Annotated in this window: 103 protein-coding genes and 3 pseudogenes (2 of these 106 running past the window's edge); 30 read left to right on the top strand and 76 right to left on the bottom strand. The window is 59.4% G+C overall.

What is annotated here, in order from left to right:
• A protein-coding gene (locus tag HYI44_RS21080; RefSeq protein ID WP_122840454.1) for an enoyl-CoA hydratase crosses the window boundary here: on the top strand, positions 1-570 show its 3' portion. The gene continues 204 nt to the left of window position 1, outside the view; the window shows 570 of its 774 coding nt (coding positions 205-774); its start codon lies off the left edge, out of view; it ends in the stop codon at positions 568-570.
• A 116-nt stretch (positions 571-686) separates the two neighbouring features.
• On the opposite strand, the gene HYI44_RS21075 is transcribed toward HYI44_RS21080, so the two are convergent.
• The 3 genes from HYI44_RS21075 to HYI44_RS21065 all read right to left on the bottom strand — a co-directional run bounded on the left by HYI44_RS21075 (position 687) and on the right by HYI44_RS21065 (position 3,801).
• Complete coding sequence (locus HYI44_RS21075; RefSeq protein WP_122840453.1) at positions 687-1,838, bottom strand: acyl-CoA dehydrogenase family protein; 1,152 nt, start codon at positions 1,836-1,838, stop codon at positions 687-689.
• A 3-nt stretch (positions 1,839-1,841) separates the two neighbouring features.
• Positions 1,842-2,948: an enoyl-CoA hydratase/isomerase family protein gene (locus tag HYI44_RS21070; RefSeq protein ID WP_225570413.1), complete on the bottom strand. Its 1,107-nt coding sequence runs from the start codon at positions 2,946-2,948 to the stop codon at positions 1,842-1,844.
• Between the two features lie 142 nt (positions 2,949-3,090).
• Positions 3,091-3,801, bottom strand: coding sequence for an HPP family protein (locus tag HYI44_RS21065; RefSeq protein WP_201147375.1), 711 nt, complete (start codon positions 3,799-3,801; stop codon positions 3,091-3,093).
• Between the two features lie 427 nt (positions 3,802-4,228).
• Between HYI44_RS21065 and xerC the strand changes: the two genes are divergently transcribed.
• The gene (gene xerC / locus HYI44_RS21060) at positions 4,229-5,080 is read left to right on the top strand and encodes a tyrosine recombinase XerC (RefSeq protein ID WP_412548503.1); all 852 of its coding nucleotides are present in this window, start codon (positions 4,229-4,231) and stop codon (positions 5,078-5,080) included.
• Positions 5,081-5,269: 189 nt separating this feature from the next.
• Here the strand turns inward: xerC and HYI44_RS21055 are convergent, their stop codons facing one another.
• The 7 genes from HYI44_RS21055 to HYI44_RS21025 all read right to left on the bottom strand — a co-directional run bounded on the left by HYI44_RS21055 (position 5,270) and on the right by HYI44_RS21025 (position 12,916).
• Positions 5,270-5,827: a membrane integrity-associated transporter subunit PqiC gene (locus HYI44_RS21055; protein ID WP_225570412.1), complete on the bottom strand. Its 558-nt coding sequence runs from the start codon at positions 5,825-5,827 to the stop codon at positions 5,270-5,272.
• A gap of 17 nt (positions 5,828-5,844) precedes the next feature.
• Positions 5,845-7,500, bottom strand: coding sequence for an intermembrane transport protein PqiB (locus HYI44_RS21050; RefSeq protein ID WP_225570411.1), 1,656 nt, complete (start codon positions 7,498-7,500; stop codon positions 5,845-5,847).
• Entirely contained in the window at positions 7,481-8,137 is a 657-nt protein-coding gene (locus tag HYI44_RS21045; protein ID WP_225570410.1) for a paraquat-inducible protein A, read from the bottom strand. The genes HYI44_RS21050 and HYI44_RS21045 overlap by 20 nt, the downstream gene beginning before the upstream one ends.
• Positions 8,134-8,730 carry a paraquat-inducible protein A gene (locus tag HYI44_RS21040; protein ID WP_045058403.1) on the bottom strand — a complete coding sequence of 199 codons (597 nt, stop codon included), beginning with the start codon at positions 8,728-8,730 and terminating at the stop codon, positions 8,134-8,136. The genes HYI44_RS21045 and HYI44_RS21040 overlap by 4 nt, the downstream gene beginning before the upstream one ends.
• A gap of 267 nt (positions 8,731-8,997) precedes the next feature.
• Positions 8,998-10,299 carry an NAD(P)/FAD-dependent oxidoreductase gene (locus tag HYI44_RS21035; protein WP_225570409.1) on the bottom strand — a complete coding sequence of 434 codons (1,302 nt, stop codon included), beginning with the start codon at positions 10,297-10,299 and terminating at the stop codon, positions 8,998-9,000.
• Complete coding sequence (locus HYI44_RS21030) at positions 10,296-11,384, bottom strand: polyamine ABC transporter substrate-binding protein (RefSeq protein ID WP_225570408.1); 1,089 nt, start codon at positions 11,382-11,384, stop codon at positions 10,296-10,298. Before HYI44_RS21030 ends, HYI44_RS21035 begins: the two co-directional genes overlap by 4 nt.
• 173 nt (positions 11,385-11,557) lie before the next feature.
• Positions 11,558-12,916, bottom strand: a complete 1,359-nt coding sequence (locus tag HYI44_RS21025; protein WP_122840688.1) for a glutamine synthetase family protein — start codon at positions 12,914-12,916, stop codon at positions 11,558-11,560.
• Between the two features lie 162 nt (positions 12,917-13,078).
• On the opposite strand from HYI44_RS21025, the gene HYI44_RS21020 reads away from it, so the two are divergent.
• Positions 13,079-14,002 carry a helix-turn-helix domain-containing protein gene (locus tag HYI44_RS21020; protein WP_225570407.1) on the top strand — a complete coding sequence of 308 codons (924 nt, stop codon included), beginning with the start codon at positions 13,079-13,081 and terminating at the stop codon, positions 14,000-14,002.
• Positions 14,003-14,074: 72 nt separating this feature from the next.
• On the opposite strand, the gene HYI44_RS21015 is transcribed toward HYI44_RS21020, so the two are convergent.
• The gene (locus tag HYI44_RS21015; protein ID WP_225570406.1) at positions 14,075-16,462 is read right to left on the bottom strand and encodes a DUF3772 domain-containing protein; all 2,388 of its coding nucleotides are present in this window, start codon (positions 16,460-16,462) and stop codon (positions 14,075-14,077) included.
• Between the two features lie 43 nt (positions 16,463-16,505).
• Entirely contained in the window at positions 16,506-17,159 is a 654-nt protein-coding gene (locus tag HYI44_RS21010) for an MliC family protein (protein ID WP_225570405.1), read from the bottom strand.
• 316 nt (positions 17,160-17,475) lie between these two features.
• On the opposite strand from HYI44_RS21010, the gene HYI44_RS21005 reads away from it, so the two are divergent.
• Positions 17,476-17,820 (top strand): helix-turn-helix domain-containing protein, encoded by a 345-nt coding sequence (locus HYI44_RS21005; protein WP_122840442.1) that lies wholly within the window; start codon positions 17,476-17,478, stop codon positions 17,818-17,820.
• Entirely contained in the window at positions 17,820-19,031 is a 1,212-nt protein-coding gene (locus tag HYI44_RS21000; RefSeq protein ID WP_225570404.1) for a type II toxin-antitoxin system HipA family toxin, read from the top strand. The genes HYI44_RS21005 and HYI44_RS21000 overlap by 1 nt, the downstream gene beginning before the upstream one ends.
• Here HYI44_RS21000 and HYI44_RS20995 read toward each other — a convergent pair.
• On the bottom strand, positions 19,009-19,890 hold the full coding sequence (locus HYI44_RS20995) for a LysR substrate-binding domain-containing protein (RefSeq protein WP_122840440.1): 882 nt from the start codon (positions 19,888-19,890) through the stop codon (positions 19,009-19,011). The genes HYI44_RS21000 and HYI44_RS20995 overlap by 23 nt on opposite strands.
• A 134-nt stretch (positions 19,891-20,024) precedes the next feature.
• Between HYI44_RS20995 and HYI44_RS20990 the strand changes: the two genes are divergently transcribed.
• From HYI44_RS20990 to HYI44_RS20970, 5 genes and pseudogenes are all read left to right on the top strand, one after another.
• The gene (locus tag HYI44_RS20990; protein WP_225570403.1) at positions 20,025-21,077 is read left to right on the top strand and encodes an agmatine/peptidylarginine deiminase; all 1,053 of its coding nucleotides are present in this window, start codon (positions 20,025-20,027) and stop codon (positions 21,075-21,077) included.
• Between the two features lie 4 nt (positions 21,078-21,081).
• Positions 21,082-21,990: an N-carbamoylputrescine amidase gene (gene aguB, locus HYI44_RS20985; RefSeq protein WP_122840438.1), complete on the top strand. Its 909-nt coding sequence runs from the start codon at positions 21,082-21,084 to the stop codon at positions 21,988-21,990.
• Position 21,991: 1 nt separating this feature from the next.
• On the top strand, positions 21,992-23,089 hold the full coding sequence (locus tag HYI44_RS20980; protein WP_225570402.1) for an extracellular solute-binding protein: 1,098 nt from the start codon (positions 21,992-21,994) through the stop codon (positions 23,087-23,089).
• Positions 23,090-23,112: 23 nt separating this feature from the next.
• Positions 23,113-24,231 (top strand): annotated as a pseudogene (locus HYI44_RS20975) (agmatine/peptidylarginine deiminase).
• A gap of 834 nt (positions 24,232-25,065) precedes the next feature.
• A pseudogene (locus tag HYI44_RS20970) lies at positions 25,066-25,356 on the top strand (NYN domain-containing protein); the annotation flags it as partial.
• A gap of 68 nt (positions 25,357-25,424) precedes the next feature.
• On the opposite strand, the gene HYI44_RS20965 reads toward HYI44_RS20970, so the two are convergent.
• From HYI44_RS20965 to HYI44_RS20945, 5 genes are all read right to left on the bottom strand, one after another.
• A complete protein-coding gene (locus HYI44_RS20965; protein WP_225570400.1) occupies positions 25,425-26,357 on the bottom strand; it encodes a LysR family transcriptional regulator in 933 nt (310 codons plus the stop codon).
• Between the two features lie 101 nt (positions 26,358-26,458).
• Positions 26,459-28,381, bottom strand: a complete 1,923-nt coding sequence (locus HYI44_RS20960; protein WP_201148172.1) for a flavin-containing monooxygenase — start codon at positions 28,379-28,381, stop codon at positions 26,459-26,461.
• Positions 28,382-28,430: 49 nt separating this feature from the next.
• Complete coding sequence (locus HYI44_RS20955; RefSeq protein ID WP_225570399.1) at positions 28,431-29,348, bottom strand: alpha/beta hydrolase; 918 nt, start codon at positions 29,346-29,348, stop codon at positions 28,431-28,433.
• A gap of 12 nt (positions 29,349-29,360) precedes the next feature.
• Complete coding sequence (locus HYI44_RS20950; RefSeq protein ID WP_225570398.1) at positions 29,361-30,236, bottom strand: dioxygenase; 876 nt, start codon at positions 30,234-30,236, stop codon at positions 29,361-29,363.
• A 43-nt stretch (positions 30,237-30,279) separates the two neighbouring features.
• The gene (locus HYI44_RS20945) at positions 30,280-31,347 is read right to left on the bottom strand and encodes a maleylacetate reductase (RefSeq protein WP_201148175.1); all 1,068 of its coding nucleotides are present in this window, start codon (positions 31,345-31,347) and stop codon (positions 30,280-30,282) included.
• Between the two features lie 381 nt (positions 31,348-31,728).
• On the opposite strand from HYI44_RS20945, the gene HYI44_RS20940 reads away from it, so the two are divergent.
• The 6 genes from HYI44_RS20940 to HYI44_RS20915 all read left to right on the top strand — a co-directional run bounded on the left by HYI44_RS20940 (position 31,729) and on the right by HYI44_RS20915 (position 37,596).
• Positions 31,729-32,988: an outer membrane beta-barrel protein gene (locus tag HYI44_RS20940; protein WP_318653940.1), complete on the top strand. Its 1,260-nt coding sequence runs from the start codon at positions 31,729-31,731 to the stop codon at positions 32,986-32,988.
• Between the two features lie 165 nt (positions 32,989-33,153).
• On the top strand, positions 33,154-33,774 hold the full coding sequence (locus tag HYI44_RS20935; RefSeq protein ID WP_225570396.1) for a glutathione S-transferase N-terminal domain-containing protein: 621 nt from the start codon (positions 33,154-33,156) through the stop codon (positions 33,772-33,774).
• Positions 33,775-33,869: 95 nt separating this feature from the next.
• Positions 33,870-34,664 carry a 3-oxoadipate enol-lactonase gene (pcaD, locus tag HYI44_RS20930; RefSeq protein ID WP_225570395.1) on the top strand — a complete coding sequence of 265 codons (795 nt, stop codon included), beginning with the start codon at positions 33,870-33,872 and terminating at the stop codon, positions 34,662-34,664.
• Positions 34,661-35,434 carry an enoyl-CoA hydratase/isomerase family protein gene (locus HYI44_RS20925; RefSeq protein WP_225570394.1) on the top strand — a complete coding sequence of 258 codons (774 nt, stop codon included), beginning with the start codon at positions 34,661-34,663 and terminating at the stop codon, positions 35,432-35,434. The genes pcaD and HYI44_RS20925 overlap by 4 nt, the downstream gene beginning before the upstream one ends.
• 79 nt (positions 35,435-35,513) lie before the next feature.
• Positions 35,514-36,200, top strand: a complete 687-nt coding sequence (locus tag HYI44_RS20920; protein ID WP_225570393.1) for an SDR family NAD(P)-dependent oxidoreductase — start codon at positions 35,514-35,516, stop codon at positions 36,198-36,200.
• A 49-nt stretch (positions 36,201-36,249) separates the two neighbouring features.
• Positions 36,250-37,596, top strand: a complete 1,347-nt coding sequence (locus tag HYI44_RS20915) for an MFS transporter (protein ID WP_225570392.1) — start codon at positions 36,250-36,252, stop codon at positions 37,594-37,596.
• A gap of 35 nt (positions 37,597-37,631) precedes the next feature.
• On the opposite strand, the gene HYI44_RS20910 is transcribed toward HYI44_RS20915, so the two are convergent.
• The 19 genes and pseudogenes from HYI44_RS20910 to HYI44_RS20820 form a co-directional block, all read right to left on the bottom strand.
• Complete coding sequence (locus HYI44_RS20910) at positions 37,632-37,919, bottom strand: DUF3861 domain-containing protein (protein ID WP_225570391.1); 288 nt, start codon at positions 37,917-37,919, stop codon at positions 37,632-37,634.
• 75 nt (positions 37,920-37,994) lie between these two features.
• Positions 37,995-38,723, bottom strand: coding sequence for a LysR substrate-binding domain-containing protein (locus tag HYI44_RS20905; protein WP_225570461.1), 729 nt, complete (start codon positions 38,721-38,723; stop codon positions 37,995-37,997).
• Between the two features lie 18 nt (positions 38,724-38,741).
• A pseudogene (locus HYI44_RS29670) lies at positions 38,742-38,897 on the bottom strand (LysR family transcriptional regulator); the annotation flags it as partial.
• Positions 38,898-38,937: 40 nt separating this feature from the next.
• Positions 38,938-40,146 carry an MFS transporter gene (locus HYI44_RS20895; protein ID WP_225570390.1) on the bottom strand — a complete coding sequence of 403 codons (1,209 nt, stop codon included), beginning with the start codon at positions 40,144-40,146 and terminating at the stop codon, positions 38,938-38,940.
• A gap of 6 nt (positions 40,147-40,152) precedes the next feature.
• The gene (locus HYI44_RS20890; protein ID WP_412548502.1) at positions 40,153-41,010 is read right to left on the bottom strand and encodes a cache domain-containing protein; all 858 of its coding nucleotides are present in this window, start codon (positions 41,008-41,010) and stop codon (positions 40,153-40,155) included.
• 80 nt (positions 41,011-41,090) lie between these two features.
• The gene (gene panC / locus HYI44_RS20885; protein WP_225570388.1) at positions 41,091-41,942 is read right to left on the bottom strand and encodes a pantoate--beta-alanine ligase; all 852 of its coding nucleotides are present in this window, start codon (positions 41,940-41,942) and stop codon (positions 41,091-41,093) included.
• A gap of 4 nt (positions 41,943-41,946) precedes the next feature.
• Entirely contained in the window at positions 41,947-42,498 is a 552-nt protein-coding gene (locus tag HYI44_RS20880) for a glutathione peroxidase (RefSeq protein ID WP_225570387.1), read from the bottom strand.
• A gap of 24 nt (positions 42,499-42,522) precedes the next feature.
• Positions 42,523-43,647 (bottom strand): acyl-CoA dehydrogenase family protein, encoded by a 1,125-nt coding sequence (locus tag HYI44_RS20875; RefSeq protein ID WP_225570386.1) that lies wholly within the window; start codon positions 43,645-43,647, stop codon positions 42,523-42,525.
• Positions 43,648-43,689: 42 nt separating this feature from the next.
• A complete protein-coding gene (locus HYI44_RS20870) occupies positions 43,690-44,490 on the bottom strand; it encodes a crotonase/enoyl-CoA hydratase family protein (protein WP_225570385.1) in 801 nt (266 codons plus the stop codon).
• Positions 44,487-45,560, bottom strand: a complete 1,074-nt coding sequence (locus HYI44_RS20865; protein WP_225570384.1) for an acyl-CoA dehydrogenase family protein — start codon at positions 45,558-45,560, stop codon at positions 44,487-44,489. Before HYI44_RS20865 ends, HYI44_RS20870 begins: the two co-directional genes overlap by 4 nt.
• On the bottom strand, positions 45,560-46,708 hold the full coding sequence (locus HYI44_RS20860) for an acyl-CoA dehydrogenase family protein (protein ID WP_225570383.1): 1,149 nt from the start codon (positions 46,706-46,708) through the stop codon (positions 45,560-45,562). The genes HYI44_RS20865 and HYI44_RS20860 overlap by 1 nt, the downstream gene beginning before the upstream one ends.
• A 111-nt stretch (positions 46,709-46,819) precedes the next feature.
• The gene (locus HYI44_RS20855) at positions 46,820-48,127 is read right to left on the bottom strand and encodes an amidohydrolase family protein (protein ID WP_225570382.1); all 1,308 of its coding nucleotides are present in this window, start codon (positions 48,125-48,127) and stop codon (positions 46,820-46,822) included.
• A 111-nt stretch (positions 48,128-48,238) separates the two neighbouring features.
• On the bottom strand, positions 48,239-49,516 hold the full coding sequence (locus tag HYI44_RS20850) for a cytochrome P450 (protein ID WP_225570381.1): 1,278 nt from the start codon (positions 49,514-49,516) through the stop codon (positions 48,239-48,241).
• A gap of 139 nt (positions 49,517-49,655) precedes the next feature.
• Positions 49,656-50,159 carry a carboxymuconolactone decarboxylase family protein gene (locus HYI44_RS20845; protein ID WP_225570380.1) on the bottom strand — a complete coding sequence of 168 codons (504 nt, stop codon included), beginning with the start codon at positions 50,157-50,159 and terminating at the stop codon, positions 49,656-49,658.
• 1 nt (position 50,160) lies between these two features.
• On the bottom strand, positions 50,161-51,336 hold the full coding sequence (locus HYI44_RS20840; RefSeq protein WP_225570379.1) for a thiolase family protein: 1,176 nt from the start codon (positions 51,334-51,336) through the stop codon (positions 50,161-50,163).
• Complete coding sequence (locus HYI44_RS20835) at positions 51,333-52,235, bottom strand: 3-hydroxyacyl-CoA dehydrogenase (RefSeq protein WP_318653941.1); 903 nt, start codon at positions 52,233-52,235, stop codon at positions 51,333-51,335. Before HYI44_RS20835 ends, HYI44_RS20840 begins: the two co-directional genes overlap by 4 nt.
• Positions 52,236-52,248: 13 nt before the next feature.
• On the bottom strand, positions 52,249-53,100 hold the full coding sequence (locus HYI44_RS20830) for a fumarylacetoacetate hydrolase family protein (RefSeq protein WP_225570377.1): 852 nt from the start codon (positions 53,098-53,100) through the stop codon (positions 52,249-52,251).
• The gene (locus HYI44_RS20825; RefSeq protein ID WP_150578816.1) at positions 53,100-54,164 is read right to left on the bottom strand and encodes an amidohydrolase family protein; all 1,065 of its coding nucleotides are present in this window, start codon (positions 54,162-54,164) and stop codon (positions 53,100-53,102) included. The genes HYI44_RS20830 and HYI44_RS20825 overlap by 1 nt, the downstream gene beginning before the upstream one ends.
• 344 nt (positions 54,165-54,508) lie before the next feature.
• Complete coding sequence (locus HYI44_RS20820) at positions 54,509-55,240, bottom strand: TetR/AcrR family transcriptional regulator (protein WP_225570376.1); 732 nt, start codon at positions 55,238-55,240, stop codon at positions 54,509-54,511.
• A gap of 183 nt (positions 55,241-55,423) precedes the next feature.
• Here HYI44_RS20820 and HYI44_RS20815 point away from each other — a divergent pair, with 183 nt between their 5' ends.
• A complete protein-coding gene (locus HYI44_RS20815) occupies positions 55,424-57,055 on the top strand; it encodes an ATP-dependent acyl-CoA ligase (protein ID WP_225570375.1) in 1,632 nt (543 codons plus the stop codon).
• 183 nt (positions 57,056-57,238) lie between these two features.
• Here the strand turns inward: HYI44_RS20815 and HYI44_RS20810 are convergent, their stop codons facing one another.
• Positions 57,239-58,039, bottom strand: a complete 801-nt coding sequence (locus HYI44_RS20810; RefSeq protein WP_225570374.1) for an SDR family NAD(P)-dependent oxidoreductase — start codon at positions 58,037-58,039, stop codon at positions 57,239-57,241.
• Positions 58,040-58,140: 101 nt separating this feature from the next.
• On the opposite strand from HYI44_RS20810, the gene HYI44_RS20805 reads away from it, so the two are divergent.
• Positions 58,141-58,881: a DUF2889 domain-containing protein gene (locus HYI44_RS20805; protein ID WP_225570373.1), complete on the top strand. Its 741-nt coding sequence runs from the start codon at positions 58,141-58,143 to the stop codon at positions 58,879-58,881.
• A gap of 83 nt (positions 58,882-58,964) precedes the next feature.
• Here the strand turns inward: HYI44_RS20805 and HYI44_RS20800 are convergent, their stop codons facing one another.
• The 4 genes from HYI44_RS20800 to HYI44_RS20785 form a co-directional block, all read right to left on the bottom strand.
• The gene (locus HYI44_RS20800; protein ID WP_225570372.1) at positions 58,965-59,540 is read right to left on the bottom strand and encodes an aromatic-ring-hydroxylating dioxygenase subunit beta; all 576 of its coding nucleotides are present in this window, start codon (positions 59,538-59,540) and stop codon (positions 58,965-58,967) included.
• A gap of 90 nt (positions 59,541-59,630) precedes the next feature.
• A complete protein-coding gene (locus HYI44_RS20795) occupies positions 59,631-61,031 on the bottom strand; it encodes a Rieske 2Fe-2S domain-containing protein (protein ID WP_225570371.1) in 1,401 nt (466 codons plus the stop codon).
• Positions 61,032-61,154: 123 nt separating this feature from the next.
• On the bottom strand, positions 61,155-62,153 hold the full coding sequence (locus HYI44_RS20790) for a fumarylacetoacetate hydrolase family protein (protein ID WP_225570370.1): 999 nt from the start codon (positions 62,151-62,153) through the stop codon (positions 61,155-61,157).
• Positions 62,150-62,851, bottom strand: coding sequence for an SDR family NAD(P)-dependent oxidoreductase (locus HYI44_RS20785; RefSeq protein ID WP_225570369.1), 702 nt, complete (start codon positions 62,849-62,851; stop codon positions 62,150-62,152). The genes HYI44_RS20790 and HYI44_RS20785 overlap by 4 nt, the downstream gene beginning before the upstream one ends.
• A gap of 139 nt (positions 62,852-62,990) precedes the next feature.
• Here HYI44_RS20785 and HYI44_RS20780 point away from each other — a divergent pair, with 139 nt between their 5' ends.
• Together HYI44_RS20780 and HYI44_RS20775 are read left to right on the top strand one after the other, a co-directional pair.
• Positions 62,991-63,389 carry a Zn-ribbon domain-containing OB-fold protein gene (locus tag HYI44_RS20780; RefSeq protein ID WP_225570368.1) on the top strand — a complete coding sequence of 133 codons (399 nt, stop codon included), beginning with the start codon at positions 62,991-62,993 and terminating at the stop codon, positions 63,387-63,389.
• Complete coding sequence (locus HYI44_RS20775; protein ID WP_225570367.1) at positions 63,389-64,579, top strand: thiolase family protein; 1,191 nt, start codon at positions 63,389-63,391, stop codon at positions 64,577-64,579. Before HYI44_RS20780 ends, HYI44_RS20775 begins: the two co-directional genes overlap by 1 nt.
• A gap of 9 nt (positions 64,580-64,588) precedes the next feature.
• On the opposite strand, the gene HYI44_RS20770 is transcribed toward HYI44_RS20775, so the two are convergent.
• The 6 genes from HYI44_RS20770 to HYI44_RS20745 form a co-directional block, all read right to left on the bottom strand.
• Positions 64,589-65,374: an IclR family transcriptional regulator gene (locus HYI44_RS20770; protein WP_225570366.1), complete on the bottom strand. Its 786-nt coding sequence runs from the start codon at positions 65,372-65,374 to the stop codon at positions 64,589-64,591.
• Between the two features lie 87 nt (positions 65,375-65,461).
• Entirely contained in the window at positions 65,462-67,048 is a 1,587-nt protein-coding gene (locus tag HYI44_RS20765) for an MFS transporter (RefSeq protein WP_225570365.1), read from the bottom strand.
• Between the two features lie 39 nt (positions 67,049-67,087).
• Positions 67,088-67,972 carry a fumarylacetoacetate hydrolase family protein gene (locus tag HYI44_RS20760; protein ID WP_225570364.1) on the bottom strand — a complete coding sequence of 295 codons (885 nt, stop codon included), beginning with the start codon at positions 67,970-67,972 and terminating at the stop codon, positions 67,088-67,090.
• A gap of 1 nt (position 67,973) precedes the next feature.
• Complete coding sequence (locus HYI44_RS20755) at positions 67,974-68,924, bottom strand: VOC family protein (RefSeq protein WP_225570363.1); 951 nt, start codon at positions 68,922-68,924, stop codon at positions 67,974-67,976.
• Between the two features lie 70 nt (positions 68,925-68,994).
• A complete protein-coding gene (locus tag HYI44_RS20750; RefSeq protein WP_225570362.1) occupies positions 68,995-69,753 on the bottom strand; it encodes an SDR family NAD(P)-dependent oxidoreductase in 759 nt (252 codons plus the stop codon).
• 51 nt (positions 69,754-69,804) lie between these two features.
• Entirely contained in the window at positions 69,805-70,041 is a 237-nt protein-coding gene (locus tag HYI44_RS20745) for a ferredoxin (RefSeq protein ID WP_225570361.1), read from the bottom strand.
• Between the two features lie 124 nt (positions 70,042-70,165).
• Between HYI44_RS20745 and HYI44_RS20740 the strand changes: the two genes are divergently transcribed.
• From HYI44_RS20740 to HYI44_RS20725, 4 genes are all read left to right on the top strand, one after another.
• A complete protein-coding gene (locus tag HYI44_RS20740) occupies positions 70,166-71,428 on the top strand; it encodes an MFS transporter (protein ID WP_225570360.1) in 1,263 nt (420 codons plus the stop codon).
• 26 nt (positions 71,429-71,454) lie between these two features.
• Complete coding sequence (locus HYI44_RS20735) at positions 71,455-71,775, top strand: 2Fe-2S iron-sulfur cluster-binding protein (RefSeq protein ID WP_225570359.1); 321 nt, start codon at positions 71,455-71,457, stop codon at positions 71,773-71,775.
• Between the two features lie 20 nt (positions 71,776-71,795).
• On the top strand, positions 71,796-73,031 hold the full coding sequence (locus HYI44_RS20730; RefSeq protein ID WP_225570358.1) for an NAD(P)/FAD-dependent oxidoreductase: 1,236 nt from the start codon (positions 71,796-71,798) through the stop codon (positions 73,029-73,031).
• An 84-nt stretch (positions 73,032-73,115) separates the two neighbouring features.
• Positions 73,116-73,949, top strand: coding sequence for an oxidoreductase (locus HYI44_RS20725; RefSeq protein WP_225570357.1), 834 nt, complete (start codon positions 73,116-73,118; stop codon positions 73,947-73,949).
• Positions 73,950-73,982: 33 nt separating this feature from the next.
• Here HYI44_RS20725 and HYI44_RS20720 read toward each other — a convergent pair whose 3' ends face one another.
• From HYI44_RS20720 to HYI44_RS20700, 5 genes are all read right to left on the bottom strand, one after another.
• The gene (locus HYI44_RS20720) at positions 73,983-74,339 is read right to left on the bottom strand and encodes a nuclear transport factor 2 family protein (protein ID WP_225570356.1); all 357 of its coding nucleotides are present in this window, start codon (positions 74,337-74,339) and stop codon (positions 73,983-73,985) included.
• 23 nt (positions 74,340-74,362) lie between these two features.
• On the bottom strand, positions 74,363-75,670 hold the full coding sequence (locus HYI44_RS20715; protein ID WP_225570355.1) for an MFS transporter: 1,308 nt from the start codon (positions 75,668-75,670) through the stop codon (positions 74,363-74,365).
• A 10-nt stretch (positions 75,671-75,680) separates the two neighbouring features.
• The gene (locus HYI44_RS20710) at positions 75,681-76,469 is read right to left on the bottom strand and encodes an SDR family NAD(P)-dependent oxidoreductase (RefSeq protein WP_225570354.1); all 789 of its coding nucleotides are present in this window, start codon (positions 76,467-76,469) and stop codon (positions 75,681-75,683) included.
• Positions 76,470-76,629: 160 nt separating this feature from the next.
• A complete protein-coding gene (locus tag HYI44_RS20705) occupies positions 76,630-77,661 on the bottom strand; it encodes a hypothetical protein (protein WP_225570353.1) in 1,032 nt (343 codons plus the stop codon).
• A gap of 51 nt (positions 77,662-77,712) precedes the next feature.
• Positions 77,713-78,990 (bottom strand): cytochrome P450, encoded by a 1,278-nt coding sequence (locus HYI44_RS20700; protein WP_225570352.1) that lies wholly within the window; start codon positions 78,988-78,990, stop codon positions 77,713-77,715.
• A 182-nt stretch (positions 78,991-79,172) separates the two neighbouring features.
• Between HYI44_RS20700 and HYI44_RS20695 the strand changes: the two genes are divergently transcribed.
• Positions 79,173-79,838, top strand: coding sequence for a TetR/AcrR family transcriptional regulator (locus HYI44_RS20695; protein WP_225570351.1), 666 nt, complete (start codon positions 79,173-79,175; stop codon positions 79,836-79,838).
• Between the two features lie 123 nt (positions 79,839-79,961).
• Here the strand turns inward: HYI44_RS20695 and HYI44_RS20690 are convergent, their stop codons facing one another.
• The 8 genes from HYI44_RS20690 to HYI44_RS20655 form a co-directional block, all read right to left on the bottom strand.
• The gene (locus HYI44_RS20690; protein WP_225570350.1) at positions 79,962-81,566 is read right to left on the bottom strand and encodes a phytoene desaturase family protein; all 1,605 of its coding nucleotides are present in this window, start codon (positions 81,564-81,566) and stop codon (positions 79,962-79,964) included.
• 95 nt (positions 81,567-81,661) lie between these two features.
• Positions 81,662-82,483 (bottom strand): SDR family NAD(P)-dependent oxidoreductase, encoded by an 822-nt coding sequence (locus tag HYI44_RS20685; RefSeq protein WP_225570349.1) that lies wholly within the window; start codon positions 82,481-82,483, stop codon positions 81,662-81,664.
• Between the two features lie 30 nt (positions 82,484-82,513).
• Positions 82,514-83,332 carry an enoyl-CoA hydratase/isomerase family protein gene (locus tag HYI44_RS20680; protein WP_225570348.1) on the bottom strand — a complete coding sequence of 273 codons (819 nt, stop codon included), beginning with the start codon at positions 83,330-83,332 and terminating at the stop codon, positions 82,514-82,516.
• A complete protein-coding gene (locus HYI44_RS20675) occupies positions 83,329-84,300 on the bottom strand; it encodes a lactoylglutathione lyase (protein ID WP_225570347.1) in 972 nt (323 codons plus the stop codon). Before HYI44_RS20675 ends, HYI44_RS20680 begins: the two co-directional genes overlap by 4 nt.
• Before the next feature lie 46 nt (positions 84,301-84,346).
• Entirely contained in the window at positions 84,347-86,878 is a 2,532-nt protein-coding gene (locus HYI44_RS20670) for an efflux RND transporter permease subunit (protein ID WP_225570346.1), read from the bottom strand.
• Positions 86,879-86,913: 35 nt separating this feature from the next.
• Positions 86,914-88,044, bottom strand: a complete 1,131-nt coding sequence (locus tag HYI44_RS20665; RefSeq protein WP_225570345.1) for a WD40/YVTN/BNR-like repeat-containing protein — start codon at positions 88,042-88,044, stop codon at positions 86,914-86,916.
• Between the two features lie 94 nt (positions 88,045-88,138).
• Positions 88,139-89,506 carry a DUF1329 domain-containing protein gene (locus tag HYI44_RS20660; protein ID WP_225570344.1) on the bottom strand — a complete coding sequence of 456 codons (1,368 nt, stop codon included), beginning with the start codon at positions 89,504-89,506 and terminating at the stop codon, positions 88,139-88,141.
• Between the two features lie 30 nt (positions 89,507-89,536).
• A complete protein-coding gene (locus HYI44_RS20655) occupies positions 89,537-91,198 on the bottom strand; it encodes a DUF1302 domain-containing protein (protein WP_225570343.1) in 1,662 nt (553 codons plus the stop codon).
• A 418-nt stretch (positions 91,199-91,616) separates the two neighbouring features.
• On the opposite strand from HYI44_RS20655, the gene HYI44_RS20650 reads away from it, so the two are divergent.
• Positions 91,617-92,462 carry an SDR family oxidoreductase gene (locus tag HYI44_RS20650; RefSeq protein ID WP_225570342.1) on the top strand — a complete coding sequence of 282 codons (846 nt, stop codon included), beginning with the start codon at positions 91,617-91,619 and terminating at the stop codon, positions 92,460-92,462.
• Positions 92,463-92,525: 63 nt separating this feature from the next.
• Entirely contained in the window at positions 92,526-93,410 is an 885-nt protein-coding gene (locus tag HYI44_RS20645; RefSeq protein WP_225570341.1) for a DMT family transporter, read from the top strand.
• A 176-nt stretch (positions 93,411-93,586) separates the two neighbouring features.
• Here the strand turns inward: HYI44_RS20645 and HYI44_RS20640 are convergent, their stop codons facing one another.
• The 6 genes from HYI44_RS20640 to HYI44_RS20615 form a co-directional block, all read right to left on the bottom strand.
• On the bottom strand, positions 93,587-94,774 hold the full coding sequence (locus HYI44_RS20640) for a phosphotransferase (protein ID WP_225570340.1): 1,188 nt from the start codon (positions 94,772-94,774) through the stop codon (positions 93,587-93,589).
• The gene (locus HYI44_RS20635) at positions 94,771-95,808 is read right to left on the bottom strand and encodes an amidohydrolase family protein (protein WP_225570339.1); all 1,038 of its coding nucleotides are present in this window, start codon (positions 95,806-95,808) and stop codon (positions 94,771-94,773) included. The genes HYI44_RS20640 and HYI44_RS20635 overlap by 4 nt, the downstream gene beginning before the upstream one ends.
• 210 nt (positions 95,809-96,018) lie before the next feature.
• Entirely contained in the window at positions 96,019-97,380 is a 1,362-nt protein-coding gene (locus HYI44_RS20630; protein ID WP_225570338.1) for a DUF1329 domain-containing protein, read from the bottom strand.
• 27 nt (positions 97,381-97,407) lie between these two features.
• On the bottom strand, positions 97,408-99,075 hold the full coding sequence (locus HYI44_RS20625) for a DUF1302 domain-containing protein (protein ID WP_225570337.1): 1,668 nt from the start codon (positions 99,073-99,075) through the stop codon (positions 97,408-97,410).
• A gap of 64 nt (positions 99,076-99,139) precedes the next feature.
• A complete protein-coding gene (locus HYI44_RS20620) occupies positions 99,140-100,630 on the bottom strand; it encodes an aldehyde dehydrogenase family protein (RefSeq protein WP_225570336.1) in 1,491 nt (496 codons plus the stop codon).
• The gene (locus tag HYI44_RS20615) at positions 100,627-102,246 is read right to left on the bottom strand and encodes a GMC family oxidoreductase (RefSeq protein ID WP_225570335.1); all 1,620 of its coding nucleotides are present in this window, start codon (positions 102,244-102,246) and stop codon (positions 100,627-100,629) included. Before HYI44_RS20615 ends, HYI44_RS20620 begins: the two co-directional genes overlap by 4 nt.
• Before the next feature lie 600 nt (positions 102,247-102,846).
• Here HYI44_RS20615 and HYI44_RS20610 point away from each other — a divergent pair.
• A complete protein-coding gene (locus HYI44_RS20610) occupies positions 102,847-103,470 on the top strand; it encodes a TetR/AcrR family transcriptional regulator (protein WP_225570334.1) in 624 nt (207 codons plus the stop codon).
• 5 nt (positions 103,471-103,475) lie between these two features.
• Here HYI44_RS20610 and HYI44_RS20605 read toward each other — a convergent pair whose 3' ends face one another.
• The gene (locus HYI44_RS20605; protein ID WP_225570333.1) at positions 103,476-104,387 is read right to left on the bottom strand and encodes a LysR family transcriptional regulator; all 912 of its coding nucleotides are present in this window, start codon (positions 104,385-104,387) and stop codon (positions 103,476-103,478) included.
• Between the two features lie 142 nt (positions 104,388-104,529).
• Here HYI44_RS20605 and HYI44_RS20600 point away from each other — a divergent pair, with 142 nt between their 5' ends.
• The gene (locus HYI44_RS20600) at positions 104,530-105,435 is read left to right on the top strand and encodes a helix-turn-helix domain-containing protein (protein ID WP_225570332.1); all 906 of its coding nucleotides are present in this window, start codon (positions 104,530-104,532) and stop codon (positions 105,433-105,435) included.
• A gap of 39 nt (positions 105,436-105,474) precedes the next feature.
• Here HYI44_RS20600 and HYI44_RS20595 read toward each other — a convergent pair whose 3' ends face one another.
• The 8 genes from HYI44_RS20595 to HYI44_RS20560 form a co-directional block, all read right to left on the bottom strand.
• On the bottom strand, positions 105,475-106,401 hold the full coding sequence (locus HYI44_RS20595) for a quinone oxidoreductase family protein (RefSeq protein ID WP_077748074.1): 927 nt from the start codon (positions 106,399-106,401) through the stop codon (positions 105,475-105,477).
• 94 nt (positions 106,402-106,495) lie between these two features.
• On the bottom strand, positions 106,496-107,743 hold the full coding sequence (locus tag HYI44_RS20590) for an MFS transporter (protein WP_225570331.1): 1,248 nt from the start codon (positions 107,741-107,743) through the stop codon (positions 106,496-106,498).
• 11 nt (positions 107,744-107,754) lie between these two features.
• Positions 107,755-108,576 (bottom strand): SDR family NAD(P)-dependent oxidoreductase, encoded by an 822-nt coding sequence (locus HYI44_RS20585; RefSeq protein WP_225570330.1) that lies wholly within the window; start codon positions 108,574-108,576, stop codon positions 107,755-107,757.
• Between the two features lie 59 nt (positions 108,577-108,635).
• Positions 108,636-110,000 (bottom strand): phosphotransferase family protein, encoded by a 1,365-nt coding sequence (locus HYI44_RS20580; RefSeq protein WP_225570329.1) that lies wholly within the window; start codon positions 109,998-110,000, stop codon positions 108,636-108,638.
• A gap of 38 nt (positions 110,001-110,038) precedes the next feature.
• On the bottom strand, positions 110,039-110,488 hold the full coding sequence (locus HYI44_RS20575; RefSeq protein ID WP_225570328.1) for a nuclear transport factor 2 family protein: 450 nt from the start codon (positions 110,486-110,488) through the stop codon (positions 110,039-110,041).
• Positions 110,489-110,521: 33 nt separating this feature from the next.
• Positions 110,522-111,340 carry an SDR family NAD(P)-dependent oxidoreductase gene (locus HYI44_RS20570; protein ID WP_225570327.1) on the bottom strand — a complete coding sequence of 273 codons (819 nt, stop codon included), beginning with the start codon at positions 111,338-111,340 and terminating at the stop codon, positions 110,522-110,524.
• A 64-nt stretch (positions 111,341-111,404) separates the two neighbouring features.
• Positions 111,405-112,757, bottom strand: a complete 1,353-nt coding sequence (locus HYI44_RS20565) for a DUF1329 domain-containing protein (RefSeq protein WP_225570326.1) — start codon at positions 112,755-112,757, stop codon at positions 111,405-111,407.
• 66 nt (positions 112,758-112,823) lie between these two features.
• Positions 112,824-114,494 carry a DUF1302 domain-containing protein gene (locus HYI44_RS20560; protein ID WP_225570325.1) on the bottom strand — a complete coding sequence of 557 codons (1,671 nt, stop codon included), beginning with the start codon at positions 114,492-114,494 and terminating at the stop codon, positions 112,824-112,826.
• Between the two features lie 371 nt (positions 114,495-114,865).
• On the opposite strand from HYI44_RS20560, the gene HYI44_RS20555 reads away from it, so the two are divergent.
• Positions 114,866-115,343, top strand: the 5' portion of a protein-coding gene (locus tag HYI44_RS20555; RefSeq protein WP_225570324.1) for an indolepyruvate ferredoxin oxidoreductase family protein. It continues 3,086 nt past the right edge of the window; 478 of the gene's 3,564 nt are visible here — the first part of the coding sequence; its start codon is at positions 114,866-114,868; the stop codon falls past the right edge of the window.

Here is a 115,343-nt window from a genome sequence, read left to right as displayed (position 1 = left end):
GAAATGGCCGAGCTGACGTATCCGCAGATCTACCTCGACGATCTGTTCAGCGACAGCGACCGCGTGGCCAATCGCCGCAAGCCCGTCATTGCGGCGGTGAACGGTTTTGCCTTGGGTGGCGGTTGTGAACTGGCACTGATGTGCGACTTCATCCTGGCGGGCGACAACGCCCGGTTCGGCCAGCCGGAAATCAACCTCGGCGTGCTCCCGGGCATGGGCGGCACCCAGCGCCTGACCCGCGCGGTAGGTAAGGCCAAGGCCATGGAAATGTGCCTGAGCGGACGTTTGATCGACGCCGTGGAAGCAGAGCGCTGTGGCATCGTGGCGCGCATCGTGCCGTCGGATGAGTTGCTGGCCGAGGCATTGAAAGTCGCCGCGTTGATCGCCGCTAAATCCTTGCCGATCGCGATGATGGTCAAGGAAAGCGTCAACCGCGCGTTCGAAGTCAGCCTGTCTGAGGGCGTGCGCTTTGAGCGTCGGGTATTCCATGCGGCGTTCGCGACGCAGGATCAGAAGGAAGGGATGGCGGCATTTATTGCCAAGCGGGAGGCGCAGTTCCAGGGCAAGTAATCGGTTAAGGCTATCGCGGGCGAGCCTTGCTCCCACAGCCTTGTTCCCACAGGTGATCGGGACTGTGGGACCGAGGCTTGTGTGGGAGCAAGGCTTGCTCGCGATGCTTCCAGGCCCTAAACCAGATAGTTCTTCAATTCTCGGGCAATCACCATCCGCTGAATCTCGCTCGACCCCTCATAGATCTGCGTGATCCGCGCATCGCGGTAGTAGCGCTCCACCGGGTAGTCTTCCAGATAGCCATACCCACCATGAATCTGCATCGCCGAAGAGCAGACCTTCTCGGCCATTTCCGAAGCGAACAGCTTGGCTTGTGACGCCTCCGACAGGCAAGGCTTGCCGGCGCTGCGCAGGCGCGCCGCGTGCAGGATCAACAGACGCGCCGCGTTCAGCCGGGTATGCATGTCGGCGAGCAGATTGGCAATGCTCTGGTGCTCAATGATCGGCTTGTCGAACTGCACCCGACCACGGGCGTAGTCCAGGGCTGCTTCAAATGCCGCGCGGGCGATGCCCAGCGCCTGGGCGGCGATGCCGATGCGTCCACCTTCAAGGTTGGACAGGGCGATGGCCAGGCCCTTGCCGCGTTGCCCCAGCAGGTTGGCTTCGGGGATGGTGCAGTTGTTCAGGGTGACTGCGCAGGTGTCGGATGCGCGAATGCCCATCTTGTGCTCGGTGCGATCTACAATGAAACCGGCGGTATCGGTTGGCACCAGGAAGGCGGAAATTCCGCGTTTGCCCAGGTCCGGGTCGGTCACGGCGAACACGATCGCCAATTTGGCGCGCTTGCCATTGCTGACGAATTGCTTGGCGCCGTTGATCACCCACTGGCCATCGCGCAGTTCCGCGCGGGTGCGCAAGTTGTGGGCTTCGGACCCGGCCTGGGGTTCGGTCAGGCAGAAGCAGCCAATGGCTTTGCCGCTGGCCAGGTCCGGCAACCAGGCCTGTTTCTGTTCTTCGGTGCCGAAGTTCAGCACGGGCCCGCAACCGACGGAATTGTGGATGCTCATCAGGGCGCCGGTGGCGCCGTCACCTGCGGAAATTTCCTCCACCGCCAGCGCATAGGCCACGTAGTCGACATAGGTGCCGCCCCATTCCTCGGGTACCACCATGCCCAGCAGGCCGAGCTCGCCCATCTTCGCCACCAGGGCGTCATCAATCCAGCCGGCCTTTTCCCAGGCCTGGGCATGAGGCGCGATTTCACCCCGGGCGAAATCCCGGGCCATGTCGCGGATCATCACTTGTTCTTCGCTCAATTCGATATCGTGCATGACTCAGCTCCCGCTCCGGTCGAAGCCTTCAAAGAAACTCTCCACATGCCCGGCGCCCAGCGCCTGCAAGGTGGGAGGGTTCCAGCGTGGCGTCTTGTCTTTGTCGATCAGCAAGGCGCGCACGCCCTCGATCAGGTCACCACGCTCGAACCACTGGCGGTCCAGGTGCAGTTCAAGGGCAAAACAGTCTTCCAGACTCAGGTGGCGACCACGGCGCAGCATTTCCAGGGTGACGCCCATGGCCAGCGGCGAGCGCGTCTCCAGCAGGTCCGACGTCGCCAGCGCCCAGTCGTGGCTGTCAGCCACCGTGACGGCACGCAGTTGCTCAACCATACTCGGCACGTCGGGCAAGGCGAAGAAGTGATCGATGGCCGGGCGCAGCGCAATCAACGGCGCATCGGGCAGTTGCTGCTCCGCGAGCCGGGCCAGTACGCCCTGCAGGTCCTTGAGCGCGGTGTCGTGCCATGCCATCTGATCAAGCTGCTCGTCCAGGATGGCAATTTTATTGCTGTCCAGGTACCAGTCCGCCAGCCCGCAGTAGAGAGCATCGGCTGCGCGAATCTGCACGCCGCTGACGCCCAGGTAGATCCCCAGCTCGCCGGGCACGCGAGGCAGGAAGTAGCTGCCACCGACGTCCGGGAAATAGCCAATGCCCACTTCCGGCATTGCCAGGCGGCTTTTTTCCGTGACCACTCGCAGGTCGGCACCTTGCACCAGGCCCATGCCGCCGCCCAGTACAAATCCGTCCATCAGCGCCAGCACCGGTTTGCGGTAGTGGTGAATGGCGAGGTCCAGGGCATATTCCTCGACAAAGAAATCCTGGTGCAGCGAGTCGCCGTTCTTGAAGCTGTCGTACAGCGAGCGGATGTCACCACCGGCACAGAAGGCTTTTTCCCCGGCGCCGCGCAATACGACGGCGTGTACCGTCGAATCCTGCGCCCAGGCGTCGAGCTGGCGCTGCAGGTTGCGCACCATGTCGAGAGTGAGGGCATTGAGACCGGCGGGACGATTGAGGGTCAGGTGACCAATGTGGTTGCGTACTTCGGCCAGCACGTCGTTGTGCGTGGCATCCATGGACTGAGTCCCCGGAGAAGAAACCTGAGCAGTCATCACTAACTCCCTGCTTTTATTGTTCTTTATAGAGAAGCTCGCACGCGAGCGATCCCGGATCGTACCAGTGCAAATTTGTGATGTACAACCGGGATATCTGCAGGTCCAGTCTGCAGATATGCATGTAGGGAACGAAATCTGACTACGCGGACCGTCCCGTGAACACGTCGCCAATGCTGCGCCGCCGGGCGTGCACTTCACTGGCATGGATCAATTGCTCCAGGTCTTCGGGGGTGACGTCGTAGAAGGCCTCCAGGTCTGCCAGGGCCAGCTTCAAATCCTGGGCGGTGATGGCCTGGCTGTCGACCACGGCGGGACCAGCGGGCACTGCCACCGGGGGCTCGCCTGCACGTTTGGGATAACGGATGCGCGTCAGGTTGTTGTAGAGCAGGGCACACAACAACAGGGTGGCAGCCCCGAGCATCACGGGCCCCAGGGCTTGCCAGTCCAGGGCGATGGTCGCAGGGTCGGCCAGCACCAGGGTCAGCGCCAGGGCACCGGCGGGCGGGTGCAGGCAACGCAGCCAGCACATCAGGATCAGCGCAACGCCCGCCGCCAGGCATGCGCTGGTCAACGTGCGACCGAGCACGTGCGCTACCAGCAGAGCCACCACTGCAGCGCTCAGGTAGCCGCCCAGGATCGCCCAGGGTTGGGCGAGGGCACCGGATGACACGGCAAACAGCAGCACGGCCGAAGCCCCCAGCGGCCCGATCAGGTGTTGGGCCACCTCGACGCCGAATACCCGGCTGCACAGCCAGACGGTGAACATCGTACCTATGGCCATGCCAATCGCGGCGCGGCTCCATTCAGTGGGGCGAGTGTTGATGGCGGCAGGTAACCAGCGAGCAAGCATGAATTAAACGATCCGTGAAAAGCAGGCGAAAAAAAAGGCTCGGCTGGAAACCCAGTAAGCCCTTGAAAGCGTTCCCACTGTTGGGGGAGGAACGCGCACAGTTTGCCTCGCTATACGGGCACTGACAAATTCATATTAATGCAGGTTCAATGCATTAATTATGAATTAAATGGCAGCGTTGCTCATTTTAAATGACAGCTGATTTGACTTTTGCAGCCCCGGCCGGCAGGGTTGGGAGCCCCACCGGGGCACGTCAGCTGATGGAGATTGTGGTTTAGCCCGCACCTGACTACCGCAAGGCAGCTCATGGCTGTTTTTTGTTCAATGACACCGATTTCACTCAAGGCCGTTTCGTTTGACTGACTTACCCGCTTCCAAGGCTAATCCGCTCACTGTCTACCTGGCGCGATTGGCACCCTCCAGCCAAATGACGATGCGTTATGTCCTGCAGGATGCCGCCGATCGCCTGGGTTTCGAAGACATGAACGTCGAGGAAATTCCCTGGCATCAATTACAGCCAGAGGATGTCGTTGCGCTGGTTGCAGCGCTGCGCGAGGACGGTTATGCGCCCAACACCTCATCGCTGTACGTCAACGCCGTGCGCGGGGTAATGAATGAAGCCTGGCGCATGAGCCTGATCAGCCAGGAACATCTGTTGAAGATGCGCTCGGTCAAGGGCATCGCCGGCACGCGGCTGTCCCAGGGGCGCAATCTGCGCCGTTCGCTGATCCAGGAACTGATGGCGGTGTGTGCCGCCGACCCCAGACCCCAGGGGCTGCGCGACGCCGCTATCATTGCAATTCTGTATGGCTCGGGGATGCGCAAGTCGGAGTCGGTCAACCTGGACCTCAGTCAGCTGGATTTTGCCGAGCGCAGTCTGCGAGTGACGGGCAAGGGCAACAAGCAGTTGATCAAATATGCGCCCACCTGGGCCTTTGCCAAGCTCGACGCCTGGCTCGAACTGCGCCGCTCGCAGCTCAAGGAGGGGGAGGTGGATGACCCGTTCCTGTTCAACCGCATTCGTCGAGGCAGCCACATCACGCGCGAGCGCATCACCAAACATGCGATCTATTACATTGCCCGCCAGCGTGGCGCGCAGGTCGGCGTGAAGATCATGCCCCACGATTTTCGGCGGTCGTTCATCACCCGGGTGATCGAGGAGCACGACCTGTCGATCGCGCAGAAGCTGGCGCACCACAGCAATATCCAGACGACCGCCAACTACGATGTGCGTGACGACAACGAGCGGCGGCGGGCGGTGGATCGTTTCGATTTGTGATGCGGTTGTAGGAGCGAGCTCGCTCGCGATGGTCGTGAACGAACTCTCTGGCAGGCTGACACCCCGCGTTATCTTTGACGACCATCGCGAGCGAGCTCGCTCCTACAGTGGGTGCACCTGAACGATATCCCGCTTGAACAGTGACGAACATACAGTGGGGGCAACACCCGGCGCAGTACTTGTCAGTGTTTACAGGCTGGTGGGGCAGGTGTTTTGCGGATTGCCTGCCGCCTGGCTGATCAGCGCGGCCAGACGCTTGACGTTGGTCTGCTGCGCATCAACCAGGTCATCAATCGAAGGCCCGGATGGGGTCTTCAAGGTGCTGCGGCAGGTGAGGGTGCCCTTGTCAGTGGAGCCTGCGTCGCGCAGGCGCCATTTTACGTCGATCAGCCCATATTGACCCGGAATCGAGTCGAACCGCTGCACCTCAAGGCGCACCGAGATATTGCGCCTGGGGTTGCTGTTCACCATCTGGTCGATCAACGCCGCGCGTAACTCATCCACCAGGCTGGCGCCCCACCATTGGGTTTCAAGAATCGCGATCCCGGTGTTGCCCTGGCGCACGACGATCTGCGGTCGATCGACCTGCGGCGGCACCGTGAGCGATTCGATCTGGATCTGCGCCGTGGACTGCGAATTCGCGTTCAACTGCGCCGGGGTCAAGGTATGGAACTGAATCGGATCACTGCGGCAGGCGGCGAGCATTGACAGCGCGGCGAGCAGGGTGATCTTCAGCGGAAAAGCCATGGGTGATGCTCCTGTGGTCATTTGCTCGGCGGCCCTTGCAGGTCGATAGGCGCGGCATTATTGGGGCGTCCGCGAATCAGCGATTCGGGGTGGCGTCCCAGGTAATCCGCCAGGTCGCGCAAGGAACGCGAGGTACGGCCCAGATCGTCCAGGGTTTCGGACAGTTGCTCACGTTGCGGCGAGTCCTCGGCCAATGTCGAGTTGGCCGACTGCAAGGTCTTGCTGACGTCGGCCAGGGTACTCTGGACGCCGGGCAACGTCTTGGCATTGAACTGGGTCAAGCCCTTGCGCAGCTCGACCAGATTGGCATCGAGGTTGTTGGCGATTCGTTCGATCGGCAGTTTGTTGATCTTGTCGACCATCGCCTCCAGTTTGCCCTGAATCTCCTCCAGGCTGCCCGGAATGGTTGGAATGCTGACGGGGCGGGCAGTCGCATCGAACGCGACCTTTGGCGCCTTGGGGTAGAAGTCCAGCGCAATGTACAGCTGTCCTGTCAACAGGTTGCCACTGCGGGCCTGGGCGCGCAGGCCGTTCTCGACGAAGGTGCCCATCAGGCGCACGCCGGCGGCCTCGTCGTTGGGATCGTGATTCAGCGTCTTGAGCATCTTGGTATGGGCCGTGCCAAGACGTTGCGGGTAGATGACGATGCCGACGTTCACCGGAAAGGTGCGCTTTTGCGCATCGAAGTCGAGGTTGACCGAAACGACTCTGCCGAACTCCGTACCGAGGAACTCCACCGGGGCGCCGACCTTGAGCCCTCGCAGCGCCTGATCGAAGCGCAGGCTCAGGTACTGCGCCTTGCCATTGGGCGGGGCGAGGGCGGTCTGCTGATCCGGGAACAGCTCGTAGGCATATTCTTCTGCCGCGGGTTTGTCGTCAGGGCTGTACTCAGGGGCGCGAAAGGCGATGCCGCCGACCAGTATCGAGGACAACGACTCGGTCTTGAGCGAAAAGCCGTTGGCGCCGACACTCACATCAATGCCGCTGGCGTTCCAGAACCGGGTGTTTTGTGTGACATAGGCATCATTGGGCGAGTGGACGAACACGTCGATGTTCACCCCTTTGCCATCGGGGTCCAGGGCATAGGCTACCACCTGGCCGACCGGGATCTTGCGGTAGTAGACCGGCGAGCCGATGTCCAGTGAGCCCAGGTCCTGGGTGTGCAGGGTAAAGCGCTTGCCCGGGTCGCCGTAGGTGATTGGCGGCGGGTTTTCCATGCCCTGGAAGCGCTTGGCCCGGGTGTTGGCCTGGCCGATATCGGCGCCGATGTAATCGCCGGACAGCAGGGTATCGATACCCGACACGCCGCCAGCTCCTATGCGCGGGCGCACGACCCAGAATTTCGAGTCTTCACGGGTAAAGCTTTCCGCCTGCTTGGCCAGTTTTATCGTGGCATTGACACTCTTCTGGTCGTCACTGAGTTCGACTTCCGAGACATGGCCTATGACCACGTTGCGGTATTTGACCTCGGTCTTGTTGGCCGTTAGGCCAGCGCCCGTCTTGAACGTGATGGTGATGGTCGGCCCTTGCTGCAGGATGCTGTGCACCACCAGGGAAATACCTACCAGTACCGCAACAATGGGCACGATCCACACCAGGGAAACACTGAACCTGCGGGTCTTGATCGGTGCCTGGCCGGGGGGCTGGGGCCCGTCAGTGGCTTGCGACTTCATCCATGACCTCCTCGTTATGCGGCTTTTCCCGCGAATCATTCCAGATCAGGCGTGGGTCGAAACTCATCGCCGCCAGCATGGTGAACACCACCACCAGGCCAAAAAACAGAATACCCGGCCTTGGCTCGATATCGGCCAGGGCCTGAAACTTCACCAGGGCGGCAACCAGCGCCACGACGATGACGTCGAGCATCGACCAGTAGCCGATCACCTCGACGAAGCGATACATTTTCGAGCGCTCCCTGCGTGCCCACAGGCTGTTGCGCTGCACGGTCACCAGCAGCAGCGTCAGGGCCACGAACTTGATGCCCGGCACCGCGATGCTGGCGATGAAGATGATCAGGGCGATGTCCCAGGCACCGGCTTCCCAGAACTCCAGCACGCCACTCATGATCGTGCTGTCGGCGCCATTGCCGACCATCTTTGTGTTCATGACCGGCAACAGGTTGGCGGGAATGTAGAACACCAGCGAGGTCAGCAGGTAAGCCCAGGTCCGGGTGATCGAGTTGGTCTTGCGTCGGTGCAAGGGCGCGTCACAGCGTTCGCACTCATGGGGTTCATGCGTCATGTCACACGCCAGGCCGCAACTGTGACAGAGGCATAGGTCGAGTTCTTGCGCCACTGGCGGTCGGCTCATAGGGTGTCCCACAGATCACGCACGTCGCGCCCGGCGATGCGGATCATCATCAGGCTGAGCACGGCAAGGGCGAACAGGCCGATGCCGGGCAATACATCGAGCAACCCTGCCAGTTTGATCACGGCGACCATGGCCCCGAGCAGGCAGACTTCGAGCATGCTCCAGGGGCGCAGGGTTTCCAGCCAGCGCATGCAGGGTTTGAAGCCGGGGCAGCGTTGCCCGGAGAGGGCGAAACCGAGCACCCAGATCAGCAGCACCAGCTGAAAGATCGGGGCGATGATCATGGCGATCGCTGCGACCATGGCGATGAAGGTGATGGGGCCCTGGCTCAGGGCCAGTACCGAATCCCAGAGCGTGGCACTGTTTTTCAAGCCCTTGAGGCTGATGCTCATTACCGGGTAGAAGTTGGTGAAGATCCACACCACCAGCGCCGTGAGGCTCAACGCCAGGCGCTGCTCTATGGTCAAGCCGTTATAACGCTGGAGCACCCCGCCACAACGTGAGCACAGGGTTTTCTGATGTTTGGCGAGCGTTGCTTTTTGAAACACGCAATCGCAATGCTCGCAGATGATCAGCTGGTCGTTCGAGGCCATGGGTCGCGCTCAATAAGAGGCTTTAAAGGCAGAGCACCTCCTCAATATAGAGGCGAGTGGCGAATCAGCAAATCGAAATTGAATCAAAGCCATGAGAAGACAGAAGGCATGAACCCTGTAGGAGCTGCCGAAGGCTGCGGTCTTTGCCTTTATTTAGGGTCAAGGTCAAAAGATCGCAGCCTTCGGCAGCTCCTACGGTGGGGGGGGGCGGATGCATGCAGTCAAGATCAAAGATCGCAGCCTGCGGCAGCTCCTACGAGGGCGGGTTCAACCCAGGATCTCGCGCACCCGATACCACAACATCCCCAGTGCCAGCAGCGGCGAGCGCAGCATCGGGCCGCCGGGGAAGGTCATGTGCGGCACGGCGCTGAAAACATCGAAGCCGTGGCTGTGTCCGGCATGTATCGCTTCACCCAGCAGCCTGGCGCACCAGTGGGTCACGTTCAGCCCATGCCCGGAGTATCCCTGGGCATAGTAGACATTCGGGTGCTGGCCCAAGCGACCGACCTGGGGGAAGCGATTGGCGCTGATGCCGATCTTGCCGCCCCACTGGTAGTCGATGCGCACATCCGCCAGTTGCGGGAACACCTTGAGCATCTGCGGGCGCATATAGGCGCCAATGTCCGTCGGATCGCGGCCTGAGTAATGACAGGCACCGCCAAACAGCAGGCGTCGGTCTGCCGAAAGCCGGTAATAATCCAGCCCGACCTTTTGATCGCACAACGCCAGGTTGTGGGGGATCAAGGCACTGGCGGCATCCGCCGTCAGCGGCTCGGTCGCAATGATGTAGCTGCCGGCGGGCAACACCTTGCCACTGAGTTTGGGTTCGAGTTCATCCAGGTGCGCGTTGCACGCCAGCACCAGCCTGCCCGCGCGCACCGTGCCACCCGCGCAACGCACCTGCACCGTATCGCCATGGATCAACTCCAGCACCGGGCTCTGCTCGAAGATCTGCACGCCGAGGGACGCAGCCAGGCGCGCTTCGCCAAGGATCAGGTTGAGCGGATGCAGGTGCCCCGAGCCCATGTCCACCAGGCCGCCGGCATACACGCCGGAGTCCACCACTTCCTCGCGGATCTGCTGCGGCCCCACCAGGCGGGTTTCATGGGCGTATCCACTGGTCTGCAGTTGCTGCTGCTCGGCCTTGAATGCGGCGAACTGCGCCTGGGTGTTGGCCAGTTCGCAAAAGCCCCAGCGCAAGTCGCAATCAATGGCGTGCTCGCGAATGCGCTGGCCCACCAGTTCGACCGATTCCGTGCCGGCGCGCTCCAGATAACGCACGCCATCCGCCCCGATGTACCGGCCAAACCCGCTGACGTCATGGCCGATCCCCCGGATCAACTGCCCGCCATTGCGCCCACTGGCGCCCCAGCCAATCCGCCGGGCTTCGAGCAGAATCACCGAAAGCCCACGCTGCGCCAGCTCTATCGCGGTATTGATCCCGGTAAAACCGCCGCCGATCACACACACGTCAGCGACCCGATCAGTCGCCAGGCTCGGGTAGGCCGTCAGGTCCCGGGCCGTGGCGGCGTAGTAAGAGTGCGCATGTTCCTGGGTGTACTGGTTCATTTGTTGGACTTCACTTTGCTCCACGAACGCGTCATCAGTCGCATGATCGCCTGGGGCGGGGTGGTCGAGATGTAGAGCTTGTCGAGGACGGCCTGAGGAGGATAGACCTCGGGGTTGTTCACCAGCTCCGGGTCCATGAATTGTTTGGCGTCAGGGTTGGGGTTGGCGTAGCCGACCGAGGCGCTGACTTTGGCAATCACTTGCGGGTCGAGCAGGTAATTGATGAACGCATGGGCTTCTTTAGGGTTGCTCGCGTCGGCTGGAATCGCCAGCAGGTCAAACCAAAGGTTGCTGCCTTCCTTGGGGATGGCGTAGGCGATGTTCACCCCGTTTCCGGCTTCCTTGGCGCGGTTGGCCGCCTGGAACACGTCACCGGAATAACCGAAGGCGACGCATATGTCTCCATTGGCCAGGTCGGACACATACTTGGACGAGTGGAAATACGTGATGTATGGCCGGATGCTCAGCAGTTTGGCTTCGGCTTTCTTGTAATCCTCGGGATTTTCACTGCGCGGGTCCATGCCCATGTAATTGAGAATGGCGGGGAACACTTCGTCCGCAGAATCCATCATAGAGACGCCGCACTGGCTGAGTTTTTTCAGGTTTTCCGGCTCGAACAGTACGGCCCAGGAGTCTATCCGGTCGATGCCAAGCACCTGTTTGACCTTTTCTACGTTGTAGCCGATGCCGTTAGTGCCCCACAGGTACGGCACCGAATGCTCGTTACCCCGATCGTTGCTTTCCAGCAGGGCGAGGAGCTTGGGGTCCAGGTGCTTGTAGTTAGGCAACTGAGCGCGATCGAGCTTGAGGAACGCGCCGGCTTTTACCTGACGGGCGAGGAAGTGGTTGGACGGCACCACCACGTCGTATCCGGTCCGCCCGGCGAGCAGCTTGCCTTCGAGGGTTTCGTTGGAATCGAAGACGTCGTAGATGACTTTTATCCCGCTTTTCGCCTGGAAGTCGACGAGGGTGGTCTCGCCAATGTAATCGGTCCAGTTGTAGACACTGACGGTTGGCTGGGCCTGAGCCACTGCGCTGAACAGCAAGGCCAGCGTTGCCGGGACCACGGATTTCAATAGACGCATTCGACACCTCTTGGAGTTATTGGATTTTTCAGGTGTTTCTGTCGTGTTGTCGCTGCCTCATCGCGAGCAGGCTCACTGCCACAATTGACCGCATTCCAAAGTGGGAACGAATGGCATGCACTCCCTGTGAGAGCGAGCCTGCTCGCGATGGGGCCTTCGCAGACGCCTGATACCTAAACGCTGAACAACAGAAATTCACGCTCCCACGAACTGATCACCCGCTTGAAGTTCTCGTGTTCGGCACGCTTTACCGCGACATACCCGCGCACGAATTTGCTGCCCAGGACCTTTTCGATGGTCTGGCACTCTTCCATTTGCGTCAGGGCGTCCTCGATTGTGATCGGCAGGCGCAGGTTGCGTCGCTCATAGGCGCGCCCCTCTACCGCCGCGCTTGGCTGCACACCTTCGATCATGCCCAGGTAGCCACACAACAGGCTGGCGGCAATCGCCAGGTAGGGGTTGGCATCTGCGCCGGGCAGGCGGTTCTCCACGCGCATCGCCTCGGGGCTCGAGGTCGGCACCCGCAGGCCGACGGTACGGTTCTCCTCGCCCCATTCGACGTTCACCGGTGCCGAGGTGTCCGGCAGGAAGCGGCGGAACGAATTGACGTTGGGCGCGAACATCGGCAGCACCTTGGGGATGTACTTCTGCAGGCCGCCAATGTGGTTTAAAAACAGCTCGCTCATCTTGCCGTCGGCGTCGACGAAAATCGGCTGGCCGGTGCTGATGTCTACCACGCTCTGGTGAATGTGCATGGCGCTGCCGGGCTCATCGCCGATGGGCTTGGCCATGAAGGTTGCCGCCACGTTGTGCTTGAGCGCCGCTTCGCGCAGTGTGCGCTTGAATACGGTGATCTGGTCGGCCAGGTCCAGCGCGTCGCCGTGACGGAAGTTGATCTCCATCTGCGCCGGGCCGTCTTCGTGGATCAGTGTGTCCAGGTCAAGGCCTTGCAGTTCACACCAGTCGTAGACGTCTTCGAACAGCGGGTCGAATTCGTTGGCGGCGTCGATGGAAAAAGACTGCCGGCCACTTTCCGCACGGCCCGAACGGCCCAGTGGTGCCTTGAGGGGCAAGTCCGGGTCTTCGCAGCGCTGGGTCAGGTAGAACTCCATTTCCGGCGCAACAATCGGCCTCCAGCCTTTGTCGGTGTACAACCGCAGGACTTTTTTCAGGACGTTGCGCGGTGACAGTTCGATGGGGTTGCCGAACTTGTCGAACGTGTCATGGATGACGATGGCAGTCGGCTCGATTGCCCACGGCACCACGTACACCGCGTCGGCGTCGGGCTTGCAGACCATGTCGATATCGGCCGGGTCGAGCAGGTCGTAGTAGATGTCGTCGTCGACAAAGTCCCCGGTCACCGTTTGCAACAGCACACTTTCCGGCAGGCGCATGCCTCGCTCATGCAGGAACTTGTTGGTGGGTGCAATCTTGCCGCGTGCAATGCCGGTCAGATCGCTGACGACGCACTCGACTTCGGTAATCTTGTGATCTTTCAGCCACGTGAACAGCTGATCGAAAGGGACATTCATACAGACCTCGTTATTGGTTTTATTAACGCCGGGGAGGGCGGTTTCATCCACCACACCCTTCCCCTGGGACGCGTTGACGACTATCTTGGGCGAGCCTTGCAGATCCATCTATCCACTTTCAGCAGCACCAAAACGCACCAAACGAGTGCGTAAGGTTCACCCATGACAGCGTCCAGCCCGTTACAAGTCCAAGCGTTCAACACCGAAGATGTGGCCGAACAGATCCGTGCCACGCCCGGGTGGGTGCAGCAATACCAGCAGATGTCACCGGGGCATTTCGCCGGGCGTGTGCGTTACCTGGACCTGCAGGGCGTGGAGATTTACGAAGAGCAGATGAACACCCGGGTCGAGCAGAATTTCAGTGCGCCCCAGGGGGCGCTGGCGTTCTGTTTCGATCGCAGTGACAACGCGTTGTATGTGCTCAATGGCGAGAGCCGCAACATCTGGATCACCCCGGAGAACTACCAGGAAATCGCCGTGGTGTTCGGTCCGGACTTCGTGCGACGCCATGGCCTGGACGTTGCCAGGCTCGAGGGGCTGTTCCTGGCGCCGTTGAATTCAGGGCAGAACGCCTTGTTCAGTCGCTGGCTCAGCAGCACCTTGACCCAGCTGACACAGACAATCGATCCACCCAGCAGGGAAGCCCTGACCCAACAGTTGCTCGAGGACTGCCTCTATCTGCTCGACAATGCCAGCGTGTGCCTGGATCACGGTGGCCTGCAGCGCCGCACCGAGGAACGGGCGGTGATGAAGCGCATTGGTGAGTGGGCAGCGGACTCGCCTGAGGAAACCCTCAACCTGCTGCAACTTGCCCAGGTTGCCGGGGTGTCGTTGCGCCAGGTCCAGCACGCGTTCAAGGCCTACACCGGCATGACGCCCACCCACTGGCTGCGCTTGCGCCGACTGAACAGTGCGCACCGCGAACTGCTCGGGCGCAGCCCCATGGACACCACCGTGGCCGAGGTCGCGATGAAGTGGTCGTTCTGGCATCTGGGGCGGTTTTCCAGCAGCTACCGTGCGTTGTTCAAGGAATTGCCGAGCGAGACGCTCAAGCGAAGTGGCCGTAACCACCGCGTAACTGGATGATCCTGTGTCTGCCAACGCCTGTGGCGAGGGCGCTCGCTCCCGCTGTTTTTCGCAGGCGTATCTTTAGCCCGATCAGACTGTCGGCGCAGGTGTGGCCAACGCGATTCCCGCCGCGCCTAACCGCTTCAGTATCTCGAACAACAGATCACTCTTGGTAGCGCCGACGATCCTCGGGCTGCTGACGTAGCCTGTGACGGTCAGCGTGATGCCCTCGGGGCTGAGCTTGCTGAAGCGCACCATCGGCGCAGGCTTGTCGAGAATGGTTTCGTGCTCGCAGTAGGTGTCGTACAGCAGGTTCTTGACTTGCTCGGGGTCAATGTCCAGCGCAAAGGTCAGCTCCAGGCTGGCCACCCCCTGCGCGCTGCCGCCCAGGGTCACATTGCGCAGGTTCTGCGAGATCAGCTGCGAGTTGGGGACGATGACGATGGAGCGGTCGCTGAGCTGAATTTCCGTGGCCCGCACGTTGATCCGGCGAATATCGCCTTCGACTCCGCTGATGCTGATCAGGTCGCCTACCTTTACCGGGCGTTCGGTCAGCAGGATCAGGCCGGAAACGAAGTTCTTCACGATCTCCTGCAAACCGAAACCGATGCCCACCGACAGGGCGCTGACGATCCACGCCAGGTTGGTCCACTGGATACCCAGGGACGACAGCGTCAGCAGAATCACCAGCGCGTAGCCGATGTTGGCAAATAGCGTGCTGAGCGACGCGCACATGCCCGGATCCATATCGGTCTTGGGCAGGAACTCGTTATCCAGCCAGCGGCGCAGCGAGCGGATCAGGTAGATGCCGATCAGCAGCGCCAGCACCGCGTTGAGCAAATGAGCCGGAACCACATTGAGTTTGCGCAAGCCGTCGCCACCGAGGATGGCCACCACTTGGCTGAACAATTGCCCCAGCGTGACGCCGACGCCACCGACGAACATGGAAATGATCGCCAGTAACAGCAACGCGGCGCGGCCCACACCGGACAGCACGATGGAAATCTGCTCGAGGCGAGTGTCACCGATGCCGAGCAATTGTTTGAGCGCCTTGCCGCTCGGGCTCTTGGCGGAGAACAGGTATTCACAGCTGTCCTTGAGCAGCTGGATGAGCAGGTAGAAACCGCAGAGGATGAGGAAGCCCCAGACCAGCTCATAGGTGATGAAGCGTGCCAGGGACACGTAACCGATCAGCAGGGCGAACAGCGAAATGATCATGGCCACAGTGGCAGCGGAATAGATCAGCCCGGCCAGCGTGGTACTGGCCTCCGGTGCATCGCCGGCCACCGCTACTGCCCTGCGGGCTTTGTTGGCGCGGCGGAACAGCATCGCGAGCAGCACGGTGACGACCAGGGCAACCACTCCGCGGCCCAGCAATATGGCCGAGGCGCTCATGCCGCTGACATTGCTGATTTGCGCCAGCCCCACCAGCACCAGCAGGGTGCAGGCCACTATGCGCGGAAAGGGTTCGAGGGCATGGGCCACGGAGTCGGAGATGGTCGGCAGACGCCAAGACGGATGCGCGGTCGACAACAGCGCGCGGCTCAACCCGGTAATCATCACGCACAGGTAAATCAGCTTTTCAAACTCGTCGGCGAAATTCTGCAGCATTGGCGTCAGTGGCAGTTGGCGGGTCAGTGCGTAGAACAGCAACTGCATCGCCAGCGCAGTAGCGAGGACCGTGGCGATCACCGAAGCCAGGGCAAGCGAACTGCGACGCAAACGTCCTTCAGGCATGCGATGGATACACAGCCAGGTCAGTCCGCGATCAGCCACGCTGCGGCCCCAGGTCCAGATTGCCAGTGCCAGCACCACCAGCAGCACGGTAACCAGACGCTTGCCCGGTTGCCAGGCGACTGCAACGGCGTCTTGGGCCTGCTCGATGAACTCCCTTAAACGTTGGCGATCGTCCTCGCGCGGGCTGAACAGCGGCGCCCAGAACTGCGGCCCCAGTATGCTGCCACTGCGCAGGGTGACCTCGCTTTCCAGAAGGCTGCGGCGAATGCCGGCGATCTGCGGGATGAGCCCGGCGGCGCTGCCTCTTAGCGCAGCCAGCGTGGTGAGGCTGGCGTCGACCCGACGCTTTTGCTCGGACAGGTCAGCGCGTTGCGTGGCGATTTCCGACTTCTCTGCGCCGATTTCTACCGGGGACACCGGCCCCAGCACGTCCAGTTGCGCCTGCAACTGCTTCTGCTCCGGCAGCAGCGCCGACTGCAGGCTGTCGATGTCGTTGATATACAACTGCACCGAATCCTGCAGGCCGACCATCAGGCTCAGGTTGTTGGCCTGGGAGACTTGCTGCTTGATGCGATCCAGGCGGACCTGCAAGTCCTGTAACTCGCTCTGGGACACCGTAAAAGAGGGCGCTCCTGTCACTGAGGAGATCGGGCTCGGCGCCTCGGCGGCCCAAAGCACTGCGGTGCCGGCTTGAAACAGCATGATCACGCTCAACACCAGCCACTTCAATGCATCACCCATACACGCGTCCCGCCCGCTGACTTTCTGAAGTAGATGTTGTGCATCACCCCGTCGGCTCCATTTGGCAGCGCAGTGTCCCGGAGCCCGGCTTCTGGAATAGCACATCATCACCGGTTTGCGAAAAACTGTAGTAACCCGTGGTGTCCTTGCCGCTGTAGCGCTGCCCCGTCCCCGCAGGTTCCTGGCTCAGGGTGATGGACGAGTTGGCCCAGCGCAGGTAAACCACGCCGGGGTCGGCGTTGAACCAGGTGGCGGCGATCAGCGCATTAAGCCCCGCACATCGAATCGCCAGCGGGCCTTCGGTGAGACGGTCCGGGTCCTTGGTCCTGACGATGGCCGAGCCCTGGCGCAACTGATGGGCGCGTTCGGCATAGCGGCTCACCGTACACGCCTTCGGATCGGCTTCGGTGAAACATTGATTGCGCGTCAGCATCCATATTTGCTGGTCGGTGATGACTTTTCCCGGCCGCGGAACCGAGCGTTCGTCCGTGAGCGCCAGGCGGTAGAGACGGTCCAGTTCCCGGTCCATCCGCGCCAGTTGCGCGTCGCGACATATCAGCTTTTCCACCGGTGCACTCGCGCTGGCGCAATCGAAGCTGGTTTTAAACAGCGGGGCAGGGGTGGCAGCCCTGGCGCACAGGCTCGTCACCGCGCTGGCGGCGAGCAGACAGGTGCAGATAACCGTGAGCGTTTTCATGATCGATCCAGTTTAATCGGAGGTTGGCAGCACCACGGACAGCGAGGCGTTCCAGCCTTCGGGACGATGCCTGGAATCCTCCTGGTCATCGGGATTCTCGTTCTGTGATCGAAAGTCAGCTCGCACAGACTTTCATAGTAGACACAGACTGCGAGGGCCGCCGGGAAAGCATCATTGGCAGGTCTTTATAATGTTTACGCAAGCGAGCATTAAACTATTTAATACGCACTGTTGTGCATGTTAAAAACATGATTATCTTTTATAAGGCATGTTATGGTTAACCTTATTAAGATTAAAGCTGCAACTGGTGCATACTATGAACGACTTTTTTCCGGTTTCCTGCAGCGATACCCTCGGCAGGATAGGCCTGCTGGTCAAATCCCGGCGACTGGCTCTGGGTCTGCGTCAATCTGATCTCAAATCGGCATTGGGCATCTCCGAGCACATCCTGCGCAAGATTGAAAATGGCTCGGAGTCAGTTGACCTGCGCTCATTCATGTTGGTGCTGTGGCGCCTGGGGATCAACGAGACGGTCTTTGCCTCACTGGAAGGGGTCGAAACCACGTCGCAGGTTGCCCGCTATGTCACTGACGCGGATGCCTACCAGAGCATCGCCAACAAGCGCGTGCGCCTGCCGAAAACCAAGGCGGAGGAGTTCTGATGTCCCGTGCCTATATCTACATGGAGCACCCGGACACCGGTGAACTGCTGACCCTGGGCCGGGTGACGCTGCAGGGTAAATTCGGCGAGTTCATTTATGCCCCCGACTACGTCGAACGCGGCGGCTGGGTGCCTGATCCGATCAACTATCCCTTGCGTACCGAAGCCTATACCGGCATCAGCAAAAACCGCGGCATCCCCGGCTTCGTCAATGACGCAATGCCGGACGGCTGGGGCGAGCGCCTGCTGCAGCGTGCATTCGGGCAGGTGCTGGCGCCTATCGATTTCCTGCTTAAGTCGCCGAACAACGACCGGGTCGGCAACCTCCTGGCCGGCACTGCGACTGTGCCCGCGCCCGGATTGGGGGAAGGGCCGGTGCCTACGCTCAAAGGGCTGGGGAAGTTTATCGAGGCCTGCGAAGCGGTGTACGACGGCCAGCTCGATGAGCAGTCGATCGCCATGCTCAACATCCGCCAGCAGCGCTCGTCCCTGGGCGGTGCACGACCCAAGCGCACCTTGCAGGACAGCGGAATGCTGATCCTGGCCAAGCCCCGCGACCGTTTTGACCTCTATGATTTCCCTGCAATCGAATACGCCTGCATGACTTTTGCCGCGTCGAAAGGGCTGAACGTGGCCAACACCGCACTGCACGCAGAATCACCGTCGACGCTGCTGGTGGAGCGTTTCGACCGCACCCCGCTGGCCGACGGCGCCCGACGCATCCCGATGCTCAGCGCACTGACCTTGCTTGATTCCGAATGGAACGAGCAGTACCACCGTGACTGGCGCTATGCCTCGGTGGCTGATGAAATGCGCCGGCGCGGCGTGCCCGACGGCGATCTGCAGGAGCTGTTCAAACGCATGTGCTACAACGCTCTGGTAGGCAACAGCGACGATCATCCGCGCAACCATTCGATCATCTGGCTTGGCGGGCAATGGCGTCTGTCACCGATGTACGACGTATTGCCGATTATCGATGAGGGGCCTGCCCAGACCTTGTCCATGGCGGTGGGCCGCGACGGCACCAGGGTCAGCCGCGTCAACCTGCTCAGCCACCACGCGCACTTCGCCCTGACCCGCGACCACGCCGAGCACCTGCTGGACGAAGTCATTGGCTGGGAAGAAGCGCTCAAGGACTACTACGCCACCTGCCTGCATGGCGAAGAACTGGCCATGTCCCGGGCAGCGGTCAGCACCGAGCGGATGCGGTAGCCGGCGCCTGCAAATTGGCCTGCAACCATTGCACAAAACTGCGCGCCAACGGATTGTTTTCGCTGTCCCGATGGGTCAATAACGCCCAGTTCGGCCCCCGAATGGTGTCCTCCACCAAAGGCGCCAACAACCCGCCATCGCGCGCTGTCTGGCTCAGCAACTGACTGACCAGCGCAATGCCAAGCCCTGCACAGGCGGCATCCAGCAACAGTCCAGGATCGGAAAAATTCAGCCCCTGATCCCGCTGGCCGACGTCAATTCCAGCCTCCACGGCCCAATGGCTCCAGTCCATTTCCCGCTCGCCGTGCAGGGTAGTGCGCTGCTCGGGCGCCACCTCCAGCACGTGCGGATGACACGCCGGATACAGGCGATCGGCGTGCAGCACCTTGAAACTGCATTCAGCCTGCGAACTGATGTCATCGCGCACGGCGAGGTCGATGGTCTGGGTGGTCATGTCCGGCACTTCATCGGTGCTGAAAATCCACAGGTCGACCTCTGGATGCCGGCGCCGAAAATCCCCCAGGCGCGGCAGCAGCCAGTGCCGGGCAAAGGTCGGCGTGGTGTTGAGCACCAGTTGATTGGGTTTCTGATATTGCCCCAGGCGGCGAATACCGACAGCCAGTTGCTGCAGTAATGCCTGGGTGGTGCTGAGCAAGTCATGACCGGCATCGGTCAGGCTGACACTGCGGCCACTGCGGAAAAACAGCGGTTGTTCCAGATAAGCCTCCAACGTGCGGATCTGCTGACTGATCGCCGACTGGGTAAGGTGCAGCTCATCGGCAGCCTTGTGAAAACTGCCCAGGCGGGCGGCCGCTTCAAAGCCGCGAAGGGTGCCCAACGGGGGCCAGTGCTTGAGCATGATTGATAAGCTCCTCTAATCACTTTTCCACAAAATCCATCGTTTGTTAGCCAATGATCACGGCCTTAGCATGCATGCCAATACCGCGATTGCGATTTTCATTGAACACAATGACTAACCAAGGGGTTTATAACATGCAGCATGATGATCGTCAGAACAGTGGTTGGCAGATGCCGGCGGAGTGGGTCAGGCATGCCGCGACCTGGATGGTCTGGCCGCACAATCAGGCGCTGTGGGAGTCGAGCTGGGGCGTCACCTTGCCGTTGGTGCAAATCGATTTCGCCCGGGTGGCCAACGCCATTGCGCGCTTCGAACCGGTCAAAATGGTGGTGGACCCGTCTGCCGTTCTCAGTGCCAGGGCACTCTGCGGCCCCAATGTCGAACTGATTGAACTGGCAGTCAACGACAGCTGGTGCCGCGACTCCGGCCCGACGTTCGTCTGTCACCCCCAACAGGGCCTGGCCGGTGTCAGTTGGCGGTTCAACGCTTGGGGCGGCAAGTCGGCCCACGACCTCGACGAAACCTTGGCACGCCGGGCACTTGAGCAGCTGGGCGTGCAATGCTTCGGCACGACGCTGAGTAACGAAGGCGGGGCGATCCATGTCGACGGCGAGGGCACGCTGATCACCACCGAGTCAGTACTGCTCAACCCCAATCGCAATCCGGGACTGACCAAGGCCGACATCGAAGAAATCTTCACACGACTGCTGGGGGTGAAAAAAACCATCTGGCTACCGGGCGACCCAGACCATGTGACCGGCGACATGACGGATGGCCACGTTGACGGTGTCTGCGCCTTCGCCCGTCCTGGCGTGCTGCTGGTCGATGCGACCCACGACACCGGCTCGCAGTACGCCGACGTCGCCCGGGAAAACCGCCGTGCACTGGAGCTGGCCACCGATGCCAATGGACGCAGTTTCGAGCTGATCGAGCTGTACGAAGCCACGGATGCAGTGGACACCGAAGCTGAAGTGTTCTGTGCCTCCTACACCAACTTCTATATCGCCAATAACGCGATCATCATGCCGTCCTATGGCATCGACGCCGACAACGCAGCGGCCGCCGTATTGGCGCAGGCGTTCCCTGGTCGCGAGGTAGTACCGGTGCGCATCAACAACCTGGCCCACGGCGGTGGCGGGGTGCATTGCATCACCCAGCAGCAACCGGCCTGGCCAGTGCAGGGGTGATGCCATGACACTATTAACCATCGCTACCACGCAGATGCCCTGCACCTGGGATTTGCCGGGCAACCTCGATCAAGCCGAACGCCTGGTACGTGAAGCAGCAGCGAAGGGCGCCCAGGTGATCCTGCTGCAGGAACTGTTTGCCACGCCGTATTTCTGCATCGAGCAAAACCATAAACACCTGGCACTGGCCGAAGCGTTTGAGGCCAGTCACCTGCTCAAACGCTTCGCCGCGCTGGCCAGGGAGCTGGGGGTGGTGCTGCCGCTGAGCTGGTTCGAGCGGGCCGGTAATGCCTGCTTCAATTCCCTGACCGTGGCCGATGCCGATGGGCGCTTGCGCGGGGTGTATCGCAAAACCCATATCCCCAACGCCATCGGCTATCAGGAGAAGGAATACTTCAGCCCTGGTGACACCGGTTTTCAGGTCTGGGACACGGCATTTGGGCGCATCGGCGTTGGCATCTGCTGGGACCAGTGGTTTCCCGAGACTGCCCGCTGCCTGGCACTGATGGGCGCCGAAGTCTTGCTATACCCGACGGCGATCGGCTCAGAACCCGGTTGCGCGGCCCTGGATTCTCGCGATCACTGGCAGATGACCATGCGTGGCCACGCGGCCGCAAACCTGCTGCCGGTGGTCGCCGCCAACCGCGTCGGCAAGGAAGTGGCGACTACCGATCCATCCCTGCAAATGACCTTCTACGGTTCGTCCTTCATTTGTGACCACAAGGGCAAACTGCTGGTTGAGGCTGACCGCGACAGTGCCGGCGTGCTGGTCCAGCGGCTCGATCTCGGCGCGATGCGTGAAGAGCGCTTGAGCTGGGGTATCTACCGCGACCGTCGCCCGGAAATGTACGGGGCGCTCCTGACTCAGGACGGCCGTAATCTTCATGCACGCTGGAACACCGGAGGAGTCTGATATGCGCATTCCCCACACACTGTTGCTGGGCGCGCTGGGCCTGGCAATCGCCTCAGCACCGCTGCATGCCGATGAAAAAACCCTGAGGCTGTACAACTGGTCCGATTATTTCGCCGAAGACACGCTGAGCCGCTTCACCGCCGAAACCGGGATCAAGGTGATCTACGACGTCATGGACGGCAGCGAAACCCTGGAAGCCAAGATGCTCGCCGGCGGCAGTGGCTACGACCTGATCTTTCCCGGAGACACCGTCGCCGAACGCCTGATGCGCGCCGGCAGCCTGCTCCCGCTGGACCGCTCGAAACTCAGCGCCCTGGGCGACATAGAGCCCGGCCTGCAGAAGCTGCGCACGCAGTATGAAACCTCAAGCCAGGCCACCGTTCCTTACACCTGGGGCACCATCGGCCTGACCTACAATGATGAACAGGTCAGGCAACGCGTGCCTGATGCTCCGGTCAACAGCCTGGACATGTTGTTCAAGCAGGAACTGGCAGCGAAATTTGCCGACTGTGGTATCTCGATCATCGACTCACCGGACGAAGTACTGGCCGTCGTCCTCAACTACCTGGGCCGCAACCCGCGCAGCGCCAAACCCGACGACCTCGCCGCCGCCAGTGCGCTGCTGATGAAAGTGCGACCCTACATTCGCAAATTCCAGTCGCAACCCGTGACCGATTTGGTGAACGGCAACCTGTGTGTGTCATTGGGCTACAGCGGCGACATGACCCAGGCCCAACGCACCTCGGACGGCGCCGGCAAAAGCACCCGATTCGAGTATCGCATCCCGCGCGAAGGCACCACCGTATGGATGGACACCATGGCCATTCCGGTCGACGCCAAACACCCGGAGTATGCCTACGCGTTCATCAACTTCGTGATGCAACCCGAGCACATGGCCGCCATCAGCAATTTCACCGGTTACCCGACCTCCAACGCCAAGGCCCGCGCGAGCGTGGATGCGACGATGCGCAATAACCCCGACATCTACCTCGATGAAGCCACCTACGCACGCCTGATTCCAGGCAAAGACATTCCCCAGGCCGACATGCGGGCGCGGATGCGCACCTGGACCAAATTCAAGACGGCGACCGCCAAATGAGCACTGCGCCAGGAGAATCCACCATGCCGACGCGGCGAAACTTCATCAAACAGACAGCCATAGTCGCCGGCCTGGGCGCCGCCGCCTGCTTGGGTTTGCGCCCGTCGCCGGCGCAAGCGGCAACCGACAGCCTCTGGCGTATGCCCGAAGAGAGCGATCGCCACGCACAAGCGTTCATTGCGTTCGGTGCCCAAGCCGCCATTTGGGAAGACTTCACTCCCCACGTGCACACCGCCATCGGCCTGATTGCTCGCACCATAGCGCGCTATGAACCCGTCACCGTGTTCTGCCGCCCGAGCGAACGCAACCTCGCCGAACAACACTGCGGCACCCGCAACATCAGGTTCGTCACCACCGAACTCGACGATATCTGGATGCGCGACATCGGCGCCAACTTCGTCATTGATGGCCATGGCAATCTCGGCGCCGTGGACTTCAATTTCAACGGCTGGGGTAACAAACAACAGCATGCCAAAGATGCCGAGCTGGCTGCAGTCGTCGCCAAAACCACCAAAGCGGTCTACCTGCGCAGTGAACTGGTGGGAGAGGGCGGTGCCATCGAAGTGGACGGCCACGGCACCGGGATCATGACCGAGAGCAGCTGGATCAACAGCAACCGCAACCCGGGCTGGGACAAAGCCGAGGTCGAACAAGCGCTCAAAGAACGCCTGGGTTTACGCAAAATCATCTAGCTACCGGGCATCAAAGGCAAAGACATCACCGATGCCCACGTGGATTTCTACGCACGTTTCGTCAAGCCGGGCGTGGTAATCGCCAACCTCGACAACGACCCCAAATCCTACGACCGGGCAGTGACCCTGGCACACTTGGAGATCCTCAAGAAGGCCACAGACGCCGATGGCCGGCCTTTGCAGGTGCACACACTGTCGCCGCCACTCAAGCCACGAAAGAGCCAATTCAACCGAAAGAATCCGGACTTTGCGGCTGGATACATCAACTACTTTGTGGTCAATGGGGCGGTCATCGCGCCTGAGTTCGGCGATCGGGAGGCAGATGCGAAGGCACTGGAACTGCTGTCCGGGCTTTATCCGGACAGGGAGATGGTGATGCTGAACATTGACGCGATTGCAGCGGGCGGTGGAGGGATTCACTGCGTGACCAGCCATCAGCCGGCGGTGTGAAAAAAGCGGGAGATCGGGGTGATCCAGGGCACGGTAAAATCTAATTCAACTAAAGAGACATTTAGTATAGTTAAATTCTACCAGCTTCTAACTACCTAATAGAGCAGGTCTTTTTCACTCTAAATGATAACCAGAGCGAGTGCGCACTCGAAATGCTGGGCTGTACTACGGATTTGTGGAGGATTGCTTGCCAACTTATGATTTTAGCGCTTCAGGCACTATGAACCCAGGCCAACAAGCTCACCGGCTCCTCAAGGGAACACGCGTTTTCAGGAGTCAACATCAGTGCCAGTTGGCTGACAGACCCTAACGCTGGCTCTTAAGCAGGCAATGGATCGCGTCCTTCAACACGGGTCAACACGACGAGCTCAAATCTCGACAACAGCCAGCCGCGGCAAAAAACCAATTCCCATCATGACCATGCAAACACCGTAAAACACCGTAAAACACCGTAGGAGCTGCCGAAGGCTGCGATCTTTTGACTTTGATTTTGAAATACCGCACCAACTGAACCACCAAGCAAAAGGTTTTCAAACTGGGAAATGCAGCGCCGACTAAACCAAGTCGAGGTCGAGGACAACGAAGCACAAACGCAGTTGTGCAATCATCTTCAAGATCAACACAAGCAAAGCAGATCTCAAGCATCCGAACCGGTCTCAAGAGCCCGACGATCAAATGACCACTATTTGAGAAGAGGCCACCTCGAAATCCACGGCCAACCGGGCTAAATGCGCAATCCAACGTTACGCATAATGTATATTATGTTAAATAGGCTATTGCTTCAGGAAGCCATTCTGTCAATGTATGGTGGCTCCTTTAACTCAGGGACGACTTATGGCCAGCCACAGCTCCAACAACCAAAAGCATCTCGCAGTCATGATCGACGCTGACAACGCGCCAGCAGCGATCGTTGAAGGCCTGTTTGAAGAAATAGCCAACGGCGTCGCCAGCGTCAAGCGCATCTATGGTGACTGGACGGGCCCGCAGCTCCGTGGCTGGAAGAAAGTCCTGCTAGATCACTCCATCCAACCTATCCAACAGTTCGCCTACACCAAAGGTAAGAATGCCACTGACAGCTCGTTGATCATCGACGCGATGGACTTGCTGTACACCCGTCGCTTTGATACGCGGAGCCGACATGGATATCGATATGGGCACACCGATAACACGACGGCTGACCAGTGCAGCGGGCTTCAGTGGAGCACAATTCCGCGATCGATCAGGCGTTGATCCCATAGCGGCACTTCGCCGATGCGTTCGATTAGAAAATCGATCAACGTGCGTACCCGCAAGGCGCGGCGCTGAGTTTCCGGGTACACGGCGGCGAAATCGAAGGACGACAGGCGATAGTCGTTAAGGATCGGAACCAGTCGCTCGTTGATGAAATCGTCGCTGGCTATCAAGGTCGGCAGGCAGGTGATGCCTGCACCGTTCAGAGCGTAGTCGCGTAACAAATGGATGGAACTTGAGCGCATCTGGCTGTGCAGCGTCAGCTCGACACTCTCGTCTCCATTGGTAAATTGCCAGCGATTGCGCGATGGGTACGAACTGAATAACGCCACGCGATGATCCTTGAGTTGCATGGGATGTTCCGGCTCCCCATGGTCGCGCAGATACTGCGGCGAAGCACAGAACACCCGGTGCAGGGTGAAGAGTTTGCGCACCACCAAACGCTCGGCATGGGGCGGGAACATCTGGAAGGCGATGTCGAACCCCTCCTCGATCGGCTCGACCACGCGATCGGTGACTACCACATCCAACTCGATCTCGGGGTACATCGCGGTGAACTGCGCCAGCATCGGGCCCATATGGTCGATTGCAAAGCCTTGCAGTACCTGCAGGCGCAGCTGGCCAGTGAGGTTGGAACGTTGATGGCGCATTTTCTCGGTCAGCCCGTGAAAGCCTGCGACCAGGTCGGCGCACTCCTGAAAATACGCCTCGCCGATATCCGAGAGCCGCACATGGCGGGTGCTACGGTGAAAGAGCGGTGCGTTGATGAACGCCTCGAGCTGTTGCACGCGATGAGTGATGACGGAGCGGGTGACGCCCAACTGCTCCGCAGCCTTGGCAAAGCTGCCGGTTTGGGCGACGCGCACGAACGCCTCGGTGATGAGTAGACGATCCATGACCTCTCTCTTCTTGTAGTGATTGGCGGCCCACGACGGTCGATCAGGCACAGACTTGTTTGCATAGTAAGGCTGTGCCTGTGTGGCCGCCAGCTCAGCTGTCAGGAAAGAATGTAGTCAGTTGGCTCGACCTCATGGGTGCGATGCCAGAACTCCACTGCGTTGAAGGGGAAGTTCTGCGTCACCCTCCCCTTACTGTTCTTGTACCAGCTGTTGACCTTGGAAAAGCCCCAGGCGCGGAGCAGGTTGGCCTGGTCGATGCGCTGGTTGTAGGACTCGAATACCGGTGTCTTGACCTCCATGCTCTGGTGTCCGCCCTCAAGCAGCAGCCGCACCGCATCGACGACATATTTAGCAGTCAATTCCGAAAACTGGATGATGGTGCTGTACACCACCAGGCTGGTATTGGGTCCGTACATGCAGAACATATTGGGGAACTCGGGCACCGTCATGCCGAGGTAGGCCCGTGCGTCGTCACCCTTCCAAACCTCCTGCAGCGCCACGCCGCCCCGACCGGTGATGTTGATCGGCATGAGGAACTTGGAGGCGTGAAACCCGGTGCCGTAGACGATCAGGTCGAACTCGTGCTCGGTGCCGTCGACGCAGCAGATGCCTTTTGGAGTAATGGCTTCGATCGGCTGGCGGATCATACTGACGTTATCGCGCTTGAGTGTCGCGATCCAGGTACCGTTGTCGCGAACGATACGCTTGCCACCCACCGGCGAGTCAGGCACCAAGACGTCTCGCAGGTCCGGGCGGTCGGCGAACTGCGGCTCCATCCAGGCGCTGATGTCCTGGCGTAATTGCTCATTGCGTGCCGACACCGCGACTTCGGTCGGCGGGTAATCGACATCAACCATCACGTCTTCGAGGAAACCGACACCCTGCGGCATCGCCATGGCTACCCGGTTCCACAGGCTGTAATGGGGCAGATTTGCCAGCAGCCACTTGCAGCTGTCTGAGTTCTTCCCATGCAGATCAGGGGTCGGCAGGAGCCAGTTGGTGGTGCGTGCAAACACCTTCAGGTCGGCCGCCGTCTTGGCCAGCTGAGGAATGAACTGGGTCGCACTGGCGCCCGTGCCGATCACCCCTACACGTTTGCCGCTCCAGTCGATGCTGTGATCCCACTGCGCCGAGTGAAAGGCCGGCCCCTCGAACGTTTCGATACCGGGAATCGCCGGAATCATCGGGCGATTCAGCTGCCCTACGGCAAACACCACTACGTTGCTATCGACTCGGACCTGCCCGTCGCTGTTGCGACACAGCAACTGCCAGCGCTGAGTCGCTTCATCCCAATGGGCATCGCTGACTTCGGTGTTGAACTGGATATGCTCGTACAGACCTTTCTCCCGTGCCACCGCCTGCATGTAGGCGAATACTTGCGGCGCGGGCGCAAAACAGTCGTCCCAGATATGGCGCGCAAACGAGAAACTGTAGAAGAAGCTATGGATGTCGACGCGGCAACCCGGGTAAGTGTTCTCGCGCCAGGTGCCACCGACATCATCGCCTTTTTCATAGACCACAAAGGGCACACCCGCCTGCTTGAAGCGCAGGGCCGCGATCATGCCGCTTTCGCCAGCGCCAATGATCACGACCTTGAAGTCCCGGTCGGCGGCGATATGGTCTTTGTGCCAGCGCGGAGTACGCAAGTCTTCTTCAGCGGTAACCGCCTCCTCGGCAATCAGCGGCAGATAGGGCTCAATGACGGGCCCCATCAGCCAGGTGCCCAAGGTGTGCAGTTGATCAGTGGTGGGCCGACCGGGCACGGGCTGGCCGCTGTCACGAAACGCCAGCAGGCGTCGCAGGCAAAATTCGCGAACCTGGGCTTCTGTTTCAGGAGGCATGCCGCTACCGGCGACGCCCATGGCGATCACGGGTTTCCATTCGGCGTTAAGGACTGTGAGGTCGCCAGTGAGGTGAGCGACCGTCATCAGCAATGTAGGAATATCGGCACCCTGCAGGTTGCCGCGCAGGGTTTCATCATCGCAATCGATGGAGGATACAGTGGTATTGAAGGCACTCATGGTAAACCTCTTATTCTTTTTGTCAGGGGTCATTGATCGTCAGCGAGGGTCAAACGGGCGGTAAAAAAGGTTCGATCTGTTCGCGCAGCCAATCCAGCGCATCACCGCTGGCACGCAGGAACGGCATGGTCACGAATCCGTGCATCTGGCCACTGAAACAGCGCTCGACCACCGTGATGCCGTCTTGCACCAGGCGGGCGGCGTAAGCCTGGCCTTCGTCCCGCAGCACATCCAGCTGTGCGGTCAGCACTATCGCCGGTGGCACGCCGCGCAGATCCTTGGCGGCGAGCGGCGAGGCATTCGGTTGTTGGCGTTGGCTGGCATCGGACAGGTAGTGATCCCAGAACCAGCGCATGTCTTCGCGGGTCAGCAGCAACTGGCGTTGCGGATCCAGGTAGGCGGGGCCGTCGAGATCCGCCTGGGTGACCGGGTAGATCAGCACTTGCAAGGCCCAGTACAACTGACCACGCCGGGCCGCGCGCTGGGCGAACACCGCGGCCAGATTGCCGCCGGCGCTGTCACCGGCGACGATCAGCGTGCCCTCGGCGCCGCCGGCCAGTTGTGCGCGGCGATCCACCAGCCACTGCGCCGCGCGCTCTACATCATCGAGCGCCGCCGGAAACGGAAACTCCGGGGCCAAGCGGTACTCGACCAGCACCACGGTGCACTGGGTGCGCTGCGCCAACTGGCGGGCGAAGTAGTCGAAGTCGTCGATGCCGCCAAGTACCCAGCCACCGCCGTGCAGATAAAGAATGGCGCCACGGACCGAGGCGCTTGGGCTAAGGATCCGCAAGCGCGCACCGCCCAGTTGCACGTCCTCGACGCTGTGCATGGCCGGCCCCTCGTCTTGAGCTCGCAGCCCCGCCATGACCGCTCGGGCCTCTGGCGCATCCATCTGGTGAAAGGGTTTCAAGCCGGTTTCGGCCAACTGCGCCAACAGCTGGGCAGACTCGATATCGAGTGTCATAGCGGTGCCCTCCTACGCCGTGGTATCCAGAACGAAGTCGAAACTCGCGAGGTGAAAGTCGGTACCTATATCGAACTGGCTGGCCAGTGGGTCGCTGGCACCGCGTGGCTGGTAGACCACCCGTAGCGAATCCTTGACGCCGAATACCGCATCCGAATCGATATAGGGATCGTCATCATTGAACACGTGAGTCACCAGGCGCTTGTGGCCCGGGGCGTCGAGCATGAAATGCAGGTGCGCCGGGCGCCATGGATGCCGTCCCGTCGCCTCCAGCAACTGACCGACTGGGCCATCGGTAGGGATCGGATAACTGACCGGGACCACGCTGCGAATCGCATAGCGCCCATGCTCATCGGTGTGATAGCGACCGCGCAGGTTGCCATGCGGCTGGGTAACGTCCTGGCCGGAGTACTGGCCGTTTTCAGCGGTCTGCCAGACATCCAGGGTGGCCCCTGCCAGAGGCTTGCCGGTGATGTCACGTACGCAACCCGTGATCAGCGAAGCGTTACCCGGGATCAGCGCCATGTTCTCGCCGTATTCACGATCCGGCATGCCGGAAATATAGAACGGCCCGAACACCGTGCTTTCTGTGGCCTCGGCGCCGTTGCGGTGCTCGATAGCGTCGACCAGCATCGACAGCCCCAGCACATCGGAGAGCAGGATGAATTCCTGGCGCACTACGTCGTCGCACTTCTGCCCGGTGGCCGTGAGGAACTGGATCGCCTGAAACCATTCGGCCTCGCCGAGCTCCACCTCGCTGGCAAAATTGTGCAGATGCCCTACCAGTTTCTGCAGCAAAAAGCGCAGGCGTGCATCAGGGGTATGGGCAAAGCTGTTGACGGCACGGGCAGTAATCTCGCGTTCGGATGCTATGTCTGAGTGACTCATTTTTATAATCTCGTCTGACAAGGGTGGATCAGCGCAAACACCCTTAATTCGGGGCTTGACCGTTCAACGCACGGGCCAACAACGCCTCGATGGCTCCCTGCTCGAACGGTCGCGGGTTGTAGTAAGGGCTCGCGCAGGCGATGCGCGCCGCTTCAGCCGGGCCATGCTCGGGGAAGCCGACATCGGCCAGCGCCAAGGGGATGCCGAGGCGGCGATTAAGGGCGTACAGCAACGGCCCGACGTCGTCCGCCTGTTCGCCACCCAACGCCCGCGCCGCGCGGCGCAAGGGCTCGGCGGCCGCCTCGCGGTTGTAGTGCGCAGCGTGGGGCAGAACAATGGCGTGAGCTTGGGCATGGGGCAGGTTGAAGGTGCCGCCGAGGGTATGACAGAGCTTGTGGTGGATGGCCATGCCGACCGATCCCAGGCAAATGCCGGCCAACCAGGCCCCTTGCAACGCCTGGCCGCGGGCCTCGATGTTGGACGGATCATCGACGATCCTGGGCAGCGACTGCGCCAGGGCGCGGATCGACTCTTCGGCCATCAACGAGATCACCGGATTGGCGTCTTCGGCATACAGCGCTTCAATTGCGTGGGCCATGGCGTTCATGCCCGAGCAGGCCGACAGCGCGACCGGCAGGGTCAGAGTCAGTTGCGGATCGTAGATGACGGTCTTGGGGAGCACCCGGGGGTCGCGTCCGGTCTTTTTCAGGCGGTTTTCGGTCAGGCCGTAGATCGGCGTCATCTCCGATCCGGCGTAGGTAGTGGGCACGGCCAGGATCGGCAGGCCGCTGTCCATGGCGATCGCCTTGCCCAGGCCGATGGTCGAACCTCCGCCCACCGCCACGCAGCAATCCGCTTCACGGCGCACGGCCTCCTCGCGAGCTGCCTGAGCGGTTTCCAGTGGCACGTGCATCACTGCCTTGGGATACACCCCGGCGCTGCGATCGCCTAGCAAGCGGGCGACCTGCTCGCCAAGCTCTTGCTGGTCAGGGGTGGTGAGGATCAACGCACGACGGGCGCCCATCCGCTCGATTTCGTCGCTCAGACTGGCGAGTTTACCCGCGCCGAAAATGACCCGCGTCGGCGTACCTTGATAGATAAAGGTATTCATCGTTATGGCCTTTTATTTTTGTGTTTGAGTGGCCAGACAGTAAGGTGCGCCCATGGCCCTAACAAGACCATTCTCGGCGAAATGACTGTTCGCAAAACGCGAACAAAGCTGTCGCTAATGCGGTTAGTTCGAACCAACTAATCATGACGAACAAATCAATTATTCGTGTTTCATGAACATTTTATTCGCCCATATTGGCCTTGTTTGACCAGAGCCATGATCTTAATGTCCGGGCACAAAAGAGCGGGCGGATAGTCCCTCTCGCCAAAAAAATAACAACAATAAGGTCCGTGCCCGATGCTCAAATCCCTCGCCTCTTTGTGCGCGATGTTATCGTGCACGCTGTGTGCTGCCGCCTCCTCCCAACCTGGTGAAGGTGACATGGCTAACTGGTTGTTCCCTGCATTGGAAAAAGAAACCGGCATCAACATCCATGGCGTAATCGACGCAGGGTATTCGCGCAACAATACATCCACCCGAACGGAGCGCAGCGGCGGCCTGACTAACTTGCCAGTGGCCGGGTACGCCGATGAAAAATTCGAACTGGCTTTTTTCAACTTATTTATCGAAAAGCCACTCGCCAGCCGTTACTTGCCACGCGCCACCCCCCTGCCCGGGCCACAGGCGACGGATTACTCATTCGGCTTTAGCCTGGGATTGTTATACGGCCGTGACGGCCAGTTCGCCCGCACCGCAGGCTGGGACGAGCATTGGGGCATCAATGAACCAGGCGCTTCAGATGCGGAGAGCGCCAAGCGACGCCGGCAAAAGTTCTATGCATTCCCGGATCTGTTCGCGACGGCGTACCTTCCGTATGGCACCGGCATCAGCGTCATGGCGGGAATTTTCGGCCCTGGGATCGGCTATGAAATTCCGCCGAATATCCGGGTTGCGCGCAACGCATTCGCGACCAAGACCTATGCATTCGTGACCGAGCCAGGGACCGTTAGTGGGGTCGTCGTGGGTACACGAATACTGGCTACCGATTCCAGTGTAATGGGCGGCGAACTGGGGATCGTACAGGGCTGGAATAACCTGCGTGATAACAACGATCGCAAATCGGTACTGGGCGCCGTGCGCTGGCGCAGCGCCGATATGCAAGCCTGGATCGACTATGAATTCATCGCCGGTGATGAGCAGAACAAGGCTACCGATGATATTCAGGCACCCACCTCGCGCTTGATTTCGTCGAGTGGCCAATTCAAGCAACAGCACTCATTGAACGGCTGGTTTGCCCTGGACAAACAGTGGTCCATCGGTGCCGAAGTTCTCTACGGGCGCCAGGACGGCGACGGCAAGCCGGGTACTTTCGATATAGTCACAGGCCCCGGGTTTTCCGGTGCGCATTGGTGGGGCGTCAACAGTTCGCTGACTTATCAGTATCGCCAGGACCTGGCTTTTTCTGCCCGGGCGGAACACTTCAGCGATCCACAGGGTTTTGCGCTGTTCCCGGTATCCGTGGCACACGGCGCATTTGATGGTATTACCCTGGGCCTGCGCTATGAAGCCACGCGTAATCTGTCGCTGCGACCCGAAATCCGCTACGACTGGTTTACCGGTGATGCCGATGACCGGCCTTTTGGCAATGGAAGAAAGCGCCAGCAAGCAACGGCCACCGTGCAGGCGCTTTATTATTTTTGACCGCCCCGTCTGGTGATAGCGTGGCGGCTGCGATTGACGACGTTTTGCAGAAAACGCAAACCTGCTAGCCCGGAAGTGCCATTGCCTTGCCGCCGTGAAATTGCCAACCTCCATAGCACAAACGCGCTGCGCCCAGCGGCGTGAGAAAATAAGATGGAGAGGCCATTGAATACTCTATTCACCCTGCTCGGTTCCAGACCGAGCCCCTTCGTACGCAAAGTGCGCGTCTGCCTGGCGGAAAAAAATATCCCTTACGAGTTCGAGGAAGTAGACGTAACCAGTCCGGACTCCATCGTTTATTCGCGCAATCCACTGGGCAAGATTCCCTGCTTGCTCACTCCGGATCTAGAGCCGTTCTACGACTCATCGGTGATCGTCGAATACCTCGAAGCCACATCGCCAACGCCTGCACTGTTCCCGACCGACCCTCTTGCCCGAGTGCAAATTAAACGCATCGAGGCACTGGCCGATGGCGTGCTGGATGCCGGCATTCTATTGCGCTGGGAAAATTTCCAGCGGCCACAGGGCACCCAGGACCCTGCCTGGATCACCCGCCAGACCAGGAAACTCGACACCGGCCTCCAGGCCTTAGGGCGGGAACTCGGCGATCGCCAGTACGTTCTGGGTGAGACCTTGACCTTCGCCGATCTGACGGTGGGCGTGACCCTGGGCTGGCTGAATTTTCGCTTCCCCGATCATGCCTGGTCCCGCGAATTTCCGGGGCTGCGCAGCCTCCTGGAACGGCTCGAGGCCCGGGAATCCTTCGCCAGTACGCGCCCAGCCTAGTTCGCGACTCGCCCCTGGCCTGGCCCCGCCACCGAAGGCGCGAGAGCAAGTCGTGGCGAGCGCCCTACGTACACTTTAATAAGCGGTCAGATCCCATGCCTACCTTCACATCGAAAAACGTGAGTATTCACTACAATTTCAACGACGCCGCCGGCCCCGACGCCCCGGTGCTGATGTTCTCCAACTCCCTGGGCACCACACTGGACATGTGGCGCCCGCAACTCGAAGCGCTGAGCAGCGACTTTCGGATCCTGCGCTACGACACCCGCGGCCATGGTCAGTCGAGCGCGCCGCAGGGACCCTACTCGCTGGACCAGCTGGGTGAAGATGTCATCGCCCTGCTCGACCACCTGCAACTTCCCAAGGTGCACTTGTGCGGCTTGTCGCTGGGCGGCTTCGTGACGCAATGGCTGGCCATCAATGCCCCTGAGCGCCTGCACAGCGCAGTGATCTGCAATATTGCGGCGGTGACCGCGGCCCCCACTTTTTGGCACGACCGAGCGAACCTGGTGTTGAGCGAAGGCATGCAAGCCATCGTCGACGGGGTCATGGCTCGATTCTTTTCGCCCCGGTTCGCCCAGGGCTCGCCGGCAGCGGTGCGCGCTGTGCATGAGGGTTTTGTTTCGACCCCGGCCGTAGGCTACGCTGGCGCGTGCGCGGCGATCCAGCATGCCGACTTTCGCGCCAACCTGCCAACCGTCGACTTGCCAGTGCTGGTGATCGGCGGCTCGCTGGATCAGGCGGCGCCCCCTGAAGGCGTCAAGCAAGTCGCCGAGCTGATTCCCCACGCCCGTTATGTCGAGCTCGATGCAGCGCACATCTCGAACATCGAAAACCCCGCGGGCTTCAACGGGGCAATCGTCGATTTTCTGGGAGGCCTCAAGGCATGAGCCAATTCAGCGAATATTCCCAACGTTTCGAATGCATCCAGATGCGCCGCGAAGATGGCATCCTCGAGGTGCGCTTCCACTCCAACGGCGGCCCTTTCCAATGGGGACTCGGCCCGCACAAGGAATTCGAGCAAGCATTCCTGGACATCTCCAGAGATCCCGACAACGAAGTGGTTATTCTCACCGGCACCGGAGATGAGTACTGCGGCCCCACTCTGGCGGCGGGCGGCCACCGCCACGTGAAAGACCCGCTCACGCCGCAACAGTGGGACGCCATCTACTGGGAAGGTAAACACCTGCTGGGCAACCTGCTCAACATCGAAGTGCCCGTGATCGCCGCCATCAATGGCCCGACCACCCGCCACGCCGAAATCCCGCTGTTGAGCGATATCGTGATTGCCTCCAACACCGCCACCTTTCAGGACTCCGCCCACGTCAACGGCGGTCTCGTTCCGGGTGACGGCGTGCATGTGGTGTTTCCCGCACTGTTAGGCCTCAACCGCGGCCGCTATTTCCTCCTGACCGGCCAGGTCCTCGACGCGCAGCAGGCGCTGGACTATGGCCTGATCAGCGAGGTGCTTGAACCCGACCAGGTACTGCCTCGGGCATGGGTACTGGCGCGCCAGCTGCTGCAGCGCCCACGTTTGATTCGCCGTTACGCCCGGGTGCTCCTGACGCAGGACATCAAGCGCCGGATGCACGAACTGCTCGGCTATGGCCTGGCGCTGGAAGGTCTGGGCGCGTGCATGGCCAGGGAGCAAGTCGGCTAAGCGTGAATCGCGACACCGGCCGCTTGGCGACAGGCCAGGGCTACTCGCTTCATCTCATAAGAATAAGGAGACCTACCCAATGAAAACCGCAATCGTCACCGGTGCCATGGGCGGCATCGGCCGCTCGGTGGTCGAGCGATTCAAAGCCGATGGTTTCGAAGTCGTGCAGATCGACTACAACAATCCAGACGACCTCCCGGACCTGGTGGAGATGGATCTGCGTGGATCCGACATCGAGGAAAAATTCGACGCGCTGCTGGCTTCTTACCCAGAGGCTGTGGTGCTGGTGAACTGCGCCGGCTGGTATGTGCCTCAGGACCTGTTCGATGTCGACCTGAACGGATACGACAGTAACTTCAACGTCAATGTCAGGGCGGTGTTCCTGGCCAGCCGCGCCTTTGCCAGGCATCTGAAGAACCACGCCATCCCCGGCGCCATCGTCAATGTCAGCTCGGTGTCCGGACGCATGGGCAGCGCCATCATCGATTATGCCGCGTCCAAATCGGCGGTCGACAACCTTACCAAGAGCCTGGCCAAGGCCCTGGCGGGCACATCGATCCGAGTCAATGCGGTCGCCCCCGGCATCGTCGACACCCCCATGGGCAGGCGTATCCCGGCCCATGTGCTGGAGGAACGAATCAAGACCATCCCGCTCAGGCGTATCGCTTCGCCCGAAGATATCGCCAATGTCATTGCCTTCCTCGCATCTGATCAGGCGGCTTATGTCAACGGCCAGACACTGGCGGTCTGCGGCGGCATGACCTGAGTCCGGATTCCTCCTCCTTGTTTGCACCACCAAGCGCCTGATCGTCCTGATGATCAGGCGCATGACGAGACCACATAAAATGAACAACATGGTTGACTGGTATAAAACGGGAACGCCCAACGAACGCCGGACGTTCTGGGCATGTTTTTCCGGGTGGGCGCTGGACACCTTCGATCTGCAGGTCTTCAACTTCGTGATGCCCAGCTTGATGCTGGCCCTGACGCTGTCCAAATCCGACGCGGGATCGATTGCCACCGTGGCCCTCCTGTCATCCGCTATCGGTGGCTGGATCGGCGGCGCGTTGAGTGACAGATACGGCCGGGTGCGCATGCTCATGGTCACCATCATCTGGTTTACCGGATTCGGCATCCTCGCCGGCTTCGCCCAAACGTATGGCCAACTGATCTTTTTCCGGGCCCTGCAGGGCATCGGCTTCGGCGGCGAATGGGCGATTGGTGCGGCCTTGATTGCCGAAGTCATCGCGCCGAAAAATCGCGGCAAAGCCATGGGCCTGGTGCAAAGCGGGTACTCCATTGGCCTGGCGCTGGCATCCGTGGTGACGATGCTGATCGTCGCGTATCTTCCGGCCGATACCGCATGGCGCGTGGCCTTCTGGTTTGGCGTGATACCGGGCGCGGCGGTGCTGTGGATCGCCCGGGGTGTCGCGGAACCGGCGATATTCACTCAGATGCGCAACAGCACCGCGAAGTCGGCTCCGCCGCGTATTGGAGCGATCTTCCGGCCGGGCGTGCTGCGCACCACGGTGATGGCGGGCATTCTGCTCTGCGGCCTGCAATCGGCGAGCTATTCGCTGGTCTCGTGGATGCCGACCTTGTTGATTCAGTCGCGAGGCATGGCACCGCATGATGTCATTATCGCCACCATCATCGTCAGCGTCGGGGCGTTCGCAGGCTTCATCGCCTGTGCGTATGCGTGCGATCGATTCGGGCGGCGCGCCTGCCTGATTGCTTTCTGTATCGCAGGGATGATTCTGACGGGGATCTACACGATGATGCCGAGCGGGCGCCTGGTGTTTCTGGCCCTGGGGTTTCCGATCGGATTTACCGTTAATGGCATGTTCGCAGCGGTCGGGCCGTACTTGAGCGAGCAGTTTTCCACCGACGTCAGGGCTGCCGGTATGGGCTTCACCTACAACATCGGCAAACTGGTGGGCGCGTTCTCGGTCATGCTGGTGGGTGTAGTGGCCAACCACGCGGAGTTGGCAGTCGCGATCGAAATCTTCTGCGCTGCGGGCTTTCTGGTGGCAATCATCGCGCTGGCCTGCATGCCGGAGACCCGTGGCCGCGAACTCGACAAACCCCTGGTCGACCCGCAGGCCAACAGCGCAGCGCAACCCCAAGCGTCCAGCGGGCAGCCATCGCAAACGCCGGGATAAGCGTAAAGCGTCGGGGGCTCCTGACCTCCGAGCGCTTATTTCTTGCCCTTGAGATGCTTCATGAACTGGACGAAATGAGGGCGAAACTGTTCGAACAGCGGGTGATCCTTGTGTTCGAGCATCACCTCGCTGAATAACTTGAGGCCGATAGCCAACGAGGCGGACGTGTCCGGGTCGAAATCCCCGCGAGCCTTCATGACCTCCACGATATGAAACACATCGTCGTGATTGCCGACCTCGAAGCTCAATGGTTCACGGGATACGGGTTGGCCTTTGGGATCTTCCAGGTGCTCGATTTGAACGCGATAACGATGCTGTTTCATATGAAAATCCTTCCCAGTGACAAGCGGCGATTATCGCATGCCCTCGACCGGCGTCCAGTGTTCGCAAGTAGTCGTTCATGAAGAGCGGCTGGGGAGCATTTTTTCCCCCTCCTCCAGAACCAGCGCGCGCAAGATCCGCGACACTTCGCGCACGGCCAGGCTCGCGGGAACGAATGAGGTGGTGGCGAGCATCAACGAGCGGGCAATGGACGGCTCGGCAATTGGCAGCCCGGACAACTGTCCGTCAAGTAGCTTCTGCCGGATGGCAAAGTACGGCAGGATGGACACGCATTGGCCGCGCTCAAGCAATTCGAGCAAGGCCATGAACGAGTTGATTTCAATCACCACATTGAGGTCGATGCCACGTTGCTCTGCTTGCCGCGCCAAGGTCACACGCAGGTTGTTCGGCAACGGCGGCAGCGCCAACGGCTGGCGGGCGATCGCCTCGAAAGCCACGGGGCCCTGATGGCCATCCAGTACACCAGGGCCGCCCACCAGCCAGGAATCGACCGGTGCCAGGAAGTCACGGCCCACTCGCGTCGAACGGCCATATTGAAAGAGGAGCGCCAGGTCGATGGAACCGTCCGCCAACATCTCGTCCAGCTGACTGCTGTATCCCTCCGACACACTCAGCGTGACCCGCGGGTAGCGCTCGGCGACACGCGCTTGCATCTGCGGCACCAGCAGAGGTGCCAAAGCGGGCATCATGCCGATCCTGACTAGCCCGGTAGGCACTCCGGCGATGCCCGCGGAGTCGCGCTGCAGGCGGTCGACGCCTGCCAGGATCGACTTTGCGTGGGGCAAGACGCATTCCCCCAGGGGGGTAAGCACCACGCCCCGGCCATTCCGAAAAAAAAGTTTTCCACCACACTGGGTTTCGAGTTGCGCCAGCTGGCGGCTGATTGTCGAGTTGGTGATTTCGAGCGCCAGTGACGCGCGCGTCAGGCTGCCTAGCTCCGACAACTTGATGAATATCATCAGAGCCTTTGTGTCCATCCCGGGCCACTCCTATTTTGAGTCAATGATGTATAGATTCACTCCGCCAACATAACCCGATCACTAGAAAAAAACCGCCTGCCGACATCACTGCGGCACAGAAAAATATAGCGGCGTAGCCAAAACCTGAAGCGATGAGTCCCATGACCGGACCCGCTACACCTACTGCAATATCAAAGAACAATGACAGAGCACTGAGCGCAGAGTTGCGGTTCGCGGGTGGCGTGCGTACCAATGTCTCCACCCCGAGGCCTGGATAGACCCATGACACCCCTGCCCCGGTCAGCACACCGCCGGCAATCGCCAACGCAGGAGACGGTGCCAGCCAGATCAACAGCATGCCCAACGTTTGAACAAGCAGGCAGCCAGCCACGACTTTGTAGCCTCTGAATCGCTGCAGAATCCCCGGAGAAGACAACCGAGCGAGGATAAAACCAAGGCCAAAACCACTCAGACACCAGGCAGCGTAGTCCCACCCCAAACTGTCAAAGTACAGCGCTACAAATGCGGTCAGCCCGCCGAATCCCAATGAACTGCACACCAGGACCAGGCCATTGGGCATCACGGTGAACAGCACTCGATGGAAGGCCATGCGCGCACCTGCAACCAAGGGTGCCGGGCGTTTGCCCAGTGCCAGAAGCAGGAACGTCAAGGCAAGCAATACCGTGCACAGCCCCACACTCACAATGCCCAGCGAGTAGCCAAGCAACACACCCAACGGCGCACCTACGGCGGTCCCGCCATAGGCTGCGATGCCATTCCACGACATGACCTGGGCTGCACGAGGCGCACCACATAACCCGATCGCCCACGTGCAACAAGGTGTGGAGATCATTGCTGTAGAAGCACCCAACACCAGCCTCCCCAGCATTAACAGCGTCAGGATCAGCCACCAGGGTTGATCAGGCAGAAAGAGAGCGAGCGCAGTTAGAGTGCCGCTCAAAATCAATCCGCTGAGCCCGCACACCACGGCGTATTTGGCACCCCGTCGATCAGCCACGCCACCGGCCAGCGGGCGCGCCAGAAGTGTTGCCAGATACTGTGAACTGATCACGATACCCGCGAAGACGGAGGTCAAACCCAGGTCATTGAGGACGTATCCCGGTAACACGGCAAGCGGCAGGCCACTGCAGACGTAGGAAATGAAGTTGAAGACGATGATTGACAGGATCAGCCCGCTACCGGCGATTGCCTTATCGCTATCACGGCTTAGAGCACTTGCTTCGCTCATCATCGGTCACTTGATTGCATAACTGCCCACGGCAACGATGTAGCCGTTCACTCGCTGCACGAACGTTCGCTTGTACTCATTCTGCCCGGTCATAGGGTTGCGCCACTGATAGGTGATTTCCCCCGTTTCATGCGCGTTAACCAGCCTGAGGATGTCTTCGCCAATCGGCTTGCCGTCGGTTGAACGCAACGACTTAAAGTCGGTGCCGATCAGGCGTGGCGTAAAACCATGAGCGACAAACCGCTGGGTTTTCCGGTCCACCACAAAGGCGTAGAGATCGTCCTGAGTCAGGGTCTTGTCGTGCTTGTTGATGAGCGCCAATGTGGTTATCGCATCGCTGGCGACTTTCCCGGAAATCTGCTGCAGCAACGCTTGCGCCTGTTCGGGACTGGCCCGTGGCATGTAGTAACCGACAGAGATCACACGGTCCTCTATACGTTGGTAAAACACGCGTTTGCGTTCGACCTTACCATGTTGCCAGTTCCACCAGCGATATTCGGCGCTGTGCACGACTCCGTCGTCGGGCCGCGAGATGGCTTGCTGAAACGCAACTTTGAGGTCGTCGTCGAGAACGCTGACCACCGGTTTGCCGACCAGTGAAACTGAAGGCCCGCCGCTGGCAAGCATGACACCAGAGGTGCTGACCACGTAGATGTACAACTCGCCATCAACATAAGCACCCTGCCGGCTAAACTCTGCCAAAGCGCTGTCGCCCTTGGCTTTGTAGGCTGCGACGGCCTTTGCCAGCAAGGCGTTGGCACGCTGGGTATCCATGTCATAAGCATCTGGGGGTGCCGGTTGAGCGGCGACGACGAAGGCCACAAGGCACAGGCCAAGCACGGCGAAAGTTCGATAAAGGCTCATTGTTGTTATTCCTCTGCTGATCTTTCTGATGTCGCGATGGCCTGAGACCAGCGCACTGGCTGCCCTCATGGTTGATTGAATCACCGCAAGTCCACGGTCAAATTATCGATAAGCCGCGTGGTACCAATGCGGGCCGCTACCAGAAGTACCAGATGAGCAGCGCCCTCCCTCGCCGGAGCCAAATCCTGTGCATTACGGATTTCGAAGTAGTCCACATTGACGCCCGCATCAATCATGCGTTGCCGACATGCCTGAAGCAGCGACTCGTCCACCCGATGAAGTTCGCGAATCGACGCCGCCATTTCTTTCAAACTCGCGTAAAGAACGGGGGCGATTCTGCGTTGCTGTTCACTTAGGTAGCCGTTGCGCGATGACAACGCCAACCCATCCGCTGCCCGGATGGTCGGCGCACCGACAATATCGGTCAGCATGTTGAGGCCCTTGACCATCGAACGAACAACGGCCAATTGCTGATAATCCTTCTCGCCGAAAACCGCGACGTCGGGCTGCACAATGTTCAACAACTTAATGACGACAGTCGCCATGCCATCGAAGTGACCAGGCCGTGCACTGCCGCAAAGTCCCTCTGACACCTGCGGTACATTGACGATGGCCTGATTGAGCATGCCATCCGGATAGATTTGCTCGACTGCCGGGGCGAACAGCACATCACAGCCAGCGTTGACCAGTTTCTCGCGGTCGGCATCGGGCGTCCGGGGATAGTTGGCCAAGTCTTCATTCGCGCCGAACTGCAGCGGATTAACGAAGATACTCGCGACCACGAAGTCAGCCCGCTGTCTTGCGCAGTGAATCAGCGCGATATGCCCGTCATGCAAGTTGCCCATGGTCGGCACCAGGGCGACTTTCTTCTGCTCACTCCGTGCACGGGCGACCAGCGCACGAAGCGCGCTGATTGTTTCGACTGTCTGCACCGCTTCAGGCCTCTTGGGCTAGTTGAGCGTCGATTGCCTCAAGCAGACGGGGATCATCAGCCGCAACGTCTGGCGCAAAACGAGCGACAACTTCACCCTGACGATCAATCAGGAATTTTTCGAAATTCCACAGGACTTCCGTGGTGTTTTGCGACTCGATGCCATAACCCTTGAGCCGTTCACGGAACGGGCCTTCACCGGTGGATTCGAGTTGCGCAGCAGTCAACTCGATGTAAAGGGGATGCTTGTCCTCACCGGTCACTGAGATTTTCGTGAACAACGGAAAGTGAACGTCATAGTTGACTGAGCAGAACTCAGCTATCTGCGCGTCAGTACCGGGTTCCTGTTCCTTGAAATCGTTGGCCGGGAAACCGAGCACCTCCAAACCCAGGGATTTTTTGCTCTGGTAGAGCTTTTCCAGGCCTTCGTATTGCGGGGTCAGGCCGCACTTTGAGGCGACGTTGACCACCAGCAAGACTTTGCCGCGGTAATTGCCAAGACGGGTGGAGCTGCCATCGATCTGCTTCAGCGAAATGTCGTAAAGGGAATTACTCATCTGTTTGCCCCATGCAAGTGTGCTTCAAAGGGTACGGCCGATAATTTCTTTCATGATTTCCGAAGTACCGCCGTAGATCCGGGCCACTCGGGCGTCGACCCAGGCGCGGCTGATCTTGTATTCACTCATGAAGCCGTAGCCGCCATGCAACTGCAGGAACTCATCAAGCAGTTTGCCCTGCATTTCCGAGCCCAGCAGTTTGGCCATTGCCGCAATTTCAGGGGTCAGCTCGCCGCGCATCACCTTGGCCAGGCAGTCGTCTACGAAGACTCGCAACATAGTGGCCTGAGCCTTGGCTTCGGCCAGTTTGAAACGGGTGTTCTGGAAATCCAGCACCGGTTTGCCGAATACCTTGCGTTCGCGGGTGTAATCGATGGTCTCTTCAAGCAGCGTATCGATCGACTGAGCGGCGCGAATGGCGATGATCAGACGTTCCCAGGCGAGTTGATGGGTCAGGTATTTGAAACCCATCCCCTCCTCCCCCAACCGGTTGCCGACCGGTACTCGCACTTCATCGAAAAACAGTTCGGCGGTGTCTTGCCCTTTCAGGCCGATCTTTTCCAGCAGACGTCCTTTTGCGAATCCTGCGCGGCCTTCTTCGACGCAGATGAGGGTCAGTTCCTTCGCGCAAGGGTCCATCTTGGTCGCAGTGACCACCAGGCCGGCGTTACCGCCGTTGGTAATGAAGGTTTTCTGACCGTTGACGATGTAGTCGTCACCGTCAACCCGGGCCGAAGTGCGCATGGCTCGCAGGTCACTGCCAATGCCCGGCTCGCTCATGGCAATCACACCGATCAATTCGCCGCTGACCATGCGTGGCAGCCATTGCTGCTTTTGTTCTTCGGAACCATAAGCAACGATGTAAGGGGTGACAATTTCAGAGTGCGTGGTAAAACCCACGGCAGTGGCGTTGGCGCGCGCCAGTTCCTCGATCATGACCGCCGAGTGACCAAAGTCGCCCCCCGGGCCACCGTATTCTTCGGGCACCGTGGAGCATAACAAACCATTCTCTCCGGCCTTGAGCCAGACTTCCTTGGGAACGATGCCGTTTTTTTCCCATTCATGCAGATAGGGCACGATTTCGCGGTCGACGAAACGCCGGGCCTGATCACGGAACATGTTGTGGTCTTCTCGAAATACGCCACGCATTTTGCTTACTCCCGATCGATTCTTGTTGTGGACGTCAAGTGATCAGCGGTCCTGGTATTGGGGTTCGCGCTTATCGACAAAAGCCGCCACGGCTTCCTGATGGTCTTGGGTGTGATGGGCCAGGGCCTGATAGGCCGCCGATAACTCCAGCAGTGAATCCAGGCGCATATGCTGGCCCTCACGCAACAGGCGCTTGCACAAACGCAACGCATGGCCCGGGTTGCTGGCAATGCGTCTAGCCAGTGCCTGTGCTTCCGATTGCAGGGTCTCGTGGGTGCAGACTTGCTCCACCAGCCCCCAATCCAGCGCTTTCGCGGCATCGATCGCGTCACCGGTAAACGCCATCAGACTGGCCTTCGGGATACCGATGATGCGCGGTAACAACCACGCGCCGCCGTCGCCCGGGACAATGCCCAGGCGCACAAAGCTCTCGGCAAAAATGGCCTTGGGCGCCGCCAGGCGGATGTCGCACATACAAGCCAGATCCAGGCCCGCGCCAATTGCCGGGCCGTTAACTGCAGCGATCACTGGGATGTCCAGCTCGTAGATCGCCAACGGAATTCGCTGGATGCCATCGCGGTATGTATTGCGCAGTTCATACGGCGAACCGGCGAAAATGCCGCCGCGCTCGTGCATGTCCTTGACGTTGCCGCCGGCACAGAACGCGCTGCCATTACCGGTGAGCACCATCACCCGCACCGACATGTCACGGCGCAGTTCGGCGCAGAGGTCGACGAATTCCTGGATCTGTTCGTGCGTAGTCAGCGCATTTCGGGTTTCGGGATGGTTCATACGCACGGTGACGATGCCGCCCTCGCGCTCAATCTGCAGGAAGGCACTCATACCGGGGTACTCGAAAGACGGGTTAAAGGTTGATGGCCGGGGCTGGTCAATAAAGGCCAGTAATCAACGCTGCCTGCCTGGCATATCTGCCTGCCCAGGCGCTGACTCCAAAGGCTGGCGGAGCCGAATTCGCTGCGCCACGCCCACAACCGACGGGTCAGCAGATGCAGCGGATATTCCTCGGTAAAACCTATGGCGCCGTGTACCGAATGGGCAATACCTGCGCCAACGCTCGCCGCTTCTGCCGTACTGATTTTTGCAGCGGCGATGGTGAACGCGGCGAGGCCGCAACCGGATTCGGTGAAGGCCGCCTCGGCCGCTATCCCGGCAGCGGCAGCCTGTTCAGCGAACACCGCCAATTGTTGCTGGATGGCCTGGAACGAGCCGATGGGCTTGCCGAATTGTTTGCGTTCGCCAGCATAGTTGGCGGTCATGTCCAACAGAGCGTGCAATGCCCCCGCTGACTGTGCTGCCCGGAGCATCGCGCCGCCCAGTTCCAGCACATCGACGTCAAGCCCGCTTGGCAGCGGCGCATGCGCCAACACCTGGACATTGGTGAAGTCAAGGCCGTCACGTGGTTCGCCCGCAACGTTCAGGCTCAACGTCAGTTCGCTCGCACTGCTGCGCGGCAGCAGCACCACGTGTGCTGCGCCGGCGGAGTCACTGGCGACCGCAACTATCGCTTCGACATTGCGTCCCCACGGGACCGCTGCAAGGCTGCCGGAAACACACTCGCCATCGAGTACGAGCTCGGCGTTGGCAGCGACGCTGAGGGCGCCCGCCTTGCCCTCAAGGCCCGCTGTGCTCAGCAGCCAGTTGCCCAGCAGTGCTTCAGCCAGTGGAGCGGGAACGCAATAGCGCCCGGCAGCACGGACCAGCACATACATATCGGCCCAGCTGGCGTCGGCACCGCCGAGTGCTTCACTGACACCCGCCAGGGTAAAGCCTGAATCATCGAGCGCAGCCCATAACTCGGCCGGCCATTCACCGCCTTCGCAGCTCATGACATAAGCCGGTGTCGCCAGATCGGCAAAGAGGCGTTCAATCGTGGTTTCAAATATCTCGCGCATTATCGCAACCCCAGGCCGCGGGCAATGATGCCGCGCAGAATTTCGCGGGTGCCCCCACGCAGTGAGAATGACGGCGCCATCTGGGTCAGGTAGGCCAGCACGCGCGCGTGCTCGCTGCCGCCATCCTGCCGTGGCTCGGTTTCCAGAAGCAGCTGGGCAACCTCTGGAATTTCCTGTTCAAAGGCATTGCCGAGGTCTTTCACGCATGAGGCAGCCCAGGCGGGATGTTCGCCCGCGGCCAACTGAGCCGTGACCGACAACGACATGTTGCGCAAGGTCAGCAATTTGGCAGACAAACGCCCGATCTCTCGTGCCTGCAGCGCATCAGGTGTCTTGCCCACCGCATCAATCAACGTTTTCAACAACGCCAGGCAACTGAGAAAACGCTCCGGGCCGCTGCGCTCGAACGCCAGTTCGGCGGTGACTTGATCCCATCCCTTGCCTTCAGTACCAATCAAGGCATTGCCAGGCAACCGCACATTGTCAAAGAACACCTCGTTGAAATGCTCGCCACCGGCGAGGTCTCGAATAGGCCGGATGGTGATTCCGGGCAAGCTCAAGTCGACAATAAATTGCGACATGCCGTCATGCCGGGCCGCTTGTTTTTCACCGGTACGCACCAGGGCAATCATGTAATGCGAGTGGTGCGCATTGGTAGTCCAGACTTTTTGCCCGTTAACCAGCCAGTCATCGCCATCACGCGCCGCAGTGCTTTTGATGGATGCCAGGTCTGATCCGGAATTGGGCTCGCTCATGCCAATGCAGAAGTAACTCTCCCCCCTGCAAATGGCCGGCAGATAATCCTGCTTTTGTTGCTCTGTGCCGAATCGGTTGATCAGCGGCCCACTCTGCCGGTCGGCGATCCAGTGGGCCGAAACCGGTGCGCCGGCTGCCAGCAACTCTTCGATGATGACGTAACGAGCGAACGGCCCGGCTTCCCGGCCACCGTAAACTTTCGGCAATGCCATGCCGACCCAGCCTTTGGCGCCTAGTTTTTTACTGAATTCGGCATCGAATCCCATCCAGGATTGAGCGCTCAACAGGGGTGGGAAATCGGCCAGCGTCTCACGAATGAACGCACGCACTTGCGGGCGAAGCGCTTGCGTCTCGGGAGGGATACTGCTGTAGGAAAATTGACTGATGGCCATATGCGCTCTCTAACGGCTGAACACTGGCGCAATCGCTTCGGACGAAGCGACCACTGAACCGCAACCACCCCACAGTCGCCGTTGGCCGGCGACTGCAGGAACAGCAGCGACTTACAACGCGGTTTGCGCGTCAGCCTCGGCAAACATCGCATTGATGTCGCCGGAGGTAACAGGCTTGTTGTCCTGGCGACCGTGATCGGCACCACCCAGACCCAATGCCGGCTCGATGCTGACGTGCGTGGCTTGCGCCCGCAGTGCAGCAACGGTGCAGTTTTCACGACCGTGGATGGCGAACGGATCGAAGGAAAACTCGCGCATTGCGTTCAAGTGAGTGATCTTGTCGATCATCTCTTTAGGCAGATGTTGCAAACCTTCCCATGCGGTTTCCGGCGAGTTCGGCCATGTGCAGTCGGAGTGCGGGTAATCGCTCTCCCAAGTGACCATCTCGGCGTTCAGGTAATCGAGGTTCTTCAGACCGAAGTTATCCTCGATGAAGCAGGTGATGAAGTGTTTGTTGAAGATGTCACTGGGCATCTTCCCTTCAAAGTTGGAGTTGGTCCACGCGTTATGATGACGGTGGGTGAAGTCAGCACGCTCCAGCAGATAGGGAATCCAGCCGATCCCGCCTTCAGAAAGGGCCATGCGCAGGTCCGGAAATTTCTTCCACATCGGTGCCCATATCCAGTCGGCGGCGGAGTTGGCGATGGAAATCGGCATGGAGGTGATCCAGGCATCGATAGGTGACAAATCCGAAGCGTGCTGGGCTTTTACGCCGGTTCCGATATGACAGCAGATCACGACCTTATTGTCGCTGCAGGCTTTCCACAGAGGATCCCAGTAATCGCTGTGAATCGACGGGTAACCATGAATGGCGGGGTTGTCCGACAGCGACAGCGCGTGCACACCCTGTTTTGCCAGACGCTGGACTTCAGCGGCAGCGGCTTTCATGTCCCACCACGGCACGATCATCAGCGGGATGAAACGGCCCGGTGCTGCGTTGCACCAATCGTGCAGATGCCAGTCGTTGTAAGCCTGGATCGCGGCCAAGGACACGTCGCGGTCCGCGTGCATCTGAAAACGCTGACCAGCAAAGCCGGGAAAGGTGGGGAAGCACAATGAACCGAGCACGCCATTGGCGTTCATGTCGTCGACGCGGTCCTTTACATTCCAGGTGCCACGGCGCATTTGATCGTAGCCCAACGGCTCCATGCCGTATTCTTCTTTGGGTCGGCCGACTACGGAATTAAGGCCCATGTAACCAGTGGCCTGTTCCTCAAAGACCCACACATCGCGATCGCCTTTCTTGACCACATGTGGCTCACGCCCCTTGAAGCGTGCAGGCATGTGGCGAGCAAAAGCGTTTGGCGGCTCGATCGCGTGGTCATCGACACTGACGAGAATCAGATCTTCAACTTTCATTGTTTTCCCCTTCGCATTCGGGCTTGTTGTTGTGCCTGAATCATAGTGCACATCCCGCTAAAACTAAACACATTTATTGATTATGTTCATATTAATTCAGGTTCGTGTGCATCAGTCCCACAGCACATGCAGATAGTGCGGGCCGCGCAGCTGTGCGCCGACAATCATTGGGCCTGGTTTGTCGGGGTCTAGACGAATATTGGGCATCAGGTCGAGAATGGCATTCAACGCGCAGTTGATCTCGGTTTTAGCGACAAACTGACCTATGCACATGTGAGGGCCAAAGCCGAACCCGAAGGACGGTTTCGGTTTGCGGTCAATGTCGAACGTGTCAGCGTTTACGAAAGCATCCTCATCGCGGTTAGCGGACGTCACGATGCACTGCACCATCGCACCTTTAGGGATCGCCACACCGCGAATTTCCAGGTCTTTGGCAGCCTGGCGCACCTTGAAGGTGGCCACCGGCTCGAAGCGCACCGCTTCATCGATGGCCTTGTTCACCAGGCTGCGATCATTGCGCACCCGCTCCAGCACATCCGGATTTTGCAGAAGCAAGGACATCAGCGTGCCAAATGTGCGAGTAGTGGTCTCACTGGCCGCCGGGAGCAGTGAGCGCACGAAAGTGGCGATTTCATGGTCGTCCAGCGACCGTCCCTCATACTCGGCGTTGATCAGCCTGCTGATCAGATCGTCGCCCGATGCACCCTGTGCGCGACGTTCCGACACGACAACTTTCACCACATCGTAAAGCGACTGCGCGGCCTGCATCGCAGCGCCGCGTGCTGCAGCGGCTTTTTCCGGATCGACTTGCGGACCTGCCAGGATGGCCAGCGCCCAGGCGGCATACTGCTCGATCTGCTCGGGGCGATCTTCGGGAAAACCGATCAGCGAGTAGATCACGCGAATGGGGAAGTACAGGGCGAAGTCCATCAGATCGGCGCCTTTGGCCGGCACCATCGGTTTGAGATACTCCTCGCGAATCACCCGGTCGATCTTGGTTTCTTTCCAGCGATTCACCGTGTCCGGCATGAATACCGGCTGCAACAGGTTGCGGATGTTCTTGTGCGCTTCGCCGTCCATTGCGGTGAGGATCAGACCATCAAAAAACGCACCCAACCCTTCGGCGATAAAGCCGCTGGTGAACGTGTTGGCGTCACGCATGACAGCCATGACATCGTCATACTTGAACAAGGTGAAGGTCGGCCGGCTGGCATCGAGCCCGGCGATGGTCGGCACGCCCAGCCGGGCCATGAAATTATCTTGCAGCACGGGCGAATTGGCGCGCATATCGCGATAAGTCGCGTGCAGGTCGATATCGCTGTTACCGCGATAATTGCTGGCTACATCGGTAAAAGCCTTGGTCAGATCGTTCTGCGCCGGTGTGGACATGATCGTCTCCGCTATTTTTGTCATTATTTTTTTAAGGCAGGCTACTGAAGGACGCGCCTACCGCCTGATAATAGGCCCGCGACGGACTGTATTGGACACTTATTGATAATTCGAACAACTATTTGTGCTGCGAGACATGTCAGTAGGCTTGCTGGACCAATGTCATACGCCCGCCCGCTAACATCAGCGCACAGTACAGCCCAAGCTCTGCGACCTGAGCCACCGAGAAATACTCACCAAGTCGAAGGAAATGCGTGTCGTCAATCGCCAGGTAATCGCTGGCGAACAACTCGGCGTAACACAACGCGGCGCACTCTGCCGACGTAAAGTGCTCGCTGTGCGTGGCCATGCAGGCTATGTCCTCTTCAGTCACTGAATCGGACTTGCGTGCCAACTGACAGGCCTGACATGTGGTGATGCTGGCAATTTTCAGACGCACCAGCTCACGAAGGCGCTCATCGAGCAGACTTTCGCTGTGCAGACTCTCCATCAAACCTAGCCAGGCTAATGCTACGTCGGGTCGATGCGCCCAGACCTGGACCGGCGTGATTGAACTGAGCATACGGCTGCGCTGACCACGCTCGACTGCTGCTTGAAGCGCAGCCGGCATGGCGTCCAGAGGAATCAGCGGAAGACGCGCCACCTCAATCGAGCCGTTCGATGATGGTCGCCGTACCCATGCCGCCGGCGCAGCAAATGGCCTGGAGGCCAAAACGTCCGCCTCGGCGCTCCAGCTCATTCAACAACGTAGTCATCAGTCGCGCGCCGCTGGCGCCCAATGGATGGCCCAAGGCAATGGCGCCGCCATTGACGTTCAACTTGTCGTGCGGCACCCCCGTCTCTTGCATCCAGGCCAACGGCACACAGGCAAATGCTTCGTTGACTTCGAACAAGTCGATGTCATTGATGCCCAGCCCGGCCTTGGCCAACACTTTCTGAGTGGCGGCAACGGGGCCGGTGAGCATCAATGTCGGATCGGACCCAACGGTGGTGAAGGCGACGATCCGCGCGCGCGCCTTAAGGCCGAGTTTTTTCGCAGTGTCAGCGCTCATCAACAGCAACGCCGCCGCCCCGTCGGATATTTGAGACGAGTTGCCAGCCGTGATGCGACCTGTGTCCGGGCGAAAACTGGTCTTGAGCGTCGAGAGTTTTTCCCGCGAGGTATCACGTCGGATGGTTTCATCCCGGTTCAGCACCGCTGCGGGCTCCGAAAGTCCGTGCTCGCGAAGCGCCTCGACGGCGACCGACACCATTTCATTATCGAAATGACCGGCATCGGACGCCGCCGCAGCGCGCTGGTGGCTGGCGAATGCGAAATCATCCAAGGCATCGCGGCTGAGCGACCACTTGTCAGCTATACGCTCGGCCGCCTCGCCTTGACTTGTCAGTTCGTAACGCTGTGAAGCCATCCAGCCAAACGCCTGGCCATGGATCTCGCGGTTGCTGCCCATGGGCACGCGGCTCATGTTCTCCGCACCGCCGGCCACCACGATATCCGCTGAACCCGCTGCAATGGCACCTGCCGCCAAATGCACCGCCACTTCCCCCGAGCCACATTTGCGGTCGATGGTCAGCCCGGCCACGGTGACCGGCCAACCCGCACCCAGCAATGCGGTGCGGGCGATATTAGCGGACTGTTCGCCAATTTGGGTGACATTGCCGAAGATCACGTCATCGACGAGAGCGGGTGACACATCCACTCGCTCCAGCAAGCGACTGATCACCAGCGACCCGAGGTGATCGGCCCGCACGGTGGCCAGGCTGCCGCGAAACTTGCCAATCGGCGTACGCACCGCATCTACAATCACGATGTCTTTCATAGCGCGCTCGCCTTGAGTCCGGAACCAGGTATCTGTTTGCCCTCTTCATAGCGATAAACACCCTGTCCGGACTTTCGACCCAGCCGACCGGCAGCGACCATTTTTATGATCAGCGGGCACGGACGGAATTTGTCGCCCAAGGTCTGGTGCAGATACCGCAGGACAGACAATCGCGTATCCCAACCGGTCAGGTCACCCAATTCCAGCGGGCCCATCGGATGGTTGAAACCCAACCGCAGTGCCGTGTCGATGTCTTCGGCGGTGGCGGTGCCCTCTTGCAGCATCCACATCGCCTCGTTACCCAAGAGCGCAGACATGCGGCTAGTGGTTAGCCCTGGCGATTCGTTGACGATGATCGAGGTTTTGCTGATCTGCTCACAGAGGATGCGCGTGCGCGTCACCACTTCATCGCTTGTGGCAAGTCCACGGACGAGTTCTACCAGCTTCATTTTGTGTACAGGGTTAAAAAAGTGCATGCCGATCACATGATCGGCACAGTCCACCGATGCGGCAATCTCGGTCACGCTGAGGGCCGAGGTATTGGTGGCGATAATTGCACCTGGCGCCATCAGTGGTGCCGCCTGGGCGAGCACCGCCTTCTTTACCGCCAACTGCTCGGAGACTGTTTCCACCAGCCAGTTGGCGCCACTTGCCGCTTCACTCAAGTCACTGCAGGTCTGAAGATTGGCGAGTGATCGCTGTGCATTTTCTTCGCTGACCTTACCCAGGCGGACACCGTCGGCAAAAATCTTTTCAATACTGCCCCGGGCGCTCGTCAATGAGATGGCGTTGGTATCGACCAATACCGTGTTGAACCCGGAACTGGCGAACGCGTGCGCAATACCGGTGCCCATCAAACCTGCACCGACCACGACTACTTTTTCATTATTGGCGTTCATTTTTGGCTCTCGATTAGGCGCGGTTCTTTTTGCTGACCACATTGCGCAACGTGCCAATGCCTTCAACGCTGGCTTCGACCACATCACCCTCCTTGAGGAACAGACCGGTGCCCATCCCCACTCCCGCCGGCGAGCCCGTGAACAACACATCGCCACAGGCAAAACTTGACCGCTGCTGTACAAAGCGGATCAGGTGATCGACACCCCAGGTCATTTCGCCAGTCGAGCCGTCCTGGCGCGTCTCGCCGTTCACTTTAAGTGTCAGCCGCAGCCGCGGAGATCCCTCGGGGAATTCGTCTTTGGTCACGATCCAGGGCCCCAGACCTGTGGTCTGATCCTGGCTCTTGGCCGCAAACAGGTCCATGCCGATACCAGCCGGTCCACTGCGCTGCAGATCACGCGCGCTGACGTCATTGCCAACCGTGTAGCCCAGCACGCAGGCAAGCGGATTTTCCAGGTCGATCTCGGCAGTGCCGATGACGGCGACCAACTCAACCTCATGATCGAGTTCTTCAGTCAGTGGCGGAAAGCGTATCGGGTCATTGGCGCCGATTAGCGCGCCATAGGCCTTGAGAAACGCGACCGGCTGGGACGGCGCACTCAAGCCGAACTCGGCCAAATGCTTGGCATAGTTGGCGCCCGCCACGACCACACGATTGACCGGTTCAATCGGCGGTAGCAGGCGCATCTTGGACAGTGGCAGCGCCGGGCCAGCGAAGCGCAAAGAGCTGATGCCGCGCCCGGCCGCAACACCGGGCGCCCAGTCATTGAAGTTGCCGGAGATGGGCGTCACCTGGTCTTGTGCGACATCCACCACAGCCCAGAAGATGCCCGTATCGAAATACTCACATCGCGCCAGTTTCATCAGGCACCTACCTTGCCCAACTTGGCCGGATCGATGTGCAGCAAACGGCATGCGTTTTCGTAGCGGATCTTACGCAGGTCGGCATCAGACAGCTTCAGACCGTGGGTCAGATCATGGCGCACAGCGTCGCTGCCACCGAAGTTGCTGCCATACAGCACATGGTCGGCACCGATGATGTCTACCAGCGCCTGACGCATCGGAACTTCATGCAGCTCGACGTCAAAGTAGAAGTTCTTCATGTATTCGAGCAGCGGCTTCTTGTTGTATTTGACGTCGAGGTTCTCGTTGGTCTTGGCCAGGCGGCCCAGTTGGTACGGCACATAACCGCCGCCATGGGTGATGTAAACCTTGAGGTCGGGGAACCGGTCCAACACACCGCCGCAGATCAGGTTCCAGAAGCAACGGCTTTCGTCGTACTGCATACCCACGATTGCGGTGGTTTCATAGCGGTCGTCGTTAGCGTTCTTGCCCCATGTGACGGACTGGTTATAGCCGTGGATAAACATCGGCAGATCCAGGTCGCAGAGAGTTCGCCATACCACATCCAATTCCGGCGAATCGAATTCCAGCCCGCCGAAGTTCGCGCCACCAGCAACCAGACCTTTAGCGCCCAGTTCGGTGCAGGCGTGGCGCAATTCAGCCGCCGCCGCCTCGGGCGCATTCAATGGCACATGGGCCCAGAACATCAACCGGTCAGGGGCTGCAGAGCAGTACTCAGCCAGTGTTTCGTTGACCTTGCGGGCGAAAGGTACGGCGAACTCCGCTTCGGTCCAGTACATGTAGCAGTGAGACGGGACGGAAACTACCTGCAGGTTCTGTCCAGCCGCGTCCATGCCGGCCAGCCGTACTTTCGGGTCAGCCCAGCGAGCAAAATATTCTTCAAGCTTGGGGCCATTACCCGAGCGCACGGCAGCCTTACGCTCCGGCGATCCAAGACCCAGAATCCAGTCACCGACCCGCAGCTTGATATCGCCATCAGCGTGCTGCTCGAAGAACGGCCCCCAATGCGGGTGCTGGTTGTAATAGCCAGGGTGCGGTGCGTGGGCGTGGAGATCGATAAGCATGTCTTGGTACCTCGAAGTTGGCACTTTCTTGTTGGTTTTTAGCGCGGCGCCTTTGCGTGGACAGAATCTGGTTGCCGCGAAAAGGGGAGCCGGAAGCTCACTGCTCTGATCGAAGCTTAAATTTAAATTGAGCAGAAATCAAAATACTGTTCAATTTATTTTGTAGGCGCGCGAAAATACCCGATCCAGAGCCTTCGGCAAAAAGTGTAAAGCGCTTATCGAGGCCAGTTATCGGGATTTGGATACACAGGCTTGGGCAATGCGAAGCGAATAAGTGGGCGCACACAAATGCAAAACCCCCAATAAAAGGGGGCTTTGGCTACAGCGGTGGGTATTTCTGAATTTTAGCGACGGGTTCGTGAGGTCGAGCCCATTATTAGAGCACCAAGCAATTTTTTCACCCGGATCGGGAACAATCTACGACCGGCCGCTTCAGGCACCAGGATTTCGCTCAACACGTACCGAATGATCATTTCGCAAATCAGTTCACGATCGAGACGCACCCCGAGTCGCTCGTCCCAGTCATCGAACACTATGCCCAGGCCATCCTGAAAGCGCACGATCGAATCATGGAAAATCCGTCTGAAAAATCCCAGCGCATAATCAGGCGCGACCACCAGAAGGCGCCGGGCGCGGCTTTGCTCCAGGTAGTTGTCGAGGTAGGCGAACAGCGCATTCAGGCGTGCTTCCGGATCGCTGATGTGGCCCAGCTCCTGTGACAGCGAGCTGTGAAAACTTTCACGTTTATGTCGTGAAAAGGTGTCCAACAAGTCTTCTTGCGAGGCGAAATAGCGATAAAAGGTGCCGCGGGATACGCCTGCCACCTGGCACACGTCGAGTATCGAAATACGGTCCGCACCCGACATCAGCACGACTTCCTCAGTGGCTTTGAGGATGTTCGCAATGGTCTCTTCGGAACGGCGGTTCGGCTTGACCTTGTTGCCGGCCGAGGAATTGGCCGCAGCACGTCGCTCAAGCGATTTCTTTGGAGCCGTCGCTGCGTCAGGCGCCGCTTTCCTTTTGATTTTGGCGACTGGTTCAGGCGCCTCTGCTTTCTTCGATGCGGCTTTTGGCATGGGTTGACGGGCTCGGTAAAATTGAAGATTGGTCAACGTTATCACAAGATCTGTGCATAAATAACCGTATATGTTCAACTTATTGCTAAAGACATTTGCCAAGTTTGTATTTAGAATCCAATTCTCTCTTCAAAATAAAATCAGGTGCCCAGCCAGCTGCGGGTGCCTAAAAGGAGAAAACCGATGGGTAGCAGTGGACATCCGGAAACGTGGGCAGTGGGAGAACGAGACACTGTCATTGATGCGTTAGATCGCGCGGTAGCAAGGCATCCAGACAAGATATTGCTGGATTTCAGTGGTGAGTTATACAGTTATGCCCAGGTTGACTCACTCTCTACCAAGATGGCCAATGCATTGGCAACCTTGGGTGTTAACGCGGGCGAAACCGTGCTGACAATGCTCGACAACAATATTGATGCGGTCACCACCTGGCTCGCCATCAATAAGCTCTGTGCCGTGAGCGTGCCGATCAACACTGCACTCAAAGGCGAATTCCTTCGGCATCAGATCGCCGACACCGGCACCTCGGTGGTCATCTGCGAAGCGGCTTATGTGCCGCGCATCACCCCACTCGCCGATCAGTTGAAGGACGTTCACCACATCCTGCACCGTGGCACACTCGAGACTGCTGCGGACTGTCCGATTCGTGTGGCCCCACTCGATGAGTGCCGCGGGCATGACACCACCCCGCTCGCTCACAAACCGCAGCCTTCAGACCTTGCCTGCCTGATCTACACATCGGGCACCACCGGTCCCTCCAAGGGTTGCATGATCAGCTACAACTTCATGTGCAACCTGGCGCGCCTGCAATTGCGTGCTGGTCCCGCCAGTGCTGACGATGTGACCATCACGCCGCTGCCGCTGTTTCACATGAACGCGCTCTGCGTATCGATCATTGCCAGCATTCTGGTGGGGGCGCGCGCCGCCATTCTCCCGCGATTCTCGGTGTCGAACTTCTGGCCGGAAGTGGAGCGCTCGGGCGCAACCATCGCATCGATACTGGGCGGTATGGGCGGCCTCCTGGCCCAGGCGCCGGATAATGAAGCGATGCTGCGCTGCGTGGGTCAAATCCATACTGCGCGCGGTAACCCGTACACCGAAGAAACCAAAAAAATCTGGCGTGAGCGTTTCGGCACCAAACTGGTGGGCGGCAATGGCTATGGCCTGACCGAAGCGTGTGTGATCACTTCGTTGGCGGCGGGTGAATATGCCGCACCGGGTTCGTCGGGGAAGCGCATTGCCGATTTTGACGTAAGAATTGTCGATGAACTTGATCAGGAAGTGCCGCCGAATGCTGCGGGCGAGATCGTCGTGCGGCCGCTGAGGCCCGACATAATGTTCCAGGGCTACTGGCGCCGTCCGGAAGACACTCAGAAGTTGATGCGCAACATGTGGTTCCACACTGGCGACGTCGGCAAGTTCGATGATGACGGGTTCTTCTACTTTGTCGATCGCAAGAAGGATTACATGCGCCGCCGCGGCGAAAACATTTCCAGCTTCGAGATGGAAGCAGCTTTTGCTTCACATCCGGCATTGGCTGAAGTGGCAGTGCATGCCGTGCCTTCGGATAAAGGCGAGGATGATGTCAAGGTGACAGCGGTGCTGCACGAAGGTATGACGCTGGAGCCGGAGCAGCTATTCCATTGGGCGACTGATTCGGTGCCTTACTACGCATTGCCGCGTTACATTGAATTCCGCACCAGCTTGCCGAAAAATCCTCAGGGGCGAGTGTTGAAGTATTTGCTGCGTGATGAGGGCAAGACTCAGGCTACCTGGGATCTGGAAACGACTTCAATTGTGGTGTCCAAGAAATAACCTGAGAGGCATCCGACATTGAAAGCCCGCATTAAAGCGGGCTTTCTTTTGTTCGCGCTCTGGGCTCTTCGGAGTCTAATGGCAGCTGCCGACAACGTCTGGAGGTAAAGCAGTCGCGATACATGCACGCGGATTGACCACTGCTGTGCAGCCAGACGCAGGCTGCGCCAGCGGCTACAGAAATCAGTACTCGCGTACAGGAATGCCTTTGGGCCGGGAGTTATAGCCAGGCAGATGAAGCCCGCCATCCACATGGATCGTTTCACCTGTGATAAACCGCGACATCTCCGACGCCAGAAATACTACCACCGGCCCGATATCCGCTTCAGGTTCGCCACAGCGCCCTAGCGGCCGCATCGACGCGGACATCTCGGCAAACCCCGGATTCTCTGCAGCGAGCTTGTGGAAAGTGGCCCCCATCGCGGTAGGCGCGATAGCATTGGTGCGAATGTTGAACCGCCCCCATTCAGAGGCCGCACTTCGAGTCAGTCCGACAATCGCAGCTTTCGCCGTGTTGTAGTCGCCATGCAACCAGGCGCCGATCTCGACATCAATGGAGTAGAAGTTGATGATCTTGCCGCCCCCCCGCTCTTTCATGTGCGGCAACGCGGCTTTCATCGCCCACCAGGCCGCCCACACGGTAGAGCCCAGGGTTTGCTCCAGCATCGCATCGGTTTTTTCCTCCAGGAGTACATTGGGCGTTGGCGCAAAGGCGTTATTGACCAGGATGTCCAACCCACCAAATTGATCGACGGCCAGTTGCACGGCAGCTTCGATATCGGCTTTGCTGCACACGTCGGTCTTGATGAATGCAGCCCGGGCGCCCAGTGCTATAAGCTCGGCGACCACAGCCTCGCCACTGCTGACATCCAGTTCGGCGACCACCACGGCGGCGCCCTCCTTGGCAAAGTTCAGTGCAATGCCGCGACCGATACCGCCTCCTGCACCGGTAATCAGCGCAACCTGTTCGTTTAGCAGGGCCATAGTCACTCCATTTCTTGTTTTTTAGTGAACATTATTGGTTATAGTGTTCAAATATAGCTGATTTCGTCAGCTCGAACAGCACTGAGACAAGGATATTGAGGATGACTGTATTTCGTCGCCGCGTGGACATCATCGCTGTTACCGGCCAACGCCCCGGGGAAGTACGTGCAGCGCTGGAAGACGATTTTCACCACTTCCGCGTCTGGGTCCGCCACAACGGACATCACGTCACGGCCATCGGTGGCGAAGCGCTTCGCTATCCCTACTCCTTATGCCCGCAGGCGTGCAGCAATCTGGAACAATTGGTGGGCATGGAACTGGACCGGATCGCCCACTCAGTCACCCGCCAGGCAGATGCCAGTCATCAATGCACCCATCTTTTTGATCTGGCAGGTCTTGCCATTGCAGCTGCCGCGCGAGGAACCCGCCAGCGGCGCTATGAAATCACCATCGGCGAGCGCATCGACAACCGCACACGTGCCATCCTGATTCGCGACAGCCAGGAGGAACTGACCTGGGATGTCAACGGTACGTTCATTGAAGGCCCTTCGCCCTACTCCGGCATCAACCTGCGCGAAGGCATGGCACGCTGGGCATTGAATTCACTCAGTGAAGAAGCCGCTGAAGCTGCACTTTTATTGCGCCGCTGCACCCTGATTTCGATGGGCCGAGCCTACAACCTTGACTCGCAGATTCACGCTTCTTCCACCGCACGCTGTTTCAGCCAACAGCCCGAACGCGCGGAGCTGGCTTTGCGAATGAAAGGCTCGACGCTGGACTTCAGCCATGACAAGGCCAGCCTGTGCGCCCAGGATCAGCAGTGGCTTGGCCAGGAACGCTAGCCGAGCGCGCTCGCTCCACAGGGATTTCGGCCAGGAGCCTGGAGGTACGGCGATCCGGAAACGAACCGGACCGCCGGGTCAGGCTAGAGAAATACCGCCAGGTTGGGAGTACCGAGCACCGCCTGGTCAATGATTACTTCGCGTCGCGCCAGTTTGAATCCCGTCTCACTCAAGCGCAGCACGTCGCGGCGTTCGCCGCTAATAATATCGACATGGTGGTCTTTGAAACGGCTGCGCGTCAGCAACAGGTAACTGGTCACCACAAACTCATCGCTCTTGGCGGTTTCTTCAACAAACACGTTGGTGACCAAACGCCGTGTGCGCGAGGGAGGATCTTCAGCCCATGCGCTTTTGCCGGACAGGCGCAAGATACGGCCCATGATAGAGCGATAGTCATCGTGGTAGTGCTGAACGCTGCGCACGATAGTCGTTTTCAGTTCGGCCGCCAGCCGGGTCTGGCGTAGCGGCACGGTGTACACCAGATCGGTGTCCAGGCGTTCGGCCCACTCTTGCAGGCGAATCTGATCGAGCAGCGTGGCTTCCTCGTAGAGAAAAGTTACCACATCGTTATAGATCGGCGAACCTACAGGCACCCGTTTGGTGCCGACAGGCGAGCCCGGCTGGATATCTTCCACGCCGCGTTGTTGAACCTGAGCCATGAGTCTTTCCCTCACTGTTATTCTTGTAAATGCGGTTGCTGGCGAAAGCGGCCACTGAGGACCGCGATCGACCAGACCCGAACGATGTTGTTACTTGTCGTCCGAGGCAGTCATCAGCTCGTGCCAGTACAACCACCAGTGCCACTGGGTATCGTCTTTGGTGAAGCCTTCGTTGACGATGCCCGGGCCGGGCCAGCCTTCCGGTGCGCCGGTTTCGAAGACTGCCTGATACTTCATGGTGCTCTTGCGGCCCATTGCGCCTTTGGCGGCCAGGGTCATGTGCGGCCAGGTATCTGAGTCATCCTGTTCCACCATCCCGGACGTGCCAAACAGCTGGATGGTCTGCTTGAGCATTTTTTCGCGCAGTTCCGGGGAAGCGTCTTTCTCGGCAAACACCCAGTTGACGAACTCAAGCTTGTCCGGCCCTTGGGGTACGTAAGCGTGCAGCGTCATCGAGCCAACAACAGTGCCGTCAGGCTGTGGAATGTAGACGAAGCCGAAGAGGATGTTCGGAAACATCCCGCCGACTTGCGGTGGCATGCTGGTGAGCACGTTCAACTGACCTTCGGTCAGGTTGCGAGCCAGTTGCTCGACCATGTCGGCAGTCATGCCGGCAGGCGGCAAAGCTTCCAGTTTTTCCTGGACAGTCAGCTCTGCCGGATCGAGACCGGTCAGACGTTTGATCTTGCGTGCCAGATCAATACAACGAAGGGCGTGCCCGTGCGGCGAGCTGATCTCGACCCCGATCATTTCCGGGCTGAGGTCGGCGGTTTCTCCCTCACCCTTCTTGGCATAGTTACCGACTTCACCCAACCAGCGGTGCAGGGTCAGCGTGTGGAAACCATCGGCCGCCGATTGCTCACCGGCCGTTTTCCAGTTGGCATTGACGATGAAGCGCTGCGGTGGGCCGAGCACTTCCATGCCCTTGTCGGAGCGGCAGAACAACATGTCGTAATACCACTTGGCATCACCCAGGAACTCGTCGAACGACGGCCCATCGATGTTCCAGGTAGCGAACACCAGGCCGCCATACAAGGTGACCCGAGCCTTTTTCAGACCCAGCTCTTCCTTGGGCAGCATCTTGCCATGCATGCACTCACGCTCGACAGGCGAGCCCACAAAATCGCCGTTCGGGCGGAAGGCCCACCCGTGATAGATGCATTTGTGTATTTGCGTGTTGCCGCAGTCGGCGGTGCTGATGCGCATCCCGCGGTGTGGGCAGACATTGAGGTTTACATAGACCTCGCCCTCCTTGCCACGGGCAACGATGACCGAGTCGGAGCCCAGGTCCCGGACCATGAAGTCGCCAGAGTTGGGGATTTCCGACTCGTGACCCAGGAGTACCCAGATCTTGCCGAAGATTTTTTCCATCTCCAGCTCGTAAATTTCGCGGTCAGACAACACGCGCATTTGTACTTCACGGGTGGAAGGGTAGATAAGGTCAGAGACCTTGGTTCCATCAGACAATACGGGGCTTGTTGTTGTTAGCATGATTGCCTCCTGATCAGAGCGTCACGACAGTGGTCGCGAGGAAATATAAGACACTTTCTCTGTTTGTGTACATAGAATTCACTGGGCACTTGTAAGCGAATTCTTCCGACAATGACCTGACCGTCACGCCTGGCTTGATGCCTTGCCCGCCTGGGTACGCAGCACACCGATGCCATCGATCTCCAGCTCAACCACATCGCCAGGTTTCAAGTAACGTAATTGTTCAAGACCGCAGCCGTTTCCGACCGTGCCAGAGCCAAGAAACTCGCCGGGGTACAAGGTTTCCGAACGGGACACATGGGCTATGACGTCTTCAAAACTCCAGCGCATGTCGCGGGTATTACCTCGCCCCCACTCTTCCCCGTTGACCCTGGCCACCATATTCAGGTCGTACGGGTCACCCAGTTCATCAGCGGTCACCAGGCACGGCCCCATGATGTTGGCCGTGTCGAAATCCTTGCTCTTGGCCGGACCGAGCATGCCGGGCATTTCCAGCGCCTGGGCATCGCGCGCGCTCATGTCGTTAAAGATGGTGTAACCGACGATATGCCCGCGGGCATTTTCACGGCTGATGTCTTTGCCACGCTTGCCGATGTAGCAACCAAACTCCAGTTCGAAATCCATCGCCCGACTGAAACCGGGCCACTGGAACTCGTCGTCGATACCGATCACGGCGAAACGGTTGCCTTTGTAGTAGATGGGCTGCTTGTTGAACGTCTCGATCACCCGGTCGTCGGCGCGCGTGTTCATTGCTTTCAGCGTCGCCTCCGGGTCATCGGTTCTGAGCGCGCGGGCACGGCGAGCCGCGGAGAAGGCCTGGCGCAGGTGCAATTCGAAGCAGGAGCAGTCGCGCATCTGCGGGGGTGGCTGGATCGGTGCGCGCAATTTCACGCTGTCACGCTCAAGCACGGCTGCCGAGGGTGCCTTGGCTACCATTGACCGGGCTAACTCCAGCGCTGGCTCTCCCGCCTCGACCAGCGCAAGAATGCTGGTCAACGCGACACTGTCGCGACCTTCCAGCGAGCGATAAGCGATTTGCAGGTCGAGCACCTGCTGGTCTCGGTTGAGCAAGGCCCCCGCGCGGTCGAAACCCTGCGCATCGGTATATGTCACCAGCCTCATACGCGGCCGCTCACAGGTACGAGCGCACCGGTGACCGCTGCGGCTTCATCGGATAACAGGAACGCCACCACCGCCGCCAGCGCGTCTGTAGTGACCCAGCGGCTGCTGTCGGCATCGGGCATGTCAGCACGGTTGGCCGGGGTGTCGATAATACTGGGGAGCACGGCGTTGACGGTTACGCCACGGTCCTTCAGCTCTTCGGCCAGCGCTTCGGTCAACCGGGCGACACCGGCCTTGGAAGCGGCATAAGCGCCCATGCCTGTCGCGGCTTTGATCGAGGCCAGCGCGCCGATGTTGACGATGCGTCCTGCTTTGGATTCCAGCAAATGCGCCAGCGCTGATTGGGAACTGACTACTGCAGTGCGCACATTCATTTGATAGAGCCGATCCCAAGTCAGCAAGTCGCCGCCTTCCACAGTTTCCCAGGCAAAGCCGCCCGCGACATTGACCAGACCATCGATACCGCCCCATTGCTCTGCAATACGGGTAAATGCCGCGCTGGCCGACTCGCTTGAAGTCAGGTCGACACCGCCCAGGCACAACAGGTTTTCCGTGGCCAGCAAAGCGCTTGGCGCCTCGTTCCGATCCAGTAGCGCGACCCGGGCGCCACGCGCAAGCAAAAATGTGCCCAGTGCGCTGCCGAGGGCACCAAACCCGCCGGTGACGACTACCCTCTTGTCCAATAATGATTGGAACATTGCGACTTCCTCTTATTGTTGTTTTACGACGCGAACGGTCGATTCGCGCCTTCACCAGGATTAATATATGACACTTTTAGAAAATATGTACAAATGATACCGTATGACTTCAAGTCAAACACTCACCTGCGGAGCGCTGATGCCTAGAAAACTGCCTGCACTCAACGCCGATAACCGGGCCTTTTGGCAAGGCGGCGAACAAGGCGAATTGCTCATTCATCGCTGTTCAGCCTGCACCCGGTATTTCCACCCGCCTGCCCCGCTCTGCCCGCACTGCGCCAGTTTCGACGTGGCGCCACAGCCGGTATCCGGAAAGGGAAAGGTGCTCAGTTACACCGTCAACTATCAGCCCTGGGCGCCTGAGCTTGACGTGCCCTACGTGGTAGCGATCATCGAGCTGGTTGAACAATCCGGCCTGCAGTTCGTGAGTAACGTGGTGGGCATGCCGGTGACGCAGGTGCACATCGACATGCCAGTGCGCGTCAGCTTCCTCAATATCGAGGATGTGTGGTTGCCTCTGTTCGAAAAGGATCAGTGATGTTCGATCATCGTTATGAGAAAGACGTGGCCATCACCGGTATCGGTCAATCAGAAGTCGGGCGACCCTCGAGCAAGTCAGCAATGCGCCTTACCCTGGATGCCTGCCTGGAAGCCATCGCGGACGCGGGCCTGCAACGCAGCGACATCGACGGCGTAGCCTGCTGGCCGGGTGACAACAACAATGGCGACGCGTTTTCACCGGTGGGTCCCAGCGCCTTGAAGAGTGCGCTGGGGCTCAACGTCAACTGGTTCGGTGGCGGTTATGAAGGTCCTGGCCCGTTGACGGGTGTGATCAACGGGGCAATGGCGATTGCGGCGGGCTTGTGTAAACACGTGCTGGTATTTCGCACCATCACCGAAGCCTCGGCGCGCCTGGTCAACAAACAGGCGGGCGCTCTGACCAACAAGACCCAAGGTCGCGACAGCAGTTACGCCTGGCAATGGTTCACGCCCTTCAACGTGCAGTCGGGCATCAACTTGATGGCTTTGTACGCCCAACGCCACTTTCATGAGTACGGCACCCGCCCTGAGCAACTGGCGCAGGTTGCCCTGACCTGTCGCCGCAACGCCATGCGCAACCCCAAAGCGCTGTATCGCACGCCCATGAGCATGGACGACTATATGGCCTCTCGGATGATTTCATCCCCGCTGCGCATGTTCGACTGCGACGTGCACTGCGATGCCTCCACTGCCATTGTCCTGTCACGTCGCGATATTGCTCAGGACCAGCCACACAAGCCGATCCGTATCGAAGCCATGGGGGCAGCGTTGAACCAGCCATGGTCTTGGGATCAGATATCACTGACCAAGATGGCCGCCTTCGATGTCGGCGAGATGATGTGGGCGCGCACCGACTACACCCCGCAGGACGTCGGATCGGCGCAGTTGTATGACGGATTTTCGATTTTGACCCTGATCTGGCTGGAAGCCTTGGGCCTGTGCCCCACCGGCCAAAGTGGTGCATTCGTAGAAGGCGGTACGCATATTGCGCTGGATGGCAGTTTGCCGATCAATACCAATGGCGGGCAACTTTCCGGCGGGCGCACCCACGGCCTGGGTTACGTGCACGAAGCCTGTCTGCAGCTATGGGGCCGCGCCGAAGGCCGACAAACCAGGGAACATTCCGTCAGTACAGTGGCAGCAGGTGGTGGCCCGTTAGGGGGCAGCCTGCTGCTGGTCCGCGAGTAACACCGAAGCTTAGTACAGTACGCCGGCCACTTCACTGCAGAACTCGATCAGCGCCTTGCCCAGTTCGGCGAGGCCCTGTTCGTCCCTTTGGCCACGGAACATCACCGCCGACACAGTGAAATCGATGCTGTTGGACGGTGAGTAGACCGGTGCGGCGATCGCCAGAATACCCCCGGAAAAATGCCCGTCGTCCAAGGCCCAGCCACGCTCTGCCGCAGTTCTGACTTCTTCACGGTAAACCTCGAGCGGCAGTGGCTGTGCCCAGCGAATGGTCTCGAAGCTGCGCTGCACTTCCGGGTCGTCCAGGTCAATCTGCGTGGCAAACAAGCGCCCGCTGGCGCCCATCAGAATCGGCAGGCGCTGCCCTTCGGCCATATCAATACGCACATCCGTGGGACTTGCAGCGGAGCTGACGATGACGATGCGGTCAGCGCTCATTTTGCGCCACAGGGTAATCGTTACCCGCTGGCGTGCGGCCAGGTTCTGCAACAGCGGTTTGGCCATCTGCACGCGATGGCCTTGGGTCACCAGTTGTTCAACCAGCCGCGCCAACCCCAGGCCTACCGAGTAGCGCTTGGACATAGAGCTGAAGTCGACTACTTCCTCCTGCACCAGGGTGCGCAGGATGTTGAAGCAGGTGCTGGGGTTGATTTTCAGTTGTCGGGCGATGTCCACGGATCGTTCCGGTGTGCCCACCTGACTGAGATAGCGCAGGATGCGAATTGCATTGGAAACGGGCTTGACGAGGGTCGCGCCGGCCGCCTTGGTGCTGTCGTTAACATCAGAGAGGTCCATGCCCGATCCCGTCACTTTAAAGTACGGTCATTCTAGCCTGAGAATGAATCAACACGGAAAAGTTTTATCTGGGAATTTTCGAACGTTTTACGTGGTGTGTTTCAAGGGTGGCTGGTAGATCAATCGGCGGGTTTGCAGATCCTCACGGCGAAAACATTCAAGTACCTGCTCTTGGGCATGATCCGCTTGCGTTACCCGAGACTGCTGGCGCAAGTAGTCAAGCCAGGATTCGACAATGAAACGTTCGCTGTAGAGTTGGTCAGCCGACATGTCGCGGTACAGGCGCCAGTTTTGCGCACCGTTGCGGCGTCGCGCCTTGCCGACAGCGTACACGGCACTGAGAAAGGCATTGCGTTCCGGCTCGCGCACCTGATACACGATTTCCACCGATACCGGACCGTCGGAATGGGAAACACCGCCGTTCAGCTGCAGCGAATCGGTCAACTGAACCTCGGCAAAATCGGATTCCTGGCCCAATTCCACATAATCGTTACGGGTCAGCGCGATACCCACCAGCAGCAATAGTGCCGATAACAACAAGCTCTCGGTTAACCCAAGATATTGCGCCAACGCGCCCCATAACGCCCCCCCGGCGGCCATCGCGCCCATCAGGATCAGCACGTACACCGACGCGACCCGCGCGCGAACCCAGTTGGCGGCGTAAGTCTGCACCACGGTTGAAATGGTCGCGTTGACTGCCATCCAGCCAAATCCGGCCAGCAACATCATTGCGCAAACCGTATAACGGTTGTGAGACAACGCGGCGGCAAGGCTTGCCAGAGCGAATGTAACGGAGCCGCACATCAACAGATGACGCATGCTCCAGACCCGATACAAACGCGGCAAGCTGAGCGCCGCCAGCACTGCACCAGTCCCCAGAAATGCCATCAGCAAGCCATAACCCCCGGCGTCCATGCCCAATTCCTGCTTGGCCACCAGCGGCATCAACGCCCACAAAGCACTCGCGCTGCTGGTGAATACCAACACCTGTTTCATGGCGCTGAACAGAACCGCCGAATGCCGGATGTAGCGCAAGCCGCTGCGCATACCACCCGTCAAGGTTTCGGGCGGCAAGCCAACGACGGGTGGATTACGCGCCAGGGAAAACAGAAAAAGCAGCACCACTAGCATGCACAGGGCTATCACCAGGAACACCGATGTGGTGTTCCAGTATGCAATCAGCGCACCGGCCAGCGCCGGCCCCAACGCTCGGGTGGCGTTGATGGAAATGCCGTTGAGGGATACCGCGGCCGGCACCTGATCCCTCGGCAGCACGCCAACCATAGTCACCATCCACGCGGACATACCCAACGCACTGCCGGTGCCCAATACAAAAGTAAACGCCAGCAGTCCCCAGGTTTCCAAATTCGCGCTATAAGCCAACAGGCAAAGCACCAGCGCTGCGAACAGCATGATGCACTGGGTAATGATCAGCCAGCCGCGGCGGTCTACCCGATCGGCGATCACCCCGCCGGGGAATGCGAAAAGGAAGACCGGCAAGGTCACGGCGGTCTGCACCAGGGAGACCATGACCGCCGATGTCGTCAACGTGGTCATGATCCACGCTGCGGCCACGGTCTGCATCCAGATCGCCATATTGACCACAGCGGCTGCCAGCCATAAGCCGCGGAACGCGCTGTTGCGAAACGGCGCCCACGCCGAACCCTCGCTCATCATTACTCCTCAGCGTTTTCGCCGAACAAAATCAGGGGATTACGGAGCCAGTGGCTGGCCAAGTCGCCCGCGTGCTCGCGCGGGACTTAGCAGGCGAGGAGCTGCAATGGTATTACGCAGTCGACCAATGCCGTCGATGTGTGCTTCGACCCGGTCACCCGGCTGCAGGAAACGCCCGGTTTCCATAGCTACACCGTGGCTGGAACCGGTAAACACCAAGTCACCAGGACGCAGCCTGATACGTGCATCCAGATAGTTGAGTAATTCATCCAGGGGGAAAATCATCTGCCGCGTATTGTCATGCTGGCGCAATTCATCGTTGACGCTCAGGCGCATCTCTAGCGCGGGCTGGCCTGCGATACCCAATTCATCGGCCGTCACGATCCACGGGCCGACCGGCGTCGTGCGGTCCATGGCTTTCTGGGTCAACAGGTCCAGCCGGCCAATCTGTTTGCCGGCATCCCTTGCACTTATGTCGTTGCCTATCGTGTAACCCAACAGGCAGTGGCTGGCGTGCGGCTCATCCAGCAACGGTCGGCCTACCACTGCGACCAGTTCTACCTCGTAGTCGAGCTGGCAGGTCAGCGGCGAGTAATCGATCTCGTCAGAGGCACCCACCAGCGCCGACTCGGGTTTCATGTAAGCCAGCGGGTGTGCTGGTGCTTCGCTGCCCAAACGCTTGAGGTGGCTGAGGTAATTGAGGCCCACACCAAATACCCGAGCGCCCGGCTCCAGCGGCGCAAGCAGACGCGCCGCCGACAAGGGTAGCCATTCGCCCACCGGGTCGAGGGCGTCTGCCACAAGATCTGCATGCAGCCCGGCCCAGTGAAGGAACGGCGCACGGACCCTGCGCAGTTGCTCGGTTCGGGCATCAAGCAATGCCCAGAACGCTTGCCCGGCCACCTCGACTCGCGCCAGGCGCATGTCAGTGTTTGGCCAGGTAGGTCGGCAGATACTCGGCGTCCAAAACCTCTTCTGGCGTCTTGACGCTGGCCCCGAGAATCGGGCCAACCATTTCATGGCCCCACAGGCTGAGTTTCTCCGGGTTCAACTCATAGGGATCGCCTTGCCATGGCTCGATCTCGGCGATGGTCTCGAAAGCAAAGCCGGACGGATTGAAATGGTAGAACGACAGGTGCGGATCCTGGGCATGTTGGCCGAGGGTCATCATCATCGGCAGTTCGCGCTGACGCACGATGTCGTAGGTTTCACCGACATCACGGACATTGCGCACAAATAGCCCGACATGCTGCACGCCCATGCGTCCCGGCCCGTGGCCGTAGGCAATGTCATGGCTGGTGTGATGGTTGAGTTTCGACCGGAAGAAACCGGTTCGCCCTTTGCCAGCGCCAGCGCCATACCAACTGAAACCCATGACGTTGAGCAGGAAGTCTTCCAGCTCCGGCGTGTAGTCCGGGGTGATCAGTACCACATGCCCCGCCCCTCGCTCGTCGGCAAGAAAACCGCTGTGCGGGCGGCCGGGCTGGAAGGAACGCGGCATCCATTTTTGCCCGTAGAAAAGCTCGTGCTGATAGCCGACCGGATCGCGGAAACGCACCAGTTCGCGTACTCCTCGCTTTTCGCACAGCTCTGCATCGCCACGGCTGTAGTCGACATTGGCCGCCGCCAGCTTCTTGATACCGTCTTCAAACGCCATGCGCCCTACCGCTTCCCAGCCGATATAGGCAATTCGATCAACTTTGCCGGGGTGAAACGCGAAGCGATGACGGCGATCATCAATCTTGAAATACAGCGACTGCGGATCACTTTCGGGGTTCTTGCCGATACCAAAGCCCATTACCTGCGGGCCGTATTCCCGCCAGGCCTCAAGGTTGGGGGTTTCAAAGCCCATGTAACCGATACCGATGATGTCCACGTCATTCACCTTGTTATTGTTCGAGATGATGAAAAAGAGCCGGTCGCTCCGGCCTGGGGCGCAGCGCGTACTAGATTGCCAACAACCCGCCGTCGATTACAAAGTCCGAACCGGTGATGAACGAGGCTTCGTCCGAAGCAACGAAAACCGCCATCGCCACCACTTCCTCAGGTTCGCCTGGGCGGTCCATCAATACGCCATCGAGCAACATCGCGCGCATTTTCGGGTCTTCCAGAAACGGCCGGGTACCCGGCGTCGCGACAAATCCCGGGCTCAGACTGACGGCACGGATGCCGAATGGCGCACCTTCAACAGCCAGTTGGCGAGTGAACGAAACCACTGCGCCCTTTGCCGCGGAGTGGGCGCAAATGCCGGCAACTTTCGAACCGCCCCACGCGGCGGTAGACGATACGTTGATGATCACCCCGCGCTGTTCGGCCAAGTGGTGCCAGGCATACTTGGTTGTGTAGAAAAGCAGGTCGATCTCGTTGCGCATGGTGTACTGCCAATCTTCGATCGACAATTCGCTGACCAGGCCGAACCGTGCAGCGGATGCATTGTTGTAAAGAATGTCGATGCGCCCGTGCTCGACAACGGCGGCATCGATCCACGCCCTGGACTGTTCGTGATCGCCCAGGTCCACCGGTGCCGAGCCGTACAGCGTAAAACCCTCTGCCCGCATCAACTGGGCCGTTTCTTCATGGCCTTCGGCGACGACGTCGCAGCCCACAACAATCGCCCCCTCACGGGCAAACCGCAGTGCTGCAGCCCTTCCCTGCCCGCCGCCGGTACCGGTGATCAGCGCGACTTTGTTCTGTAAACGTCCCATAAGCACATCCTCAATTCAGTGGGCAACACGTTGCGCTTGCTGCTTTCGCTGTCAAACGGCTACGTCTTCTGAAGTGATGGGCTCAAGCCAGATCGCCTCCGCCGGACAAGCGGCGGCACCTTCGCGGGCCTCCTCTTCAAGTTCCGGTGGCACAGCGGCGTTGTCGAGGTAAACCAAACCATCGGCGTCAAGTTTGTACACGCTTGGGCAGATCGCGGCACACAACCCGTAACCACAACAGCGGCTACGGTCCGCCACGGCTTTGAATTGCGCTTTTTCTGAACTCATTTTTTTCTCCTTTATCAGGTTCAGCGTCGGCAAATTATGAACACTTATTTATTTTATGTGCAATTAATTTTTAACGCAGATATGCTGATACTGGCTCAACAAAACCTATAAGGAAGCCGATCCCATGCATCCGTCCAAAAGCGAAGCGGCCATTGATCCGCTGGAATTTCGTCAAAGCTGGAAAATCCTGATTCTTTCGGTGGCCGGCGTAGCCATCAGCATCAACGCCGCCCTGCTGTATGGCTTCGGTACGCTGGTGGTGCCATTGGGTGACGCGTTTGGCTGGAGTAAAAGTGAACTGCAGGCGTGCATCACATTCCTGTTCGGCGGCGCAGTGGTCTCCCTGCAACTGGTGGGTTGGTTCAATCTGCGCTATGGCATGAAGCGCGTCACGGTTATTTCCCTGTTACTGTTGTCACTCGGCTACCTCGCGACGACCCAACTGACCCAGTCGATCTGGTCGATGTACATCGCCTTTGCGTTGCTGCCGATCGTCGGTATGGGCGCGCTGGCGGTGACCTGGACGCAACTTATCAGCCTCTGGTTTGATCGCAATCGCGGCCTGGCGCTGGCCATTGGTCTGTCTGGAACCGGCGTCACCGCTGCCACCATTCCCCGTCTGATGGCCTGGGGGATCGAACAATGGGACTGGCGCGCAGCGTTTGTGATCCTGGCACTGCTTAATCTGCTGGTGCTGCTACCGTTGATTCTGCTGTGGTTCAAGCTGCCAGTCGTTGCCGCTCAGCGCAGCGACGGTGGTGAGCTTGAGCAAATGCCGGGGATGGGGTTCCGTGAAGGCATGGGATCGCTGAAATTCTGGACATGCAACCTGGCCCTCAGCCTGGTGATTTCTTCGATTGTCGGCATGGTCACCAGCACCGTACCCATGCTGCAAGCTCGCGGTTTGTCGGCTTCGGACGCCGCCACCATTTTCAGTTGCTTCGGTATTTCGCTGATATTCGGTCGGATGTTGATCGGCTATTTGCTTGATCGCCTATGGCCGCCGGCAGTATCTGCGCTGAGCCTGTTACTGCCCGCCGTAGGCTGTTTCATCTACCTGAGCCCGACTGCCGAATTTGCCCCGCTAATGCTGGCGGCTGTGCTGGTCGGTTTTGGCGCCGGGGCTGAGTTCGATATTGCCGCATTTCTGATTGCGCGCTACTTCGGTTTGCGCGAGTACGGTCGTCTGTTTGGCGTCCATCAGGGCTTGAATACTGTGGCGTCGGCACTGGCGCCGTTGCTCTTCGCCTACATGCTGGCGCGAACCGGTTCGTACAGCGCGATGCTGGTTTACAGCGCCGCCTGCTGCATCATCGGCCCGCTTTTGCTACTGACCCTGGGGCGCGTGCCCCGCTTCAATGCGCAAACCCTTCCCGGCCAATCCTGAGTCCCCAACAAGAATCGGAGCAGACCATGCCCACACTGACCTTTATTGAACACAACGGCACCGCCCATCAGGTCAAAGGCGATATCGGCCAATCGGTGATGCAGGCCGCGACCTTCGCCTCGGTGCCGGGCATTCCGGCCGATTGCGGCGGTGCCTGCAGTTGCGCCACTTGCCACGCCTATGTCGATGAAGCCTGGCTGGGCAAAGTGCAGGCCGCCGAAGACATGGAGAACGACATGCTCGAGTACGCCTTCGAGCGCCGGGACAACAGCCGCTTGAGCTGCCAGTTGATCATCAGCCAAGAGATGGACGGTATGGTTCTGCACCTGCCGTCTTCGCAATTCTGAATGCGCTTGAAGGAGCTCGCATGACTCTCGCCTCAGTCGTTATTGTCGGTGCCGGCCAGGCCGGATTTCAGGTCGCTACTTCCTTGCGTCAGGAGGGCTATGACGGGCGCATTACCCTGATTGGCGATGAGCCAGGTTTGCCCTACCAGCGACCGCCTTTGTCCAAGGCCTATCTGCTCGGCAAGATTCAGGCGACCAATCTGTTGTTTCGCCCTGCGGATTTTTACACCACCCAGCGCATCGAGTTGCTGCATGACCAGGCGAGCGCGATAGATCGCCTGAATCGGCGGGTAGTGCTGGCCTCCGGTGCTGCGGTCGCCTACGACCATCTTGTATTGGCTACGGGTGCGCACAATCGACCACTGCCGGTTCCCGGTGCGAACCTGCCGCAAGTGTTCGGCATAAAAACCCAGGCCGATGCCGATGCCCTGGCGCCACTGGCAAAAGAGGCGCGAAACGTGGTGGTGATCGGTGCCGGGTTTATCGGCCTTGAATTCGCCGCAGTGGCGGCAGCATTGGGCGCCAACGTGCACGTTCTGGAGCTGGGCGAGCGGCCCATGGCCCGGGCGGTATCGCGGGAAATGTCGGAACTGTTCCGCCAGGCCCATGAAGCCTGGGGCGTGCACTTCGACTTCCGCCAAGGCTTGAGCCGCATTGATGGCGACAACGGCAAAGTGTGCGCAGTGCAAACCGCTGACGGGCGCGTCCTGCCGGCGGACTTGGTGGTGTTTGGTATTGGCGTAATCCCTAACGCGCAATTGGCGACCGAAGCAGGTCTGGACATCGAGAACGGTATCCGGGTAGATGCCAGTCTGCTGACGTCTGACCCGCAGATATCCGCGTTGGGTGACGTTGCCAGTTTCCCTTGTCTGCAAATCGATGAACAGCACACCCGACTCGAGTCGGTGCAAAACGCCGTCGATCAGGGCCGCGCAGTCGCCGCTCGTTTGATGGGCAAGCCGGCGCCTTACAGCGCACTGCCGTGGTTCTGGACCGATCAAGGCAATCTGAAACTGCAAATCGCAGGCCTCTCCCAGGGCTACGACAGCACAGTGGTGCTCGGCTCTGTCGCAGACAGGCAAGCCTCGGTGTTGTGTTTCCGCAATGACCGCCTGGTGGCCGTGGAGTCCTGCAATCGCATGGGTGATCACATGGCCGCGCGCAAGATTCTCACCCGCGCGCCCAAGCTGACGGCAGCAGAGGCTGCCGGTGACGGTTTCGACCTGAAAGTCTGGGAAGCAGCCAATCGCGACTGAGCGGGTACGGACCTGTAACGCACGCAGCCGCGCCCGCCTCAGAGCTGACGCGGCTTTTTTTCGCATGACGAATGGAGCGATGCTATGAACAAAGTCTGGTTTATAACCGGTGCGACTCGAGGTCTTGGCGCTGCGATTGCCAAAGCGGCATTGGCTGACGGTGACCGGGTAGTCGTCAGCGGGCGGCGTATCGAAACGTTGGGAAGCGTTTTTGCCGAGTACGGCGAGCGTGTTCTGCCTGTTGCGCTGGATGTGACTGACGAATCACAGACGCTGGCTGCCGTAGAGAGCGCCGTTGCGCATTTTGGTCGCATCGATGTGCTGGTCAACAACGCTGGTTATGGCCAACTGGCGCCCTTTGAAGAGAATTTCGCCAGCGATGCGGACAAGCAATTCGCGACCAATGTGTCAGGTGTATTCAATGTCTGCCGCGCAGTACTGCCCGTGATGCGTCGGCAACGTAGCGGCCGGGTGTTTAACTTGTCTTCAATGGGCGGCATCGTGGGGATGGGCGGAGCGGCTTTATACTGCGCCTCAAAGTTCGCGGTGGAAGGTTTCTCCGAATCCTTGGCCCAGGAGGTGGCTCAGTTTGGCATCAAGGTCATACTGGTGGAGCCCGGCGTTTTTCGCACTGACTTCCTTGACCCCAGCTCGGCTGTTTTTGGCACACGTGGACTTGAAGATTACGCGGCCTTCACCGCCAAGGTCAAAGTCGCGTCGGCTGCTGGCAACCATCAACAAACCGGCAACCCGGCGAAACTGGGTGCCGCGCTGGTGCAGCTGGCCAACAGCGAAAGCCCGCCTTTGCGCTACGTCGCTGGATCCGACGCTTATCAGCAAATCAGCGACAAACTGACCAGAATGCTCGCGGAAATCGAGCATTGGCAGCAACTGTCATTCTCCACCGACGGGATATAACGCCGGAGCGCGCAGCCGATGAGCGGCGGTGCGCTACGACTGCTGATTGATAAAGTACCGCACCGATAACGTCCCTTCCTCGAATCGATACAACTCGATCGTCTCGATGCCTCCCTCCTGCTCGCGGAAGGCGTTGAGGTGATGACAGGCCGCTTCATGGCCATTGATGATGCATTGGCGCACTTCAACGCGAATTTTCGGTTGCTGCTGCGCCCACATGCCTTCCAGCACCTGCCAGGCATCGTGCTGTGGTTTGCCGACGTACTCGATACTCAAGCCGTTGGGCGAGACACTGCGGTAGTGACCAAAAAAACCCTGCTTGTCACCCCTGTTCCAGCAGTCGATCTGACCGTGCAGAAAGTGCTCGATAGTCTGTTTGTCCATACTCATGTCGGGTTCATCCTCGGGTAGGGTCAGGCGTGCTGCTGTTGCTGAAGGTCGCGCTGACGCGCCAGAAAGGCCGGTTCCATCCGCAGCCACAGCAAAATGGTCGGACCGATAATGGCGCAGCAGAAACAGCACACCAGTACCGCGGTATAGCTGCCATACACATCGTAAAGATAGCCGAACAGCATGGGCACCAAACCGGAAACGATGGTGATCAGGCACAGGTGCAACCCGAAAATTCGCGCGTAATCCTTCAGGCCGAAATAGCGCGCCATCAGGAATGCCGCCAGATCGAATTCAGCGCCGGCACTCGCGCCAATGCACAGGGTGGCCAATACCAGCAGCGGTATGTTCTGCGTCCCGCCAAACAGAAAGATCGCACAGCCCAGTGCAGGCAGCGCCAGGCTCACGGCGGACACCACAGAGGGCGAGTAACGGTCCAGAAGATAGCCCACCAGCAAACGTCCGCCTATGATTGAAATGCCGAAGGTGCTGAAGACCTGGCTGGCCTGCTGGGCGCTCAAGCCCTTGCTTTGCAGCATCGGCACCAGGTTGGTGACCATGCCGACGGTCAATGACACCGAAAGTATCAGCGCGACGTTGAACCCCCAGTACATGCCGGAGTGCACAGCTTGCTTGAAGGACATGCCGGTCAGTTCCGCAAGTGCTTTCTTCGTGGTGGTGTCCGCATTCGCGACTTGCGCCGGCATACGCAACCACATCAATGACAATGGCAGCGTGAACAGTAACGGCATTGCTGCCAAGGCAAAGAAACCGGCTTGCCAGCCATAAGCAGCAATCAGCCTCGACAAAAGCGGTGGCAGAATCATAGCCATCAGCCCGGTGCCGCACAGAATTACCGCCAGCGCCAGACCACGGTTGCGCTCGAACCACAGGTTGATCAGCTGCGTCCAGGTAATCGCAATGGTGCCGGCGCAAATGATCGGCATGCTGAAAAATGCCAGGTACAGCCAGCCAATCGACATCGACCCTTGGATCCGGGTGATGGCAAAGTACCCCACGATTTGTAGCACAATCGACACAATCGCCACTCGGCGCAGGCCGTAACGACGGTAGAGCCAACCGACCAGTTGCGTGGATATCGCGACCCCGGCAAACAGAAAGGTGATGGATGCCTGCAGGTCGCCGCGGCTCCAGCCGAAAGCTTGCTCCAGCGGAATGACCAAGGTGCCGAAGGCATACAGCAGCGCCGCAGTGATGCTGGTGCAAATGCCGAACAAACCCAGTATCACCACCCGCCAACCGTGCTTGAACTCAGAGAAATCAGTGCCTCCGTGTGCCGTGGTGAGGGTGTTGCGTGTCTTGGTTGTCATGACTGATTCCTCAATCGCCCTTGAGAATTTCTTCGACTTTGGGCAGTGCGATCATGGTGGCGCCGCCATCTACCAGCAGCGAAGTGCCGGTGATATAGGAGGCGTCGTTGGAGGTCAGAAACAGCACGGCATTGGCAATGTCGGTGGACTCACCCAAGCGACCCACCGGAAAATGCGCGGCAAGTGTATGCGGCAGGTCGTTGCCCAGGGTTTCCAGCATGTGATCGGTGCCGATCAGCCCGGGCTCCACCACGTTGACCAGAATATTCATGGCCCCGAACTCCACCGCCAGGCCGCGCGCGAAGGCATTCATGAATGCTTTGCTGGAGCCGTAGGCAATGAGTCGCGGGGTGTATTTGCGGTTGGCCTCCCCCGAAGAAATGAAGATAAGGCGGCCCTTGTCGACGGCTTTGGACAGGTGAGGCGCGCTGTCCTTGGCTAGCCAGAACAACGATTGAATATTGCTGCGCACGATGTGATCAAAGGTGTCATCGGCCATCTCGGCGATCAGTCCGTGACTGGTGTCGGCAGCACAATGCACCACGATGTCCAGGTTGCCAAAATGCCCGACGCCATCTTCCACCATTGATTTGATCGCCTCGCGATCGGCAATGTCGCCACCCACCAGGCAGGCTTCACCACCCAACGCCTTGATCTGTGCAATGGTTTCGTCGCCGTATCGAGCGGTGCGTGCCGACACAATTACCTTGGCGCCTTCCCTGGCATAGGCCAGCGCAATGGCACGGCCCATGCCTCTGCCGGCGCCGGTGATCAGCACGACTTTGTCGCGGAATTTCATGGTTATTCCTTATTGTTGTCAGGTGTCGAAGCTACTGATGCAGCGCATACTCCACCCTGTAGGAGCTGCCGAAGGCTGCGATCTTTTGAGCTCTAGAATACAAATCAAAATCAAAAGATCGCAGCCTTCGGCAGCTCCTACGGGGGTTGCGTTTAACGGTTCACAGGTCTTTGCCTGGAACGTTGCGGGCCGAACCGTTGCGCCGGTCCGACTCGCCCCAGCCCAACCAGTGCGAGGGTTCGCGGGTATCGCCGACCTGCCGCCACCGCCCTTCCTGCTGCGCAGTGATCGGGAAGCCGCCGACGAAATCGATCATTTCGCCCTTTTCGTCAGGCAGAAACTCCCATTCTTCCTCGCCCTCGAGCACAATTTTCGCGGACTTGAGGAAGTAGCTGCCGTCCTTGTGCTCGGTGTGACCTTCGATATCGGTGGTGACTCGCACTTCGCCTTTTTCGTTGTTGAAAATGGCGTAGCCCAGATGGTCATGACCGACCATGAAAGAACCGGTGTCCCAGGTGCCGTCTTTGTAAACCGTGACAAACGACCACCAGATCACATGCTTGTTGTTGTTCACCACCAGGTCTTTCTTGAAGTGAATGGCGCCGCCTTCCGCCATGTAGAACTGGTCCAGCGCCATGGCGCCTTTGACCGGACGCCCCTCGCAGACACCGGCAATATCCCACAGCTGCGAAACATAGAAGGTGCCCCATTCCACGCCCGGCAGATACCACTGCAGTCCCGGGCCAAGCAGTCGGCCTTCAAGGTGAAACAGGCCTTCTTCTTTCCAGGTCAGTCGTTCGCTGCTAGCCGTGATCTCCCAGCCGTTGCCGGCTTCACCCGGTTGGCTGGCCCAGCGTGCGACATCGCCTTTCAGGCTGTGTACCGGCAGTGGTGTCAGCGCCTGGCGGGCCATTTTTTCGTGGTCCATGCGCAGGTTGACGTTATCGACGTGATTGTTCAGGTAGAAGAACTTGGTTGGATTCGGCGTGCCATTGGGCGCCATCAGCGAGCGGACGAAGGAGTAGATATTGCCTTGCTCATCGCGCACAGAACCGAACGGCGAACTTTTGCTCAGGTGCAGGCCGAAGAAGCCGCGTTCGGATGACATTGAAGCGCCAGTGACCTGGTGCGGCCCAACCAGTTGTTGAAAGCCGAAATCACCGCGTTCTGGAATGGTTTTAAACGTTCTCATAATGCCCTCTGTTGTTTTTGTTGAGGCAGGGAAACGGGATTGCAGCGTGGCTCAGCCCCAGATCACCGGGAGCGTGGACACGCCACGCAACTGCGCGCCGCCGATCTGCGGGACGGGTTGGCTCGGGTCGAGGCGCAAGTTGGGGAAGAGGTCGAGGATGGCGTTGACCGCGCTGCTGATTTCCACTTTGGCGACGAATTGACCGATGCACATGTGGGGGCCGAAGCCAAAACCAAAGGAGGGTTTGGGCTTGCGATCAATGTCGAATACCTCAGGGTTTTCAAACGCATCTTCGTCACGGTTGGCGGACACCACCATGCACTGGACGAACGACCCCTTGGGAATTGTCACACCGTGAAATTCCACTTCCCGGGCGGTTTCGCGCACCTTGAAAGTGGCCACTGGTTCAAAGCGCGTGGTTTCGTCCATCAGCTTGCCGATCAATGAGCGGTCGGCCTTGACGCGTTCCAGCAATCCGGGCGTGGTCAGGAGCAAAGTCATTACCGAGCCAAACATGCGCGTGGTGGTTTCGCCCGCGGCTGGCAACAGCGAGCGAGTGAAGGTGATCACCTCGTGGTCATCCAGCGTGCGCCCTTCGTACTCCGCGCGCAGCAAACGCCCGACCACATCATCACCCTGGCTGCCCTCGGCACGACGTTGCACGACAACTTCGGCCAGTGCGTCGTACAGCCCTTTTACGGCGATGCCGGCCTGACGTCGCGCTTCAACCATTTTGCTCGGGTCAATCTGGTTGCCGCCGACAATGGCCAAGGCCCACGCGGCGTATTGCTTGTACTTGGAGGGCTCATCTGAGGGGAAGCCCATCAAAGCGTACATGACGCGAATCGGCAGCTCGAGACCGAACTTCATCAAGTCGGCCTTCTTCGCCGGCAACATCGGCTGGATGTACTCCTCGCGAATCACTTGATCGATCTGCGGGCGCCACTTGTTCACGGTCTCCGGCATAAAGGCCGGTTGCAGCAAGGCGCGCACCTTGCGGTGCTCGTCACCGTCCATTGCAAGAATGATCAGCCCATCGAAAAACGCGCCAAGACCTTCGGCAATAAAACCGCTGGTATAGGTCGCACCATCGCGCAGGACAGTCATTACATCCTGGTATCTGAACAAGGCGAAGGTCGGGCGAGTGCCCTGCTGGGTGCCGGCATTCGTCGGCACGCCAAACTGGGTGATGAAGTCGCCTTCATAGATGGGCGATTTCAACCGTTGCTCGCGGCACACCGCGTGAATATCCAGGTCGGTGCCGCGATACATTTCCGACACAGCGGAGTATGCGGTTGCCAGGTCCAGTGCTGCGCTTTCGTTGCTCATCAGGAGCTCCTGTCTTGTTTTTATTCTTCTTGCACACCAAGATTGTCCGGCTGCCGACCCATGGTATGTGGTTGTGTCTACGCCGGTAGTCCGCTTCGTTTGACTCGGGGTCAAACGAAGGCCCCCGGGGAAATGCTTCAAGGTGTGAATAACCTGGCCAAAACTGGCATGAGGAGGACGAGGTGGCGGTAAAGGCAGGAGAAGGTGGCGAACAGGGCAAACGCAATACGATGAATCGCCTGCTCGCGGCAGCGCGCGTGGAGTTCGCCAGAAAAGGCCTGGCCGGTGCGCGCGTGGAAGAAATTGCCCGGGAAGCCGGCGTCACCAAGCAGCTGGTCTACCACTACTACAACTCCAAGGAAGGCCTGTTTGTAGCAGTACTGGATGAGTCTTCGGACAACATCATGTCCGAGTTGGTCAACCTCAATGTCGAAGAGCTGTCTCCGCCAGTGGCCATGCGCGCGGTGCTCAATCATTTTTTCGACCAATACCGGCTGGACCCTTTCCTCGGTAGCCTGGCGCTGGAGGGCATCCGCTACCATGACACTCACCAGACACCTCGAAATCACTTTCTGGAAATGGTCCCCAAGCTGATCGCCAAGCTTGACGCAATTCTGTTGCGGGGCGCCGCCAGTGGTGATTTTCGCGCGAACATCAACCCGCGCCTGTTGCTGGCGAGTGCATCGCTGGTGACCACTGGCTGGTTTACCAACCGTTATTCAATGTCGGCACTTGCCGGGTTGGATACGGACTCGGAGCAAGGTATGGCAACGTGGCGGCAGTACTCCGCGGATTTTGTGTTGGCGAGTATTTCGTTGGGGGCTGGAAAACACGCCGACAGCGTTTGATCGTTGTTTAGGATTTGTGCGTGATCTGCTGCCGCTGAACCGGCGGGTATTGATGAACACACGTCCCCTGTAGGCAGCCTCGCTTCGCTCGACAGCTCCTACAGGGCAGTGGTGTTCACATGTTCAGCGTGCCTTTTTACCCAAATACTTGCTCACCCGCTTGGCCGCCAACCGCCCAGCCATGCCGTTGACTCCACCCCCCGGGTGGATGCCGGCGCTGCCTAAATAAAAGCCCGCTACCGGCAAGGTGTCGCCGCCCAGGCCGTGTGCAGGTCGCATGGTGCTAGAGCGCATCGACGTGGTGTCAATATGCACTACGCAGCCATTCACAGTGTTCAGGCGTGCGGTGAAGTCTGGAGCCGCTTCGATGTGCCGGCCGATCACCTGCCCCTCGATCCCTTCGATGTAGTCGTAAAGCTGTTCCTGCACCTGATCGGCCACTCGCTCACGCAAGTTGTCCCAACCCTCATTGGGATTCACCGGCATCACCGGTGGGTAGATGTACAAAATGTCTTGGCCAGCCGGCGCTTGCGAAGGGTCGGCGGCACTCGGCGCGGCCACAGTGATATAGGGTAGCTTCGGCACCTCGCCACGGGCGCAGGCGGCGAAGTTTTCCAGCACGGCTTCTTCGGTGCCGATCAACATGACGGTTCTACGCAAGTCCACTGCGTCGCCACGAAGGGCGGCAAAACGCGGTAGCGAAATCTGTCCACGCAAGGCCACATCGACCTTCAAAGGTCCAGAACCCTTACCGTTTGCTGGCGCCATGGCGATACGGGTCAGCAGGTATTGGGGAATTTCCCCCTGCGTGACCATGTCCAGCGCCGGCTTCGGATGGCAGCCGGCGATGACTGCGCGCGCCGTGAACTGACGGCCATCGGCCAGTTTCACGCCTTTGATCTGCCCTTCCCGGGCGACGATCTCACTGACGCTCGCCGATACCAGCACTTTGCCGCCCAGTTCTTCCAGTCGAGACTGCATGGCGTTGCTCAACTGCTGCATGCCCCCCAGCACTCGGCCGACACCAAAACGGTGGAGGAACCCGAGCAAGGCGTAATAGATGCCCCCGCCATCGGCGCTGATATCACCTGCCAGCCCGGTCAGCGCGCACATCGCCGATATAGTCACCGGATGCTCGAAACGCTCACGTGCCGCCTGCAACGCAGAGCCCGTCATCAGCGCCATGAGTTCGGGTTTCAGCGCTTTATGCTTGATCGCGGTACCCAGTATTCTGAGCTTCACACCCAGGTTGGTTTTGGCCGGATCAACCCGCATCATCGGCAGCGCGATATCCAGGAACATGTCGATGACTTTCATGAACTGCAAAAACGCTTCGGCGTCTTTGCTGCTGAAACGGCGAATTTCGGCGGCGGTCTTTTCGCGGTCACGCCAAAAAATCAGCGATTGGCCATCCGGGTGCAGATACACGTATCCGGGCGCCAGTTCTATCGACTTGAAGCCGTGTCGATCCAGGCCCAACTCCGCGGGCACGTGCGAATGCACGCGCATAGACATCATGTCCAGCGCACACGGGTGGACCAGATGTTGGGGCGCTTCGGGTATCAGGTAGCCCGATGAAGCCATCCCGCCGACCTTGTCCAGCGCCTCCAACACCAGCACCTTTTTACCTTCAAGGCCCAGGTAGCAGCCAGCCGAAAGGCCATTGGTACCGCCGCCGACAATGATCACATCGAAATCGGTATTGCTCTCAGGTGCGTTCGGGTTCATCAAATGCTTCCATGTCGACATTCGACCACGGCGGCGCACGGCGGCTGTGGCGGCGAAGATGAGGGGCGGCGCACGGCAGTGCAGCGCCGAGACTGTTACATGCCGGTACGGCCCATTTGCGCGAACAGCGAACGCATGGCCACCAGCGAAGGTGTATGGCTGCTGAATCCTCCGTCGGCGACCAACGTGGTACCGGTGACAAACGAGGATTCATCGCTGGCCAGGAACGCCACCACGTCGGCGATCTGCCGAGGCGTGCCCAGTTCGGCGGTGCAATGGTTGTCGCGAAGAATGTCGAGCAACGGCGCAGGCATCGCGTGTTCCGAAGGCGCCAGGCCTATCTGCACGGCGTTGCCACGGATGCCTTGCTTACCGTATTGCGACGCCACCATACGCGGCAACATCATCAGCCCCGCTTTAGAAGTCGCGTAGCCGGTCAGTGACATATCGCCCTGCATGCCCAGGCCGGAGGTTGCGAAGATGATCGAGCCCTTCCCGTTCTCCAGCATGACCGGGATCACATGTTTGGTGCACAGCACCGCACCACGCAGATTGACGGCGATCGCACGATCCCACGCCTGCATGTCGAGGTTGACGAAATCGCGGTCCATCTGGCGCTGCTCGGCATTCAGGATGGCGGCGTTGTTGTGCAGAATGTCGATTCGGCCAAAACGCTCTTTCACCTGGGCGACCATGTCCCGCACGTCATCTTCCGAAGAGACGTCCGTGGCGATCGCCAGGGCCTGGTGCCCATCGGCGAGCAACGATTCGGCGACTGCTTTGGCCCCGTCAAAGTTGATATCGACCACCGCAATACTTGCCCCGTGCGACGCCAGCACCCGAGCGCATTCAGCGCCCAGACCGCCGCCGGAGCCGGTAATAATGGCCACACGTCCTGCCAGTTTTCCTGTGCTCATGTCTTGTTCCTTATTGTTTTGGAGGGCGCTTTACTCGCCGGTAAAACGTGGTTCGCGTCGCTCGCTGAACGCCAGAGCCGCTTCTCGGGCGTCCTGTGTCGGGGCCAGCAAGGCAAACAGGTCCAGTTCCAGATCAAGGCCGCGCTTGAGGTCCATGTCCAGTGCCGCCCGAGCCGCCTGCTTGACGAAAGCCGAAGCAGTAGGTGGTTTGACCGCAATGCGCTGGGCAAAGGCGCGCACTTCGTCCAGTAAGCTGGCGTTGTCACTGGCCAGTCGGCTGACCAGACCAATACGCTGCGCTTGCTCGGCGCCCATGCGATCACCGGTAAGCAGCATATCCAGTGCCTGGCCCGGCGCCACCACGCGGGAGAGCCGTTGTGTACCGCCGCCACCGGGGATCAGCCCCAGGCCGGTTTCCGGCAGGGCGAATACCGCATCGGGCGCTGCGAAGCGGATGTCACAGGCCAACGCCAGCTCCAGTCCACCGCCCATGCAGTAGCCATGGATGGCAGCAATCACCGGTTTGCTGATGCCATCCAGTGCTTCGATCCAGCGTACCTTTTCCATGCGCTGGCGAACCTGCAGGCTCGACTCCGGGCCGCGCCGTTCCTTGATATCGGCCCCCGCGCAAAAGCCCCGCTCGCCTTCGCCGCGAATCACGATCACGCGAATCTGGGGGTCTTGCTGCAACTGCGCCAGCGCTTGCGGTACGCCCTGGCGAATGTCGTCGTTAATAGCATTGATCTGCCGGGGTCGGGTCAGAATCACCCAGCCAACCATGGCATCGCGCTCCAGACGCACTGCCTCGTTGATCAGTACCGGAGGTTGCTGGTTTGGCGCTGTGCTCATGCAGGGCACTCCTCGAACTCGAACACCTGGCCATTGAGCTCTTGCGGGTCGATCTTGATCAATGCACGTCCGCCCACGGCCTGCGACGATTCGATCCATTCGAAGCGCGTGCCGCGTGCCCGCAGATCCTCGGCCTTGGCGGCCAGGTCGTTGACGCCGATGCGGATGTAATACGGCCCCGGGCCCCAGTTGTTGACGTAATGCCCGGCGTCGGTGTTCCAGTAGGTTGCTTCGAGTACGTCGAGGGTGGCACTGTTGGGCACGGTGAAACCCATTCGCGCACGGCGGTAGCCTTCGCTGACGATGGTTTCTACCGGACCGCTCGGCTCCCAGTCGAGGTTGGTCGATACTTTGCGCAGGGTTTCGTCGAGATCGCGTACCAGGAAGCCCCGGGCCGTGACGCGCACCATGTCGCCAGGCTTCTGATCACGTGGTTGCATTGGCGGTAACTGGTACGTTTCCGGTGGCATCTGCAGCGGCTCGGTTGGCATGATTTCAATGCATAAGCCACCGTCCACACTTGGCTGATAATACGGTTGTTCCGGAGTTGCGCCCAGCCACAGCCGGTCGAATGGCATTTCCGGAGTGCGCTGCGCCATGCGGAACGGCAAGCGTCGACGCATCAGTTTATCCACCAGCGCGTCGAATTTGTCCCCGTGCAAGGCGAGCACAATGGAGTGGGTCAGCATCGGCCGATGGTGGCCCTGAAAATCCTTCAGGCTTTCCAGAAAATCATGGAACAAGGGATCCCCGGGGTTCGGCCGATCCAAGTGCCATTGCGGTTCGATGCGCGTTGGCGAGACCGCCAAAGATTTGTGAACCCGCAAAAAATGCGCGATGTAGGGATGATTGTCGAACGCCTGACGCCAGCGTTCATGCTTATAGATACCGAGCTTGTCGACCAACATTTCCGTCATGCCGTCCGGGTCAGGAACCATCATGTCGGCACTCATCAATAACTCGAACATTGTTCTCTCCTTGCAATTGCAAGCCGGGTCTGTGCCCGGCTATTAGTCAGCGGACACGCCGGGGGAAGGCAAGCTCATTCAATGAGTGCGTAGTCACGGCGGAGGAAGGTTTACGCGGCTCCTGCTGCGCGCGGGCATCTTCCAGGTCGAGCGTCACCCCGGCCTTGGAATTACCCTTCGGGTTGAGCAGGTAATGCGACAAGGCCGGGATGAGCACCAGTGCACCAAGCATGTTCCACAGGAACATGAAGGTCAGCAGAATGCCCATGTCTGCCTGGAACTTGATCGGCGACCAGGCCCAGGTAATTACCCCGGCGGCCATGGTCAGGCCGACGAGTGCAACGACGCGGCCAGTGAAGTCCAGCGAGCGACGATAGGCCACCGCCAGACTGCCACCGCGTTCCTGTACCGCCAGTTGCACACTCAGCAGATACAGCGCGTAATCCACGCCAACACCAACCCCCACGGCGATCACTGGCAAGGTGGCCACTTTCAGACCAATGCCCAGCCACACCATCAATGCTTTGCAGATGATGGTGGTCATCAGCAACGGAATCAGGGCCACCAGGGTTGCGCGCCAACTGCGAAACGTAAGAAGACACAGCAAGGCCGTGGCACCGTATACGGCCAGGTACATGGTGATGATGCCTTTCTCGACCTCGATGTTGGTGGCGGCCTCGATGCCGGCATTGCCTGCAGCCAAAAGGAATTCCACGGGTTGTTCAGCGCCAGCGGCGGTGTTGTTTTCCTTGGCGAAGGCTTCGGAGACCTGCAACACGCGGGTCAGCGTGTCAGCCTTGTGGTCTGCCAGATAGGCAATCAACGGCGTCACCGAGCATTGCTGGTTAGTAATGCCCGGAGCGGAAATCATCGCCGCATCCACGGCCGAGTTGGTGATGGCCTGGTCACGACTGATGCTCAGCCATTTCGGGCTGCCTTCAGCCATGCCGGAGCTGATCATTCGCACGGTTTCGGCCAGCGATTGCGTGGTTTGCACACCCGGCGTCTGGCGCAGGCGCCAGGCCAGTTTGTCCATGCTCTGCAGCGACTGGTACAAACGGCAGCTGTCTTCGCTGGTCTTCATGATGACTACAAACTGGTCGCTGGATAGTCCGTAGTGACTGGTGATGTAGGCGTTGTCGAGGTTGTACCGCGAATCGGCGCGCAACTCGGGGGCACCGGGGTCCAGATCCCCTACCTTGAGGTTCATCATCACCACGCTGCACACCAGGGTTACCAGCAGCGACAAGGCGATGACGGCCGTCGCCCACGGACGCTCAGTGAACCGGTCGAGACTGTGCCAGAGGTGCCCGAGCAAACCCCGGTTGGCGGCGCCGGCCTGGTCTTTGGCGATGGCGATTCGCGCGGCCTTTTTGCTGACACCCAGGTACGAGAGCGCCACCGGGATCAACAGCAGCTTGGTGAAAATCAGTACGGCAACACCCATGCTGGTGGTCAGTGCCAGGTCGCGGATCACCGGGATATCGATGATCACCAGCACCGCAAAACCAACGATATTGGTCAGCAGCGCGGTCAGCCCCGTGAGGAACAAACGGCGGAAGGTATACCGCGCCGCCACGTATTTATGGGTGCCACGGCCAATGTCCTGGAGGATGCCGTTCATCTTCTGTGTGCCGTGGGAGATCCCAATGGCAAAAATCAGAAACGGCACAAGAATCGAATACGGGTCCAGTTCGTAACCGAGAATCTGCATCAGACCCAGCAGCCACACCACCCCTGCCACCGCCACGCTCACTAGCAGCAACGTACTGCGCAGGCAGCGGGTATAGAAATAGACGAACAGCCCGGCAATCAGTACCGATGCGCCAAAGAACAGCATGACCGAGTACAGACCATCGATCAGATCACCGACCAGTTTGCTGAAACCGACGATGTGGATGCCCACCTTGTCACTTTCCAGCGTGCGGATCTGCGCTTCCAGTTGCGTGGAAAACTCGCCGTAATCCAGGGGCTGGCCTGTCTGCGGGTTGGTATCGAGCAGCGGCGCGACAATCATGCTCGACTTGGCGTCGTTGGCCACCAGGTTGCCGATAATGCCCGAGCGCATGATATTGCGGCGCAGTGCCGTGATCGACTTGTCACTGCCGTCGTAATCCGAAGGCATCACCGCACCGCCATCAATGCCCTCCTCCGTTACTTCTTTCCAGCGAACGATCGGCATCCACAACGACTTCATCCAGGAGCGGTCGATACCCGGGATCAGATACAGGGTGTCGTTGACTTTCTGCAGCGCCAGCAAGTAATCAGCGTCGTAGATGTCACCTGTTTTGTTTTCGACCACGACGCGAATACTGTTACCCAGGCCCGGCAGCTGATTTTTGTAGGCCAGGTAATTCTTGATGTACGGGCTGGAACTGGGAATCATTTTCTCGAAGCTGGCATTCACTTGCAGCCGTGTAGCGAAGAAGCCCAGCACCACGGTGGCGAGCAAGCAAGCAACGACGACCACCATGCGATGACGGAAAATGACCCGTTCAAACCAGCCACCGGAGTGCTTGTCAAAGTCCTCCAGGTTGGCGATCACTGGCATCCCGCTGTTGAATTTTTGCTCGACCATTTTTTCTTTCTCGTAGGGGAATCGTGCCGACGGCTTTAGTTGGCCTGGGCGATATCGATGACCTTGGCGCCGCTGAAACGCGTGACCACCAGGCGCCCGGCCTGTTGCGTGGCACTGGCTGCATACACCTCGCCGACCCGCGCATCTGCCAGAGGCGTGACTTGCAAACTCTGCCGATCCACGCTGACCAGTTGCCCACCCTGGCTCACCACGATCAAGGCATTGCCCTGCTCGACGATGCTGACCAGGCTGCTGTTGAGGTTGGTCTGCACGGGCTGCCATTGCTGGCCGTCATCCCGGCTGGCGAACAGGTTGCCGCGCAGCCCATAGGCCAGCAGCAGTCCATCGAAGGCACGGACGCCGAAGTAAGTGCCGGTGTAAGGCGTCTCGACTTTCACAAACCGTTGGTGCTGGGCGTCCAGGCGTAACACCACGCCTTGTTCACCACCGATAAAGAACGTGCCGGCATGTTCGGCGAGGCCATACAAGTGCATGCGCCGGTCGTTGCCACTGCGCTCTATCCAGGGCTCCCAGTTCTGCCCATCGTCAGAGCTGTGCAACAACATTCCGAAAGCCCCGACGGCAAATCCATTGCCCTGTTCATCAAACAGCACATCCAGGAACGGTGCGGCCAGTACACCGGGTGTCGCCGAACTGCTGGCGGCCATTGCAACTTCCCTGAGCACCAGAGCGGCTGATTCATCGCCTTGTTCGGCGCGCGGCCGGTAATAAGCATTGAGCAACGTCAGCAGACGGCGTCCGTCGAGTTGCACCTGCCAGCTGTCACCCCCATTACTGGTGTGCAGCACCACGGCATCGTGGCCGACAATCCAGCCATTGCGCTCATCGCGAAAACGTACTTGCACCAGATCACTGGACACCGGGCTGTCGAGCTGTCGCCAGGTCTGGCCCTGATCGGTGGAACGCTGTATCAACCCGTGCAGACCGACACCGATCATTGCATCGCCAACCGTGGTGACTGAGAGCAAGGGTGCTGGCAGCTGCGCGTCGATCGGTTGCGCTGGCACGTCCAGCGAATCGGTGGACGCCGCGACTGCGCTGTAAGCAGGCGTCGCCATCAACGAACTGGCGCCGACGATCAACGCGACAGCCATCAGCCGGCGCGATTTACAGAGAAGAAAAGAAGCTGGGCAAGGGCTAGTCATTATTTTTATTCCTTAACCATCCCGTGGGGCAAACCCGCCCGTGACGCCTGCCAGGCTTGATGCGCAAACCGGCAGGCAGCACTGGCGAATCACATCAGCGCTGGGTGACCCGCGCCACAATGGCTTCAGGGTTCATGTCACGCTCGGACAAAGGTTTGTCGATGAACTTGTAGCCGCCCTTCAAACCATCGTTGAGCAGCGCGTACATGCCTTTGTTGAAGTCATACACGACGTTCTTCACGTTGTACGGAATGTTCTTGTCATACAGCTGAACGCCGCTGAGGAAGATCGAGCGGTACAGCGCGCCGCTCTTGTCCCAGGCGTCATACAGGCCGACGCCGAATGTGTCTTCATCCAGGTAGTAAGTACGTTTGCTGTAAACGTGGCGCATGCCCGGCTTCAGCGTCGCCTCTACAACCCACACCCGATGCAGCTCCCAACGCTCGTTCGCCGGGTTGGCGTGGTGCGGCATGAACTGATCTTCCTGCTTGCCGACGCCGAAGTAGAATTTGTACGCGTTGTAAGGGATGTACATTTCCTTGCGGCCGACCAGTTTGTAGTCGAAGCGGTCCTGGCTGCCGGAGAACATTTGCAGTTCGTCGAACAACGTCACACCGCCCTGGCTGGCTACCGGTGTATCGAAGGCGAATTCGGGCGCCAGTTTCACCCGACGCTGGCCTGGAGAATAACTGAATGAACGACGGGCCTTGGCCAATGGATCGAGGAAGTCGGTAAGTACCACGACTTCACCGGAGCGGCGCGCCGGATAGTCGTTGCGCGAGAACACCCGGGCATACATCAGGGGATCGCGATCTGCCTGAGTCACCTGGTAGTAAGGGGTTTCTTCGAATGTTGCCTGCTCGGCGGTCTTGGTGATGGAGCCATTGGCGTCCACCACCCAGCTATTGGACGAAGTCGTGGTCGAGTAGCCGGTGCCGATCTTGTAACGCACCTGCTGATTCCACATCACCTCGTTGCCGGTTTTCGGTATCGGAAATGGTAGGCCCCCGCGGCAAGATGGATCGACGGCCAGGCCGTCTTTCTGGATCTTGCAGCTGCTGGCGTTACGCACGGTGGCGTCGAGTACAGCTTGCGGGTAGGCGGTGGTGCGATGGCTTGGGTAGATGTCGATATAGTAAGTCGGGTACTTCTTGATCAGGGCTTTTTGGCCCTCACTGAGCTTGTCCGCATATTTGTCGACATTCTTGGCATCGATGCGGAACAGTGGCTTTTCATCCTTGAACGGATCGACCCAAAACCCGCTGTCAGGCTTGAACCCTGCCGGTGCGGTGGTCAGGCCGCCCTCATACGCGGGGATCGTACCATCGGCGTTACCGGCCTGAATCGCGCCGAACTTGGTGAGGCTCTTGCCCATGTCCGACGCGTCGCCGGCGGCGGTTGCTGCCAGGCTCCAGGTCGCAATACTCATCAGGGCGACAGTTAAAGCAAGTGGACGTTTCATGAACACGTTCTCCGATTCTTGTTTGATTTATCAGAAGGAGGTCTTGAAGGTAAAAGCCAACCAGCCGCGGTCTTCACCACCGACATTGCCGTTACCGGCGACGGTGCCATTGGCGAGGTTTTTGGGTTGAGCAGCTGTATCGGCATAACGCAGGCCAAACTCATAAAGTTGGGCATAGGTAAGTTTCACGCCAACGGAGTAAGCCAGCGCACCCTCGCTGCCGCCACCGGCTGTTGGTGCGTTGCCATGCAAGCCGTAATTGACGGTGAGCGGAACATCCATGTCCCAGGATGGGAAGATCGAGATGTATTGCGGAGTGTAGTTGACCGCGACCGCGTAGTAATCTTTCGAGGAACAGCCATCCGACTCACTGCCGGAGCCGGCGATGCCTGGCGTTCTGGCGTTAGTACACGCGGCTTTTCCGACACCCTTGAAGAGCTCTTCGTGTTCGGTCACGCGCTGCAAGTGGCTGTAGGCGAACTCACCAACCAGGGTACCGTTGTTCGAGATGAAGTTACGCGGCACGCCATAAACAGCGTTGGCGATAAAGTGAATGGTGTCGCCGCGCGGGCCTTCGTTATCCAGCGCACTGACGCCGGTGGCATTCAAGGCACCGTTCATGCGGTAGGACAGTTCAGAGCCGACCGCTACCGTGTTAAACACCCTGGCAAAACTGACACCCGCCAGTTTCACGCCACGTGGGTAAACTACCCGATATGAGCCCAGTGCAGCCTTGACCTGCGGAGCCAGCCAAGGCTGATAGTCGTCGAACTGGCGATAATAGGCGCCGAACGTCGACTCGACCTCTTCGACGTTGAGCTTGGCCATTACACCCCAGTTCTTACCGTCGCGACCGAAGCGCGAATCCTGCCGTTGGAACGTCGCGCCATTAGGTGCCACAGGCAATTGATCTGGCCCTTCGAACAAAGGATCGGCCGCGCCAAAATAGGTGCCGCCGTAAGGAATGCGGGTGGGCTCCCATTCATAGAAATATTGACCGGCAACCGAGAGGTGATCAGTGACCTGTGCCTTGGCCGAGATCTGCCCGACTGGCAGGAACACTTCCTTGGTTTCGATGCCAGGGCTGGTCGACGCTTTCACGCCATCACTGGGCGCCTGGGAATAGGAAACGGCGTGAGCGCCGAATAACAGGCTCTCACCCCAGTAGTTGGTGTGGCGACCAACCTTCAGGTTGACCGGGGTTTCGCCAATGTTGAAGTTACGCCACACAAAAGCATCGAGAATTTCACCCGACGGGCCATTCATATAGCGTTTCACTTCATCACTGTAACGATTGTTGTGGTAACTGGTGGCGTAGCCGGGAACGTTACTTTCCACATCGTGGTCGTTGTAAGCCTGGTCGAACCAGCCTGCACCACTGAGGCGTGCGCCCCACTCGTTCAGGTAGGAAAAGTCGAACTCGCTCAACACATCGAGACGATTTGTAACAATATCGCCTTTATCGAACTTGCCGTCGGACTCATCGAAGTTCGGCGTGTTCATGATGCGACTGTCCTGACTGTCGGTCCGCACACCCAGGTTGTAACGGACTGTGTTGTCCCAGCGCAGGCGGTAATCAGGGTTTGGCAGGTCGAACGAGAGCGCCATGACGTTTGGCGCACCACTCACCAACATCAGCGTAAGCGCACCTTGGGCCATCACCAGGCGACTCTGCTTGGTCTTATGTTTCATACACACTACCTTTTATTGTTATTTTCAGTCGTTATGTGCGTTCAAACGGTCCTTCCAGCGATTTGCGCAACCCACAATATCGTTGAATGTCTCGCCTGGACAGTCCGCTGAAGAGGTCTGGCACGCATCCAGACCACTTTCCTCCTCAGTTGAAAGTCACAGTAACGGATCACAAAATAGAATTCCACATAAAGATTTCAATTCTCTATGTAGAATTTAACATCCGTTAAGGTGAAGAATCGGTTCAACAGAGGCGCTCGGCCAGTAAATACTGCACACAAAGCGGATAAACGTTCAAATAAACTTTGACGCTTTTGTGCTTTGGGCTTTCAATAGCCCCTGCCATTCCCACAGAACGCCTGGCGTTGCGCAGGCAAAACGGCGGTGAACCGGCAGAAGAAAAACAAGAGGAGCCACCATGAATATTGATTTGAGTGCCAAACGCGTGATCATCACGGGCGCTTCCCGTGGCATTGGTCTGGCCATCGCCCGGGCATTCGCAGCTGAAGGGGCGCGGGTAGCGATATGTGCACGCAGCGAGACAGACGTCCGCGAAGTCGGCGCGCAACTCGCGGAACACGCCCAGGCTGTGATCGCCCGGGCTGTGGACGTGACGGACAGTGAGGGGGTCAAGGCGTTTGTTGCTGAAGTTGCACACGCGTGGGGCGGGGTCGATGTGCTGGTGAACAACGCCGGTCAAGGCCGTGGCGGCAACCTCGACACCCTTACCCCGGAAGTCATCCTCGAACATGCCAACATTCTGCAGATGGGTCATTTCCGATTCGTACAGGCGGTGGTGCCGTTCATGCGTGAACAGCGCTGGGGGCGGATCATCGAAATCAACGCCCTGGCCGGGGTAATTCCAACACCCGACGGTATTCCTTCGGTTATCAACCGAGCATCATGCATCGCCCTCTCCCGCTCGTTGGGCATGTCGCTTCCCAAGGACAATATCCTGGTCAACAGCCTGAACATGGGCTGGATCGATACCGGCCAGTGGGATCGTCATTACAAGGAGATGGGTCCTGGCGTCAGTCGGGAGGAGTTCGATGCCATGGTGATGAAGGTGGTACCGCTCGGCCGCTACGGCAAACCAGAAGACGTTGCCGGAATGGCACTGTTTCTCGCCAGCGAATATGCCAGTTTCATCAGCGCTGCCTCGATCGACATTGCCGGTGGCATGGGTGGGCAGATTGCCTACTTCCCCGCCCTCAAACGCGACTTTGCCGCGACGATCGCGGCACGTAACGCTGCCAGCGAATAACGCGACTACACATCGACACCGTCCTGGTGCGCACTGCGCACCCTCAACGTTGGCGCACCCGTGATGAACTTGCTGTTCCCTGTTCTCGCCACACTGATCTGGGCCGCCAGTACCCTGGTCAATCGCCTGTCGGTTGGAGTGATTGACCCCGCCGCCATTTCCTTTTACCGCTGGCTGGTCGCGTTGCTGGTGTTGTCACCCGTGCTGTTGCCCAAGGTCTGGCGGTTGCGGCGGCAGATTCGGCCGCACCTGCCCAAGTTATTGTTGCTGGGCTTGCTCGGCATGTCGCTGTACCAGTCACTGGCTTATTTCGCCGCCCACACTGTCAGCGCCACTTCCATGGGGCTGATCCTGGCGACAATGCCCCTGCTCACCGTGCTGCTCGCCTTTCCCCTGCTCAATACCCGACCCACCGCGACCTTATTGGTCGGCGCTCTGGTGTCGTTTGCCGGACTGACCTGGTTGCTGGCCGCAGGCGACCTGCGCTCGCTCTGGGCACACGGCATTGGTCGAGGGGAATTGATGATGCTGCTGGCTTCGCTGTCGTACGCGCTGTATTGCGTGCTGGTGAAGCGCTGGCAGATTCCCCTGCCGACTTGGGAAAGCCTTTACGTGCAAATAATCTGCGGCACCCTGCTGCTGTTGCCACCTTTTTTGCTGGCCCCTTCGATAACCCTGACAACCAGTAACATGCCCCTGGTGTTGTTCGCGGGTCTGTTTGCCTCGGCGCTGGCACCCGGTTTGTGGATGCGTGGTTTGCAAACCCTGGGTCCGGAAAAAACCGCCGTGCTGATGAACCTGGTCCCTTTATTTACCGCGGTATTGGCGATTGTGTTGCTGGGGGAAACATTGCACCTGTATCACGCGGTCGGCGGCGGATTGATATTGCTGGGAATTGGATTGGCGCAATGGAAACCTGCGCGGGTCATGACCAGGGCCCCGACCTAGGTAACCAGCAAGGTATTTCGCAACGCCTGTCGGCCATGGTGTGTTCAGGCGATGCAATTGGTCTGTCCGTAATAGGGAGTGAGCGCCAATACGGCGACCACACCGGGTGGGCATGGCTTTCAAACTGCGAAAGTTATCCGCGCCATGCAGCAGCAAGTATTCCGGGTTGCTCATGCTCAATTCTCCAACAGGTGCTGATAGGCCTGTGTCAATGGCCGCGCGCCCTGCCCCAGTGTCGGCATCCGGCCTGGCTTACGGCCGTGAGTCAGCAAGTGCAGGGTATCGAAATCTTCAGCGGCGGCGAAGAAACGTTCCACCATCGGCAAGCCGGCCTGCCCCCACTCATCCATGTTCGACATCCAGGTTTGCATTCCCCAGACCGGCCAACGTCGCAGCTGTTCCCAGGCGGCGTCCTGGCCGAGCACGCCTTCGGCACCGAGGCTGATCAATTTTTCGCGGTACACCCGCAGCAAACGCTGTGCATCGGCGCGGCGCTCTGCCACGGTCAACGCGCCGAGCATGAAGTACGCGACATCGCGCCATGGCCGGCCATACCGGGCGAGTTGCCAGTCCAGCCAGATGCGCTGACCGTCACTGCGTAAAAAGCTGTTGCCCTGGTGCGAGTCGCCATGGATCAGACAACTGGGAGAAGTCTGCTCCCGTTCGAAGGCAGCCAATTCGTCGAAGGCATGGCAGAACAACTCCGGTGTCTCGTACATCCATTTCGGCAACAGACGCTGGTATTCCGGTTTGCGCAGATTGACCTTGATGTAGTTGTACATGCGCAGCAGGCCGTCGCTGTCCACCGGGTTGGCCATCGATACCGGCAGCCAGCCCTGCCCCCGTAGCTGTGGACCGTTCCAGGTGGCAGCATGCAACGTCGCCAGTGATTCCAGCCCCCGAGCGACGCCGTCCACGCCGAGGTGATCGGTGCTATGGCCAAATTCCCCGGCGGCCAGGCCAAGGTCTTCCATCATCACCACGCCTCGACCGCCGCCATCGGCGTCCCAGTCGGTGAACCAGGTGTCTGGCAGTGGCGCATCGGGCCAGCCGCGCGCCAAATGATAAAAGCGCGCTTCCAGCTCACAGATATCGCCGCTCTCGAAACCCTCGGACCAATTCGATTTCAGGCACACGTGCGCAGGAATCCCTGCGCGCTGACCGACCTCATTCAGCTCAAGCCTGGCGCGGAATTTGGTGGTGTGCCCGTTTCGAACTTCCACCGCCGTCAACGCCAGCACCTCGATGCCCGGATAACGCGGCTGCAATAACCGGGTTAGCCAGGCTGCGGTGATTTCGCTAAGGTGCCGGGGCAACCGCCCGCTGCGCTGCGGATAAGGCCGCTCCAGCGGGCTATTCGTCACGGCGTCAGCACCCGACCAGCACTGGCCGGTACTTTCAGCTTGAGCAGTTCGATCGCGTTACCACTGCGAATCCGCTCGCGGTCTTCAGCGGACAAGCCGATGCCTTCGGTCAGGTCGCCATGGTCGTAGGCGCCACCAAAGTTGGTGCCATACAACAGCCGTTCCGCGCCGACCACCTCGGCGACACCGCGACGCAAACCGGGCGCATGAACGTCGAGGTCGAAGTAAAAGTTCTGCAGGTATTCCATCAACGGACGCTGGTTGCGCGAGTCCGGTGCCATGGCCCGGTTCAGTTCGCTCAGGCGCCCCAACTGGAACACCGCCATGCCACCGGCGTGAGTGATGTAGGTTTTCAACGTCGGGAAAACATCCAGCGCGCCGCCGCAGATCAGGTACCAGAAGAACAGTGTTTCATCGACGCAGTCACCGACGATGGACGTGGTTTCGAACTTGTCGTCCGTGTGTTTTTCACCCCAGTAAATCGACTGGTTAAAGCCGTGCACCATGATCGGTACATCCAGCTGGGTTAGTTTTTCCCAGACGGGGAACAGGCGTTCGTCGTGAGCCTCCAAACCATTGAAGTTGGCCCCGCCGACGCACACACCCTTGGCGCCCAACTGAGTCACCGCGCGCTCAATTTCCTTGGCCGCATTCAGCGGATCCGCGAGGTTGGCGTGGCACCAGAAATCGAAGTGGTCGGGATCAGCCCGGCAAAATGCCGACAACTCGTCGTTGCAAATGCGTGCGTATTCGTTAGCGAAATCACCCGCCCAATACATAAAGCAGTGGGACGGCGTCGACATCACCAGTTTGTCGACACCCCGCTCGGCCATCAGCTTGCGACGGCTGGCGTGGCTCATGCGCGCGACGATATTGGCCTGCGCTTCGGCATCCGTCGCGGCTTTGGCCGGTTGCTTGGTGCCGAGGGAAAAATGCCCCACGGTCAGCCCCTGCACTTTCATGAATGGCCCCCAGAACTCGTGGCGGTTCAGCATGCCCTCAGTCAGCAAGTGGGCGTGGACATCAATCAGCATGGCGTTCTCCTTGTTGTAATTAGCCAGCAGACCGAACGACCCGCTCGCAGGGCATTCGGATCATTTTAAGGGATAACTGCACCTCTACTAATATAAACACATTTCTGATATGTGTTCATTTAATTATGAGTCGCAGGGTTGCCTTCTTATAAAATCCGCACAAAAAAAAGCGGCCGTCTCAGGCCGCAAATGCGTGTCCACTCGATGAAATCAGCGTTGTGTCTCCTGGGAAACAATCGACTCAGGTTTCATATCGCGCTCCGATAATGGCGCATCGTGTACCCGATACCCGCCCTTGAGCCCATCGTTGAGCAATGACCACATGCCTTTGTTGAAGTCATAGCTGACGTTTTTCACCGTGTACGGCAGGTTTTTGTCGTACAGCTGCACGCCGCTCTGGAACAGCGCTCGATACAGCACCCCGCCCTGGTCCCAAGCGTCATACAGGCCGGCACCAAAGGTGTCTTCGTCGAGGTAGTAAGTGCGCTTGCTGTAGACGTGGCGTTTGCCCGGTTTCAGTGTCGCCTCCACCACCCACACCCGGTGAAGTTCCCAGCGCTCGCAAGCTGGGTTGGCATGATGCGGCTTGAACTGTTCTTCCTGGCCGCAGCTGAAGTAGAACTTGTAGGCGTTGTACGGAATGTACATCTCCTTGCGGCCCACCAGTTTGTAGTCGAAGCGGTCCTGGCTGCCGGAGAACATCTGCAGTTCGTCGAACAGGTTAACACCGCCCTGGTTGGGCACCGGCGTGTCGTAGGCGAACTCAGGCGCCAACTTGATGCGGCGCATCCCTGGGGTGTAGCTCCAGGCACGCCGTGGCTGGCTTTGCGGGTCGAGGTAGTCGGCGAGGATGATCAGTTGCCCGGCACTGCGGGCCGGATAGCTGTCCAGCGCCCAGGCGCGGTAATACAACTGCGGATCTCGATCAGCCTGTTTAGTCTGGTAGTACGGGGCCTCCTCCATGGTGGCGGACTCAGCGGTCTTGGTCACCGAGCCTTGGGAATCCACTACCCAACTATTCGATGACTTCGTGGTGGTATAGCCCGGGCCCTTGTAGCGCAATTGCTGGTTCCAGATGACCTCGTTGCCATTTTGCGGCAGCGGGAACGGCAGCCCCCCTCGGCAAGCCGGATCGACCGCGAGGTTGTCCTTGGTAGTATGGCAATTACTGGCGTTGCGCACGGTGGCATCGAGCATGTCTTGCGGGTAGGCCGCGGTGCGGTGGCTGGGGTAGATATCCAGGTAATAGTCGGGGAATTTGCTCAGCAGCATTTTTTGCCCCCCACTCAACCGGCCGGCGTACTGCTCCATGTTTTTCGAATTGATCCGCAGTAGCGGTTTTTCGTCTTTGAAAGGGTCAGCCCAGAATCCGCTGTCTGGTTTGAAACCCGGCGGGCTTTGCGTCAGCCCACCCGTGTAGGGAGGAATGCTGCCATCGGCATTGCCCGCGATAATCGCACCGAACGGCGTCAGGGTTTTACCGATTTGTGCGACTTGGTCGGCCGGTGCCGCAGCCAGGCTGGCGGTGGCAATGCTCAACAGCGCCACCGCACATGCAAATTGTCCTTTCATAAACAGATACTCCGCTTCTTGGCTTTTTTAGATGGAGGTTTTGAAGGTGAAGGCCAGCCAGCCACGGTCGGTTCCGCCTACGGCGCCATTACCACCGACGGTGTCACCGGGAATGTTCTTCGACTGCGCTTCGGTGTCGGAGTAACGCAAGCCAAATTCGTACCGTTGGGCATAGGTCATTTGCACACCGGCCGACCAGGTGAGCGCGCCTTCGTTACCACCACCGGCGCTGGCGGCGTTGCCCGACAGGCCATAATTGACGGTCAGCGGCACGGTCATGTCCCAGGACGGGAATACCGACAGGTATTGCGGTGTGTAATTGACCGCAATGGCGGCGTAATCTCGGGTCGAGCAGCCGTCGCGTTTGTCCCCTGAACCGGGCGTGCCTACTCGTGGATCGACACAGTTGCTGTTGTTCTCTCCCAGGTAAAGCTCCTCGTGCTCGGTCACTTTTCGCAGATGGCTGTAGGCGAACTCTCCCACCAGTGTGGCGTTATTGGCGATAAAGTTACGCGGCACGCCATATACGGCGTTGGCGACGAAGTGGAACGTATCGCCACGCGGCCCTTCGTTGTCGGTCGGGTCGACGCCCACCGCGTTCAACGCACCGTCCTTGCGATACGAAATCTCGCTACCGATCGACACCGTGTCGAGCACAGTGGAAAGGCTCAGCCCGATGAGTTTGACGCTGCGAGGGTACACCAGGCGGTAACTGCCGGTGGCGGCCGAGACTTCTGGCGCCAGCCAGGGTTGGTAGTCATCGAACTGGCGGTAGTAAGCGCCCAACGTCGATTGAATCGCTTCAACGTCGTACTTGGCCATCAGACCCCAGTTGGCGGAGTCGCGACCGTATTTGGATTTTTCCCGATTAAAGGAAAAACCCGGGGCTACCGGCAATCGGTCCGGGCCTTCGAAAAACGGGTCCGCCGCGCCAAAGTAGGTGCCACCGTACGGAATGCGGGTGTAATCCCATTCGTAGAAATACTGCGCAGCCAGGGTCAGGTTGTCGGTGGCCTGGGCCTTGATGGATATCTGTCCGATGGGCAAGAAAACTTCCTTGGTTTCAATGCCAGGGCTGGTAACCGCCTTGGCGCCATCGAGCGGCGCTTGCGAGTAGGAAATCGCATGGGCGCCGAACAGCAATCCTTCGCCCCAGAAGTTGGTATGGCGGCCAACCTTGACGTTCACCGATGCATCGCCCAGGCGAAAGTTCTTCCAGACAAAGGCATCGAGAATTTCCCCGGATGGGCCTTCGACGTAGCGCTTCACTTGCGAACTGTAATGATCGTTGTCGTAGCTGGTCTGGAATCCGGCGACATGACTACGCACATCGTTATCGTGGTACGCCTGGTCATACCAGCCGGCAGCGCTGAGCCGTGCCCCCCAGTCCTTGCGGTAGGCAAAGTCGACTTCGGTGAGCAAATCGATACGGTTGGTGACGATGTCGCCCTTGTCGAATTTTCCGTCGGATTCATCGTAGTTGGGGTTGTTCATGATGCGCCGGTCCTGGTCTTCCATGCGCATCCCCAAGTTGTAGCGTAGGGTATTGTCCCAACGCAGGTGAAAGCCCGGGTTGGACAGTTCGATCGGCGCCGCCAACACCGCATCACCGAAACCCAACGCCATTTCCCCGACCGCCAGCAGTACCATCGCCCGCTGGGCTCGCATGCGCCCCTGTTTACTGATCTTTTTCATGCAAACCACCTTTTGTTTTTATTGTCAGTCGTTTTGTCTGCACCCCGGTCGCGGGGCGGCATGGCTAGCGCCCGATGGGGTAAATGATGGATTTTTCCTGGGTGAACTCTTTGAGCCAGTTCGGCCCGAATTCGCGGCCCAGGCCTGAACGCTTGAAGCCGCCAATCGGCGCATAAGGCAGGCTGCCGCTGCCGCCATTGAGGTACACGCTGCCCGCACGGATGCGTCTGGCCAGGGCGTAGGCGGTGGCGGCATCGGCCGAGGCCACGGCAGCGTTTAGGCCAAAGCGCGAATCATTGGCGATGGCCACGGCTTCGTCATCGCTGTCGAAACCGATCACCACCCCCACCGGCCCGAAGATTTCCTCTTGTGCAATCAGCATGTCGTTGCGCACGTCATCGAACAGGGTGATGTCGCTGAAGTAGCCCTGGCGCAGGTGCGCAGGCCGGCCCCCACCGCAGACCAGCGTGGCCCCGGCGTCGCGGCCGCTGGCGATGAAATGCTCGACCTTGGCGCGCTGCGACTCGCGGATCAGCGGCCCCATCATCACACTCGGGTCCGCCGGGTCACCGACCTTCCACTGCCCGGCAATGGCTTTGGCGCACTGCACGAATTGCTCGCGTAACGAGTGATGCACAACGAAGCGGGTGAGCAACGCACAGCCCTGCCCCGCGTTGACCGCCAGCCCTGCTACGGCCCCCAGTGCTGTAGCCTGAATGTCGGCATCGGCGCGCACGATCAATGCCGATTTGCCGCCCAGCTCCAGGTGCACACGCTTCAGGGTCGGCGCCGCCTGACTCATAATGTTCATGCCCACCGTTTCCGAACCGGTGAACGAGACCATGTCCACCCGCGGGTCGCTGCTCAACAGGCTGCCCACTTCAATACCGCCGGTGACAATGTTGAGAACGCCCTTGGGCAAGCCGATTTCTTCAGCGATCTGACCGAACAACAGCGCCGAGTACGGGGTAAATGGCGAAGGCTTGAGCACCAGGGTGTTGCCGGCCAGCAAGGCCGGAAACACCTTGGCGAGGTTGAGCAAAAACGGAAAGTTGTAGCCAGTGATGCCGGCCACCACGCCGATGGCCTCTCGCTCCACCGTGCCGCTGCCGAGAATCATGGGCCCGGTTGGGTTGAACGGATTGGGATTAGCCTGCACCGGAATCTGTAGGCTGTGGCTGTGAAGAGACTGCTCGATCGCGGTCAGTACATGGCCCAGCGGCATATCCACCTGCATGGCGTAAGTCACGCCTTGGGAACAGCCGACTTCAGCGATGATCAGCGCGGCAATCTGCTCCCTTTTGGCCACCAAAGCTGCGTGCATCCGCCGCATGTACCCGGCGCGTTCGGCCATGCTCAACCACGGCCAAGGGCCGTTATCAAAGGCGTTGCGTGCGGCGGCAATGGCCGCGTCGGCGCTGTGCAGATCACCGGTCGGTGCATGACCGATGACCCCTTCGGTGGCCGGGTTAAGCACCGCTTCGCGCGGACCGTCGACATCCACCCACGCGCCATCGATGTACAGCTTGTCCAGCTGGGTAAAGGGAACACTCATGGTGTTGGATCTCCTGAGACTTTGCCGGTAATAATTTCTGCAGCGCGCATGGCAATGGCCATGGCCGGGGCGTTGGTGTTGCCGGAAACCAGGCACGGCATCACCGAGGTGTCGACCACCCGCAGGCCCTCGACACCACGCACTCGCAGTTCGGGGTCGAGCACAGACGCGCTGTCGGCACCCATGCGGCAGGTTCCGGAAACGTGATAGGCGGTCTGGCCGAAGCGGCGGAACGCGGCAAGAATCTGTGCGTCACTTTCTACCTTCGGTCCTGGTGTCAGCTCGCCGACAATGAATGGCTTGAGTACCGGCTGCGCAGCCAGACGACGGAACCAGCGAAACAAGGCAATTGCGGAGGTGCGATCGATCTCGGCGCTCAAGTAATTGGCGTTGATTTGTGGTGCAACCGTGGCGTCCGCCGATTGAATGCGCACCTCACCCTGGCTCTGCGGACGCAGGAAATAGCCACCGATGGTCAGGCCAGGCTGCTTGTCGATTTCGACTTTGTTGCCGTCGCCGTCCATGGAATAGAGGCTGACGCCGATTTGCGCATCCGGACGATCCAGCTCCGGACGGGTCTTGATGAAACCACCGGCCTCGTGGGCGGCATGGGTCATCGGCCCCTTCCTGCGCAGAAAGTATTGCGCCACTGCACCGAGTAACCCCACCCCATGGAAACAGTGGTTGAAACTGCCACGGGTGACCCGGTACTGCATGGCCATGTACACGTGCTCACGCAGGTTGCGACCCACCTCAGGGGCGTCGTGCAGCACACTGATACCCAGCGAGTTCAACAGTGCGGCCGGGCCGATGCCAGAAAGTTGCAAGAGCTTCGGCGATTCAATGGCACCGGCGCACAACAACACCTCGCGACGCACTTCAAAGCGTTCCTTGCCGGCACTGTTGTTGACCAGCACGGCACAGGCACGGTGATTGCTGAACTCGATGCGTTGCACATCCGTGTCGGTCATAACCGTCAAGTTCGGGCGTGTACGCACCGGGTCGAGAAAGGCTTTAGCTGCGCTGAATCGCTGGCCTTTCCAAGTGGTTTGCGGCTGATAGCCAAAGCCACCCTGGATGACCGAGTCGATATGATTAGTGTCTTCAGTACGCGCCACACCCAGCTCACCGGCCGCGCTGATGATGGCATCGCACAGGGCGTGGCCCGACGGGTGCACGGTAACTTTGAGCGGGCCACCGACTCCGCGCCATTGGCTCTTGCCCAACTGATGGTCTTCGAGGGCGACAAACTGCCGGCCCATGTCTTTCCAGCCCCATCCGGCGCAGCCTTGCGCTTCCCAATGGTCATAATCGGCTGGCGCTCCGCGCACATAGACCATGCCGTTGACCGAACTTGAGCCGCCGATTGTTTTGCCCTTGAGCCATTGCTCGTCGCTCATACCCTCGCCGCGTGCGGCCTTGTAGCTCCACACATGCGGATTGCCAGGGCTGAGCAGTTTGCCAATGCCACGGGGCATGGCAATCAACGGGCTGGTGTCATCCGGTCCGCTCTCGATCAGCAGCACCGAAACGGTCGAGTCGGCAGACAAGCGATTGGCCAGGACGCAGCCGGATGACCCAGCACCGATGATGATGTAGTCGTAGGTTTTGCTCATTGTGGTTCTTCTTTTGCTGGTTGCTGTAAGCCTTCCACTCTCCAGGGCGGCACTCACCGGTGTTCGTCGGGTGTATCGCGAACCTCGATGACCCGTTCCGGGCAGGCACGGGCACCGCGTTTCGCCAGCCGCTCTTGCCCAATCAGCACACTGAAGCCGCTGCTGGCCGATGTAGCCGTTGTCATCGAGTGGATAGAGCGCCGGCGCGACGTTGTTGCAGCGGGCATGACCTACGCAGCCGGATTGGTTGATAGGCGTTTTCGCCGTGGGCGGTGAGCGCTGCCCATAGATCGAAATCGCGGACAGGGTGCTTGGGAATGTGCGCAGGAAAAGGTGCAGGCGTTTCAAGAGCGTTATTCATTATTGTTCTCCAGGTCTCTATCGGACTGGAGAAACGGTAAGGCCGCAGGCGCAAAGCCACAACGAACAGAAGCGCAAATCTGTACGGCACAGGCGGAATTAATTAACATTTTCGTAGAATATGTTCTAAAACTAACCCTGCTGGTGCAAAACATCCTCTGTCATTGTGTGCTGATCACCGCCGGGAAGCTCTTGTACCCGCCGTCATGAAACCAATAAAAAGCGCTGCCGAGGTTCAGAATGTCTCACCTAGCTTCCGTGCAAACAGCCGATAAAAATCACGCCAGTCAACGCCACGCCTTGCGTTCGCAACGCACCCGGGAATTGCTGCTGGACCACATGTATCGCCTTGCGCTGGAAAAGGGCTACGAAGGTATTACGGTCCAGCAGTTACTGGACAGTACAGGGGTTGCGCGCTCCACCTTCTACGCGCACTTTCGCGACAAGGAGGATCTGATCGTCGCCGGGTACGAAGCCATTGGCGTTCCCTCGACCAAGGTCACCGAAGTCGATGGCGACCGCCGTGTCCTGCTGGATGTTTCGGCCTGGCTGTTCAGCGCCACCGAACGTCATGCGGCACTGACGACGGCGTTCTTCAGCGGCACGGGACAGAACGTGATTCTCGCGCACCTGGAAAATATCTTGATCATCCAGGTCCGGGAACACTACCGGAAACAGGGCCTGTACCAAATCGATCAACTGCGTGGCGAGGGCGCCGTGCGCTGTTTCGTCGGTGCCTTGGTGGGGCTGTGGTTGTGGTGGGTGCGCCACGACTATCCGAACCCGGCGCGGGAAATGACCGAAATCTTCGACAGCTTGATGAACAACGGCACCTGGCCGCCTGACAACAGCGTGCGCCAGTAGCGGGATCAAGAGGCGCAGGCCATGACCAGAAACTGTCGGAATGCCTGGGTCGGTTCCGACAAACAGTTATCCGGCAGCCAGATCACTCCGAGTTCCATGGGTGGAATCACGTCCACCAGCGGGCGGATCTCAATCTTTTTGCCTTCCAGGGACCAGGCCCGGTACAGCATGTCCGAGAGAATGGTCACGCCGAATCCATGCCCCACCAGCCCGCGCAATGCCTCCATGGATGAGGTACGAAAAGCCACCTTGGGTGCCAGACCGCGGGATTCCCAATAGCGCATGGTCGAGGTCTCCCCTTCATCGACCGTGGCCAGGATATAGGCATGCTCTGCGACGTCTTCGAGATTGATCGAGGTGGCAGATATCAATGGGTGCTGACTGGCCAACCAGAGTTGGCGGCGCGAACGAATCAGAACATGGTGAGCAAAACCGTGCAAGTTCGGCGTGTTGGAGACAATCGCCAGGCCCAAGTCGAGGTCGCCATTGCTCAAGGCTGCTTCAATGCTCTGGCGGTCCATGTCGATCAGGTCGATCTCTACCTGAGGGTAGCTACGTTTGAAGCGTGCCAGAAGCGCTGGCAGAAAATAGCCCAACACGGTGTAGGAGGCACCTACACGCACGGTGCCCTGCATCGCATGGCCGAGGAACAGCGGTTCACTGAGCGCGTCCTGCAGGGTGTCGAGAATGTGCCGTGCATGCTGGGAAAACTTATTGCCTTCAGCAGTCAGCGCCACGCCGTGAGGCAAGCGGTCGAACAGGCTGACGCCCATGGACTGTTCCAGATGCAACACCGCCGCCGTAATCGCCGACTGCGATACATGCGTCTTCAGTGCCGCCTGGGAAAACTGGCCGGCGTCGGCGGCGGCAACGAAATAGCGCAATTGGCGCATCGAAATATCTTTGCCTTTTGTCATCTGATTTTCTGATACCTGACGCCTGAATTTATGAAACAGCTCGGTCCACATGCTGGTTACACTCGAGACCGGGTAGCTGCCCTGACGTACCGTTATCCTTCGAATTTCAGCGCCAATAATAAAAATGGCTGAAGGTTGAAAAATGAACGCCATCCACTACAGCGAGTACGACTGTGAAGCGTCGGGCAATTTCCTGACTGAAGCTTCATTAGCCAGACAGGGCTTCGACATCCGGGTTGAACATGCGCAATGGTCCAACACCGGGACAGCCTTGATCGAAACCGGCGACAGTTGCCTGTTACGCCTGATGCTGCCTGCCAGTTCGCAGATCAAGCCTAATTGCGGCGGTTTTTCCAGCCACGGCGAACCTCAGTTCCAGCCTCTGGGCAAGCTGTTGTTCATTCCCCATGGCACCGAGTTCCACCTGCGCCACGATGCCGGCGAGCAAAAGGCCCTGGTGTGTCTGTTCGACCCCTCCTCACTCGGCGTCCTGGGCAGCTATCGCTGGAACTGGCAGGACAACGTCAGCGCAGCCATGCTCAACCTGCAAAGCGGTTACTTGCACGCCTCGTTGCAACGGCTGGCAGAAGAAGTGGCCAACCCCGGCTTCGCCAGCGAACTGCACACCGAGTGCCTGCTCACCAGCATTGCCCTGGACTTGCGCCGCGAATTTATCGACGCGCCAGACGAGGCAGCCAGTGCCTCACTCAACGCTGAAAAACTAAGCCCCCGTCAACTCAACATTCTGCGTGAACTGCTCGACAGCGCCAGTGACGAAGGCCGCTCCCTGGGTCATCTGGCGCGGGCCTGCGAACTACCGTTGCGGACCCTGTCCAGTCGCTGCAAAAACACCACCGGCGTTACCTTGCGCCAGTTCGCTGCGCAAACCCGCTTGCAAAAGGCCGTGGCGCTGTTGGCTGACCCACGGTTGCTGATCAAACAAGTGGCCTATCAGGCCGGCTTCAACAACGCCGCCGCTTTCAGTGCGGCCTTCCGTAAAGAGCTCGGTGTCACACCCGAGGAGTTTCGCCACCAGCGCCAGCGCTGAAAGGCACCCGGATAAGGGCGCATTCCAGCAATACGGGCTTTAACGACGAATCGTGGCGGTGATTTTGGCGTGTGGCCCATTGACCTGAGCGGCCCAGGCTTCAGCCGCCTGATCGAGGGTGAAATCCAGGTAATCCACCTGAATCTGCTGCTCCTTGGCGATCTTCAGCAGACGCAGCCAGATCTGTTCCCGGTCTGCGGGCGGGCGCTGGCCCGTGCCGATGCACGATAAGTTGCGAAACAACAGATCGGCAATATCCAGATTGAGCTGGCGGCCGGCTCCCGTGCCAATGGTCATTATCCGCGCGCCCCAGTTGGTGGCCTTCAGCGACGTCAACATCGGTTGACCGCACACGAGGTCGAGCACCACATCAAATCCGCCATCGGCCGCATCCTTGAGCGCCGCTACATCATCGCTGCCACCCAGGGTCACCACTTCATCGGCAAGGCCTCGCGACTTCAATCGCCCCAACGCTTCAGCGGACCGCGCAGCACCGACCACCTTGCCGGCACCCAGACCGCGCGCCAGTTGCAGGGCGATCTGGCCGAGAGTGCCGGTGGCGCCCAGGATCAGCACCTTCTCACCCTTCTGAATCGCGGCTTTTTCCAAGGGCACGATGGCGCCGGTCGCAGCGATGCCCATGCTGATCGCGGTTTTATCGTCCACGTCGTCCGGCACATTCCATACTTCGGCTTGCGGCACCAGGGTGCGCTCTGCCCAGGCACCAAACGGCAACACCGATCGTTCGCCGAAATACACCCGGCGGCCATCCGGCGCACGTCCAACGCCTTCGCCGCGAATGACACAGGGATATTCAACACCCAGACGGTAGGCGCCGAGTACATCCCAGCCGCCAAGGCCAGCGGTATCGACATCGATCAGCACCGAGCCGTCTTGCAGTTGCGGATCACGAAATTCGCCCACTACCGGCGGCGCATTACGTTCGGAAATGATTGCTGCACGCATGGCATTTTCCTTGTCTGTTTTATTGTCAGGCTGCACTTTAGGCAATAATTGAACATTATTTCTATATTTGTCTATATCTACTTCAGAAGATTCTCTAACTGGCCACTGATGGCTCGGACTGATATCGCGGATACCCACCCAACGTCAGGAGTAGCAAGGGGCCGACTACAAAGCAGATGAAACTGAACAGCAGCATGGCCGCGTAGCCACCGGTGAGCTTGAACAACCCGGCGAACAGCAACGGCGATATCGCCGCACCTGCGGTAATCAAGCCCAGGTGCGCGCCAAACAAGCGGCCGTAGTCGCGCATGCCGAAGTAGCGGGCGATCAGGAAAGCAGCGATATCGAACTCGGCACCCGCACCCACACCCACCAGCAACGTGGCGAGGGTATACATCGCTATACTGGAATCTCCATAGGCAAAGATGCCACACGCAAATGCCGGCATCAGCAGCGCCAGAGAGGCGACACCGGGCGCCCACAACCGGTCGATCAGGTAGCCCACCAGCAGCCGGCCAAGAATCAGCGACACGCCAAAACTGGCGAAAATCTGACTGGCCTGCAGGGCACTCAAGCCTCGGTCCTGCAGCAACGGCACGATGTTGGTGACCATGCCCACCACGCAGGACACCACCAATGTCATCGACAGGTTGCACACCCAGAACCGCCACGAACGCAGCGCCTCCCGCAATAGCAGCCCGCCGGTTTGTCCGCTGGCGGCCGGGAGTTGCGCCGTGTTGCGCCGGACATCGGCGGTCGGCAATAACCAGCGTAGTGCCAAGGGCAACGCCAGCAGCACCGGCAATACACCCAGCGTGAGGAATCCCGCCTGCCAATTCCACCGACTGATCGCCCAGGCGGTGATCAGCGGCAGCATGATGGCCGCCAGTCCGGAGCCACTGAGGATGATCGCCAGCGCCAGACCACGGTTTTCCTCGAACCACAAGTTCACCAGGTGCGACCAGGTCACCTGCAACGTCCCCAGCCCGGCCAGCGGCACCAGGAAAAATCCGAGATAAAGCGTCCATATCGAGCCATTGATACAGCTCAGGGTGAAGACACTCAGGGACAATGCCAGCAGCGACAGCAACGTGACCCGGCGTAAGCCGTAGCGTGAATTGAGCCAGCCGGCCAATTGCGACGCAACGATGGTGCCCAGCGACAGTGCGGTGATAGCCGCCTGCAACTCCGCCCTGCCCCAGCCCATGGCCTGTTCCAGCGGAATCACCATGGAGCTGAAGCTGTACAGCAACAACGAACTGGAACTGGTGGCAACGCCCACCAGCGCCAGAATCAGCACTCGCCAGCCGCGCTTGAATTCTGCGTTATCAAAGCCTTTCATGGTGTGTGACCTCAGTCGTTACCGATAAACACAGCCGCTTGCGCGCTCTTGCTCAGCACCTGGGCACGGCGTGCCGGGCCAGGCGCATTGGCGACCTGGACAAGGGTGTCTTCGGGGTGAATCAGCGTCGGGCCATTACCCAATTGCTCAAGCGCCAGAAGCGCCAGGTCTTCAGCCTTGGGCAAGGCCATGGTCAGGGCGTCGGAAATATTCAGTTTGACCATGGCGTCGCGCATGGTGGGTGTGTCGACAGTGCCGATGAGCAAGTTGAGCACGTCGACGCCACGGTCTTTCCATTCCGCCCATAACGATTCGCCGAGGTTCAGGGCAAAACCCTTGGTCGCGGTGTACATCGCCAGTTTGCGAATTCCTCCCAAGGCTGCCTGGGAACCCACCAACAGCAAGCCGCCCTGCCCGCGCTCCAGCATCGCGGCGCCAAAAGCGTGGCTGCATTGCATCACGGCCAAGCAATTGAGGCGCAGCAAGGACCCCCAGTCCTCGGTCGAGGTATCGATAAATCGTGTGATGTAGGGGTCGCCACCCGCGTTGTAGATAAACAGACCGACCCGGCGTTCACCAACAGCCGCGAGAAGGCGCTCACAGGCCTCGGGCTGAGTAAGGTCCTGGATCACCACCAGCACTTCGATGGCGTAACGTTGCTCCAATTCGCCTTTCAATTGCGCCAGGGCGTCGCCACGGCGCGCCACCAGCACACAGTTGAGGCCTCGCTCGGCGAGGGCACGGGCAAACGCCGCGCCCACTCCATGGGAGGCACCGGCAATCACCGCCCACGGACCATAGCGATGCAGGAAGGCATTATCAGGAATAGACATAAGCACTCCGAAAACGAAGGCCCGGCGACTAGCCACCGGGCGAGAAAGGTTTCACCCTGTCAGGCGACGGGTGGCAGGTCGATGTGGCTGGCGGAGGCGCCAATGGCGGTGCTGCCGTAGACCAGAACACGTCGTTCGATTTGTGCCATGAACAGGCGCAGCAAGGGTTCGTCGTATTCCGGCCCGGCGCTGTTGACGAAGGCTTCCAGCGCTGTGTCAATCTCGCTGTAATCGTTGAACGTGCGGTCCAGCAGGACTTGCACCTCCTGTTGTTCCAGCTCGCGCAAGTGCAATTCCATGGCATCGCCACGGCCCAGGTACTCCACCAGTTTGCTCACTGCGCGCAGTTTCGTTTTCTGGAAGTCACTGCCGACTTCCACCTGCGACAGAGCATCGCCAAGCATGGTCAGCAACTGGGCATTCGGACCGCTGCTGACCATGTCCAGTTTCGGCGTTTGCAGAGGCACACCCATGGCTTCGGCCAGCGCATGCACCACCACCCGGCGCAGGGCGAGGTCAAACTCGGTGTAGGTGTCATGTGGGTCGCCCGGTTGTGGCGTGGCGATCGATGCCGAGAACTGCATGGTGCTGACAGTGGCAAACAGTGCGGTGTGATAACGCACCACATCGGGATCCGCCGGCTCCCCGGTCACTTGCTGATAGTAGCGATACAGGTCCGCAAAATGGTCTCCGAGCGGCTCGTAATTATCGCGCATCCGTGCCGAAGCCAGGTCAGCCAACGGATCTCCAATCATGGCGAACTCAAAATCGTAGAGCCCCTGTACCTGTCCGTTCTCGAACAGGTATTGCCCTGAATCGTACTGCACGAAAGCAGGCCGGGTACGGTGCTGCGGCACATTGCGGCGCAACCAGCCGAGGGCGAATTCAGCCAGCGGCTGAGGCCTGGTTTTATTGCGCGCATACAGCGGGTAATAAGCCTCCAGGCCTGCGAGGGTGATGTCCTCGGCACTGGTCGGCAGATGAATGCCCTGTTCAATGAAGGGTTGCAACGGCAGTTGGTGCATGCGCGCCATGGCGTCGACCCACTGGCGTGAGACGGCGTGCCGTTCGGCATCATTCTTTGCCGTGTTGACGTCACGGCTGCCCGGTACCAGCTCCATCAAGATCGCTGGCGGGTCTTCGCAATAACCGTAGATGCGCGGTACCGGCACGCCCTGCTCACCGAGCAAGGTCAGAATGTCCGCCTCACGGCGCAGATCCGGAAAGGGGCTGACATCACCGCCCCTTTCGCCACGGATATGCAGTAGCAGGGTTTCGCCATCGCGTTGCAGTTCAAGGTTCCACGCCGGACGCCAGCGCAGCAGACGTTGCATCGCCGTGATGTTCCCACCCAGCAGCCCTTCGACAAAGTTGCGCAGCTTTTCTTCGACCGGATCAACAGTCGCATTTATTGTTGTTGGCATACGGGGTCTTCCTCAGGCGCTGATGTCCAGCGCCGCTCTCAATGGGTGCTGGTGCTACCAGCGTTCGGCCCGCCTACCTGCTCCAGCGGCACGCCCTTTTTCTTCGCCAGATCGGCAGTGTCCAGGTACTCGCGCCACGCACAGATCAGGCCGTGTTCGTCCAGCTCATACACCGCCACCATTGAGTGCGGCATGGGTACTCCATTGCTGACGCAGTAATCGTCGCGTTCGGTCATCACCACGCGCTCCGAAGAGACGATGTGACGCGTTGTACAGCGGTTGTGCGTGACATAACTCATCTGCCGCGCGATTTCGCGGCGCAACGCATCTCGCCCACGGATCACCGGGCCACCGGGCACCCACAGTTGCCAGACGGCGTCGTCTGCGAAGGTGGCCATGATGCGTTCGAGGTCCGGCCGGCTGCCATCGCTGCCGTCGCCCCAGGCGGCGAGCATGTCGAGGATGAAGCGTTCCTGTTCGAGTGCCATAAAATGGGCTCCAGTGCAGTGAATGGATCGGGATCAGATCGAGGCCTGGGGCAACAGGAAATTGCGCACCACCGGCACCATCGGCGTGCCGCAACTCATGCCGCCGTCCACGCGCATCAGCGTGCCGTTGACGTAAGCGGCGTCATCGCTGGCGAGGAAAGCGGCCATGGCCGCGATGTCCTCCGGCTCGCCCAGTTGCGGCACGTTTTGCAGGTCGAGAAAGGCCGCCTTCATCGCCTCGTTGGCCCAGCTTTCCATGGCCGGCGTGCGAATCACCCCCGGCAAAATCCCGTTGCAACGAATGCCGCGTTTACCAAAGGTGGCGGCAATGCTTTGCACGTACCAGTTGAGTGCGGCCTTGGAGGCGCCGTAGCTGAACTGAGAAATTTCGCCGGCAATCGAGCTGGTGGACGAGGTGAACAGAATCGAACCGCTGCCCTGGGCGAGCATGTGCGGCAAGGCGTATTTGCACGCCAACACGCCACCTAACACGTTGACCCGCATGCAGTTGTGGAATAGCTCGGTGTTGAAGTTGATGAAGTCAATGTCGCGGGTAGTGGCCGGGTTTCGGTACACCGCATTGTTGAACAGGACGTCGATTCGGCCGAAGGTTTGCACAGTCTCTTCGACCATCTGCCGCAACGCGGCTTCATCGCCGACATCCACCTGCAGGGCCAGTGCCTTGGCGCCGATTTCAGTCGCCACGGCCTGCGCCGATTCAGCGAAAAGGTCGGTGACCACCACCGTGGCGCCCTCCCGGGCAAAACGCAGGGCCGAGGCGCGGCCGATGCCACTGCCGGCGCCGGTGATCACGCAGACCTTGCCGTCTAAACGTTGCAGTATCTCGCTCATAAAAGGGTCTCGGGACGGATAAAAAAATCGGCGCCCGTGGCGAGCGCCGAAAAGGAGCATGCGGTCAGCGGGTCTGGCCACCGGCTATGGTCTGCGGATTTGCTTCACGCTCAGCGACCGGGGCCTCGCGGTAGCGCGTCGGGCCATTGCCAAACATGCCGTACTGGTCACGGGTGAAGTCATACAACGAGTAGGAATCCTGTTGCGGATTATTCGGAATACCATAGGCCTGGATGTTGTATTGCGAGCCGGTGCGGAACAGTGCGCCGCTGTCGTCCCAGGCGTCGTAGACCGCTGCGCCAAAGGTGTCTTCGTCGATGTAGTAGCGGCGTTTTTTCTGCGCGTGGCGCACGCCGTCCTTGCGCGTCGCTTCCACCACCCAGACGCGGTGCAGCTCCCAGCGCTCACAGGCGGGATTGATGTGTTTGGGCATGAGCTTCTTGTCCATGTCACAACCCCACTTCAGCGTGTAGTTGCTGTAGGGGATGAGCATTTCCTTCTTGCCCACCAGCTTCCAGTCAAAGCGGTCCATCTTTCCGGAAAACAGGAAGATTTCGTCGTAGAACGCCACCCCGCCGAACGCCGAGTTGGGGGTGTCGTAGTTGAATTCCGGGGCCTTGCGGACGCGGCGCTGGCCGGTGCTGTAGCTCCAGGCGTAGCGGGAGTCGGCGACCGGGTCGAGATAATCCCAATACCCGGATGCCTGCCCGGCCGTACGGGCTGGCGCGACGATGCGCGACCAGATGCGCTGGGCGATTTTCGGATCACGCCCGGGAACATCCATCTGGTAGAAAGGTTTCTCGCCGGTGGACCGGTTGGTGTTGGTCAGCGTCGCGTGGCCCTCGTTGACCACATAGGCACTGTGGTTCCAGTCCCAGCCATTCACGCCCTGATAGTTGAGGATGTAGTTCCACATCAATTCACGGCCATCTCGCGGCAGCGGGAATGGCAGACCGCCCCGGCAGCCTTCGCTGATCGACAGGCCGTCGTTCTCGGTTTTGCAGTCCTTGCGGCTGGCGTTGCGCTGGGTGGCTGCCAGGAAATTCGCCGGAAAGGTCGCCGTCCTGTGGGTGGGGTACACCTCAAGATAATAAGTGTCGGGGTTCTGCTTGAGCAGTTGCAGCTGCCCGGCCGCCAATTGGTCGGCGTACTGGTCGGCGTTGGCCGCCGTAATGCGCAAGCGGGGCTTTTCATTGGCAAACGGGTTGGGCCAGTTGCCGTCGCCGGGCACCAGCCCTGCGGGCACTTTCAGGCCACCGTCGTAGGCCGGAATAGTGCCTGCCGCGTTGCCCGCAACAATCGCACCAAAGGTCGTCAGCTTGCCGCCCAGGTCGGCGGTGGTAGCGCCCTCATCGGCCACGGCCGACCCCGCCAAAGCAATGGCCACAAGGCCCATCGCATATGCATTAACCGTCATAACGTTCTCCATTCAGATGGGTGATCGCCGATTCCGGCAATCACGGCATTGCAGTTCAAGGGCGGTTCAGAACGCAGTGCTGAGGGTCAGCGAGACCCAGTTACGGTCGGTCAGGCCAACGTCGCCCGTCCCGCCGATCACTGTTTTGCCGACGCCGGCAACATCGCCATATTTGCGTTCGCTGCCGTAGCCGATGTACGACAGGGTCACGTCGACGCGCTCGTCGTAGGTGCCCTTCACACCCGCTTTCCAGGTGTATTTGCCTTCGTTGCCACCGCCGGTGGCGGCATTGCCGTTGACCCCGTAATCCACACTCATGGGCGTGGAAATATTCCAGCCCGGGAACACCCCCAGCCACTGCGGCGCGAAGCTGACGGCGAGGCCGACGTAGTTTTTGGTCGCACAACCGTAGTGCTTGTCCTGGCCCGCCGGGCAGCCGTCATAGCCTTCACCTTTGAACAGTTCCTCGTGCTTGGTCACCCGTTGCACATGACTGAACGCCATTTCGGTGATCAGACTGCCGGTATCGAAGTAATCGGTGCGCGGCAGTAGCCACAGGCCGTTTACCACCATGTGCCAGGTGTCACCGCGTGCGCCCTGATTGTCTGCAGTACTGATGTTGCTGGAGACCAGCGAGGTGTTCTGGCGATACGACAGGTCTACGCCAAGGGAGCCGCCCCCCAACACCGGGCCTGCGGAATAACCCAGGCCATAGAGCTTGACGTTCTCGGCGTACACGTAACGGGCAAAAGTCGGCGCCACTTGCAGGCCCCACGGGTTGTAGTCATCGAACTCGCGATAGAACGCGCTGACCTCCGAATGCAGGAAATCAAAGCTGTAGGTGCCCATCACGCCCCAGTTGCCCTTGTCCTTGGGTTTGAGCGGATCAATCAGCGGCCGCGAGAAACCACTGAATAGCGGCAAGCGGTCCGGCCCTTCCAGCGCGACGTCCGCTGAGGCTAGATACGTGCCGCCTTCAGGGGCGCGTGTGGTGTCCCATTCGAAGAAATACTGCGCCGCCACTGACAGCTTGTCGGTGACTTGCGCCTGGGTGGAAATCTGCGTCAGTGGCAGGAAGATTTCGCGGGTTTCGGTGCCGGGGTTGCTTACCGCTTTGCGGCCATCCAGCGGTGCCTGGGAATAGGACACGGCATGGCCGGCGATCAGCAGGCCGTTACCCCAGTACACGGTATGCCGGCCGGCACGCACGCTGACCGGAATCTCACCCAGGTCGAATCGGGTAAACGCAAAGGCGTCCAGCAACTCGCCGCTGGGTCCGCGGTGGAAACGCTTAGTGAAACTGGAGTATTTACCGTTGTTGTAGCTAGGCGTGCTGGTACCGGGAAACGCGCCTGGGTAGTAAACATTGCCGGGGCTGGTTTCGACATCAGTGTTTTCATATGCCTGGTCGTACCAGCCAGCGCCACTGATGCGAAAGCCGTTGTACTGCTTGTACGCGACCTCCATTTCGCTCATCAAATCAACCCGATTGGTCACCACATCGCCGCGATCAAACTTGGCATCGGACTCATCGTAGCTGGCGTTGTTGGCCAATGCCGAGTCGCGCCCCTCGGCCCGAATACCGAGGTTGTAGCGCACGGTGTTGTCCCAGCGCGCGGTCAGGTCAGGGTTGCCGGTATCAAACTCGGCCGCCTGACTGTCTCCAATGAGCAAGGCTCCCCCGGTCACGCTGAACCAGACAGCCAGGCTTAACGACTTCAGCTTTGCGTCGTTCATCAACACTCCCTCTACATTCTTGTTGTTATTGGCAGCCGCAGTGTCGGGCCCCGTGGACCGCGCTGATCAGCACTGCCCGAGGGCATTCGGCGTGGAGTGAAGTAGACGGGACCACACGGTTTGGGCACAACGATTGGGAGCATTGCTGACGTGCATTTTGCTATTGATCAAATGCGTGCACGCTGGACGGCGATGTAAAACGAGCACTGCGTCATACGGCCCAATAAGTCTCGGCTGCTATTTGATTAACCAATACCGAGCGCCTGTTTTTGTGATTTTACGATGGCAAAACCGCTCCCTAGACTCCAGCCAATAACTAGGCAACGCCGCTCTCCTGGCGCCGCCATGACAATAAAGCCTGGAGGATGAACATGAGTGCGCCCCCATCTCTGGATGACAAATACGTCCGGCACACTGGAAAAGTCTTGCTCACCGGCATTCAGGCGCTTGTGCGTCTGCCACTGATGCAGCGCCAACGCGATCTGGCCAATGGTCTGAACACCGCCGGGTTTATTTCCGGGTACCGTGGCTCGCCGCTGGGTGGTTTCGACCAGGCATTGTGGAAGGCGCGCGACTATCTCAAAGAGCACCACACAGTGTTCCATCCAGGCATGAACGAAGACCTGGCCGCGACCTCTATCTGGGGCACGCAGCAGGTTAATCTGTTCGAAGGCGCGACCTACGATGGCGTTTTTGGCATGTGGTACGGCAAGGGTCCTGGCGTCGACCGCTGCGGCGACGTGTTCCGCCACGCCAACGCCGCCGGCACCTCGCAGTTTGGCGGTGTGCTGGCCATAGCCGGCGATGACCATGGCGCGCGCTCCTCCTCGCTACCGCACCAGACCGAGC

This window comes from Pseudomonas sp. Y24-6 (assembly GCF_020295325.1).
Taxonomy (GTDB): domain Bacteria; phylum Pseudomonadota; class Gammaproteobacteria; order Pseudomonadales; family Pseudomonadaceae; genus Aquipseudomonas; species Aquipseudomonas gregormendelii.
The sequence above is the reverse complement of the archived record's forward strand: the minus strand, read 5'-3'. Positions and strand labels throughout refer to the sequence as shown.

Excerpts from the sequence above, each read along its gene's own strand:
- HYI44_RS21030 (WP_225570408.1), bottom strand. The coding sequence starts at position 11,384 with ATGCGTCTATTGAAATCCGTGGTCCCGGCAACGCTGGCCTTGCTGTTC.
- HYI44_RS20875 (WP_225570386.1), bottom strand. The coding sequence starts at position 43,647 with ATGCGTGGCGTATTTCGAGAAGACCACAACATGTTCCGTGATCAGGCC.
- HYI44_RS21000 (WP_225570404.1), top strand. The coding sequence starts at position 17,820 with ATGTCCCGTGCCTATATCTACATGGAGCACCCGGACACCGGTGAACTG.
- HYI44_RS21075 (WP_122840453.1), bottom strand. The coding sequence starts at position 1,838 with ATGCACGATATCGAATTGAGCGAAGAACAAGTGATGATCCGCGACATG.
- HYI44_RS20575 (WP_225570328.1), bottom strand. The coding sequence starts at position 110,488 with ATGGCACTCGAACAGGAACGCTTCATCCTCGACATGCTCGCCGCCTGG.
- HYI44_RS20980 (WP_225570402.1), top strand. The coding sequence starts at position 21,992 with ATGCGCATTCCCCACACACTGTTGCTGGGCGCGCTGGGCCTGGCAATC.
- HYI44_RS20945 (WP_201148175.1), bottom strand. The coding sequence starts at position 31,347 with ATGAATACCTTTATCTATCAAGGTACGCCGACGCGGGTCATTTTCGGC.
- HYI44_RS21010 (WP_225570405.1), bottom strand. The coding sequence starts at position 17,159 with ATGAAAACGCTCACGGTTATCTGCACCTGTCTGCTCGCCGCCAGCGCG.
- HYI44_RS21020 (WP_225570407.1), top strand. The coding sequence starts at position 13,079 with ATGACAGCGTCCAGCCCGTTACAAGTCCAAGCGTTCAACACCGAAGAT.
- HYI44_RS20625 (WP_225570337.1), bottom strand. The coding sequence starts at position 99,075 with ATGAAAAAGATCAGTAAACAGGGGCGCATGCGAGCCCAGCGGGCGATG.
- HYI44_RS21040 (WP_045058403.1), bottom strand. The coding sequence starts at position 8,730 with ATGGCCTCGAACGACCAGCTGATCATCTGCGAGCATTGCGATTGCGTG.
- HYI44_RS20595 (WP_077748074.1), bottom strand. The coding sequence starts at position 106,401 with ATGCGTGCAGCAATCATTTCCGAACGTAATGCGCCGCCGGTAGTGGGC.
- HYI44_RS20765 (WP_225570365.1), bottom strand. The coding sequence starts at position 67,048 with ATGAGCGAGGGTTCGGCGTGGGCGCCGTTTCGCAACAGCGCGTTCCGC.
- HYI44_RS20870 (WP_225570385.1), bottom strand. The coding sequence starts at position 44,490 with ATGAGTGCCTTCCTGCAGATTGAGCGCGAGGGCGGCATCGTCACCGTG.
- HYI44_RS20570 (WP_225570327.1), bottom strand. The coding sequence starts at position 111,340 with ATGAGCGAGATACTGCAACGTTTAGACGGCAAGGTCTGCGTGATCACC.
- HYI44_RS20865 (WP_225570384.1), bottom strand. The coding sequence starts at position 45,560 with ATGCGCGAGATATTTGAAACCACGATTGAACGCCTCTTTGCCGATCTG.
- HYI44_RS20950 (WP_225570398.1), bottom strand. The coding sequence starts at position 30,236 with ATGAGTCACTCAGACATAGCATCCGAACGCGAGATTACTGCCCGTGCC.
- HYI44_RS20660 (WP_225570344.1), bottom strand. The coding sequence starts at position 89,506 with ATGAAACGTCCACTTGCTTTAACTGTCGCCCTGATGAGTATTGCGACC.
- HYI44_RS20815 (WP_225570375.1), top strand. The coding sequence starts at position 55,424 with ATGGGTAGCAGTGGACATCCGGAAACGTGGGCAGTGGGAGAACGAGAC.
- HYI44_RS20785 (WP_225570369.1), bottom strand. The coding sequence starts at position 62,851 with ATGTTCCAATCATTATTGGACAAGAGGGTAGTCGTCACCGGCGGGTTT.
- HYI44_RS20710 (WP_225570354.1), bottom strand. The coding sequence starts at position 76,469 with ATGAAATTCCGCGACAAAGTCGTGCTGATCACCGGCGCCGGCAGAGGC.
- HYI44_RS20995 (WP_122840440.1), bottom strand. The coding sequence starts at position 19,890 with ATGCTCAAGCACTGGCCCCCGTTGGGCACCCTTCGCGGCTTTGAAGCG.
- HYI44_RS21045 (WP_225570410.1), bottom strand. The coding sequence starts at position 8,137 with ATGAGCCGACCGCCAGTGGCGCAAGAACTCGACCTATGCCTCTGTCAC.
- HYI44_RS20880 (WP_225570387.1), bottom strand. The coding sequence starts at position 42,498 with ATGAGTAATTCCCTTTACGACATTTCGCTGAAGCAGATCGATGGCAGC.
- HYI44_RS20850 (WP_225570381.1), bottom strand. The coding sequence starts at position 49,516 with ATGTCCACACCGGCGCAGAACGATCTGACCAAGGCTTTTACCGATGTA.
- HYI44_RS20820 (WP_225570376.1), bottom strand. The coding sequence starts at position 55,240 with ATGCCAAAAGCCGCATCGAAGAAAGCAGAGGCGCCTGAACCAGTCGCC.
- HYI44_RS20685 (WP_225570349.1), bottom strand. The coding sequence starts at position 82,483 with ATGAGCACAGGAAAACTGGCAGGACGTGTGGCCATTATTACCGGCTCC.
- HYI44_RS20720 (WP_225570356.1), bottom strand. The coding sequence starts at position 74,339 with ATGAGTATGGACAAACAGACTATCGAGCACTTTCTGCACGGTCAGATC.
- HYI44_RS20825 (WP_150578816.1), bottom strand. The coding sequence starts at position 54,164 with ATGCTTATCGATCTCCACGCCCACGCACCGCACCCTGGCTATTACAAC.
- HYI44_RS20770 (WP_225570366.1), bottom strand. The coding sequence starts at position 65,374 with ATGGACCTCTCTGATGTTAACGACAGCACCAAGGCGGCCGGCGCGACC.
- pcaD (WP_225570395.1), top strand. The coding sequence starts at position 33,870 with ATGCCTACCTTCACATCGAAAAACGTGAGTATTCACTACAATTTCAAC.
- HYI44_RS20940 (WP_318653940.1), top strand. The coding sequence starts at position 31,729 with ATGGCTAACTGGTTGTTCCCTGCATTGGAAAAAGAAACCGGCATCAAC.
- HYI44_RS20790 (WP_225570370.1), bottom strand. The coding sequence starts at position 62,153 with ATGAGGCTGGTGACATATACCGATGCGCAGGGTTTCGACCGCGCGGGG.
- HYI44_RS20855 (WP_225570382.1), bottom strand. The coding sequence starts at position 48,127 with ATGAAAGTTGAAGATCTGATTCTCGTCAGTGTCGATGACCACGCGATC.
- HYI44_RS20840 (WP_225570379.1), bottom strand. The coding sequence starts at position 51,336 with ATGAAAGACATCGTGATTGTAGATGCGGTGCGTACGCCGATTGGCAAG.
- HYI44_RS21025 (WP_122840688.1), bottom strand. The coding sequence starts at position 12,916 with ATGAATGTCCCTTTCGATCAGCTGTTCACGTGGCTGAAAGATCACAAG.
- HYI44_RS20635 (WP_225570339.1), bottom strand. The coding sequence starts at position 95,808 with ATGCTGATTGATGTCCACGCCCACTTGCTGACTGAGGGCATGCTGAAC.
- HYI44_RS20925 (WP_225570394.1), top strand. The coding sequence starts at position 34,661 with ATGAGCCAATTCAGCGAATATTCCCAACGTTTCGAATGCATCCAGATG.
- HYI44_RS20715 (WP_225570355.1), bottom strand. The coding sequence starts at position 75,670 with ATGACAACCAAGACACGCAACACCCTCACCACGGCACACGGAGGCACT.
- HYI44_RS20725 (WP_225570357.1), top strand. The coding sequence starts at position 73,116 with ATGAACAAAGTCTGGTTTATAACCGGTGCGACTCGAGGTCTTGGCGCT.
- HYI44_RS21070 (WP_225570413.1), bottom strand. The coding sequence starts at position 2,948 with ATGACTGCTCAGGTTTCTTCTCCGGGGACTCAGTCCATGGATGCCACG.
- HYI44_RS20780 (WP_225570368.1), top strand. The coding sequence starts at position 62,991 with ATGCCTAGAAAACTGCCTGCACTCAACGCCGATAACCGGGCCTTTTGG.
- HYI44_RS21005 (WP_122840442.1), top strand. The coding sequence starts at position 17,476 with ATGAACGACTTTTTTCCGGTTTCCTGCAGCGATACCCTCGGCAGGATA.
- HYI44_RS20740 (WP_225570360.1), top strand. The coding sequence starts at position 70,166 with ATGCATCCGTCCAAAAGCGAAGCGGCCATTGATCCGCTGGAATTTCGT.
- HYI44_RS20760 (WP_225570364.1), bottom strand. The coding sequence starts at position 67,972 with ATGCGCCTGGCGCGAGTCGAGGTGGCCGGGCAAGCGTTCTGGGCATTG.
- HYI44_RS20630 (WP_225570338.1), bottom strand. The coding sequence starts at position 97,380 with ATGAAAGGACAATTTGCATGTGCGGTGGCGCTGTTGAGCATTGCCACC.
- HYI44_RS20735 (WP_225570359.1), top strand. The coding sequence starts at position 71,455 with ATGCCCACACTGACCTTTATTGAACACAACGGCACCGCCCATCAGGTC.
- HYI44_RS20665 (WP_225570345.1), bottom strand. The coding sequence starts at position 88,044 with ATGACTAGCCCTTGCCCAGCTTCTTTTCTTCTCTGTAAATCGCGCCGG.
- HYI44_RS20670 (WP_225570346.1), bottom strand. The coding sequence starts at position 86,878 with ATGGTCGAGCAAAAATTCAACAGCGGGATGCCAGTGATCGCCAACCTG.
- HYI44_RS21050 (WP_225570411.1), bottom strand. The coding sequence starts at position 7,500 with ATGAAGTCGCAAGCCACTGACGGGCCCCAGCCCCCCGGCCAGGCACCG.
- HYI44_RS20920 (WP_225570393.1), top strand. The coding sequence starts at position 35,514 with ATGAAAACCGCAATCGTCACCGGTGCCATGGGCGGCATCGGCCGCTCG.
- HYI44_RS20675 (WP_225570347.1), bottom strand. The coding sequence starts at position 84,300 with ATGTTCGAGTTATTGATGAGTGCCGACATGATGGTTCCTGACCCGGAC.
- HYI44_RS20620 (WP_225570336.1), bottom strand. The coding sequence starts at position 100,630 with ATGAGTGTTCCCTTTACCCAGCTGGACAAGCTGTACATCGATGGCGCG.
- HYI44_RS20860 (WP_225570383.1), bottom strand. The coding sequence starts at position 46,708 with ATGGCCATCAGTCAATTTTCCTACAGCAGTATCCCTCCCGAGACGCAA.
- HYI44_RS20690 (WP_225570350.1), bottom strand. The coding sequence starts at position 81,566 with ATGAACCCGAACGCACCTGAGAGCAATACCGATTTCGATGTGATCATT.
- HYI44_RS20650 (WP_225570342.1), top strand. The coding sequence starts at position 91,617 with ATGAATATTGATTTGAGTGCCAAACGCGTGATCATCACGGGCGCTTCC.
- HYI44_RS20600 (WP_225570332.1), top strand. The coding sequence starts at position 104,530 with ATGAACGCCATCCACTACAGCGAGTACGACTGTGAAGCGTCGGGCAAT.
- HYI44_RS20645 (WP_225570341.1), top strand. The coding sequence starts at position 92,526 with ATGAACTTGCTGTTCCCTGTTCTCGCCACACTGATCTGGGCCGCCAGT.
- HYI44_RS20745 (WP_225570361.1), bottom strand. The coding sequence starts at position 70,041 with ATGAGTTCAGAAAAAGCGCAATTCAAAGCCGTGGCGGACCGTAGCCGC.
- HYI44_RS20700 (WP_225570352.1), bottom strand. The coding sequence starts at position 78,990 with ATGAGCAACGAAAGCGCAGCACTGGACCTGGCAACCGCATACTCCGCT.
- HYI44_RS20560 (WP_225570325.1), bottom strand. The coding sequence starts at position 114,494 with ATGAACGACGCAAAGCTGAAGTCGTTAAGCCTGGCTGTCTGGTTCAGC.
- HYI44_RS20805 (WP_225570373.1), top strand. The coding sequence starts at position 58,141 with ATGACTGTATTTCGTCGCCGCGTGGACATCATCGCTGTTACCGGCCAA.
- HYI44_RS20730 (WP_225570358.1), top strand. The coding sequence starts at position 71,796 with ATGACTCTCGCCTCAGTCGTTATTGTCGGTGCCGGCCAGGCCGGATTT.
- HYI44_RS20965 (WP_225570400.1), bottom strand. The coding sequence starts at position 26,357 with ATGGATCGTCTACTCATCACCGAGGCGTTCGTGCGCGTCGCCCAAACC.
- HYI44_RS20680 (WP_225570348.1), bottom strand. The coding sequence starts at position 83,332 with ATGAGCACAGCGCCAAACCAGCAACCTCCGGTACTGATCAACGAGGCA.
- HYI44_RS21035 (WP_225570409.1), bottom strand. The coding sequence starts at position 10,299 with ATGAACCAGTACACCCAGGAACATGCGCACTCTTACTACGCCGCCACG.
- HYI44_RS21055 (WP_225570412.1), bottom strand. The coding sequence starts at position 5,827 with ATGGCTTTTCCGCTGAAGATCACCCTGCTCGCCGCGCTGTCAATGCTC.
- HYI44_RS20605 (WP_225570333.1), bottom strand. The coding sequence starts at position 104,387 with ATGACAAAAGGCAAAGATATTTCGATGCGCCAATTGCGCTATTTCGTT.
- HYI44_RS20835 (WP_318653941.1), bottom strand. The coding sequence starts at position 52,235 with ATGAACGCCAATAATGAAAAAGTAGTCGTGGTCGGTGCAGGTTTGATG.
- HYI44_RS20655 (WP_225570343.1), bottom strand. The coding sequence starts at position 91,198 with ATGAAACATAAGACCAAGCAGAGTCGCCTGGTGATGGCCCAAGGTGCG.
- HYI44_RS20955 (WP_225570399.1), bottom strand. The coding sequence starts at position 29,348 with ATGACACTCGATATCGAGTCTGCCCAGCTGTTGGCGCAGTTGGCCGAA.
- HYI44_RS20830 (WP_225570377.1), bottom strand. The coding sequence starts at position 53,100 with ATGAAACTGGCGCGATGTGAGTATTTCGATACGGGCATCTTCTGGGCT.
- HYI44_RS21015 (WP_225570406.1), bottom strand. The coding sequence starts at position 16,462 with ATGGGTGATGCATTGAAGTGGCTGGTGTTGAGCGTGATCATGCTGTTT.
- HYI44_RS20565 (WP_225570326.1), bottom strand. The coding sequence starts at position 112,757 with ATGACGGTTAATGCATATGCGATGGGCCTTGTGGCCATTGCTTTGGCG.
- HYI44_RS20800 (WP_225570372.1), bottom strand. The coding sequence starts at position 59,540 with ATGGCTCAGGTTCAACAACGCGGCGTGGAAGATATCCAGCCGGGCTCG.
- HYI44_RS20890 (WP_412548502.1), bottom strand. The coding sequence starts at position 41,010 with ATGAGCCTTTATCGAACTTTCGCCGTGCTTGGCCTGTGCCTTGTGGCC.
- HYI44_RS20910 (WP_225570391.1), bottom strand. The coding sequence starts at position 37,919 with ATGAAACAGCATCGTTATCGCGTTCAAATCGAGCACCTGGAAGATCCC.
- HYI44_RS20895 (WP_225570390.1), bottom strand. The coding sequence starts at position 40,146 with ATGAGCGAAGCAAGTGCTCTAAGCCGTGATAGCGATAAGGCAATCGCC.
- HYI44_RS20580 (WP_225570329.1), bottom strand. The coding sequence starts at position 110,000 with ATGCCAACAACAATAAATGCGACTGTTGATCCGGTCGAAGAAAAGCTG.
- HYI44_RS20705 (WP_225570353.1), bottom strand. The coding sequence starts at position 77,661 with ATGAGAACGTTTAAAACCATTCCAGAACGCGGTGATTTCGGCTTTCAA.
- xerC (WP_412548503.1), top strand. The coding sequence starts at position 4,229 with ATGACGATGCGTTATGTCCTGCAGGATGCCGCCGATCGCCTGGGTTTC.
- HYI44_RS20960 (WP_201148172.1), bottom strand. The coding sequence starts at position 28,381 with ATGAGTGCCTTCAATACCACTGTATCCTCCATCGATTGCGATGATGAA.
- HYI44_RS20915 (WP_225570392.1), top strand. The coding sequence starts at position 36,250 with ATGATCAGGCGCATGACGAGACCACATAAAATGAACAACATGGTTGAC.
- HYI44_RS20590 (WP_225570331.1), bottom strand. The coding sequence starts at position 107,743 with ATGAAAGGCTTTGATAACGCAGAATTCAAGCGCGGCTGGCGAGTGCTG.
- HYI44_RS21065 (WP_201147375.1), bottom strand. The coding sequence starts at position 3,801 with ATGCTTGCTCGCTGGTTACCTGCCGCCATCAACACTCGCCCCACTGAA.
- HYI44_RS20610 (WP_225570334.1), top strand. The coding sequence starts at position 102,847 with ATGTCTCACCTAGCTTCCGTGCAAACAGCCGATAAAAATCACGCCAGT.
- HYI44_RS20990 (WP_225570403.1), top strand. The coding sequence starts at position 20,025 with ATGCAGCATGATGATCGTCAGAACAGTGGTTGGCAGATGCCGGCGGAG.
- HYI44_RS20750 (WP_225570362.1), bottom strand. The coding sequence starts at position 69,753 with ATGGGACGTTTACAGAACAAAGTCGCGCTGATCACCGGTACCGGCGGC.
- HYI44_RS20615 (WP_225570335.1), bottom strand. The coding sequence starts at position 102,246 with ATGAGCAAAACCTACGACTACATCATCATCGGTGCTGGGTCATCCGGC.
- HYI44_RS20585 (WP_225570330.1), bottom strand. The coding sequence starts at position 108,576 with ATGTCTATTCCTGATAATGCCTTCCTGCATCGCTATGGTCCGTGGGCG.
- aguB (WP_122840438.1), top strand. The coding sequence starts at position 21,082 with ATGACACTATTAACCATCGCTACCACGCAGATGCCCTGCACCTGGGAT.
- HYI44_RS20795 (WP_225570371.1), bottom strand. The coding sequence starts at position 61,031 with ATGCTAACAACAACAAGCCCCGTATTGTCTGATGGAACCAAGGTCTCT.
- HYI44_RS20810 (WP_225570374.1), bottom strand. The coding sequence starts at position 58,039 with ATGGCCCTGCTAAACGAACAGGTTGCGCTGATTACCGGTGCAGGAGGC.
- HYI44_RS20775 (WP_225570367.1), top strand. The coding sequence starts at position 63,389 with ATGTTCGATCATCGTTATGAGAAAGACGTGGCCATCACCGGTATCGGT.